Here is a 104207-nt window from a genome sequence, read left to right on the forward strand (position 1 = left end):
GCTTATCCGAATCACTTTGGCGCCAGTGTCACCCTGACCTTTGCAGATGGTAGCTCTACCAGTGAAGAGGTGAGCGACGCCTGGGGTGACCCCGAGAACCCGTTGTCGGGAGAAGAGCTTACTGACAAAGCGAATACGTTGATGCGTGCTGCCGGTGTGCCAGAGGCGCAGCGTCAACAGTTGATTAACGCCACCCTGGCATTGCCTGATGCTAACAGCCTGGATCCATGGCTGCAGCAATGGCCCACCAGCACAGGAGCATTTGAGTGAGCCGCATCGAACAACTGTTGGATCATGTGGTCAGTGTGACTTATACGGATCTGTCCGCTGCGGCGGTAGAATCGTGCAAGACTTTCGTGCTGGATTCCCTCGGAGTGGGGCTGTCGGGGTCGCGGGTGCCGTTTGTGGATTCTTTGATCAAGGTGGCTCGCGTTCAATGGAGTGGACCGGGTTCAGCCCACGTCTGGAATTCCGGTGTTGGCCTGGGGCCAAGCAGTGCCGCGTTGGTGAATGCTTACCAGATTCACAATCAGGAGTTTGACTGTGTTCACGAACCCGCGGTGGTGCATCCGATGGCGGTGATTCTTTCGACACTGTTGGCCTGGAGTGAGCAACTGGCTGTGCGTGGTAGACCGGTGGATGGCCAGGCGTTGATCAGCGCCTTGAGTGTGGCCGTGGATGTGGCCACGGTCATCGGTATGTGCGCCAGTCAACCCATGCGATTTTTTCGTCCAGGTATTTGCGGCGGCTTGGGGGCTGTTGCCGGCATGGCCAGGCTCTCAGGGTTTGACCGCGCACTGACCCAGCACGCGCTGGGAATTTTCTACAGCCAGATGGGCGGCACCATGCAGGCTCATCTGGAGGGCTCGGAAACCCTGCCGATGCAGATCGCCTTTAATGCCCGTAATGCCGTCGTGGCGATTGAGCTGGCGCAAGCGGGATTGACGGCGCCGCAGAACATTCTCGACGGTGAGTTTGGACTGTTCAGTCTGTTTGAGGACGCGGGTAATGCCGATGAGGCTTTTGCTCAGCTGGGGCGCATTGAACAGATTACTCGTGTCAGTCACAAGCCTTACCCCACTGGGAGAGCGGCCCACGGCGGCCTGGACGGTATCGCGCAATTACGCGATGCCATGGGCTTTGCCGTTGAAGATATTGACTCCATTGTCATCAGTGCGCCGCCATTGATCCGGCGCCTGGTGGACCGTCCTGCAACCGCCAGTATGAATCACAACTACGCCAAGCTGTGTATGGGGTATATCGCAGCCACGTTTTTACTGACCGGTGATATGACGGTAGCCGATTACCAGGAGCAGGCGTTGCGAGATCCCCGGCGTCTTGCGTTGGCAGACAAGATCCACATGCAGGCCAACACCATCAATGACCCCAACGCTCTGGCGCCCCAGAGCGTAGAAGTTCACCTGACCGATGGTCGCTGCCAGCGGGTTGAGCTGCCGGCCGTGCTTGGGAGTCCGGCGCGGTCATTGAGTCGTGAACAACATCTGAAAAAGTTTCGCCAGTGTTGCCGCAGTGGTGCGCAGCCCTTATCCACGACCGCTATCGAGCGCTTAATCGACAGCGTCGATCAATTGCAAGCGTGCGCAGATGTTCGCGCGCTGATTGCATTAACCCGTGCCGGCTCAGTCTCAGACTGAGTGGTAACAACGCCAGACCATGCTGTAAGAGATTTGTTGATCATGACCTACCCTACTTATTACGAGAGCTTTGATTATTCGGCCATGCTGGACGACTATCCGTTGGGCGAAACGTTTATGCAGCGCTATCAGGGCATGAGTCGAGAGGCCTTGAAGGCCATTCAAAACCAGCGCTTTATGGCGCTGATCGATAAGGCCTGGAACATCCCCTTTTACCGGCGCCTGTGGAGCAATGCTGGTGTTCAGCCTGCTGACATTCAAAGCATTGATGACATCACCAAGCTGCCCACCTATTCCAAGTCGGATATCATGCAAAGCGTGGCGGATTATCCGCCGATCGGTGACTTCAACGGCTTTGAACACCTGCCCCCGGAGCAGCGGCCACCGGTGGTGTTTCATACCACCAGTGGCACCACCGGCACTCCGCAGCCGATTGTGTTTGGTGCCAAGGGGCGCGAAGTCCAGGCGCTGTTGGTGGCTCGCGGCTACCGCTTTATGGGATTAAAACCCGCGGCGACGGTACAGTCCTGCTATGGCCACGGCATGATTAATGGCGGTCACTACATCCGTGAGGCGGTAACTCGCTACACCAACGCCCTGTTCCTGTCAGCCGGCACCGGTATTGAAACGCGTTCGTTGCAACAGGTGAACCTGATGAAAACCTTTGGCACTAACGTGCTGGTGGGGTTTGCTGACTACATCAACAAGCTGGCCTCGGTGGCGCGGGAAGAGGGACTGGTGCCGGGTAAAGACATCAAGATCGACATGATCATTGGTCATCTTGGGATGGAGACCCGGGAGGCTTTGAGTGAAGCCTGGGGCGGTGCTGAACTCTACGACTGGTATGGCGTCGCAGACACCGGCTGTATTGCCGCCGAGGGACCGGATCACAACGGCTTGTACGTTTGGGAAGACGCCCAATACCTCGAATTACTGGATGTTGACACCAACGAGCCGGTGGCTGATGGTGAAAAAGGCAACATGGTGGTGACCTGCCTGTATAAGGACGATGTCTATCCGGTGATTCGTTTTAATACCTGTGACGTGACCGAAGCCATTCCCGGAGACAACCCATTCAACTTGCCCTTTAAACGTATTAAGGGATTTCTGGGGCGCTCTGACAATATGGTTAAATTGCGGGGGATCAATATTTACCCCCACGGTATTGGTGGCATGCTGGCTGAGCATGCAGCGTTCGCCGGAGAATACTTCTGTGTCGCCGAGCGCGACAGCAACGGTCGGGACGAGATGACAGTGATTGCCGAAGTCAAAGCGCCGAGCGCGGCTCACGACGACTTGACCCGCCAATTTGCCGAGATACTGAAGCGTAAAATCGGAATCGAAGTGGGTGTGCAGCTGGTGGGGGAAGGGGGCACCGCAGCATTCACCGAGATTGATAAGCGACAGAAGCCCCTGCGCCTCAAGGACAGCCGGTTTGACTGACGGGAGAAGCTCATGACTGATTTTGATATGTCGCTGTTGTTGGCCGATGCGACCCATTTGGCCGAACTGCTGCAGCGCGATGAACTCAGCAGTGAATCCCTGACCTTACAAACCCTCAAGGCCATTGAGCGCCTGGATCCGGCACTCAATTGCTACATCAGTGTGTATCCTGAAGCTGCCCTGGCTGCGGCCCGGGCCTCGGATGAACGCCGTCGCCAGGGACGTTTGCGTTCACCGTTGGACGGTTTGACACTGGCGGTGAAAGACAACATTGATGTGGCGGGCATGGTGACCACTGCCGGTTTGAACATTCCCGCTGATTCAACGCCCGCTGAGCATGATGCGTTTGTGATTGCACAGTTGCGCCAGGCCGGTTGTGTCATCATCGGCAAACTGAATATGCACGAAGCGGCACTTGGGGCGACCAACGATAACCCCCATCATGGCCGCTGTATGAATCCCCATCGACCGGGCTTTACTCCGGGGGGTTCCAGTGGCGGTTCGGGGGCTGCTGTGGCTGCCGGGCTGTGCGCGTTGGCCCTTGGCACCGATACCATGGGCTCGGTGAGGATTCCTGCCAGTTACTGTGGTGTCAGTGGGCTGAAGCCCACCGCAGGCGCGGTGAGCATTGGCGGTAGTGTGCTGTTGAGCCGGCGCCTCGACAATATTGGTCCTCTTGCCCGCTCGCCTCGTGACCTTGGGCTAATGATGCCGTCACTGGTACAACAGGATCATGCCTGCGCTCAATCCCGGGGACTGTCTCTGGCCAGTGGTATGAAGCCGGTGGAACAATTGCGTTTTGCGGCACTGACTGATGTGTCCGGGGTAGACACCGATATAAGCCTGGCCTATACGCAAGCGGTGCAACATTTCATACAGCGAGGAGCGCAGGTCACTTATTGTGATCTGTCGCAATTTGATTTTGCCCGCTCACGCCGGGCTGGACTGTTGATGTGTGAAGTGGATATGTACCTCTACCACCAGCCACAACTGGATGCCCATCCGGAGTACTACTCGGATCAACTCAAGGCAATGATGCAATGGGGGGTGGGTAAAAGTGCGGTAGAAGCGCTGGCGGCAGATTGGTTAATGGACGACACGTCGGTGCAATTAGCGCAGCTGTTGAGTAACGTGGATGTTCTGCTGTTGCCTACCGCACCGCAGACGGCCTTCAGTTTTGAGCAGCCGGCACCAGCAGGCCAGGCCGATCTGACCAATATGGCCAACATGAGCGGGCACCCCGCCATCAGTGTGCCCATGGGGATATCACCGGGGGGGCTGCCCATGGGGTTGCAGCTGGTTGGCCAGCGTGGTGCAGACAGATCGCTGATTGAGCTGGCACAATGGTTTGCTGATACTGCGGCCGGACAGTGCCCGCTGGATCCTCAACAATTACTGGCCTCGTAGCCGCCGGCGAGTGACTCCCGCCATTAAAGACTGTAAGGAGAACTTCATGAGTGGCGCCATCAAAACTCACATTGAAAACCACATTGCCTGGCTGACCATTGATCATGAAGCCAAGCGCAACGCCCTGACTCAGGTGATGTGGCGTTCTCTTGACGAAGCTCTCAAGCACTTACAGCAGTTGCCCGAGGTGCGGGTGTTGGTGGTTCGGGGTGCTGGCGACCAGGCGTTCAGTGCCGGTGCGGACATTAAAGAGTTTACCGAGATGGTATCAGCGCCGGATAAACTGGCGAGCAATAACCGTTTGATACAGCAGGCTCAACAATCCCTGCAAACATTTACCAAGCCCACCATTGCCATGATTCATGGAGCCTGTGTGGGTGGGGGCTGCGGACTGGCGTTGGCGTGTGATTTTCGTCTGGCGGCGTCCAGCGCGCGGTTTGCCATTACCCCGGCCAAATTGGGATTGCTCTATAGCAAGGCCGATACCCGACGTCTCTACAACCTGGTCGGTCCGGCTGCCTGCCGGGAGCTGCTGTTTACCGGTACCTCCATAGACGCTGACAAAGCCTTACGCGTCGGGCTGGTGAATGAGGTCCACGAACAAAACACCCTGCTGGATCGTGTCACCCGCTTTGCCGGCGAGCTGGCGACAGCCTCACAGTATTCCCTTCGCGGCATCAAACAGCTTTTGGCCAGTCTTGAAGGACACGGCAACCTGGACGACGACCAGCTACAAGGGCTGTTTGACGATGCCTTTAACGGTGAAGACTGTCGAGAAGGCTGCCAGGCTTTTCTGCAGAAGCGTCCGCCGCAGTTTACGTATTCGTAGCAGCACATATCCCTTCCCCATGAATCACCCTCTTGATGATTGTCAAAGTGCCTGCCGCGCAAGAATGAGACACTGATAAGCATCAATAACGAAATAAAGTTGAAGGAAACCAGGTTATGGCGAGGAACGGTTACCGCACGTTGCGGGGCAAGCTGAAATACACCAGCAAAAAGCCTGAGCGCATGAATGAAGAACGCGGTCGTGAATATTTTACACTCACTCAACAGCCGGATGGCGTAGATGTGTTGCTGGCTCATTGCGAAATTGATGATGCTCCGGCTGTCATTCGTGATGTGACCCAGGCACTGGATCATCAGACCTCAGCACCTAAAGACTGTTCTGTGCGACTGACTGTCGGTGATCGTTTCGAAGGCAGTGGCTGGTTCCGTTTTGGCAAGCAGGTTGTCGAGTGTGAAACCCTGAACTGGCGCGATGGTCGCATTAGCCAACGCATTGAAATTGATGAGCCGATACGCTGGATGCAGTGTCATCCCATTATTGGCGATGGTCTGATGATGAAACTCTATGACCTTAGCCAGGGACCGGGTAAACAGCGTTTTGACAATATGATGTTGTCTTCACCGGATCATCGCGGGGCTACGGGGCCGATGCTGTTTCCCATCGGGTTTTCTCTGGTGTATATCGGCGAGGAAGAAATTACTGTAGAAGCGGGCACCTTTAAGGCGCGTCATTTCCAGGTGACCGATACCGCTGGAGAACTACCGCAGGAGCACCCGCCTTATAATGTCTGGGTTACCGCTGACGATGATTACCTGCTGTTGCGAGCCGGTGCCGAGGGCTATATGCAAACCCACTATGAGCTGGCTGAATTGACGATCGAATAGCTTGAGTTGAGGCATGGGTACCGCTCGCGTGCGGTACCCTGCAGGGTGTTATATCCGCGACAATTCCTGCTCAATTTCACTCAAGTCATTGTTGCTCTGGCAATGTTGTTGTTCCTCCAGGGCTTCTTTTTCCTGTTGCACAACCCGGAGAATGCGGGCGATATATTCCTGCTGTAATAAGCCTCGGGCTTCGGCCTGATCGCTGTCTGGGGTGAAGGTCTCGATCTCGTCTTGTGACAACAGACCTTTTGCTTCCAGCAAGCGTTCAAGGGTGTCGAGTCTTTCACGGGTAACGGCGAGTTCACCCGCTACCGCCATGAGTATGCTTAACAAGCGTTCGTTGTCGCTGTCAGCGAAAAATTGCGGTCGCTTGCCCTTGGCTTTGGTGCCGGCCAGTTGCAGGTAGTCCAAGCTCATAATCATCTCCTGATTCTTTTGTTCGCTCGTTGAGCGTGTCACTTGCTGGCGACGTAGACATTCCAGGCCGGTTTACGGCCGTAATCTTCACCGTCATTGGCTTCTGTATCGGCAGCGCTGGGAAAAATGTTTTTATCCACCACAGCATGCAAACCAATGGTAGTCATCTTGTCGCGAGCAAAACCAGCGTTTTCCATCACTTCAAATACATCAATGTCGTGCATGGTGCCCCAGAAGGGTTCGTTGTTGTTGTGTGTATCCCAATCGCGCATAAACTGCTCGAACAATGACATCTCATCGGTGTACTGTGGCTGTTCCACATGCAGCACCTTGCCGCCGTCTGCCAGCAGGCGGTGCGTTTCCTGGATGATGCGTGGCAGTGATTTTGATGACAATTCGTGCAGGAACATACAGGTAATGATCAGATCGAAGCTGGCGTCGGCATAATCCAGTTGTTCGGCATTGGCCTGGCGAAAGGTAATATTGTTGACGCCGAGAGATTTAGCGCGCGCATGGGCGTAACGCAACACCGGTGCGGCAACATCCACGGCCACTATCTCGGTATCCGGAAAGGCCTGGGCGATGGGGACGATGTTATGGCCCACGGTTGAGCCGATATCAAGAATGCGTTTTGGCTTGAATCCCTGTGTTGCTTGTTGTTGCAGCCATTCAACAATGGCCTGGCCGCCGCCGTCGCTGTACTGACCAAGCATGCCGGCGGTGGTGACAAAAATACCGGAATCGTAGTTGGCCCCTACGGATACATCCTCTTCACAATACTCGGTGTAATAACAGCCTGGCATACAGTGAATGTCCACAGCGCTGACATAGCGGGGGACAGGTACCGAATCATCCAGCAACAATTGTTTGGAGCCTTCGTTCAAGGCTTTGGCGGCCTGATTCAATTCATCCCATTGTCGATAAACCATACTGCGGCCGTTTTGCTGTCGCATTTCCATGGTGTTGCGACGCAAGGCACTCCAGATTTGGTAATAGGGGTCGCGTTCCATCAGTTTTCGGATTTCGCGACGGTCCTGTGGCGGGCGTCCCTGCGCTTGCTGAAGCGTGGGTTCTACGCGTTTGTCGTAGGCAGTCTTGACGCCCGGCAACACTTCATGTGACAGGTGAATGTTCATGTTGGTGAGGAAGTTATAGCGCGCAGTTTCGTCATGCGTCGCTTTGGGAAATACCCCGTGTTTACCAACCACATTCCAGGGGGGGGGGACCATTTTGCTCATACCTTGCTCCTTGAGCCACTGTGTTTGCCTGGCATGCGCTGACCATTCACGGTCGGCTTGGCCGGAGTATGCACTTTGTCTCGGTAACAATAATTGTGGGAATGCTGTCAGTGTATGAACACATCGCCGTGTTGCCCTTGATAATTGTCAAAAGACTTTTGGGGCGGACTGATATATTGAACCGAAAGAACCAGTACATTGAACCGAAATAACCAGAGTCGGATTTTTCCGACGGAGATCGTGATGTCAGAACCAGAAAGCTCGGTGTTGGGGCCCTCCTGTTTGAGCACCATTTGCTGCCCGGATGTGGCGGCAGTGGTCGAGGATTATTGTCACTATTTGCACCTGAAGGTTGCCGCTACGTCCATCGTAGATGAGCTGTTGGCTGAATTTTGGCAGTGCCCAGAGTTGGTTGGTGCCAATATGACCGTGCTGGCCAACGCCTGCGGTGAACCCTGGTTGAGATTGGTGGAGGTTAAGGGCATTGAACGCTTGGCGCCTCTCAAATACCACGGCTGGATGGCACTGGAGGTGTTGGTTGAGAATGTTGATTCGCTCATTGACGGCTTGACGGCTAGTCCATTCAAGATATTGAGACCGGTGGCCAATCTGGAGTTGTCTGACAATATACGGGCCTGCCAGGTCGAAGGCCCCTGTGGAGAAGTGTATTACTTTACCCAGATCAAGGGCGATGTCCCGCCGTTTGATTTGCCCCGTGCCCGCTGTGTGGTGGATCGCCTGTTCATCCCGGTTCTGTGTGCGCCCGATCGGCAGGCGAGTCAACGTTTTTACGAGTCCTTTCCGGGTACAAGTGGGTTGGCATTTGATACCAAAATTACCGTCATCAATCAGGCTTATGGCCTGCCTTTGAATCAGCAGCACCCGGTTGCAACCCTAATGCTGCGCGATCAATGCCTGATTGAGATTGACGAAATTGACGCTGCCTTAACACCGCCTGCGGCTTCGATGCGGGCCAACATAGCCAGCATCGGTTTTGAAGTGGACGATCTCGATGTCCTCACTCTTGACTGGCTGAGTCCTCCCAGAAAATTGGCGGCCTTACCCTATAGTGGGCGGCGGGTCGGACTTGCGCGCGGACCCGCCGGCGAGTGGTTAGAGTTGATTGAACGCTAATAGCCGGCATTAGCGTTATTTCACACTAAAATGATATATTGACATATCATTATGATTCTAGTAATTTTTAATAATACATTCCTTTCATCAAACCCAAAAAAGTGAGGCGATCATGTCGATGATTGTGGTGCTGTTCAACCTGAAACCCGGTGTGTCTGTAGAAGCCTATGAAAACTGGGCGCGCCAGAACGATATTCCCTCGGTGAATGCACTGGCTTCTGTCAGGCAGTTTGATGTCTTGCGTACCACCGGACTGATGGGATCCGATGCCCCCGCGCCGGTTCAATATGTGGAACTTCTGGATGTCAGCAGCCTGGAGCAATTGGGCGCAGACGTTGTCAGCGAAACCATGCAGCGTATAGCCGGTGAATTTCAACAGTTCGCGGACAATCCACAATTTATTCTGACTCAGAATATCGCGGATTAATCCAATCATATTGCACATAAACGGCAGGAGAACAGCATGGCCAGGTACGAAGAATTGATGGGTAAAGTCGCGGTCATCACCGGTGCCGGTCGCCGTGCGGGGCTGGGTGAGGCAATGGCGAAACGATTGGCGGCGGAAGGTGCCAAGGTGGTGATTACCGACCTGGGCCAGGCTCAGGGTGAATTGTTACCCGCTAATGCCATTGGTGGCAGCGATGAAATGCAGCAGATTGTTGACGACATTCATGCTGCAGGTGGTGAAGCCGCCGCTTTTGTCTGCAACGTATTAAACCCTGAGGACGTCAAGGCTGCCGTGGATTTTGCCATCACCACTTTTGGTGGGCTCGACATTTGGGTCAACAATGCCGGCGTTGGTTACTTGATGAAGCCGATTCTGGAGATGGAGCCAGCGGAGTGGGACACCGTGTTGAATGTGAATTTGCGCGGTACGTTTTATGGCATCAAATACGCGGCTGCACAAATGGTGGCACAAGGACGTGGCGGTCGAATCATTAATATTGGCTCCCAGGCTTCCAAGTCGGCGTTTGCCCATGCTTCTGCCTATACCACATCCAAACATGGCATGGTGGGCTTGACCCGGGTAGCGGCCCAGGAGCTGGGTGAACACGCTATCAACGTCAACACTATCTGTCCGAATCACGTCACCACTGGGCTTGGTGCCTGGCAAAACAGCCATTTTTCCCAAGTGACGGGTAAAGGGGATGATAAATACATGCAGGACATGAAAGCCCGCATTCCATTGGGTCGTCCTGGTTTGCAAGAAGATGTGGCTAAAGCTTGTGTGTTTCTCTGTTCAGACGAGGCCGCCTATATCACTGGTGAGTCGATGAATGTTTCCGGCGGTGAAGAATATCACTGACAGCCGTCTTCAGCTGCCGAAGTTTTAAATACAACAGGATAGATCAGCTATGTCTCAAGTTCTCAGGTGGCCGAACGCGGCACGATTGGCGTTATCGATCGTGGTAAATGTGGAAGAGGGATCGGAAAGTACCATCCTTGACGGCGATCGTGGCCCCGAGCCAGTGGATGAACTGGGTGTTACCCTGAAAAAGCCGCTGCGCATGCACGCCAATGAAAGTAATTACGAATACGGTATACGTGAGGGCTGGCCGCGCATTCACCGGTTGTTACAGAAATACAACATCCAGGCGACGTTTACCGCTGCAGCCGTGTCGTTGGAGCGTGCCCCCGAGATTGCTCAAGTCATCCGCGAAGAAGGCCACGAAGCCTGCTCCCATGGTTACCGCTGGATGCATCAGTTTTTTATGAATGAAGACCAGGAACGGCAGTTTATTCGTGACGCCGTGGCGTCAATAGAGAAAACCACCGGCCAGCGCCCATACGGCTGGTTAAGTCGCTACCTGCACACCGACAACACCCGTCGACTGCTGCAGGAAGAGGGATTTCTTTATCATATGGACGATTACAGTGCTGATGCTCCTTTCTGGGGAGCGGTGGAAAACTCCAGTGAACCCATGGTGATAGTGCCCTACGCGCTGGACTCCAACGATATGAAGTTCTGGACGTCACCCTCGCTGACAGCGGAAGACTGGCTGCAGTACGCAAAGCGTACCTTTGATGTGTTGTACGAAGAAGGTGCGGATACTGCCAGGATGATGTCGCTGGGATTGCACCTGCGCATCATTGGTCGACCGGGCCGCATCTGGGCTCTGGAAGAATTTTTAAAATATGCCACCGCCCACTCGGACGTCTGGATCACTACCCGCAAAGCTATCGCTGATACCTTTGTCGAGCAGGCTGGCGACAAACGGGTGCGTCCTTCCCTGCGTTAATTTCTGATTGAGAATTTGATATGACTTATCAACCCAGACGCAGCTTGCTGTTCGTGCCGGGCAATCGACCTGAGCGTTTCACCAAGGCGATCGCTACCGGTGCTGACATGGTGTGTATCGATTTGGAAGACGCGGTATTGCCAGCAGATAAAGTGCAAGCGCGGTCTCATGTACTGGCGTTTTTGCGACAGCCGGGGGGCGCTTGTCAACGGGTAGTGCGTGTCAATCAGGTCAGCAGTATGTTCGGTATTGATGACTTGCAGGCAATTGCCGCTGACGCCAATCAACCCGACATCATTATGCTGCCTAAGGTGGAATCGCCTGTTGATATCGAGCGGGCCGAGTCCTGCCTGGGCAGTGCTCAGATTCCTCTTATTGCGCTGATTGAAAGTCCGCGCGGCCTGCTCAATGCGGATGCCATCGCTGCAGCCAGCCCAAATGTAACCGCCTTGATGTTTGGCGGTGCTGATTTTTCGGCAGAACTGGGGGGCGACATGTCCTGGCAAGCTATGTACCACGCCCGCAGTCATTTGAGTACCGTGGCCTCGGCCCATGGCATGGATGTGATTGATGTGCCGTTTCTGGATGTTCACAACCAAAACGGCTTGCGCGAAGAGTGTCAGCGTATCCGGTCGATGGGATTCAATTGCAAGTCGGCCATACACCCGGCACAGATTGATGTCATTCATGAAGTATTTACGCCTTCCGAAACACAAATCGAAAAGGCTAAACGTATCGTCCGAGAATTTGAGAATTCTCAGGGTGGTGCGGTACTGGTGGATGGTAAATTAGTAGACAGACCGATCATTTTACTGGCTGAAAAAACCCTGGCTATGGCCAAAGCCCTGCAATTGGCCTGACGCGCCAGGTTGCACACATTTAACCACTGTCGTTCGGAGCCGATGTTGCCACCGACGAATGATTACAGGAGAGCCCCGTGTCCGGCAAACTGAAACAAATTTCTGAAAATCGTTACCGCGAAACCTTTGGTCGTTTTTATGAAGAGTTCACCATTGGTCATATCTACGAACACCGTCCTGGTCGCACCATCACGGAAACCGATAACACCTGGTTTACTTTACTGACCATGAACACTCACCCGGCCCACTTTGATAAAGAGTACGCCAAAGGCACCGAATTTGGACAGCCGCTGGTCTGCAGTCCGTTCACTGTGGCGTTGATGGTGGGCATGAGTGTCACTGACGTATCTCAAAAAGCCATCGCCAACCTGGGGTGGGACGATATTCGCATGACGCACCCGCTGTTTGTGGGCGATACCCTCTACGCCGAATCAGAAGTGCTGGACAAGCGTGAATCCAATTCTCGACCCAGTCAAGGTATCGTCACCGTCAAGACCCGTGGCTATAACCAGAATGGTGATCTGGTGTGTTCTTTCGTTCGCAAAGTTCTGGTGTGGAAAGAAGGCTGTGAAAGCGTAGAAGATCGCGTGAACTATTAAACAACAGACGATTACAGAGGTTGACCCATGAGTTGGAGCGACGACGACATTCGCGCGATTCTCGACACTATTGATAAATTTGTCGAGCAGGACATTAAACCCATTGCCCGTGACCATGATTTGGCAGACAGCTATCCACACGAGTTGGTGGAGAAAATGAAGGAGCTGGGACTGTTTGGTGCCACTATTGGTGAGGCTTACGGCGGTCTGAGTCTATCGGCAACGGTCTATTCGACTATTGTGCAAAAAATTGCAGCCGTCTGGATGGCTCCGTCCGGCATCTTCAACTCCCATTTGATTATGGCGTCTGCCATTGAGCGGGTGGGTACGGATGCGCAAAAGCAGGCATTTTTGCCACGTATGGCCACAGGTGAGTTACGCGGCGGGATTGCCTTGACGGAACCCAATGCCGGTACTGATCTGCAGGCTATTCGTACGACCGCCAAACGCGATGGTGACGACTATATTCTCAATGGTACCAAAACCTGGATTACCAATTCCATGCACGGTGGCGGCTTGGCGGTGTTGGCAAAAACCGATCCCCATGCCGAGCCACGTCACAAGGGCATGAGCATGTTCATTGTGGAAACCAAGGATGAACAGGGCCGAGTGAAGCCGGGTATTCTGATCAACAAGATCAAGAAAACCTGCTACCGCGCTATTGATACCTGTGAGGTGGTGTTTGAAGACTTCCGGGTTCCGGCGGCCAACCTGGTGGGTCTGGAAGAGGGCCGTGGTTTTCAAACCGCTGTCGGCGGTCTGGAACTGGGTCGCATCAATGTGGCGGCGCGCGGTGCCGGTATTGCCCAGGGGGCGTTGGATCTGTGTGTGCGTTACGCCCAGGAGCGCGAGAGCATGGGCAAACCCATTTGTGAGCATCAGGCGATTCAACTGAAACTCGGAGAAATGGCTACCAAGGTGGAGGCCTCCAAACTGCTGATCAAGCAGGCGGCAGAGATGTACGACACGGGTCAACGCTGCGATATGGAAGCGGGTATGGCGAAGTATTTCGCCAGTGAGACTGGTGTCTATTGCGCTTCTGAGGGCATGCGTATCTTTGGCGGCTACAGCATGTCGGTTGAATATGAAATTGAACGATATTATCGCGATGCCATGCTGATGTGCATTGGTGAAGGCACCAATGAAATGCAGCGTATTATCATTTCCAAGCAACTGATCGAAAAAAACCGAATTTAAGTTTTCTTTGTACCCCGCTGACGTCAGTCAGTGGGTCTTTTTATGACATTCCCGATGCCTTCAACGGCAAGTTGTATAGGACATTTTCATGAATCAATTACCATTGCAGGGTGTAAGGATTCTGTCTGTTGAGCAGTATGGTGCCGGACCCTTTGGCTCCATGTATCTGGCCGATCTGGGTGCTGAAGTCATTAAAATCGAAAACCCGGACATAGGCGGTGATATCTCACGCCAGACTGGCCCTTACTTTCTGGGTGAAGGCGACAGTCATTTTTTTCAGACCTTTAATCGCAATAAAAAAAGTCTTGCCTTGAACCTGAAGGTGCCGCACGACCGCAAGATATTTGAAGATCTGGTGAAAGACGCTGATGCTGTCATGAACAACCTGCGCGGTGATCAACCGGCCAAGTTGGGCATTGATTACGATAGCCTTAAAGCGCTAAATCCGAAAATTGTGTGTGCCCATTTATCGGCCTATGGTCGCGATAACGACCGCGCCGATTGGCCGGGGTATGATTACCTTATGCAAGCCGAAGCCGGCTTTATGGCGCTCACCGGTGAGCCGGATGCGCCACCGGCGCGGTTTGGCTTGTCCATGGTCGATTTCATGACCGGAGTCACGACCTCCATGGGGTTGCTGGCGGCGCTGCTCGGCGCCGGCCGCACCGGCATCGGTTGTGACGTGGATGTCAGTCTGTTTGACGTGGCGTTGCAGCAACTGACCTACCCGGCAACCTGGTTTTTGAACGAGGGTCACATCACCGAACGCATGCCGCGTTCAGCACATCCATCCACAGTACCCTGCCAGTTGTATACCACGGCTGACGGCTGGTTGTTTGTCATGGCCATGACTCCCAAGTTCTGGATTCATTTGATTGAAGGCTTGTCATGTTCGGAATTGGCGCAAGACCCACGCTTTATCGATGCCAGGGCGCGACGGGAAAACCGGGAAGAACTCACTGAAATTCTGGACGCAATCTTTGTGCAACAGTCGACGGCTCACTGGCTGGCGTTGTTCAAGGGACGGGTGCCCATGGCACCGGTTTACCAGTTGGATCAGGCGTTAAACAATCCCTATTTGCAGCAAGTCGGTATGATTCAGAGCCTGCCTCATGACCAGCAGACCGATTTCAAAGTCTTGTCGAACCCGATCAAAATCAACGGCGACAGATTGCCGGGACGGGGATGCTCGGCGCTTGGCGCAGACAATCAATCCCTGATTGACGAACTCAAACCGGCTTGAGGATCAGCGTATGAAACTTGAAGGTATCAAGGTTATCGATCTGTCACTTTTTTTGCCGGGTCCGCATTTATCAATGATGATGGCGGATCATGGCGCCGAGGTGATCAAGGTTGAGCCCCCCGCGGGTGAACCGGTTCGTCAGGTGGGATTGTCCAAGGATGGTGAGACGGTTTGGTTTCGCAATACTCACCGTAACAAGCAAAGCCTGTGTCTCAACCTGAAGCTTCCAGAAGCCCGCGATGTGCTGTTGAAACTCTGTGCCGAAGCCGACATTTTTATTGAGGCGTTTCGCCCCGGAGCGGTGGAGCGTATGGGGTTGGATTATGACACCTTGAAGGCGATTAATCCGGGCCTTATCTATTGCTCGATCTCGGCCTATGGCCAGACGGGCAGTAAACGTTTGTTGCCAGCGCATGATCTCAGTATTCAGGCGGATTCAGGCACCGTCTCTATAAATGAAGGCGCCGACGGCCAGCCGGCTATGCCGGGCATGCCGGTGGCCGATATGGCCGGCTCCCTGATGGCCTTGAGCGGGATTCTGATGGCTCTCTATCGGCGCACGCAAACGGGGGAAGGGGATTACCTGGATATTTCCATGCAGGACAGCCTGGTGGCCTGGTTGCCCAATGTCATGGGACCGGTATTCGCTGAACAGCGCTCACCGGTAGTGAAACACGAGCGCTCCTGGGGGGGCGCTGCACTGTACGGTATTTACCGGACTGCCGATGATCAGTTTCTGAGTCTGGGGGGCAGTGAAGTGAAGTTTGCCGTCAACCTGTTAACGGCACTTGATCGGGCCGACCTGGCCGAGTTGTGCAAGCAGCCGCCGGGCCCGGTTCAGGATCCGGTCAAGGATTTCCTGCGGCAGACGTTTGCCAGCCAGACTCTGGCTTATTGGACCGACTGGCTGCAGCCCGTTGATGTGTGCTGGGCGCCGGTCCGCAGTCTGCATGAAGCGATTCATGAACCTCATCTGGTTGAACGAGAAATGCTGGTTGTCGATGAGCGCGGCAATGAGCACCTTGGAATCCCCATCAAATTTCTACAGGAACCCGGGCAACTGCAGTTTAATTTGCCTCAGTTGGGCCAGCATAATCGTGAAATTCTGATGCAACTGGGTTACAGCGATGGCCACATTGACCGCTTGATGGCCGCCAAGGCGGTCAGTGAGACGGTGTCATAAGCTATAAGGAAAAGGCATTGGCGGAGCAGCCTATGAGTCAAACTCTTTTTGAAAAACTCTGGCAACGTCATCTGGTCAGTGAACTGGATGGTGATACTGGATTACTCTACATCGATCGGGTATTTCTGCATGAACGCACCGGCTCTATTGCTTTAAAGAGTCTGGAAAGTGACGGTCGTCAAGTCAAAAGACCGGATCAGGTGTTTTGTGCCATGGACCACATCGTCGATACACTGCCTGGTCGCAATGACGAGACGCTCGTTCCGAGCGGTAAGAATTTCATCCAGACCACGCGTCAGGCGGCCCACGCGGCTGAGATCCAGTTGTTTGATATTGACGACCCGCGTCAGGGCATTGTGCATGTGGTGTCCCCGGAGCAAGGAATCGTTCAACCGGGATTGACTCTGGTCTGCCCGGACAGTCACACCTGCTCCCAAGGGGCATTGGGCGCTCTGGCTTGGGGCATTGGGTCCAGTGAAGCGGAGCATGCCCTGGCCACCAAGACGCTGCGGGTTAACAAACCCAAAACCATGCGCGTTCGGTTCGACGGCAAGCTGGCCGACGGTGTCACGGCCAAGGATATGATCTTGCATTTGATTGGTAGCTACGGTGCTGCAGGAGGCAGTGGTTACGTGATCGAGTTCGCGGGAGCAGTGATTACCGAGCTCGACATTGAAGCGCGTCTGACGTTGTGCAATATGGCCGTTGAATTCTCTGCATTTACCGGGCTAATTGCGCCGGATAGCAAAACCTTTGCCTACCTTCAGGGACGACCTTATGTTCCGGCCGGTGAGGCCTGGGGGCAAGCTGTTGCCGATTGGCAAACGCTGTACAGTGATGAGCAGGCCGAGTTTGATCGTGAGATTGTGGTCGATTGCACGGAAATTGCCCCCACCGTTACCTGGGGGACGAGTCCTGAGCATGCGCTGGCCATTACCGCCAGCGTGCCTGATCCTGGCGGCGAAGCGGATGTTCATCGAAGCCAGGCGATGACAAAAGCATTGACCTACATGGGATTAAAACCGGGAGATAAACTGACAGAGTTGGCCATTACCGGTGCCTTTATTGGTTCGTGTACCAACAGCCGCATCAGTGATTTGAGAGTCGCCGCCAACATTTTAAAAGGCCGGCAAGTGGCCGAGGGCGTAACAGCCATTTGTGTCCCCGGGTCGAGCCTGGTCAAGCGACAGGCTGAAGCCGAAGGTCTGGATAGTGTCTTTAAAGCAGCGGGTTTTGAATGGCGAGAATCGGGTTGCTCCATGTGTTTTTTTGCCGGTGGCGAAAGTTTCGGGTATCGAGAGCGTGTGGTGACGAGTACCAACAGGAATTTTGAGAGTCGGCAGGGCCCTGAAACCCGTTCACATCTGGCCAGTCCTGCTACCGTTGCTGCTTCTGCGGTCTTAGGTCGGCTGGCCGATGTGCGTGAATTGGAGAAGCGTATATGAAAACTTTCACCCAACATCAAGGCGTCGCCGCACCGCTGATCCGCAATAATGTCGATACCGATGCGATTATCCCTTCCAGAGAGATGAAACTGGTTTCCAAGCAAGGTCTCGGTGAAGGGTTGTTTGCCGGCTGGCGCTATTTGAACCCGGCCGAGCGGCAGGTCAATCCAGAGTTTGTTCTCAACCAGGCGGCGTATCAGAACACCAGTATTCTGCTGTCGGGTATGAACTTTGGTTGCGGCTCATCCAGAGAACACGCGGTGTGGGCTTTAAAGGAATTTGGTATTCAGGCGGTGATTGCTGCGTCATTTGGCACCATCTTTTATAACAACTGTACTCGCAATGGCATATTGCCCATTGTCTTGCCTGAGCAGGCAATAGATCAACTGATGAAGGATTGCTCTGATGATCCTCAAATCAACCAGATTAATATTGACCTGCCTGGCCAGCAAGTGCTGTCGCCTTCAGGTGCTCACTGGCATTTCGACATTGAAGCTGCCCCAAAAGAAATGTTGGTAGAGGGATTGGACCCTATCGCTTTGACCTTGAAGCAGGCCGATCGCATCGAGAAGTTTGAAGAGCGTTACCAGCAGCAATTTCCCTGGCTGCAATAAGCGGCGAGCGCGAACGATAAAAAAAGGGGCCTTAAGGCCCCGAACGAGAGAACGTATTGCTACGTGATAGTGGCTATCACCGAATTAAAAAGATTTAATAATTTGCTTTTCCAGCAGTTGCTCAATCTGTTGATCATCCAGACCCAACTGCCGCAGGGTAGTTTTTGAATCTTCGCCTTCTTGTGGAAGATCGTGATGCAAGCCGGGGCGAACACCGCTCAATTCCAATGGCAGCGCCGGCAGTTTGGTTTTACTGCCATCTACCAGGGTAATATCCAGCAAGCCTCCGGCATTCAGGTGAGGGTCTTCAAACAGATCGGCGGGCTTGTTGATTGGCGCAAATGGAACACCGGCACGGTCCAGTCGTTGCATCAGAGTTTGTTTATCGAGAGATCTAAACAGCTCATTAACAACAGGAAGAATTCTCTCGCGCTGTTGAACGCGATCGTTGTTTTTGTCCAGGCTTTCATCATTAAGAAACGCGATGAGTTCAAACTCTTCACAGAATTTTTTCCAGAGCGTGTCGCTGACAACACCGACAAATACCCGCTCATCGTCCTTGCAGTAAAAGATGTCGTACACGGACCAGGCGCTGCGACGAATGGACATGGGAGGTGGCTCTTCACCCGATACCGCTTGCTGGGCCATGTGCTGACCCACCATAAACGCCGTCGTTTCGTACAGTGAGCTGGTTACATGCTTGCCTCTGCCGGTGAGGTGACGCTCATGGACGGCAGCCAGCACACCAATCACACCAAACATGCCGCCAGCGATATCAACCACCGAAGAACCGGCTCGCATGGGGCGATCAGGAAGACCGGTCATATAGGCCAGGCCGCCCATCATCTGTGTGACTTCGTCCAGTGCAGTGCGGTGTTGATAAGGGCCTTTTAAAAAACCTTTCAGGGAGCAGTAGATCAGGCGGGGATTAAGAGCCTGCATGTCAGCGGGCCCAAAACCGAGTTTGTCCATGGCGCCAGGGCGAAAATTTTCGATGAGGATATCCGCCTCGGCAATCAGTTTAAGGGTTATGGCTTTACCTTCATCAGACTTCAGGTCAATGCACAAACTTTTCTTGTTGCGATTGTACATGGGGAAATAGCCGGCACCGGAACCCTTGAGGCGACGGGTATTATCCCCCCCAAGCGGCTCAATTTTGGTGACATCGGCGCCTAAATCGGCAAGTACCACTCCGGTGGTGGGACCCATCACCATATGAGTAAATTCGACAACCTTTAAGTCTTGCAGGGGGAGTTGTGGTTTTTCAGTCATGGACGAATCCTGTTGCTCTTGTTGGGTGGCCTCAATTACAATGTCTATATGATATAACAATATACCAAATAATCAATAGGCTGATCATGATCTCCTCGCATTGAGTAGCGGCGCAAGGCAGTCAGGATTGGCAATATGAACATTTCCAATGTCGCGCATCGGTTGATGACGTTGTCAGTAATCCAGAGGAACTTATGTCGAAATTTGATATTGAAATCAGTGAAGTCGGGCCACGTGACGGCCTGCAAAGCATTGCACCGATTATGACCACTGCAGATAAAAAGCGCTGGATCAAGGCGCTGGCGGACAGTGGCATACCGGAAATTGAAGTGGGTTCTTTTGTGCCGGCCAAGGTGTTGCCACAGCTGGCGGATACTGCGGAAATTACCCAGTTTGCCAAAACCATTCCTGATCTCACAGTAGCCGTGCTGGTACCGAACCTGCGTGGTGCTGAAGGTGCGATAGCGGCCGGCGCTGATAAAATTACCATTCCCCTCTCAGTCAGTGAAACCCACAGTCTGAAAAACGTGCGCCGCACCCACGAGCAGATGCTGCAAGAGGTTCGGGAAATTCGGGCTTTAATCGATACCCTGCCCGTGGCGGAGCGCCCCAAGTTTGAGGGCGGCCTGTCGACGTGTTTTGGTTGTACGCTGGAAGGTAATGTGCCGGAAGACAAGGTGGTTCGCATTGCCGAGGCGCTGATGGAAGCGGGTTGTGATGAAGTGGGCTTATCCGATACCACCGGGTTTGGCAGCCCGCTTCAGGTCCGACGCCTGACACAAAAGGTATGGGACGCTGTGGGCAAGCAAAATCTCACGGGTATCCATTTGCACAATACCCGAGGCCAGGGGCTGGCCAATGCTCTCGCCGCGGTTGAAGTGGGGTTAACGACGGTGGATGCCTCGATGGGAGGCATCGGTGGCTGCCCGTTTGCACCGGGAGCCAGCGGCAATATTATTACCGAAGATCTGGTGTTCTTGCTGGAGTCCATGGGGCTCAAGACGGGCATCAATTTTGAAAGAATGATGATTGCCCGCGAAATTCTGCAACAAGCTTTACCCGGCAACATTGAGTTGTACGGTTTCACGCCCGATGCTGGCTTGCCCAAGGGCTTCGCCATGGCCACGCCGCAATTCTAAAAAAAACGTCGTCACCCTGAAGAGCAGTCCGGCACTGACACAAAAAAACCTCGACCTTTTGGGTCGAGGCTTGGAGCTGAATCAAGATGAGATTCAGTTAGCCGCTGCAAATGCCTCGATAGAGGCATAACGACCTTGGTGAAACAGCAGCGGATTACGCTGCTGGTGATCCATATGAACGACGCGGCCGACAATGATGATATGATCGCCACCTTCATAACGATGCTCGATCTGGCATTCCAGCCGGGCACAATACTCCGTTAATAACGGGGTCTGGTTCGGGCTCATTTCACAGTCAATACCGGAAAATTTGTCGATGCCTTTGCTGGCAAAGCGCGATGAAATATCAGCTTGTTCTTCACTGAGTACGTGTACGGCAAAGAAGTCGCAGTTATTGAAAGCCTCAAAACAGCCGGTGTTCTTGTCAATGCTCCAGAGAATAAGGGGCGGGGTAAGCGACAAGGCATTAAAACTGCTAACGGTCATGCCGACCCTGTGGCCCTGCTGATCCATCGTTGTCATGACCGTGACACCGGTGGCAAATTCACCCAACACCTTGCGAAAGGTTATGGGAGAAATTGTGGGGGTGTTGTTCATGGTATTGATCCTGTGATTGAACATTAATCGATGTAGTTGGCGCCCAGAATAAGATCACCTTGCTCCCAGCGTAATACACCAAACGTCATGTATTTTTCTTTATGCGATTCCTGGAACTGCCAGGCGCACACGTAAGTGTGGTTCTCATCTATCTGGGTTTCGCGAGACCACAGTTTAAAGGCTTCACCGTAGACGTGGCGAATCGAATACAGGTAGCGACCGTAGGACATGCCATTGCCAAACATGTGTGGACCATGGTACTGGTGATGATTGCCGTTGCGGGTACGCATCGTTGTCCAGCGACGGTTGATTACGCCTTCAATTTCAATGGTTTGTTCAGAGTGCAGCAGATTAATAGGCTTATGATGAATGGTGACCTGGTTATGACCAATCAATTCCTGCTCAGCGTTGTAGACCTCAAACTCACCGCGCAGTACACCCGCGTGTTTGACGGGCAAGTTGTAGGGGCGCTTGCCGTCGAGGGTTTCCTGCTCAAGAAATTTGTCTACCTTGGTTTGGGTGTCTGGATTGGTGGCCATATCGTGAGTTACTACGTAGAGCCCGTTAAACACGCCTATCAGGGTATCGCCTTCAAACAGTTGCGATGAGTACACCTGCATACCCAGGTCCGGTACAACATGGTTCATGGTGCGTAAATTGACGTTCCAGCCCGGTGAAAAATAATTAGAGTCCACCAGCAGGCCAAAGGGACGGCCACTGCCGATAAAATCCGGGCCTGTATAGATTCGATCCTGATCAGAATCTATCACCCCAAAATCAAAATTACTGCCCAGCTCAAAGCGATCGTTTAAGGGGCCAGTGGCATCAAATTTGGTGTCCATCCAGTAGTTGGTGCGACCGTCAATATGTTCACTGGCACGAGTAACCTTGTTGTACCCCACGTGGGTGCCGTCGGCTTCAAACAGTGATGGCCGGCCATGCCATTCGCCGTCGATGGACTGTTGCCAGTTGCTGGGTTTTTTGTCTGCAGTCATAGCGCTGTTCCTTAGAGTCAATGGTGTCCACATGATGTGTATGGAACCATTGTCTCGATTTGCCCGAAAACTACCTTGCTAATTGTCAATTTTGTTGATGTGTGATCAGGAAGTATCGGCGGGCGCGATTTTTCTGAACTTAAGCAAGGTTATTTACGTTGGTATAAAGAAACCAGAGGATGCGAAGTAAGCAGGTTTTGCAGCTCGCTGCCTTCGCCAGTGATAATGTGTTCAATAAACAGTTGCAGGGTAGTCAGCAACAAGTTGCGGTGATCGGCCAGGGACTGATTGGATTCTGGATTTAAAAACCCCAATCCGGTGGTGTCGTCTGGCGGGTAAACTGGCATTAGATGAGTGGCGTCCTGGATTAAGACTAACCAGTTTTTGCCGTCAAGGGGGGGCATGACCTGCTCAAAGGTTTGCACAATGCGACTGGCTTGACGTGCCGCGTTGTCTTCAGGGTTACTGCCACTGACGTTGCTGATTTCAATTTCCCGGGTGCCGCCAATCAACAGAGTTGGCACCCGACCGGGCAGGGGCAGGTAACTGTTTTCACCCCAGCCGAGCATTGGGTTGGCGGCGGTCGACGCGCCGTAACTGAAGCAGCCACAGACCCCGCTAAACCATTCCGGATTGGCATTCAGTATCGCCATCAGGCCGCCAGCGGAATGGCCTCCTAAAATAATCTGTTCGAGATTGAGACAGCCCTGTAGCGGACCTTGTTGTTGCTGGCGCTGCAGGTAATCCAACAAGTGTGTTAGCACCGTTGAAGAGCTTGACTGACCGAGGGTATCGGGCAGCATCGCCGGCAGGTTCAGACCAGGACTGCTGAAAATGCTGCCGGGCATTTCTTCGGCCATAAACTGATAGCAAAGCGTGGCAATACCACACTGGCCAAGAGCTTCGGCCAACCAACGATAGCCAGCGGGATCTATGTTCATGCCAGGCATGAAAATAACCACGGGAAAGGGAGCTTGTTGACGATCAGCTGCAAGCATGCCGAACTGTTGGGTGGGGTTGTGTGGGTCTAACTTCGCGGGGTAATAAAGTTTCAGCTGGACGCTGTTGTAAGGGGCTTGGGCTTCAGGAATGACGATGGTGTCATAGAAAGCACGGGTCATAAGATTGGGGGGCATAGTCTTGTTACCTCCCTCTGCCAGCGAAAGCTGGCAGAGGGACCGAATTTAGTTGCCGAGTGGACGTGGCAGGGTGCGGTTGCCGCCCCACAGAGTTGTTACCATTTCTTCTGCATTGGCTTTGCCAAACAACTTGTCGGCCAGGTTGTTGGCTGGGTCGCGAACACAAATATTGCGACGAATACGCTGATCGCGATCAGATAATTGTTGGCGAATCTCGACCGGTGTTTTTTCCGCCTCATCGACCCACTTCAGCCAGCGATCCAAACGGGAGTGGGCGATGCGTTCGATTTTATCCAGTAGCTCCAAATCATGTTTGGCGGTGTAACCCACTGCGGTTGGAGTCATGGCTACTCGGGTGAAGAGGTCGCGACTGATAAAGGGGTTAAACCGGTGATCGGCTTGCAGGTCGAGAAATTCTTCATTCACTTCTGTGTAGTAGCGATCGACATAGTCGATGTTACTGACTAGATCCACTCGTGGAATATAATCCATGTACATAAACAAATCGGGTACTGTGCCCAGGGCAAAACCGAAGTTGGGTACCAGATATTGGGGGCCCAGACTGATGGTGATGTGCATATTGGTAAAACTGGATTCCGGAGAACCAATAAACGAATGAATGAACCAATCGATTTCTTCACCGCTGTAGGCTTTCAGTGAACCTTCTGCACCTTCTTTGCTGGCAGCAATGTCCCGATAGTCATGGAACTTGTTGCTGCATGGGTCGAGAGTCAGCGTAAAACGCTCATCAATTTTTTTACGCATGGTTTCCAGAATGGACCACAGGCGTTCAAACATTTCGCGGTTGTCTACATTCGGGTTTTGTTCAACCAGATCAATAATGGGAGTTAAAATTCTTTCGCTCATGGGGTGTCAGTCTCTTGTTTTAACGGTGTGACAGCCGTTTACGGCGGATTGTGGTTAAGGGAAATATTATGTCTGCAACGATTGTATAGAGAACTGCGGTTGCTGAAGCATGATATTTGTCAATAAACACGGGGTTCAACAGCTGGCAAATGACTGTTACCAAATGCCAGCTCTAATACCACTGTTCAGTCATCGGCCAGATGTGACCATATGCTGGCTTTAAACGGTGGTTCATGCACAGGACCTTCAATTCCGCGAGGATCAATGGGGTGGCGCCGGTCGCAGGTTGGCAGCAGTCGGGTGCCGTGTGCAGTGAGCGTGCGTGTCGCCACGCCGTCGCGATACAGGACGGTGTGGCGAATGCGCTGACCCGGAGCGGTGAGGACAATAAAATCAGGTTCCATATAGGTGTTGCAGGCCTCATTCAGGTGCAGGGCGTTGAAGGTCAAAATACCAGGCCCCCCTGACACACCGACATTTTCGTAGGCACCGGGGCCCAGCGAATCAAACACCAGAATATCGTCTCGCATCCTGCCGGTAAAGGTTTTGGCTACTGGCTCCCGGCCGCGGAAGTGGACATTGGTCAATCGAAGTTGATACCCGTCAAAATCGATATAAACCAGATTGTCAAATGGGCTGGGACCCGGGGTACCGCTGCCGGCGGCTGTGTCATTGCCCAGTGGGGCGCCATCCAGGTGATAGGTTTCCACGTGGTCGTGCCAGGTACCGCGCATTAGCATCAAATTATAACCAACAGATCCAACCGGAAAAGTGGGGTAGTTATCGTTCATTGTTCAGCCTTGTTGCGATTGATCATTTATCCGTGAGAGGTTCAGCTATCTCTATACACTGGCCGTTTCCAGGCCACCATCGAGGTTGTCAGTGACGCTCAGGGGCTTCACCCGGCCTTGAACAAACATGGCCCATACCAGCACTATGAAGGCGACACCGCCAAACAGCACAAACGGGGCAGAAGGTCGCCACAGGTCATAGAGATAACCCCCAACAACGCTGGCCGCTAGTATGCCTACAGCACCGCACATGGTGAAGAACCCGATCGCGGCTCCGCGTATCCTGGCTGGCGTTTGTTGAGCGATCAGCACGCCACTGGTGATGATGCAGCCAATTTCTCCGAGGCCAATAAAAATGGCGCACACCAGCATGCCACCAGAGAAAGGGTTGTGGATGAAATAGGTTGAGGAGTAGCCAATGGCAGACACGGTGAGCGCAATCATGAGAGCGTGGACACGGTTCATCTTGTCACTCATCAGGCCGAACAAGGGGGCACCCAATAAGGCACAGCCCTGCGCCACCCCGACGATTGTGCCGGCCTGGGCGAGAGCTTCAGCGCGCCCCAGCTGTAACACGCTGGTGCCGTAGTTGGTGATCCAGAGGGTAAAAAAGGTACCGACAATCATCAAGTTACCTCGTGCCAGGAACGAGGCCCCGTAGGCCAGGGCCACCCCGGGATCCCGGGCGGCCAACAGACCATTGCGAGCAGAGCTCAGCAGGCTCTGGTGAGGGCCGTTGTCTGTCTTCTGGTGGGGTTTTAACCCCACCAGCATCACCACCGAGGTCAACAGAATGATGACCGCCACCAGGTCGTAGGTTTTATACCCCGCCTCCTGAGCCGTCAATCCTTGCTGTTGAAACAGGGCTGGAAGCTTCAGCAGCACAAACACCGCAATCATGGCGCCCACGCCGTTCATCACGCCCAGCAAACCGGTGGCCTTACCGCGACTCTTGTCGCTGGCGTAATCTGCAACAATGGTGACCACCATGGCGGTGACGGCAGCAATGCCGACGGAGTAGAGCAGACGATAGGCCAGCAGGTAGTCCAGGTTCTCTGCCCTGGGGTATAAATAGGTGCCAACTGCCATCAGGGCAAATCCCAGTGTGGTGACTGGCTTGCGCCCAAAACGATCCGACAGCGGGCCAAAAATGGCTACCGATAGGATGATGACGATTTCTGCCCAGAAGTTCAGCATACCGCTCACGAGCCCGTGGCGGCTTTCGGGGATGGCGAGAAATTCGGTCAGAATAAACGGTTGGCTTTGTGGAATAAAAGACGCCAGCATGATGCTGCACAGACAGGCGAAGTAGAAGGTCAGCATATGTCGACCAGCAACACCGCTGTTCAGTTCGATACCAAGAAAGCGGTTGCCGGTGTTTATCGGTCCGCTGGTTGCATGGGGGGTGGGCATGTTCAGTTCCTTCCATCTAGGGCTTTGTTGATCTCGATTGTAAGGCCCACCCTCAGAAGGCAAAGCGCTTCCGGCACAAAGAATTGACAAATGTGGTTTTCGACTTCGAATTTATAGAGTATTCATAAAACCCAGTGTGAATGGGTATATCCCCAGTTTGCCCGAACCGTGAAATAATCCAGTAATAACCGATGAGTTTTAAGGACAATGATGTATAACAAGATACGTGTGGCGGCAGCCCAATTCCATGTTGGCACCGATGTGGCTGACAATCTGTCGACAACCTTGCGAATGCTGGACCAGGCCAGTCAGGTGGATCCCCAGTTGGTGGTTCTGCCAGAGTTTTGTAATCATTTGTCCTGGTACGACGGCCCCGAGCACTGTTATGACGTGTCAGTAGCGTTGGACGGACCTTTTTTACAGGCAATAGCGAATAAAGCCCGCGAGTTGGGTATTTATGTGGTGGTTAACTGCACAGTGCAAAGGCCTGGTCAGCGTGCGACAGGCAGCAGCCTGTTGTATTCGCCTGCCGGAGAGTTGCTGGCCGACAACACCAAACAAATTTACATTGGTCATGAAAACGATTTTCTCGATCGTGCGACAGAGCCTGGCCCCATCGTTGAATTGCCGTTTGGTCGGCTGGGTTTTTATGCCTGTATGGACGGTGTGATCAATGAGACTCCCCGCGGTCTGGCATTGCGCGGTGCCCAACTGTTGTGCAACAGCCTGAATTCTTTTGCCAGTGACGAAGGTTCGTTGCACATCCCGGTGCGGGCGGCTGAAAACAAAGTGTTTGTGGTGGCGGCCAATAAAATCGGACCCCTGGTGCCGGAGGAGATGGTGGGGGGGATCAGTGAAGCTACCGGGATTCCTCCGCGTTTTCTCGGTGGTGCCGGCGAGAGTCAAATTGTTGCTCCCAGCGGCGAAGTACTGGCGCGGGCCTCGCTGGATCAGGAAGAGGTGATCTATGCCGATATCGACCTGTCCGAGGCTGACAACAAAACCCGGCCCGACGGTACCGATGTGTTCAAGGCGCGGCGACCTGAGTTGTATCGCCCCATTGTTGAGAATCCCGTCAATCAACCTGAAGCACCCTGGACTCAGGTTGGGCAGCTGCCAGCCGCGATTTTGGCAACAGCCAGTGACGGCGAATTAATGTTAAAGGAGCTGGCCGATGCCCTGTCCTCAGGCAGCTTGGCCGATGCCGCCTGGGTGGCGTTGCCGCCGTTGTTGTCGGCCGAGCGTATGGCGAGGGATCCCAGGGCGGCGATGGAGTTCTCGCAGGAAGCGTTGGCCGAACTGCAGAGTCTGGCACAGCTTCATGATCTCTATCTGTCAACCTCGCTGGTGCTGGCGGATGAGCTGGGCCAGCCGCAACACTCGGCGATCTTGATGGGCGCCGCTGGGATCTGCCTCAGGCAGGGGCAAATCCATCACAGTGAACGCTTCGCCTGGTCATCCCTGGTCAACGACATTTCTACGGTGGAGTTGGCAGTCGGCCGTTTGGGGCTGTGCTTAAGCGACGACAGTATTTACCCTGAAACTTTCCGCCTGATGGCCATGGCCGGTGTGGAAGTGGCGTCAGTTCCCCTGCAGGCACTTGAATCGTGGGAGTTGTCCACCGGTTTGTTGGAGAGAGCGGCGGAAAATCGCATCAATCTGTTGGTGGCGACTTCCAGCAGCGCTCTGGGCAATCCGTTTGCCGCAGTACTGCAGCACGACTTCACTGTCATGACACCCTGGCAGGAGCGCCCGTTTGATGGTCTGTTAAGTCAGCCGGAATATCGCCCCGTAGCTGCAACTGACTCGTTTATGACTGTCAGCTTGCATCCTTCTGCAGCCGCCAACAAAGAAGTCTCACGCAACACCAACTTGTTGCGCAATCGTCCCTGGGACTTGTCAGCGGCGATTGCTGAATACTGAAGGTGTATTTTGCGATTTGTCATTGCTGTGGAAAGACGCTTGGCTCAGGATTTGTGTCAGTGAATATTGATGAATTTTCGTAAGTTGGGGACGCGAACAATGAATGAATACGGACTGATTCTGGCTGGCAAATCACAGCCAAGTCTCGGTAATGGATGGTTCGAAGTACTATCCCCTGTTACCGAAAAACCAATCGCTCGGGTTGCTCGTGCCGGTGAAGCGGACGTTGATTTTGCCGTGCAAGCGGCCTGTGAAGGTTTTCGGATTTGGTCTGGGTTGGCACCCAAAGCGCGCGAGGCGGTTTTACTTAAAGCGGCTGACATTGTTGCGGCAGAAGGCGAAGCACGATTTCTTGAATTGCTGATTGAAGAGAGCGGCTCAGCGATCACCAAGGCCCGCAATGAAATTGTTTATACCGTCGATTTACTGCGCACCGCTGCTGGAGAAGCGCGCCGCTTGTACGGTGACACCTTTCCCAATGACAACCCGCAACGGCTTTCCATGGTGTTTCGCCAACCGTTGGGGGTGGTCGCTGTGGTTTCTCCTTACAACGCGCCACTGGCGTTGTTGGCAAAAATGGTGGCTTTTCCTGTAGCGGCGGGTAACAGCGTCGTGATCAAGCCGTCGGAAGAAACGCCGTTAGTGGCTCTGGAATTTGCCAAGGTGCTGCTTGAGGCGGGCCTGCCTGAGATGGCCATTAGCGTATTGCCCGGATTTGGCCAGGAATGTGGGGCGGCGCTGGTGGCCCATGCTCAAATAGACTGCATTGCCCTGACGGGGTCGACTCAGACCGGCATTGCCATTGGTCAACAGGCGATGCAACAGATGCGGCCAGTGCAACTGGAATTGGGCGGCAAAAGTGCCTTATTGGTGTTGGCAGACTGTGATCCGGTCAAGGCCGCGCAGATTGCCGCGCAAGGTATTTTTACCCATGGTGGTCAGATCTGTATGGCCAACTCCCGAATTGTGGTGGAGCGCAGTATCAGTGAGGCATTTCTGGCCGCGCTGAAACAGGTTGCAGAAACCTTGTCCATCGGTGATTTGCGGGATGAAGCCACCCTTTATGGCCCACTCATCAACCGGCGTGCGGTGGACAAGGTGCTCACCCACATTCAGCAGGCGCGAGAGTCCGGTGCCCAAGTGTTGACCGGCGGACATGTGGTTGAAGGATTGGTGATAGCGCCCACTGTACTCATTGAGCCACCCAGAGCTCATGGTATTTGGCGGGAAGAAAGTTTCGGTCCGGTCACCAGTGTGGCAATTGTGGACGATCTCGACGAGGCCATTAGGGTTGCCAATGACAGTGAATTTGGGCTGTCGGCGGCGGTTCTGACCCATAACATCCAGTGGGGATTTCGCGCCGCGAAAGAAATTCACGCCGGCAGTGTACACATCGGGATGCATTCCTTTCAGAGCAATGCCCTGGCCCCCATCGGTGGCAATGGTCTGTCGGGTGTAGGTCGCAGCGGCGGCAAATACAGTACCGAAGAGTTTACCGAGTTGAAGTGGGTGAGTGTGGAGCTCGGAGTGTGACGATGCCAGGGTTGCTCAAAAAATCATTGCGGTGCGGTTATGTGGATGTCGGTGAAGGGCAAATTCATTACCGCTACAGCAAGATCAGCGATACACGGTCTTTACCACTGTTGGTGTTGTTGCACCAATCACCCAGTGCGTCGGTCATGTATGAACAACTGATGTTGGCCCTGGCCGAGCACTTCGAGGTGTTGGCACTTGATACTCCGGGGTTCGGGCAGAGTGATGCGCTTGAAGGCCCCACCAGCATTAACGCGCTTACCCTGGTGCTTCATTCCGCCAAAAGCCAGATTGATTCCCGTCCCTGTTATGTGTTTGGGCATCACACTGGAGCGGCCATCGCCGTAGAGTGGGCGGCCACCTTTCCGCAAGAAGTGACCTGCCTGGCACTTTCCGGACCGCCATTATTGGACGAGCACCTGAAGTCGGTTTTAGTGGAAAGAGCTTGTTTGTTTCCACCGCGGGAAGATGGTCAGCATCTCATCTCAATGTGGCACAGGATCCGCGACAAAGATCGTCAAGCCCCCTTGAGTTTAAGTGTGCGTGAGTTGTGTTTGGCTTTCAGTGCCGACACGGCCTATCCCCAATCTTACCAGGCGGTGGTGGATCATAACTTCACCGAGCAATTGGCAAACATAATTTGCCCTACCCTGGTGCTGGCGGGTGGCAAAGATCCGCTTTATGACAGTGTGGAACCCACGCTGAAGCAGTTAAAACACCCACAGAAGGGTGAGCTGCCAGCGCAATCGGGAACCTATGTCTGTGACTTGAACACTGACGCAGTCGCTCAACAGTTAACCCGTTTTTGGCAGCAAAACAGCTGATCATCAACGTTCACATTAGCAGGAACCAGGTTATGGATTTACCAAGACAGACTGTTTCGCTCGGTCAGAAACCCGCGCTGTTACTGGTCGATATGGTGCAGGGATTCACATCGTCTGCGTGCCCTTTGGGGACAGATTGCCCCGATGTGGTTGAAGCCAATCGACGCTTGCTGGAACTCTTTCACGACAAAGGCTTGCCGGTGGTATTTACCACGGTGGTTTACCATAACGACGATCAGGCCAAAGTGTTTCGTCAACGTATTCCGGCACTGAATGTTCTCACGCCAGACTCGGACTGGGTCAAAATCGATGCCCGGTTACCCGTGCACGAGCAGGATATGCTGGTGGAAAAACAGTGGGCCAGCTGCTTCCATCAAACCGACCTGGCGGCGCGCTTGCGGCAGCTCGGTGTTGATTCGCTGGTCGTCACGGGCCTGACCACCAGTGGGTGTGTCAGAGCCACGGTGGTGGATGCGCTGCAGTACGACTTTCCGGTTGTGGTTGTAGAGGAAGCGGTCGGCGATCGTAACCTTGAGGCTCATGCGGCAAATCTGCACGATATGCACGCGAAATACGCCGAAGTAGCCCGTTTGGCAGATGTGCTTGCCCTGTTGTCCTGACACAAAAATTTCCCGGTGCCATTGGCATGAAACGAATCAGTAAGTAAGGAAGACGTTATGAAGTTGCAACACCCTGTCATCATTGCCGGTGCGGGTCCCTCCGGTTCGGTGCTGGCGTTATACCTGGCAAAGCAAGATATTCCCGTTATTTTACTGGAGAAGCATGCGCAATTACCCATTGACTTGCGGGCCTCGACGTTTCATCCCCCTTCACTGGAAATGATTGCCGATCTTGAACCAAAAGTGATCGAAAAAATGCTGGCCAAAGGCTTAAAGGCAGATCGCTATCAATACCGGGATCGGCGCACGAACGAGACGGCCACATTTGATATGGCGTTGCTGGAAGGTGAAACCCGTTATCCTTTCCGTTTGCAGCTTGAACAGTATGAGTTGACGCATTTTATCGTGGAAGAACTCAAGCAGTACCCCTGCGCGCAAATCAAATTTGAGCACGAGCTGCTCAGCTTCAGCCAGGATGAAGACGGCATCAACGCGCGTGTGGCAACACCCGACGGGGAAACGGAATTGCATGGTAGTTTTTTAGTGGGCGCCGATGGTGCGCGCAGCAATGTTCGCAAGTCATCTGCTATCGGCTTTCTGGGTTTTACCTACGATGAAAAGTTTCTGGTAGTCTCGACCAGCTTTGCGTTTGAAGAAGTGTTCGATGATTTTTCTTACGTCAACTATGTCTCAGATCCGGATGAGTGGTGTGTCATTCTACGGACTGACAAAATTTGGAGAGTGCTGGTGCCTGTCACCATTAACAATGATGACGATGAACGTCATGTGCTGTCAGATGACTTTGTGCAGGAACGCTTGAAGCGAATATACGATCAAGGCAGTGATTACCATATCGGCCATCGAACCTTATACGCTGTGAATCAGCGGGTGGCGGAAACCTATCACCAGGGCCGTATGGCATTGGTGGGTGATGCCTGCCACATCAATAATCCTCTGGGTGGCATGGGCATGAACGGTGGTTTGCACGATGCCTTCAACCTGGCCGAGCGTTTGGTCCGAATTGCCAGGCAAGGGACGGACTATCAGCAAGAATTTACCCAATATGACCGTCAGCGAAAGGACCTGGCTGTTCGTTTTGTGCAGGAACACACTATCCAGAATAAACAACTGATGGAATCTACCGACCCGTATGTGCAGGCCAAACGTCAACAATGGTTGATGGAAATGTCAGTGGATCCGGTAAAAGCCAAGGAATTTTTGCTGGAGCGGGCAATGATCAATTGTGTACGTGACAGCCTGGCGGTGGAGTAATGTTAAAATTTTGGCAGCCGTGAGGGTGGGCGGGAATTTCTTTGCCTGCCCAGCCCAATACCCAGTGACACAGAAAACCTATTATTTTGAGCAACGCTAAAAACGGCAATTGGTCTATGTTCAAGAAATGTCAATGGTGTTTGATGGCGGCATGACAATCCGCTGTAGACAAGACACCCAGTCCAGGTTATCCGGGTGACATATTGTGGAATATTTGAGAAATGTCAAATTTGTACCTCTTTATCGAATGTTCGACAAGATTTTTAAATTGCCTTGGCGGTAGGATAAACGCTGGCTTTATTGATAATCATGCAGGTTGGTGGGAGTAACGATGAAGACGAACCTTAAGGCAGTATCCTGGGGGGCATTGCTGATACTGCTATCAGCTTGTGATGGGGCCAAAGAGCGCTATGAAAATGCCTCGAGCACTTCTGAAGGCAATTGTGTCAATGTATTTCATTTTTGGCTCACCGACAGTCTGGAACCTGTTAATAAAATACATCATGATCTGAAAAGTTTCATTAAATCCAAACCCAGTGCCGACCCTTTAGTGATTCATCAATACACTGCTACCGATGAACAGGGGCATGATCAATCACTGTCCTGTAAATTCAAATCACCGGATGTCATGTCTCAATTGACGCAGCGATCAGTTGCACCCGCCAGCTGTTTGTCGATGAATCGTGAGATTGTTTCACGGGCCAAACAGCGGTTGGCGGGTGAAGGCAAAAAACCGACCAGGGAATTGCAATTCGTTGACGATGAAGAGGTGAGCCTGGGACCTTTCTATCTGAGGCCCTGGCCATATCAAGTTGCCTATGAACAAAGCGGGAATACCTACGTTCGTGCAAAATCGTTGATGGTTTCCGCTGATTCCTGGATGCCCGTACCGGACAGTTTCAAAGGCACATTCTATTGCCACCTGCTGTCACCCGGCTACGCCTATGACCTTTTGCTGGGCGTCACTAGTGCTCCCCCTTTGGGGTGACAATGCACTTCACTGTGGTGCTTCAGGAGAGTGGCATTCAATGATTCGAGTAGCGGCCGTTCAGTTTACGAGCAGTGCAGATCGTGTAGACAATTTGAATACCTGTTTGGGCTTAATTGATGCGGCTGTCGAAGGGCAGGCACAGTTGGTGGTTTTGCCACACCTGAATGCGGCTGGCAGGGAATTTGCTGACTCCACTGAGGCTTGGGACATGGCGCTGTGTCCCGACGATCCATTGCTAACGGCCATCGCGTCAAAAGCCCGCAAGCATGGCTGTTATATAGTTACTGCGGCCACTTTGCGTCTGAAAGATTCGCACACGGCAGAGACACCGCTGTTATTCGGACCCGGAGAACACAGTGTGTCAGACGTTGAGGCCGCGTCTCGCGTTCATTTGGGACAAATCCCTTGTGTGACTGCAGAGCGGATGCCACGGGTGGTGGACACTGAGCTGGGTCGAATAGGAGTGTTGGCTGCAGGAGATGTTTGCAGCTTTGACACTGCGCGGGTGCTGGCATTGCAAGGGGCACAAATTCTCTGCAGCTCAATGGGTGCTGCCATACCGCCGCACGTGCATTTGCACCACCCAGTTCGATCCGCGGAAAACAGGGTGTTTTTGATCGCAGCTACTCATCTCCAAGACCCAATATTGCCAACTGCAACGTCGTGGGTTGGTACTGCTGAGCCGCAAGCTGAGCTGATGGAATGCCGGGCCAGTCAGATTATTTCACCGAAAGGACAGGTTCTCGCCCACGCACTGGATGCGCAGGAAGGTGTGATCTGGGCAGAGATAGAGCCAGCGGAGGCCGATCGTAAACTGAGGCCGGATGGCAGTGATGTGTTTTTTAATCGCCGGCCAGCACTGTACGGCGACATCGCGCTACCCTCGACAGATGAGTTTGGGCAGCGGTCTGGTGACTTGGTGTTGGCTGCAGAGGATCTCGGTATTGCCATGGTAAGCGTCGATGCGGTAGACGGTGAGCGTCGTTTGCGGCAGGCCTTGAGGGCAATCTCGAGTTTACCGGATACGGTGCGACTGGTGATGTTACCCGAATTATTTTGGCTGGAGTCGACGAGTGTTTACCCCTTGTCCGACACGCTGGAGCTTTCCAGGCAAGTGCAAGCAGAGTTGTTGCAGCTCTGTTATCAGCGTCAGTTCCACATTTGTACCAGTCTGATCATGGCCAGTCACAACGGCTTACAGCATTGTGGGGTACTGCTTGGCCCGCAGAGTATTGAAATTCTTCAGCCCCAATTGCATTTCAGCGCCCGTTACGGTTGGCACCAAGCGGGAGAAAAGCTGATGATTGCCGATCTCCCCTGGGGCCGGACAGCGGTTTTGACCGGCGATGACGGTTGTTATCCGGAGCTGGTGAAGTTAGCCGCCCAGCGGGGAGTACAGACGTTGCTGATAACCTGTAATTGTCAGGAGGACTGGGAACTCCGCAGCGGATTTTTATCTCGGGCAGCGGAGCACCGTATCAGCGTGATCATGTGCAGCCGTGACAGTGAACCTGTTTGTGGCCTGATCGCCTCGGCCGAAGGTCAACGGGTATCCAGCACCCGCCAATCCGCATCGACCCTGCTGGCACGGCTTGAACCGGTTGCCGGCGACTGTGTAACCTCTTTGTCGAGTACTGAGGCAGCAAGACGGCGTGCTTCGTTGCTGGCAGCAGAGTTATGTGCCCCTAATCCCTTTGATATAGAGCAATCTGACGATCTGGGAATATTTCTGGTGTAGAGGGTCTCTTCTGTAAAAAATTTCTTATTTAAAGGAGCGCTTATTACAGCATCTCTTATTTACAGAAGCTCTTATTTACAGTATCCCGCACCCGGCGGAGCGAAATTGTTAAAAAAAATGAATTCCATGATCTAAATCCTTTGCTGTAGCCGTATATGTGAAAGGTCAGCCAGGATTGGTAAAACGGGTAGTAAAAAAGCACTGAATGCCATTGTGACACCGCTTGAAGACCGGGCGTCAGAGGCAAACTGGCAGTGTTCTGAGTAAATACCATGAACGAGAAATCCAGACAATAATCAAGGTGTTTAAATGAAGCTCAATGCAAGCTTGGCACACAACAAACAGTATCCCTTCCAGCTTCGCTGGGGGCTGTTAGGTTGTCTGGCTTTGTTGGGGTTAGCCATAGGGTTTGGACCCTACAGTGACCATATTGAGTTTCTGTCAGATCAGGGCAAGAGTTGGTATTTCTGGCAATTACCCGAGTCTACGACATGGGGTTTTTATACCGCCTGGGGTGGCTATATTGCTCATCAAGTTTTTCACTGGTGGATCATTTACCGGGCTCGACAGCTGAAAGCTCAGGGAGCCATCGCATATACTTCGGGGCTGAACCGCATCAATGTGCTGGCTCTGGCGGGGAACGCCGCCTTCATCGGCCTTCACATTGTGCAAACCAAGTTTTTTTATGACGGTCTGGCGCAGACGGTGTCGGTCTGGTCATCGCAATTTGCGGTGATTTTCATGCTCGTCGTTATTATGATCATGGAAAACCCTCGCCGAGGGCTGCTGTTTGGCAAGCGCATGCCGATTAAGCAAATGGTGGTCACTTGCTTTCGACGCTATCACGGTTATTACTTTTCCTGGGCGATTCTCTATACTTTCTGGTACCACCCGATTGAGCTGACCGAAGGTCATTTGTTGGGCTTCTTTTATCTGTTTGCACTTTTGCTGCAGGGCAGTCTGATGTTTACCCAATCTCACCGCAATCGCTACTGGACATTTTTTCTGGAAGTCTATGTTCTGGTGCACGGTACCGTGGTGGCATTTCAGTCGCCGGCACAGGGTATGACGGCGGTGGCGATGTTTTTTACCGGCTTTTTTACCTTGCTGGTTGTCACTCAGATACACGGCTTGGGTTTGTCCCGGCGGGTCGTCACTGCGATCATCATGCTCTATCTGGGAGTGATTACGGCTCTGATCGTGCAGGGTACGATTACCTGGGTGATACCGTTGCGGATCCCTATGGGGGAATATGGGCTGGTGCTGTTGGTTGCCCTGTTGGCCTGGGGTCTGCTCGCCCTGTATGCCCGCCTTCGAGGTGGGTCGGACGAGGGAACCGGGAAGGGCTAGTGTGCGCTGGCCAGCTCTTCCAGTATCAGACGGTCAATTACCCTGACTTTGTGGGCCGATTCGATGTGGATAATGTTACTGTTTTTGAGCTTGGTGAAGGCCCGGCTGACGGTTTCAATCGTTAAGCCCAGGTAATCGGCAATATCCTGCCGATTCATGATCAGATCAATGACATCGGGGTTGGAACCCGGCTGTCGCAGGCTAATTTGTTGCAAGAGAAAACAAAGTCGCTCATGGGCTTTTTTCTGCCCCAGTGCAAATAGTTGATCAAGGGTATGGGCAAGAATATTACAGCCTGTTACTCGGACGCGACTTTTAAAGTTGCTGTTGTTGTCGATAATGTCAAGGAATTCACGGTGGGGGAATACTTGCAGATGACTTTCTTTCAGGGCAATCACGCTGTATTCGAATTCCTGATTGCTGGTTATGCCAATCAAGTCACCGGGAAAGGAAAAACCGATCACTTGCCGTTTACCGTTTCTCGAGCTTCGTTCCAGCATGAGGGCGCCACTGATGACGGAGTAAACCTGGCTGGCTGGGCTGTGCTGACGAACCAGACATGTGCCGGCGGGAACTTGTTTTCGCTTGCAGATATTTGCCAGGGGCTGAAGCTCGTCTGCACTGATGCCCCGAAAAAAGCGTGAGTGGAAAAAAGTTTCTACAGGTCGGTGTATTTCTGTTTCAAGCATCTATTCGTACCGTCAATGATAGGCTGAGCTTAGCCCAATCGGCTGACGCTTGTCTATTTAGATCATTAAGGAAAATCGAGGGAATGATCGAGCTGACTGGCAGGGGTTGAAACTCAGCCAGAGCGGCTGTTTTATGTACGGCTCTGGGGCCGGCGATGGTGTGAATTTATTTGCGTATTTTGCCTGTTTTTAGCGTGACTTGGCGGTCTATGGGTCATCTTTATTCAAAATCTTTCCCATCTGCCTTGAGGCTTTAACCCAAAGCCTGAGAATGACGATTTCTCGACTATTGTCTCGACTTTTTTGTTATAACTGAACAAATTTAAGACATTGAACGTAAATAGACAGTGCAGTAGCAAATCACCCACCCAGGAGAAATTATCATCCCTTTCGGGTGGGTGGCGCTCTGAGAAAACCCTTACTTGAACTTATTGATAATTGTCAAGATGCTTTAGCTGGCTGGGTTTTACAGTAGCACTAAGAAAACACATAAATCGTGTGGATAAATGCGTAACCGTCTGGGGAGGAAAAACCCGTGTTAATGAATCTGTGGTATGTGGGCGAGTGGTCCAGAAACGTTAAAGACAAGCCCGTGAAAACCAAGATCCTGGGGCAAAATCTGGTGTTATTTCGTGATGCCGAAGGTAAGGTGAAATGTCTGGCGGATGTGTGTTTGCACCGCGGTGGTTCACTTTCCGGTGGCTGGGTCAATGAAAAGCGGGATTGTGTGGTATGTCCTTACCATGGGTGGGAATATGGAGACGGTGGTAAGTGCAAGAAAATTCCGTCCGAAGGTCCCGATTTCAAGATACCCGAGCGTTTTAAAATCGATTCTTATCCGGTCGAAGAGCATTATGGCATGGTGTGGATCTTCATGGGGGATCTGCCCGAAGAAGAGCGCTACCCGATACCGCCATTCCCCGAGTTTGATGATCCCGAATGGCGAGCTGTGGATTCGGAATACGTTTGGAAAGCAGAGGCCGCAAGGGTGGTCGAAAATGGCATTGATATTGCCCACGCATCTTTCGTACATCCTGAGTTTGGCTATCCGGATGCCGCAGATCAAAACTTTATTGAAAAAATTGAACGTCACGAGTGGTGGGCCTCATCCAGTAACGTTATGTACCCACCGGAGTTGAACGGTGGCTTGTTCAACTGGCGCAAGAGCATTCGTAAAGACAAACAGGAAACGCGGGTCCACCCTGTCTGGTATTTGCCGGGCATGACGGTTCGTATTCAGATCGATCTCAAGCCGGGTTGGCATATTCTAATGTTTGATGCCAACACACCGGTGGACGAACACACCACTCGTACCTTTGCTATACAGTTGCGAAGTTTCTTTAAACAGAAAATATTTGATAAGGGCTCGGTCAAACGTTTGAAGAAAGTCTTGCTGGAAGATGCGGCGATTGTGAATGAATCCAGCCCTTATTACCTTCCGGAAACACTGGTGAATGAGCTGTCGGTGAAATCCGATCGATTTATGTTTACCTTCCGTAATGCACGTCGCAAGCTGATAGAAGAAAAGGGGTGGTTAATTGATACCGATGCCCGTGATCGTTATCAGGGCCGAAAGGTGCTCACGGTACCTTGCCCGGAACGGCGTGAGGCCCTGGAAAAAGGCGAGGGATGGGTGTTTGATGCCATGCCATCGGTCGCACCGATTGTACAACCGGTAAAAATTACCGATACCCAGCCGGGGTCAGAGCACGATGTGATTGCTGCAAGCAAAGCGGCCGGAGAGGCGGTCAGCGACTGATTTCAGCCGCTAATGGTTAAATCGAAAAACGCGTTCTTTGAACGCGTTTTTTTTTGCCGGTTTAAAGCAAATATTGTGGGCCAAATTTGACATTTGGCAAGAGCAAATCGTGAAAAGCTAGTTCACTGGTTATGTACGTCAGTGGTTATGGCTGGCCGAAATAACAACCCTAGACACTTAATTGGAGGCTTGAACAGTGAAATCAGTTGTGATTACCGGAAGTACCCGGGGGATTGGTAAAGGATTGGCGGAAAACTTTCTCAAGCGTGGTTGTCACGTAACTCTCAGTGGGCGCAGCCAGGCTGCGGTGGATGAAGTCTGTGAGCAATTGAGATCAACCTACGGAAAAGACAAGGTCACCGGTAAGTCCTGCGAGATTACCTGCGTTGAAGACCTGCAAGGTCTCTGGGACCATGCCCGGCAAACGTTTGGGATGGTGGATATCTGGATCAATAACGCCGGAATCAGTATTGAACGAAAACCTCTTGATGAGCAGAGCCCCGACGATTTGATGCGAATTGTTAATACCAATTTGGGTGGCTTGTTGCTGGCTAATAAGGTCGTGCTGGCGGCAATGAAGGCCCAGGGTTTTGGTCATATGTGGAACATGGAGGGCTTCGGCAGCACGGGCCAGATGAGTATTGGCATGGTGCCCTATGGGGCAACCAAGCGAGCCGTGCATTATGTCAACCTTGCACTGCAGAAAGAAGTTAAAAACACCAATGTGCAGGTGAGTCGATTGAGCCCGGGGATTGTGGTGACCGATCTGTTGGTCGGGGACTATGACCTGGCCTCGCCTGAGTGGCAAAAGACCAAAAAAATTCTCAATATCCTCGGCGACAAGGTTGAAACCGTAACGCCGTTTCTTGTCGACGGGGTACTCGCCAGTAAAAAGTCAGGCGATACGGTGGCCTGGTTAACGACAGGAAAAGCGTTTCGTCGCTTTCTGACCGCGGCGTTTAACAAGCGTGATTTGTTCGCCGAATATGAGGCCGAATGTATACCAGCCGCTGATTGATTATTGTCAATAATTGACTCTATATCAAAATATTTCAATATAGGTTCGGATGCTTTTGGGGTAAGGTTTAGTCATCACATTGAAACATGGCCAGGAGCAGGTAATGAGCAAAGCATATAACGAAATGTCCTACGTCGAAGTGGCTGCTATCTACAACGACATCAACAACATTCCTTTAGACGCAGCCCAGACTCTGGGCAAATCCATCAGTGAGCTGGTCGGTGAGGGTGCCACAATGATGGATTTTGGCGGTGGCGCGGGGCGTATCTCGGTACCCATTGCTGCGCACACCAATATGATTGCTGTGGACATTGAACACCACATGCTCAAAGCATCGAAAAAGCTCGCAGAAGATCGCCATATCGTTGCGCGCCAGGCTGTAGGAACGGTTCTGCAAACCCCGTTTGCCAGTAATACATTTGATGCGGTCATCACCACCAACGTCTTGCACCAGATTGAAATGTGGCGTGATGCCTTAAATGAAGCAGCTCGAGTATTGAAGCCAGAGGGGTTGTTCCTCATTGGTCGTGATGTACTGGACGAAGAGTCTTGTGCCGGTATTTTACGCAGTATGTCCCGCTACTTTACCGTGGATATCGCGCCGGAAATGAAACCTACTGATGCGGCCGGACCTGCGCTGTTCCAGAAAATCCAGGAGATGGGTGGGTCGATGACGCGCCCAGTAGTAGCAAGCTCCTGGATTGAGAAGGTGTCGGCTAATGAGATCCTGCAGCGTATGGAAGACGGTGTTCATAACGAGACCTGGAGTTTGAGCCGAGAAGTGATTGATGAGTTGATGGCCAAGTTACGTCCGTGGGCGCAAGAAAATATTGCAGATCTGGACGCGGTGGAAGATGTTAAGTGGGAATTCCATGTCTACCCCATTTCTGGCATTGGACAGAAAGGTTAACGCGCTCGTTTCTCTCTAATTGCAGAAGGTACATCATATGGACAAGTTGATACTGTTCGTCAGAGCGTTTCAGTTAACATTGCCCAGGGCAGCAGCCGGTTGGTTGTTTGCCCTCTTGACCAGTAACTTCAACCGTATTGCTATTTATGAGTTGGGGATTACCGCAGTTGTGATTACAACCTTGCTCGGATTGTATCACTTCCTGTCACCGTTCCAGGTAATTTATGGACGTATTGCTGATCGGGTACCGATATTTGGGCTACACCGTACTCCCTATGTGTTGATTGGGATGTTGATCTCAGCCGTTGCAGTGGCTGCGTTGCCCTACATTGTTGTGCCCATGTCACAGACACCGGATGAGTTTTACTTTCTCAGCTTCCCTTATGCCACTTACATCATCGCATTTATCGTATTAGTGTTTTTTGGGATTGGTTTTGCAATGGCTGGAGCGAATCATTTGGCTTTAGTGGCAGAAGTTATACCAGAACGCAGCCGTGGGCTGGTAACGGCACTGATCTGGACCATGTTAATTCTGGGCATGATTCTGTCTTTGCAGTTCATTCGGGGGTACATGCCGGAATATAACGAAGACACGATGCGCTCTCTTTATCTGCTGTCCATTCCGATTGTCGGTATTGTTACTTTACTCGGTGTTATTGGTGTAGAGCCCAGAGTCAAACCCGGTGAAAATATTGCCGCAGGCGGAAAGCTGGAAGCAGAAGAGCATGCTTCGTTAAAAGAGTTTGCGGTCGATGTCGTGCGCAACAGTACTGTGCGCAACTTTTTTCTGTTTATCTTCCTGTTCATGTTTGGTTATAGCCTGCAAGACAATATTTTGGAAGTGTTCGGTGCCGAAGTCTTGAGCATGACCGTGGGCGAAACCGGTCGCTTCCAACAGATATGGGGTGGTGGTGCCATAGTGGGTATGTTCATGATGGGCTTTCTGGTGTTTAAAGGGGGTATTTCTAAGATCGCCGCCATCAGCTTTGGTATCAGCGGCATCGGACTGTCCATGTTCTGCCTGGCTTATGGTGCTTACGAGGCTTCGCCGTCTATTGTGCACATGTCCCTTGTGGCAATGGGGTTCTTTAATGGTTTTGCGCTGGTTGGCACCTTGACCAGCATGATGGAGTTCACCACTGATAATGAGCGCGGTGCGTATATAGGTTTGTGGGGGTTGGCCATTGCTTTTGCCAGTGGTCTCGCTTCCATAGCGGGAGGACAACTGGTGACCACTTTAATTGAAAGTGGATGGTTCGCAGCCAGCGAAGGCTTTGCATGGATTTTTGTGCTGGAAGGCGGCATCAGTTTACTCAGCCTTGTGTTCTTGTGGCAAGTGAAAGTCGACAGTTTCCACAAAGCGATCAGTAAAGACGGTCTCAGCAACGCTATGGCTGCTGATCTCGGATAAGTCACGGTTACTGAACTACTCAGGAGATGAATAATGAAAGTCAGTGAAGGTCAGGCAAAACTGCAATTTACGCTGCAAAAGATCGCCATAGCCTGGAGCTTTTGCATGGTAGTCACCAGCTTTAACCGGGTGGCAATTATTGAGATGGGTTTACCCGCAGCAATTATTTCTGTATTGATCGGTGTCTACACCCTTTTTGGTCCCTTGCAGCCGGTGATTGGCCGCATGTGCGAGCGCTGGCCGATTTTCGGTTATCGCCGTACGCCGTACATGTTACTGGGTACCCTATTGGGAGGTTGTGCCTTTCCATTGATGCCAGCGGTGCTGGTGGATATGCAGGCAGGCAGCACACTGGCTTATGTTTATTGCCTGTTGCTGTTCTGTGCCTTTGGCCTCTGTATTGCCATGCAGGCGAACGTATTTCTGGATCTGTTGAACGATGTCACCACCAAGGAAAGCCGTTCGCGAGTGGTCACCTTGACCTGGACTGTACAGGCATTGGCCATGGCAGGCTGGGCCTGGGTGTTTGGCTTATTGATGCCCGAGTACAGTCTGGAGGCGATGCAGGATCTGTATAATCTGACCCCCTTCGTTATGTTGAGTATCACCTTTCTGGGGCTGTTCAAGCTGGAAACACCATTAAATGCCGAGCAGCTTCAGACACTTAAAAATAACCCGCCAAAACCGGTTAAACTGTTGGATCCTATGAAAGAATCCATGGCGGTACTGGGTTATAACCGTCATGCATTTTTATTTTTTGTCTTCATTATTTTTTCTTTGCTGTCGGTATTTTTGCAAGACATGCTGCAGGAGTTGTGGGCAGATGACCTGTTTGGCCTGGCTGCAGGGGAATCCACTATCTACCAGCGTTTCTACAATGGTATTCAAACGCTGGGTATGGCAGCGTGCGGTATTTTTGTTGGTGTTACAGCAAAAAAACGCATTGCCGCCAAGCAAGCTGCAGGTGAGTCCACCGAAAATGAAAAAACCCTGCCATTTGATTTTGGAAAACGTTTAATGGTGGTGGGCGCCCTTCTGTCGATTATGGGATTTGCTTTACTTGCCTGGGCATCATGGCTGCAGAATCTGACTTTGTTCAATGCGTTCTATTGCTTTAGTGCATTCTCTCTGGGTCTGCTGGTCTTTCCATCCATCAGCTTTATGGCGGATATGACAGTTGAAGGTCAAGAGAGTAAATACCTTGGCCTGTGGAGTCTGGCACAAGTGATTGGTTTGTTTCTGTCATTCACGGTCAGCGGTGTTCTTTACACCCTGCTGGTAGAGAGCGCCTGGTTCTCAGCCAATGTTGCCTTCGCTCTGATATTTATTTTGCAAGCATTGATGGTAGTGATGAGCTATCTGGTCGTGCGTAACGTTACCATCGAAGGTTTGCAGAATGCTGCTCAGCCTGAGCAAGACATACTTAATTCAATTCAAGCTCAGACTTGAGGTCTGATTATTCAACTCATTGCGGGATAAAACTTATGAGCACACAAGATTACACTGACATTTTGCATTGCCCCCATTGTGCAGCGCAAGAGAAAGGAACATTACGGTTGGTCAAAACCGATTGGTTAGCTTGCCAGGACTGTGAGCGTCAATACCCCATCGTGGAGGGCATTCCGGTGATGCTGCCGGAAGAGGGTGACAAGTGGCGTGGGGTAGCCGTTGACGAATTGCCCGATATTGAAGAGCACAATCGCTTCGTCAGTGTGGCCGGTTAAATGTGGATAGTGAACTTTTAGGATAATAAAAATCGAGGAATTGAAACATGTGGAATACTGACCTGTTTCCTACCCAGTTGGTGGGCAGTTACGTCAAGCCGAAGTGGCTGGCGAATCACGAGAAGGTCTACCAGAAAGAAGGTACCTGGTGGAACGTTGAGCAACCGTTATTACAAGATGCCATTGATGACGCAGTTCGCCTGGCCATTTACGATCAGAATCTGGCAGGAATGACATTTGCTACCGACGGCGAAGTACGTCGCCAAACGTTTAGTGGTCATTTTTACAATTTATCGGGCATTGACCAGGAACAACCGGAAGAATTTACCAACTTTCACAACGATATCACCGAATACCTGAAGATGAAGCAGAAGGCCACCAACGTGGGTGCCGATCTGGCCAAAGACGAAAAACCCAAAGAGCCTATGAAAGTGCTTTTCCCGGCCGTTCGGGAAAAAATTCAGTGGCCAGGACCCATGGTGGTGAGTGATATCCCATTCCTTAAACGCTATGCAAATCAGCGCAGTAAAATTACTGTGATTGGACCGGTGACATTGTCCTATCGTCTGGTGGACACTGGCGTCTACGCCAACCACGCCGAACTGTGTTTTGCCATTGCTGATGCACTGAATCACGAATTAAAAGCTCTGGCTGCGGCTGGTGTGGACCTGATTCAAATCGATGAACCTGAAGTGCACTTCCGCTACAGTCAGTGTCAGGATTTTGCCGTTGAAGCGATCAACCGTATGATCCACGGCGTTGACTGCCTGACTCAGGTGCACGTTTGCTATGGTTATTCGAAAAATATTGCCCTCAAAGAACCTTCCCCCATTTACCCGAAAGCCGTATCGCTGATTGCCGAATCCAACATTGATGCAATCCATACCGAATACGCGCAACCGGGTCACACACCGGATTTTCTAACCTCGGTGGGTGACAAGCTGGTGGCGATTGGTGTGTTGAATCTGGATCCTCAGGGTGAAGTGGAAGAAATCGAAAATATTCGCAAGCTGATTATGGATGCCATGGACGTCGTGCCTAAGGAGCGCATCAGTTTGGCACCCGATTGTGGTATGTGGTTTCTGGATCGTGACTTTGCCTTCCGTAAAATCAAGTCCATGTGCCTGGCTGCGGACTCTCTCCGCAATCAGTTTGGATAAGTGGAGGCATTGTGAATTACGGCGATCAATTGCGTGATTGCGTCAGTGTATTGCAGCTGGATATAGTCGAGGGAGCCGCTATGGCTCCTCATGACATTCAGGTTCAGCTCTATCGTGACCACGTCGATTTCAAGGTGCTGGATCAGTTGGACCAACACTTTAAACAACAAACTCCGATTCCCGAGCATGCGGCAGACAGCTTTACGGCGTTCATTCTTAGTAAGCCTCTGCGGATGGATAGCACACTGGTGCTGCACGCCATGCAATGCCTAAATGAACAGGGCGAGCCGAATGGCGAACTCTGGGTTAAATTTAAATCTACCCGGTCTCTGACGAATTTGGACAAGGATGTGACCGAGCTGGGTTTACACGCCTTGCAATTACGAATGCTCAAAGACCAGCCCTTACCCGCTTGTGAGGCTAAAGTGGCTCCTTCTGGACCGGAATGGTTGCGCACCGGGATTGATTTGGGAGTGGGCCTCAACGCCGGGAGTTGGCAATTGCCTGTGTTGGAAACTCCACTGGATGTGCCTGAGCGCTTTGCGGGGCATCTGTATCTGAAATTGCTGACGGTGGATCATCCCGTTTGGCATGGATAACACTGGCATGGATAACGCAATAGGAAAGGCAAACTACATGGCTAAATATCACATTTATGGTCTGGGTGCTGCCCTGGTGGACACTGAAATCGAAGTGTCGGATCAGGATCTTAGCAGCTTGAATATTGAAAAAGGCTTGATGACGTTAGTTGACAGTTCGCGTCAACAAGAGCTGATTGCCCATTTGAATGGTCACCTGGTCGCTTCCAAACGTGCCAGCGGTGGTTCCGCAGCCAACACCATTATTGCCGCCAGCTATTTTGGCGCAAAGTCTTTTTACAGCTGTAAAGTCGCAGCCGACGAAAATGGCGATTTCTACTTGCAGGATCTCAACAACGCCGGGGTTGATTATCATCGTGAGCTCCACCGGCAAGCCGGTGACACCGGTAAGTGTCTGGTTATGATTACTCCCGATGCTGAACGTACCATGAATACTTACCTGGGCATCAGTGAAACACTTTCGGTGGCCGAATTACATGAAGATGCCATAGCTGTGTCCGAGTATCTGTATCTCGAAGGTTACCTGGTGACCTCCGACACTGGACGTGCCGCGGCCATTCGGGCGCGACAGTTGGCAGAAGCGTCCGCAGTCAAAGTCGCCATCAGCTTATCAGACCCGGGCATTGTTCAGTTTTTCCGCGATGGTTTGCTGGAGATGATTGGTAATCGCATTGATCTGTTATTTTGCAATAAGGATGAAGCTCTCAGCTTTACCGGCGTTGAGGCGCTGGAAGACGCGATTGATCAGCTAAAACGTTATGCCCGTACGTTTGCGATAACTCTGGGCGCCAATGGGGCTTTGGTGCACGATGGTAAGCGCACAATGATCGTTCCCTCTACCACGGTAAAAGCCATCGACACTAACGGTGCGGGGGATATGTTTGCTGGAGCGTTTCTCTATGCCATCACCCACGGTTACTGTTTTGAACAGGCGGCTGAACTTGCCAATAAAGCTGCGGGTGTCGTGGTCTCCCAATTTGGGCCACGGCTAAGCGCCGAACAACACCACATCATTTTATCTCAATAGTCTGTCTCCAGACGTTTCGATAAACTTGCTAGATCACAGCACTGTGTTACCTTCAAGCAGTGCTGGTTTCCTGCGACACATCCTGTTGGCTGTAAATCTGTTGGCGGCGCTCAGTCAGTATCAAGCTGATAATAAACACCACTTCGGCAAAATTGCCGGCGAGAAATCCCCAGGGTTGTGCCGCACTGGCACCATTGACGATAAAGATGAATACCCCTCCCAGTAACATCCAAGGCCAGCCGGTGGTCCTCCAATACACCCAGGCCAAAGGCAAAAACACCAGATTGGAGAGAATCGTCGCCCACGGGGGCGCAGAAGATAGATTGCCGAGTTTATGTACCCCAAGGGCTGATTTGTCGCCCAACTCCAGTAACACGACCTCATGGTATAAACCGAACATTATAGCGGCGCCAGTAAAGAGCATTAACGCCCTTTGCACTAGACGCTGGCGAAATAACCCTACTGTCGTGGCCCGTAGCAAAGAAAGGGCAAACAGCGGCAGAAACGGCAGTACCATAGCGTGCAATATAAACCGTGGTACATTCGCTGATGGGTACCAGTCTTGATTGAAATAAAGATTGCCCATAGCCGTGATCATGTTGTCATAACACATGCCGAACAGCAGGGCACACAAAAAGGCAATTCGCCAGCCCTGCCGATGTGTCCCTTGATTTGATTTCGCAGACAGGATCCAGACTAGTAATCCAGCATGAATAAAAGCGTAAATGAACAATAAAAAGTGCAACATATTCTGGGTTTATCGATGCAGAGATATAGCTTTTCTGTAAAAAGTGAAGAGCGAAAAGCGCGATTTTTTTGAAATATTTCTGTTGAAAAAAGGCTATTAAAGATGAGAAATAAATTATTAGGATAGTGTGGTGAATACCGTCCTGACAGGACGGTATTCACCACCGTTAGTTTAGAAACGATAACCTACGGTCAGGGATGTCATGCGACCCATGCGGTTAACAATGGTTGGTTGCTGTTCTTGCGTCCAGAGATATGGGCGGAAGGAGGTGGTAGGCGTGTCATCATCCAGCAGGTTGGTGATAGTCAACTTGCCGTACCAGTGTTCAGCTTCCAGACCTGCGAGGAAATTCACATCCCAGTGATCCTCTATCGAAAGGGTATTGACGGTATTGATGTAACGCTTGTCCCGCCATACTGCACTGAGGTCAGCATAGAGCTCAGCGCCAAAGGACAGTTGTTTGCTGTATCGGAAACCAGTATTGAAAGTATTGCGGTAATTGTTGACCATTTCCTTACCGGACAGGTCGCCATCAGACACCTGCAGGTTATTCATGACCACGCAATCACCACCGGCGACATTGAAGCAATAGGGATAATTGGTTGCATTGAGACCCATTTCTTCATAGTCAACATAGCCAAAAGTCGCGCTCTGGAAGCCTTTCTTTACTTCGGTATCGTTAAACGTGTAAGCGGCTCTAAAGGTCCAGGCATCGCTGATCTGGAAAGCCGTTTCAATTTCGATACCTTTGATTTCCACTTCACCCAGGTTGGTTACAATTGCCGATGGAATAGTCGCCCCGGTGGTGTACTGGGAAAACTGGCGCAATTGCTGATCCTCCCAGTCGATCTTGTAGGCAGCAATATTCATATAACCGCGACCATTGAGTACAGTGCGTTTGGCGCCGAACTCATAGGTAATGTTGGTCTCTGGTTCGTAGGTAAGTTCAGAGGCAATAGGGGTACCGCCGTTGATACCCCCGGATTTGGTGCCCTTGGCGATATTCAAATAAAAGGTGGTGAAGTCGTCGTACTCGTAGGTGGCAATCAGGCGTGGAGAAACCCAATCCCAGCTTCCTTCTTTCAGACCTTGTGCGCCGGTGAAGTGCAATACGTTATCGGCTTCTTTTTCTTCCTTGGTGTAGCGGGCTTCAATACCGACATTGAGCTTATCGGTGAAATCGTACGCCAGTGAGAAGAAAGCGGATTGGATTTTAGTGTTGTGGTTGGTCTGGGTAATTTTCTGCGGATCACCATTAGCGTCAACGGAAAGAATGGATGAGGCAATAGTGGCTGCGTTGATATCGTCTCCGTAGACACTACCGCTGGCCGGGATGGCACTGGAAGTCAGCCACTGATCAAGCTCGATGTCAGCATACAGCAAGCCAGCGCTCCACTCCCAGGGGCCTGAGCCCGAGGACTGGATGCGCAGCTCCTGGCTGAACTCTTCCCGATCATCGTTGGGCTGGCCGCCGTAATTGTAGGCGTCTACGTTAAGGATATACGCACTGGCACCCCCCAGATTCAGGGTCGTGACGTAGTTAGGCATCAGTGTGGTGGGTGTCACAGGGCCAAAGCCGGTGTTCACTGCGATGACTGGAGCGAACACCATCGTTTGACCATTGTAGGCGTTGGCATAGCCTTGCAGTGAACGGGTTTCAGTCTCCGAGTTCGCCGTGATGGAACTGATGGTGAAATCGTCGTGATACCAATTAACGGACAGATTATAGCGGTCTGACTTGTTGGTCACGCCGAAGGCTCCGTCCACAAAACCATCCGGATCTTCGGCTTCGATTTCACCGTAATAGGCAGTGGCGGGACCGGTCACGGCGGCCATGCCCAGAGGGGTCAGGGTATTTAAGCCGGGGGTATAGTGCAGGCCAGGAATCAGGAAGGGTGCGCCACCGGTGACGGCAGTATTGATTGCGGCTTCATGCTCGGCATTGGAGGTGATCTCATAGCCGGCATTGTGATGTTCCTGCATATCAATATGCGTGGCTGAAAAATCGAATTCCAGGCTGTCGATGGGAGTGAACACCACGCGTAAGCGTTGTGATTCATTATCGATGGCCCCCATATAGGTGTCGTCTTGCTTAAAGGTGGAGCCGGTTTCGGTATTTTCCAAATCGAGGCTAAACGCCAATGTTTTATGTACGGGCACTTCTACTCGACCCTTGATGCCACGCTGGCCGTCGGTACCACCGGTAACTTCAACCTGCGCTTCGAATTCATCACCGGGTTTGGCGGTAATGTAATTCATCGCTCCAGAGAAAGCGTTACGTCCATAGATCGCTGACTGCGGACCGCGCACGACCTCGACACGTTCCAGTCCCATCATGGGTATAAAGGAAGCCGCTCGGCCTGAGGCGTAGACGCCGTCAACAAATACAGCGACGTTGGTATCGTCACCGATCAAGCCGGGCTGGCTCATGCCACGGATACTGATATTACCTGTGGCCATGGTGCCTGATGAATCGTAAACCAGCCCCGGAGATTTTCGAACAATGTCCCGCATGTCTTGCATGCCGGATCGTTCAATGTCCTTGGCTGTGAAGGCGTTAATGGCGAGAGGAATATCCTGCAGGGTTTCTTCCCGTTTCCGGGCGGTTACTATAACTTCTTCCAAGAGTGGCTGTGCCTGTTCAGAGGCTGCCCACACTGGTGGAGTGAGACTGCTAACCAATACTGCTATATACAATGGGTGCTGCTTGAATGTGGACATAAGTCCTCCAAAATTCGGGTTTTTTTATTGAGTTCTCACCGAGCGTTTGGAAATTTGATCCTTAAATGATCCAGATCAATAAAGCTTCCGTACCAACTAGTTTATTTTTTACCCTGACCCCAAATTACCAAGCTATAAAAGTACTATCAATATATCTTTATGGGCGTCAAGTGGTGAAAATTGAGAAATGTCAATTAACGTTAAATTCCTTTGCAGGCCAAGTACGGTGCTGGCTCCCGCGTTCCCATGTTGAGAATGCCTGCATCGGGGTGGTTTGGCCGGCCCTTAAGTGGACCAGTACTGAATGCAGTTTTAGTACTTGTAGGCTTCTGGTTTAAAGGGCCCATTAACGTCCACATGGATATAATCTGCCTGATCCTTGGTCAGCTTGGTGATTATGCCGCCAAAACCTTCAACCATATCTTTAGCTACCTCTTCGTCCAGCTTCTTGGGTAATACCTTCACATAGAGGTTTTCAGTTTTCTGGGCTGCGGGAAGATCGGCAAACTTTTTCTCCCATAAATAGATTTGAGCCAAAACCTGGTTGGCAAATGAACCGTCCATGATGCGCGACGGGTGGCCGGTGGCGTTACCGAGATTCACCAGGCGGCCTTCGGACAACAAAATCAGGTGGTCATCGGTGGCTTTGTTCCGGTAGATCTTGTGCACTTGAGGTTTGATTTCGTCCCACTCGTATTGGTCGCGCAAATAGGCGGTATCAATTTCATTATCGAAGTGACCGATGTTACACACTACGGCTCCGCGTTTAAGGGTTGTCAGCATGGCGGCGTCACACACATTGATGTTGCCGGTGGTGGTAACCAACAGATCCGTGGTGCCCAGCACGGCGATATTAATGTCGGCGACTTCACCGGTGTTGATGCCGTTGTTGTAGGGGGAGACTACCTCGTAGCCATCCATGCAGGCTTGCATGGCGCAGATAGGATCGATTTCGGTCACCTTGACAATCATGCCTTCCTGCCGCAGTGAAGCTGCAGAGCCCTTGCCTACATCGCCGTAACCAATCACCAGCGCTTTCTTGCCGGACAACAGGTGGTCAGTGCCGCGTTTAATGGCGTCGTTCAATGAGTGGCGGCAGCCGTACTTATTGTCATTTTTGGACTTGGTGACGGCGTCGTTGACATTGATGGCCGGAACTTTCAGTTCGCCCTTTTCCAGCATCTCCAGCAAGCGATGGACGCCAGTGGTGGTTTCTTCACTGATACCGTGAATGCGATCAAGCAGCTGCGGGTATTTTTCGTGGCACAGTTGGGTCAGATCGCCGCCGTCATCCAGAATCATATTGGCGTTCCACAGCTCGCTGCCGTTTTTTTCCGACAACAGTGTTTGTTCAATGCACCACCAGAACTCGTCTTCGGTTTGACCTTTCCAGGCAAATACGGGAATACCGGCGGCAGCCATGGCGGCGGCAGCGTGATCCTGGGTGGAAAAGATATTGCACGATGACCAGCGCACTTCGGCGCCCAACTCTACCAGCGTTTCGATCAGCACGGCGGTTTGAATGGTCATGTGAATACAGCCCATGATCTTCGCTCCAGCCAAAGGCTGATCGGCCTTGTACTTGCGACGCAGGGCCATCAGGGCCGGCATTTCGCCTTCGGCAATGGTGATTTCCTTGCGGCCCCATTCGGCCAGTGACATGTTAGCGACCTTGTTATCGGTAAAACTGCTCATAATAACTCCTAAAGATACAGGCGCCGGGCGGGGCTGGAAGCCTCGCACTACGGCATTGGGTTGATGTAAAAAATGTAGGGGTCTGGTGTGTTTTAACGGCCAATGGCAATTTTTAATGCATCCACCTTGTCTGTTTTTTCCCAGGTAAAAGCCGTAAAAGTGTCGGATTTCTGTTCGCCATTTTCTTCCCAGGTGTAGGTGTGCTCGAAGGGTTCGCGACCGAAGTGTCCATAGGACGCGGTCAGCTGGTACATGGGGTGTTGCAGATCCAGCACCCGAGTAATGGCGTAGGGACGCAGGTCGAAGACTTCGCGAATCGCGTCAATTAATTGCTGATCGGTCACTTTGCCAGTACCAAAGGTATTAACAGAAATGGAAGTGGGTTCTGCCACGCCAATGGCATAAGACACCTGGATTTCACAGCGGTCGGCCAAACCTGCCGCCACCACGTTTTTCGCTACATAGCGTCCGGCATAAGCCGCAGAACGATCCACTTTAGAAGGATCCTTGCCGGAAAACGCGCCGCCACCATGACGAGCCATGCCGCCGTAGGTGTCGACGATGATTTTACGGCCGGTGACACCGGCATCACCAACGGGGCCGCCAATCACAAAGTTCCCGGTAGGGTTGATATGGTACTGAGTGTGTTCGTGCAGCAGCTCGGCTGGCAGTACTTCCAGAATGATGTTTTCCATCACCGCCTTTTTCAATTCTTGCTGAGAAATGCCCGGATTATGTTGTGTGGACAGCACTACAGCGTCGATTGCGGCCGGCTTGCCATTGTCGTCATAGCGGATGGTGACCTGGCTTTTGGCGTCCGGTCGCAGCCAGTTCAGGATGCCGTTCTTACGCAGGTAGGCTTGCCGCTCTACCAGGCGGTGTGAGTAATACACAGGAGCGGGCATTAACGATGGGGTTTCATTGGTCGCGTAGCCGAACATCAGGCCCTGATCGCCAGCGCCCTGATCTTCGGGCTTCAAGCGATCCACTCCCTGGTTGATGTCGACCGACTGTTTGCCAATGGCATTGAGGACAGCGCAGGTGGCGCCGTCGTAACCCACATCAGAATTGTTGTAGCCAATGCCGGTAATGACGTCACGGATAATATCTTCCAAATCGACGTAGCAACTGGTCGTGACTTCTCCGGCAACCATCGCCATACCGGTCTTAACCAGAGTTTCTACCGCAACACGGGCCTGGCGGTCGCGGGCGATGATGGCATCCAGTACGGCATCAGAAATCTGGTCGGCCATTTTATCAGGGTGACCTTCGGACACGGACTCCGAAGTAAAAATTGAATATTCAGACATAGTTATCTTCTACCTTGTTAGGGGAAACGGGGGCTGTGGCAGACGCGCTGTCACCAGCTTGAGTTCAGTCTACCCATCTGGATCTATATCAAAATATTTTGATATAGATTTTTTTGAGAATTCTCAAATTTACTTCTTTGCCAGCTTTTTCTTTTTATTGGTTCATTTTTAAAGCGACAATGGAGTCATCGGGTTTTTGCGGATTATCAATGTTTGCAAACAGCAATCGCCGCATCATGGCAACCATCAACATAAAAGGACAATTTCCCATGAGTGAGTTATCCCTGCCTCGACAACTTTGGGGTGAAACCCTGGACAAGCTGGTCAACGGTCTGCAACTGACAGAAGTGTTGGGCGATGACGGTGGTTCTTATATGTCATTGCAAAGCCAGGCACCGTTTGCCAATGGCGAAGTAGGCAATGTGCGTGTTTTCAAAGGAGATCACATACATCAGGTGGTGACCTGCTCCTTGGTGGTGCCGGCTATTCATCTGGATTCGCACATGTTATTTGCGTTTATGCCGCCTGAGAGTCCGGTACCACATTTCACCCTGGACTCTGTCAGCGGTGGAGAGCACTTTGCTTTCCATTTGGACCTGATTCCGCGTGTCGACCTGGGAGCGCACCTGGACTATATGGACGCGGTGTTTACGCCCTTGACTGAGCTGTTGCAGACGGGACGCGCCGTAGAAGGGCTATCACCGGCTCAATTGGATCCCCGCCAGTACGCGGTGATGTCGCCGTGGATGTTCGTGTCTCGTGCAACCGCCGATGCATTCCAGCAAATTCACAATATCGTCGATGGATACCTGGATCACTGGCTTACGCTGGTAGGTCAGGGCGTGTCGCCCGCTGCGTTGGGCGGTGCAGATGCCCAGCAGCTGGCCGAGCGCGACCAGCGCAACAAAGCCATCATTTTTGATCCCAATGTGGATAAGGTCTGGAATCAGATACAAGGCTTGATTGGCGAGCAGGCGTGTCTGGAGTTGCGCACTCTGTTGAAAGCAAGCAGTTGATTTCCACCCATTGGGGTTCGGGCCTGCATCGACTGGATGTCAGGCACAGTGTGATAAATACGGGATGTCTATTATGAAGCTGACTGGTGAATACCTGGTTGAAAATATGGAGCCGATGGCTCGCAGCCGGGCTGAAGTGGTTGAATCAGTGTTGCCCATTGTGCGTGAAATGGCGAGGGAAGTTGATGAAAAGGCCGCGTTTCATATGCCTCACGTCAAAACCTTCAGTGATTCAGGCCTGCTGGGACTTATTATTCCGCAGCAGTACGGTGGCCTGGGAGGGGACTTAAAGGATTTGTCGGCTGCCTGTTTTGCGTTGGGAACGGCTTGTCCGTCTACTGCATTGGCTTTTTTCTTTCATTGCAGTGCAGCATCACGAGGCTTGCTTGCCATGGAGGCGCTGGAAGAAGGATTGTTCAGTGAGGAAGAAGCGCCGATAGTACGGCGTTTTGCTGAGCAGGTGCTCTATGGCATGGGCCGTGATGGTTTGTGGTTTGCAAATTTCGCTTCCGAGTCGGTGAAGTCTGAACAGGCCGCCGTCACCATCAGTACTACCGCCAAAAAAGTGGAAGGCGGATACCTGCTCAATGGGGTGAAAAGCTTTGGCACCGGCACGGGGGTGGCGGACCGCTATCTGGTCACCGCCAGTCTGGAGGGCTATGACACGGCGGAAGGACTGTGCACGTTTTTTGTTGACCGTGAAGGTGATGGGGTGAATTCAAGAGCGCCCTGGAATGCCATGGGCATGCGCGGCTCAAGCTCCAATGGCATTGTACTGGAAAATTATTTTGTTCCGGACGACAAGGCATTGGCCATTCCCGGGGCTTTCACGCGCTGTATGCAAATGAGTCGAGGCAGTTTTGTGGGTAACCAAATGGCGGCCATCTGTGGTTATGCCGGGGCCGCTTTCAGCGCCTACCGCCATGCCCTTGATTCTCTCACCAGTAAGAAATTTGCTGACACCGGCAAGCCAATCGGTTCGGCACCTTTCCAGCAGGAATTGATTGGCAAAATGATGGTGGATCTTGAAACAGCGCTACTCTGGTTGCGCCGTCAACTGGAACTGGAAACCAGTGAGCCACCCTTGCTGCCCAAGCATGATGTCGTGAAACAATGGCGTTTGTGTAAAGGGGTCGTGGCCGAGGCGGGGTTCAGTGTTGCGGTTAACGCGCTAAAAGCCAGCGGTACCTCCGGCACCATGGGCGATCCTGCACGCTACCTGCGCGAGTTGGCCATGGGCATAGTGCAGGCCTTCCCGGCAGAACGAGGACGCTTAATGGCGGCACAAATGGAAGTCGAAGGTAGTGAGCAGAGTCAGTTTGGGGTGGGTAATAGAGAATAATTCACTCATCGAGAGTGATAAATAATAAATCAATATTTTTTCTGTTTTTGAATGGGATGGTCTTAACCTGTGGCACAGGTTTGAAGGCTATGGCGTTACCTTTAGGAGTCAAAAATGACGTTTCCAGAAAATTTTGACCTGAGTCGTACCCGCGATCGAGATCAAAAAACCAACGGGCATCAGGATAATTATATCGGTCATCGCGGTAAAATCGGTGTCATCATCCCTTCGACGAATACTTCAGTTGAGTACGATTGCCAACGTATTATTCCTCGTGGCGTCAGCTGGCATTTTTCGCGTTTCATGATTGAGCATGCAGACCTCAGTGATGACGATAATTTTATGCGGTTTTTGGAAATGCTACGACAGACCATTGGTGATTCCATCGCGTCACTTAAAACCTGTAAGCCGGATCACGTGATGATGGGCATGTCTGCGGAAACCTTCTGGGGCGGCATTAAGGGTAATGATGGTTTTGTCGATCGTATCCAGGAAATGGTCGGCGAAGATACCGGCCTGACCACCGGTGCCAATGCGGTGATTGCCGCTCTGGAAGCGCTCGGAGTATCAGGCAATACCAACAAGCGTATTTCGGTGTTGACGCCTTATCAGCCGATTGGCGATAAAAATGTGCGCTTGTTTTTTGAAGACTCGGGCTATGAGATACACCGAGTGCATGGGCTTAAGTGCGAAAATGCCCACGACGCTATTGCCCTGGTCTCTGAGCATCAGGTGTTGGATTTAATTCACGAGCTGGATGCCGACAATGTGGACGCCATCGTGCAGGTGGGCACCAATCTTTCTACCGCCGGTATTTTTCCAGTGGTGGAGAAAATGCTGCAAAAGCCAGTGCTGCCTATCAATGTGGCTACTGTCTGGCATGCGCTTAGGTCCTGTGGCGTTAAAGATCAATATGACAATATGGGTCGGTTATTCGAAGAAAACTGATCAGTATCGAATCTTTTTTAGTAAAGAGCAAGGCAATACCTTGGCGCCGGGCAAGAGTGGATAACCTCTCTCTTGACAGCGAGCTCGGACCGGCTGCTTAAGCAGACCCAATACTGGATACGTTGGAACAGTGTATGTTAATTGCCTTTGTGGTGGTTTTGTTGGATATGATCGGCTTTGGCATGATGGTGCCGATCCTTGCGTTTTATGCATTGCGTTTGGGGGCCGGTCCTGAATTAGCCACCTTCTGTATGGCACTGTATGTTATCGGTATGTTTTTCAGCACACCTTTGTTGGGACGCCTGTCGGATTATTACGGCCGTAAACCAGTGCTGATGATCAGCATGGCGGGATCGGTTATTGGCTATGTCATTCTTGGCTTTGCGGACACCGTCTGGATGATTGCGTTAAGCCGGCTGGTCAGTGGTTTGATGGCGGGTAATGTGGCGGCCGCTCAAGCCTATGTAACGGACATCAGTACTCCGGAAAATCGGGCCAAGGGCATGGGATTGATTGGTGCCGCATTGGGGCTTGGTTTTATCATTGGCCCTCTGCTCGGTTCTTTCCTGGCCGGTGACAGCTTCGAAACCGCCAATTTACAATTGCCCGCTATGGTTGCCGCAGGTCTGTCGTTTGTTGCTTTATTAATGGTACTGCTGGTGATGAAGGAAAGCTTATCCGCTGAGAGTCGTACTGCTCTGCAGCAGGAGAAACGCGTTAGTCAGTGGCAAGCATTTTATCAGGTAGTCCAGCACCCGGTGATTCTGTTGCTGGTGTGTGGTGGTTTGACTTACAACGTCGCAGCCGGCCTGGGTGAGTCAATTTTTCCTATCTGGACCGAGGCTGTCGAAGTTGCCAAAGGCCCCCGCGACCTGATGCCCATGTTGTTGACCGCAGGGATCGCCATGGTCATTGTCCAGGCAGGGTTAATTGGTCCCTTGACTCGACGTTTTGGCGAAACCCGTTTGCTGTTGAGTGGGGCAGTGTTATTCACACTGGCGATGCTGGGGATGACCTTTGCCGGCAGAATGGCCAGTGTGGTCGGTGTGATGGGGGCACTGGCGGTGCAGTCGGTGGGCGCTGCCATGATTCTCACGTCCATGCAGAGTCTGGTATCGCAATGTGCGACGCCGACCAATCGAGGTACGGTATTGGGTGTCTACAGCTCAATAGGGACTTTGGGGCGTGCCATTGGGACCTCTGCCACCGGCGCAGTATTTGCCAATCTGGGGGTGCAGAGCCCGTATTATTTTTCGGCCACCAGCACACTCTTGCTGGTGGTGTTGGCGCTGTTTGTCATAGGGCGTTGGCAGAGCTACAAGCTCAACGCCGAGCCAGTGTCGCAGGCTATTTAACCTAAGCAGAGGGTATTATGGACAATTATCAAATAGCCCGTCGGGCACAGATCGGGGTCATCATCCCGTCCACGAACACGGGGGTCGAATACGATTTACAAAAATTCATCCTCGATGGCGTCAGTTGGCATCCGTCAAGGTTTTGGATAGAACTGCGCAATTGGGCCGATGAGGTAGATGAGACCGGTGACGATGAAAATGCCGTGTTTGAGCGTTTTCTCGATATTATGCGTGGCGAAATTCCCATCTCCTTACGCAATGTCATGTCGGCCAAGGTTAATCACATCATGCTGGGAATGTCGGCGGAAACCTTCTGGGGGGGCGTCGAGGGAAATATTGCCTTTGAAAATGCCGTGCGGGAACACATTGGTGATGTGAGCCTGACCACTGGCGCTACAGCCACGCGGGAAGCGCTGGAGTGCTTTGGAGCCAAGCGGATTTCGGTCATCACGCCTTACCCTCAGGTGGGTGATGATAATGTACGTCAGTACTTCACTGAAATCGGCTATGAAGTAAAACACGTAAAGGGCCTCAATCGGCCGTCGGCGACCGCCATTGCTGAAACACCCATACAGGATGTTCTGGCAGCGGTTCGCGAAGTGGATGGCGATGATGTTGATGCCATCATTCAGTGTGGCACCAATCTGTCCACCGTTGATTTGTTTCCGGTGTTGGAGCACACCTTGCAGAAGCCTTTGATCCCGATCAATGTCGCCACCGTCTGGCATGCCCTGCGTGCCTGTGGCATTAATGACAAGGTAACCGGTAAGGGTAGATTGCTGGAAGAATTCTAAGTTGCATTTAGAGGTTGTTACTGAAGAAAAAAATGACTTTTCGCATATTACTCGGTAGCACAATCAGTAGACTGGATCATCAGTCACAATAAGACAGCTAAAACGACGATAACATCTGGGAGTGTGATTATGAGCAATGTTGAGCTTGAGTGGGATATATTCGCCGAAGAATCTTTAAAAATGGCTCCGATTTTCGTTCGCTCAAAAATCAAAAAGCGAGTGGAAGAGGCCGCTCTTGAGCAGGGCATTGCCGTAATCACCTGTGAGTTCATGAACGAATTACAAAAGAATGAGCGCGGCGACGTTAATTAAACGTCCTTCCAGACAGGGTAGCGGATCATGGAGAGGCTCACACAGGTGTTGGATGATTCCTTGCTGCTGACGTCGGCTACGGACCAGGCCGCCTGGTTGGCCTGCGGAAATATCACCAGTGAACACCTGACCCTGGCAACCCTTGAGGCCATTGATCGTCGGGATGGGCAGCTAAACAGCTACACCTGCCTTCAGCCTGATGAGGCACTCAGAGCGGCTCGAGCGTCGGATCAGCGTCGAAGTCAAGGTTTAACGCTGTCTCCACTGGATGGACTGACACTGGCTGTGAGCGATAACATCGATGTTGCTGGTATGGTGACAAGGTGCGGCATGGATGGCCCTAAAATGCTGAGCCCGGCTCTGCAAGATGCTTTTGTGGTAGAGCGATTGCGGGCCGCCGGCATGGTGATTCTCGGTAAACTGCACGTTCAGGAGAGCCCGTCTAGCGACGTGCTTGGCGAGGCATATCCAGTTCGTTGTTACAATCCCCATAAGCTGTCTCATGCCGCTGGGGGGTTAAATGGGGGTTGTGGTGCGGCTGTCGCCGCCGGTTTATGCAGCTTTGCCGTGGGTACCGACACCTTGGGAGCCCTGCGTATTCCCGCCAGTTATTGTGGTGTCACGGCGATTAAGCCCAGCGCAGGAACGGTGAGTACGGTTGGCAGTTTCAGGCTCAGTCGTCGTTTGGACCATGTCGGCCCACTGGCTAAAACCCCGCAAGATCTCTACCTCATTTTACCCTACATGATGGCGATCGATCCTAACTGTGTCGGTTCCAGACCATTATTGTTGCCGAAACGTCCCGTGCGTGTGCGTGATCTTTCCCTGGGGGCATTTCAAGGCTTGGATCAGTGGGGGTTGATCCCAGAAATAGCGACAACATATGATGCTGCGCTAGAGCTGTTTGCAGAATTTGGGGCACACATACAGAACTGCGATTGGGGGGATTACCCGGGTGATCAATACCAATCTGCAGGACTGACCCTGTGTGAAGCGGAGATCGGCGTTGAGTATGGTGGTAAATTGTTGGGATTGCCCAACGCTTTGCCAGAGAAACTACAACGCATGATCAGTCGCGGCCAAAAAATTATGGCCGCCGACGTGATAGTTGCGGATCGTCTGCTGGATGAGAGTGTGTCAAGGTTGCAAAAGGCTTTGGTGAAAAATGATTTTTTATTAATGCCGACCAGTTTACAGGCTGCTTTTAATTTCAAGGAGCCCGTACCAGCATTACAAACCTGCCTCACCAGTATTGCCAATTTCAGTGGTCACCCCGCCGTCAGTGTACCAATGGGCTGGTCGAAAGATGGCCTGCCGTTGGGGCTTCAGATCATCGGTAATCATGGCAGTGATATGCAACTGTTAAGGTTGGCTCAATGGTTTGAAAAGCAGGCTGGGCTGAATATGCGTCCGCTTCACCTCAATCATGAGACAGATCAGTGGGGCGCGCGGTTACAGTATGGACAGCTTCATTAGCCACATTGAAGCTGCAATTTAGCTTGACTACAGGCAGTAATCGTTGTTTTCAAATGGTTTTTTATGGGTATGTTATCTGCATTAAATATAACGTGTTGTTGATTCAATAAAAATCTTACTATGGAACAAAAGAGGTAATCTATGACTGCGCAGATCGCGGTAAGTAAAGGGGTAGATAAAGCTTGGTACTATTCAGCACCCATGGTTGGTCTGCTGGCTTTTAGTTGGGTGGTACTTGAAAAGATGATTGCACATATGTATTTGGTTACCTTGATTTACGCCGGAATACCGATGGCAATTTCTTACGCTATTGCTATTGTTTTGGGCGCTTTGGGCTTGCATCTGGTCTGGCGGGGACTGTCACAGAGCAATGAAGTGAAAGCTACCTGGTTAGGTTATATGGGTGGCGCCCTGATATGGGTTTTTTGGTTTGAAATGTACTTACATTTTATTGGAGCGGAAAATAATTTCGCATTGGCCAAAACTGCAGAAGGCATCGCTTACCTGGATAAGACAGCTGTTGGTGCTTTATTCAGTGGTGACACCAGCATTCCCCGGCCGTATTTTATGGGAGAACATGTATTCCTACAGAGCAGCTCGCTGTTCTGTCTCATGATGATGGTCTACATGGGAATGAATAAGGACATTCGCTGTCGCTTGATTTTGTGGGTGCGTAATTTGTTTGGCTTGCGAACCGGGGCACCCAGTCGGGGTTACAAACCTCAATATGCGCGAGTGGCGGCTTCCGAGGTTATGTTCGTCAACTGGTTTATGTACATCCTGATGCTGTTGGTCAATGATGAGAGATTGCTGGGCCTGCACCACTGGATGACCTATGTGATTACTGCTGTTGTGGCTGGATGGGCAGTGTATATCCTCTGGAAACAGAGTAAGCAGAAGGAAGTTGGTCTGGCCATACGCTATGCCATTGCCGTAGGGGGAGTGTTTTGGTACTTGCCAGAGCAAGCGGTATTGTGGGAATGGTTCAAAGAGCCTTGGGTATACTACCTGGACTTTCCCACCACCTCATTGTTGATTATTACAGCGTACATCGGCTTAATGCTTATGTTTTGGAAAACACCGGTTAATCCTGATACCGGAAAATCTTACTAAGCCCAATTCATTGGTATAACCAACATTTCACAGGTATAACCGACATCTCACAGGTATAACCGACATCTCACAGGTATAACCGACATCTCACAGGTATAACCGACATCATTTTTGGTGTCGGTTTTTTGCGTTTAACAATAATAATTTCGACCGCGCTGACGCAAGTTTTTAATTTTAAGAAAGAACGTGGCGACACCTTTTGGTGCTTCACTTTTTATTATTCACCAGTTTGATGCATGATTTTATTTGGTCTGTTAGAGCCAGTGGTTTGGATCAGTCCGGCTTCGAGCAATTATTGATAAATGTCATCTTTTACTTTTTTTAACATTTTTGAAATGCAGCCGCCAAGATAGTCTGGTTGCAGTTGTTGAGGAGATTGAGGTACATCCTGCAGCAACGGGTTGATAAATAAATCTAAAGATTTGAGTAGGGCAAAATCATGAATCTTAGAAATAAATTGTTCTTAGCGGTTGCTGCATTTTCGTCGTATAGTTCAGTCGAAGTGTTGGCACAATCTACATCCGATTATTTGATCGAAGAGGTGGTGGTAACTGCCCGTAAGCGTGCTGAGAACCTTCAGACCGTACCATTGGCAATTGATGCAATATCTGCAAGTAAATTAAGAGAAAAAAATATCCAGGACCTGCAATCCGTCGCCAAGCTGACGCCGGGTCTGGTGTTCGATGTTGGTTTGCTGCCGAATGATACTCGTCCAGTCATTCGAGGTTTGTCCGCGGACCGTGGCCGACCCAATGTGGCAGTACTGGTGGATGGAATCGATATCTCCAGTGAAGCCATGACCACTGCCGGCGGCGGTAGTAGTGCCAACGTGGCACTTATGGACCTGGAACGTGTTGAAGTGGTTAAAGGCCCGCAGAGTGTGCTTTACGGCCGTGGGGCTTTTACTGGTGCCATCAACTACGTCACCAAGCGTCCCAGCCATGAGACAGACATCCATATGGATGTCGATATGGATGAGTATAATTCGCACAGTCTGAAATTTGGCGCTGCTGGCACCATGATTGAGGATGTGTTGGCGGGCGGAATCAACCTGGCTTACGCCCGAGGCGAAGGCACCTATGAAAACCCCAATACCGGTGGCGAATTAGGTGGCAGTGAAATGACGGGCGCAGCCCTCAGTTTTAACTGGACGCCGACAGATACCTTTTCGGCATTTACTCGTCTGGAATACTCCGAACAAAAATACACCTCGCGGCCGATCGTCTTTGCGCGGTCACTGGATAATGCGGTTGCTGACCCATTTGCGGACCCATTTTTGATCGGCAGCCTGGCTGACGGGGCGACCTGGAGCGGTGTTCCGGGTACCAGCGGTTGCGGGGCGGTGCCAAATTATTCCGACACGTGTCGACCACACCTGACAGGTCCAATCGGTACCCATGCCAAAGAGTCTGATATTGACTTGTCGCCAAACCCAGAGACTGGCAATGATTTCGAAGGCACCAACAGTGAGAATTTTCGAACGCACCTGGAGTTGTCCTGGGATTTAGATGATAACTACAATGTGATCTCTCTGACGGGTTACAATAAAAACAATTCCTACATTCAGGAAGACTTTGACGTATCCAACTACACCTTGGTCTCTTTTCCACCTTATGCCTCCCAAATCGGCTTCTCTGCTGATTCGGACAGCAGTCATGAAATGGAGCAGTTCAGTCAGGAGTTGCGTTTGTCCTTCACCAGCGAAAACTGGGACTGGATGGTAAGCGCCATGTATTGGCACGAAGAACTGACTTCTACTCTGGGAGCGGCCTGGTGGCTTCGTGATGGAGCGGATGTAGATACTTTGTTGCCGTATCTGATGCCTGCTGGTATCTCGGAAATTAATACTGATCCAAATTTTAGTGCGGTGATCCCAATGTACCGGGAAACCAAGCACGCTTCGATTGCGGGCTCTGTTGCTTATCGGATCAATCAGGCACTGCGTGTTACTTTAGAGGCTCGCTACCTGACTGAAGATATCGATTACCAAGGCTCAGCCGATGATCAGACTATCCACGGTGCTTTTGTTTACCCTACGTTTGGCTTGATGACCGAGAATTCACGCAGTGATGAAGCTTTCTTGCCCCGCTTGACGTTGGATTGGCAAATTAATGATGACGTCTTTGCCTATGGTAACGTAGCCACCGGCTTTAAACCCGGCGGTGTTTCAACCACCGGTGCCAGTGGTGACATGCGTACAGGCGAATACGATCCTGAAAAACTGACCGCGTTTGAGATTGGTGTAAAAAGCCTGTGGCTGGATAAGAGTTTACAGGTCAACGGCGCTGTGTTCCATAACGTCTATACCGACCAGCAGATCCCGTTTAACTACACCAACGCCTGGGGCGTTTTGAACACCTCTATTGCTAACGCAGGTGAGTCGCAAAGTACGGGTTTTGAAGTGGATGTTCAGTATAACGTTAACCAGAATTTTTCGTTGTGGATGTCTTACACATACTCAGATGCTGAGTTCAAAGACTTTAACTTAAGTGATGCTATTCAGGGCCAGGTTGATGGCTTTGGCCGGTCACTTGAAGTGTCCACCATGGAGAAAATCGAAGCGGGTAATGTAGAAGGTGACTTCTCCGGTAAGTCGCTGCCGTTCTCTGCCAAACACGCCGCTAATGTGGGTGTTCGTTTTGAGGATCAAGTCGGTGTGGATATGGACTACTTTGTAGAGCTATCTGGCACCTACCAATCCAAGCGTTATATCGAGAAAGGTAATCAGGGCTGGATTCCGGAGTACACACTTTGGGATCTATCCGCTGGTTTACGCAGTGATCAGTGGAGCGCCATCCTCTATGTGGATAACGTTCTGGATGATGATACCCCTCGATCAGTGTTAGGTAACCCGGATTATGGTCATATGCCATTGACCATGTCTGGCCTGGGCTTGACCTTCGGGGCGAATGTAACCTTGCCTGAACCGCGTACGGCAGGCATTCGTTTCAATTACGAGTTTTACTGATAGCTTATAATTGTTAGAGCCAAAAAAAACCTGGGAGTAAGACCCCAGGTTTTTTTATGTCTTTTGATTGGTGCTTAAGAAGAAAAGGAAACACCTGCTCTCAGAAGTAGCAGGTGTTTTAGCAGAAAGTTAGTAGAGTTTTGTGTTCGCCATTTGCTGTTTGCCCATACGTAAATCCAGCATGGTTTGTACCTGGTCTTTACCAAACACGTTCTCGGCCAACGCATTCATAGGATCCCGCTCGTAACCGAGTTGACGGATTTTATGACTGTAGGCCTGCAGCGAAGCCTGTTCTTCCTGAGGTACAGGCTTGGCATTTTTTACCCATCCCAGCCAGTGGTCCAGCATGCGATAGGCGTAAGCTTCCAGAGTGTCGATATTCTCATCGTTCAGTTCTGCCGTCAGGCTTTGCGTGGAGGGATTTACCATGCTCCTCATGTAAGTGCCGTGGCTGACATTCCACTGAAAATTGTTATTGCCACGTAATTGCAAATAGTCTTCGTTGATGGCTTGGTAGTAGGTGTCGAGATAGTCGGTATCCACCATGATGTTGCGACGCGGAGTGAAATCGAAGTAAAAGAACAGTGATGGAATGGTGCCAAATACCATGACAAAGTTTGGTACATCAATGGCCGCACTCGGAAAACAGGTAGCGTTCATGTCGAGGATTGAGGCCTTGCGATTACCTAGCCATGAATTCACCAGCCAGTCACAATCTGAGCTGGACCACGCCTGGAAAGAGCCTTCGAACTCGCCATTGGGGGAAGTGTAGTATTCCCGTCCAACACAGCCAGGATCTAATTTAAGTTCAGTAAATTGTTCAGCAATTTTGGTTTTAACATCGGTCAGGATGGTGAAACAACGATCCCAGTAACGGCTGACATCTACATTGGGATTCTCGGCCAGAAATTCATGAATGGATTTAGTATCGGACATTCGTTTTTGCCTTTTATGGTTTTGATAAATTGTTTGTTCTATGAAGTGGACTGGGCGGAAACTTCCGGGAATTTGTCCTCAGGCGCTTTAAATAACGCGCTCAGCATGCGCCAAGAGATCTTGCCACCGGTTAACCAGGATATTTTGCTACCGCTCTTTTGACACATGAGCATACGTTCGGCCAAGTAGGGACAAACCGTATCAACAGAATCTGACAGAATGTTCATCATTTTGCGGTTTTTGTGGAAGTTATCGGGATCTTCCTGGATTTCACGGATAATGGCTTCCGTTACTACCATGCCTGGACGAACTTTGCCGATAATTAAAGGCGTTTCTTGCAGCTCTTTGACCAGGGCATCGGTCACATAGTCCAGTCCGCGCTTGGTGGATCCGTAGATACCCATGCCAGGGAAATACTCACCATTGGAGCCGCCACCGAGGATGTTGAATATTTTTCCCTGCCCCTGGGTCAACATGCCCTTAACCGCGATTTGAAGAGCGTACAAAGTGCCTTTCAAATTGGTGTTGACCATCTTTTCTACATCGTCGATTGAGTAGTCGATGATTTTTTCAGTGGTTCTGGCAAAGCCGGCATTATTGATCCAAATGTCAATCGGGCCGAGCGTGTCTATGGAAAAATCCCACAGTGCCTGCAGCTCACCGGGTTGAGAAATGTCACATTGACGACCAAAAGATTTTCCTTTGGACTTCGCGAGTGCTGATAGAGCAGAATCCAGGGCAGCGCTATCGCGGCCACAGATAACGACATTATGACCGAGATCGGCAAACGCTGTTGCGAGCCCGAATCCAATCCCCTGAGTGCTTCCGGTTATAACGATGTTTGCCATCGTAGCGTGCTCCTTATCAGCTGTGTACTTGACGATAGACGCTGTTCGGGTCGGAATGCTGCACACTGTATCCGCTGGCATAGAGCTTGTCCGCGGAGATTCTTTGAGAAGGGGCCTTGATATGGTTGGTGTACTCCAGATCGGAAAGTCCCTGTTCGCGACAAATCGCATCAAACACTTCTGCATTGGTGCCAGGAAGACTGAGGTTATCACACACGTTATAGATACCATTCAGCTGCTTTTCCAGAGCATGCAGGATCGCTTGAACCACATCTTCGAAGTGGATAGAGTAGAGCAGGGCCTCGCGACCAAACAGTATTTTTCCTCCAAAAAACTCGTGTGCCATTTTGACACGTTCACTAAAACTCATATCCCCAGGTGCACCGTACATATCCGGGAAGCGCAGCACACAACCCTTTTCATGCCTTAATACCTCTGCTTCAGCCAGTTGATAATATTTCGAAGATGGCTCTTCATGATTGGCAGTAGGACTGTCTTCAGTAATGTCTTGTTCAACCTGGGTGCCATCGCCATAGACAGAAAACGAAGAACAGAACAGCGACGGAGTCTCTGAATCCGCTACATTTCGACAGGTCTCAAGCAGGGTTTGCTGGTAATGTTGGTGACGTTCCTCAATGGTTTTGGTGTTTTTCACATTGGGTGCAACGGTAATAATGACATAATCCACGGAGCGGGCGGCATCGATCACCGCGTCACGATCGCTGCCTTGCAGAACGATGATCTCATCCGCGCATTGTTGCAGGCTTTCGACTTTGGCAGGAGTGGTGGTGGTACCAGTGACCACATGGCCCTGCTGTCGCAATGTTGTTGCCAGAGCTTTGCCAATATGCCCCATACCCAGAATTAATATTTTCATTCACAGCCTCATTTATACGGATGACTTTAGTCTTTGGTTTGTCATTGTTAACGATAGATTTTCCAGAGGCAGCAACCATGATAAATATCAAAAAAGTTCTTTATACGCATAGAGTTAGAGCTACACAGTGTGATATTTGTAGGGTTTGAAAACGACTCAGCGAGGCAACAGCATGGCGGTGATTTGGCGAGGAATAAAATACACCTTGTTAATGGCAGTGGTGGCAGTACTGTTATCAATAGTATGGGTGCTGATCAGAGGTTCGGAGTTATCCCCCGAACGGCTGCAAGAGCGCCATTATGACTTCGATGTCCAGTCAATGGATATCGATGGCGTGCGTGTGCATTACCAGGATGTTGGTGAGGGTCCGGTATTGCTGTTAATACACTCGCACTTCTTCGCCATGACCCAGTGGGATCAATGGGTCCCGGCGTTGAGTCAACACTATCGTGTCATCCGCTATGACATGCGAAGCCATGGACTGACAGGGCCTGATCCGGTCGGGGATTACAGTATGGCGTCATCGCAACAGTTGGTGCAGCAGTTACTGCAGCGGCTGGACGTGGACCGTTTCAGTGTGGTGGGCACGTCTCTGGGTGGCAATGTCGCTTTCCACTTGGCTGCCGGTCTGCCGCAGCGCGTCGAAAAGCTGGTGTTAATCAATTCCGGTGGCCTGAAACGTGACAATGCCCGTTCCGGTACGATACCGGGCTGGGTGGACTACGCTGTTTATTTGATTCCGCGTTGGGCCTATAAAAATTTTTTGCAGTGGATGGTCATTGATGATCAGCTCGTAACCGATGCGAATGTAGACGAGTTTTACGATATGTTCCGGCGTCAGGGCAATCGGCCGGGCGAGATGGAGCGTTTGCGTGATTTTAACGTCGGCGAACCCGATGCCCTGTTGGCCAGTATTGCCGCACCCACGCTGGTGCTGTGGGGTGAGGAAAATCCACAGCTGCCTTCAGGTCTGGCGTATGACTTTCAGGATAGGTTAACCAACAGCGCCTGTGTTTGGGTCAAACTCTATCCGGGAATAGGGCATGTACTACCCATTGAGTCTCCCGAAGAAGGCGTGACGGATGTTCTGGCGTTTCTGCAGGACAAGCCTTTGCCAGACATGCGCTCGGTGAGCATAAAAGCCAAAGGACAGCAGCTGGTTGCCACAGATACAGATGTGGTCAATTCCGTGTGTCTGTAAAGCCAGGCAATGGCGAGGTGTCTTTAAGACGCTTTGCCATTCTTATACAAGTCTGACATAAATCAAAAATCATCCTGAAAAATTCTGAAATGCTGGCGCCAACGCGGTTTAATAACCTCCAAATTCAAGTGTATAAAAAGAGGTTTTATGCCGATGAAAAAAGCATTGGAAGGCGTCAGGATTCTTGATCTGACCCATATGTTATCCGGCCCGTACGGCACCATGCTACTGGCCGATCTCGGTGCCGATATGATCAAGGTAGAGCCGTTAGAGGGAGAGGGAACCCGTAAGCTGCTGGCCACCGATCCGGACAATTCAATAGATGGCTTTGGTGCTTATTTCATTACCCTGAATCGTAACAAGCGCAGTGTGGCCCTCAATCTCAAATCCGAAGAAGGCAAGCGGGTCTTCTACGATCTGGTCAAAACCGCCGATGTGGTGTTCAGTAATTTTGGCCCCGGTGTGCCCGAGAGATTAGGCATTGACTACGATACGCTGTCTGAAATTAACCCTCGCATTATCACCTGCTGTGTGTCGGGCTTTGGCTCCGATGGCCCCGGGGCGAAGCGTCCCGCCTTTGATCAGGTGGCGCAAGCCTATGGTGGTGGTATGTCGATCACCGGCATTGATCCAGCAGATCCTGTGCGTTCTGGTATACCCACCGGTGACCTGGGGGGGGGCATGTTTGCGGTAATGGGGGTCTTGGCCGCCTTATATGAACGTTCAGTCAGTGGCCAGGGTCAGCATGTGGATATTTCCATGGTGGATTGTCAGGTATCTATGTTGAATTACATGGCCACCATGTTTTTCCTCAGTGGCAACAATCCCTTCCCGATTGGTAACGCGCACTTCGTTCATGTGCCTTATAACAGCTACAAAACCGCGGATGGCTTCCTGATCATCGCCGTCATTACGGACAACTTCTGGCAGAACCTGAAGCAGGTGGTGAATGAACCGGCGTTCGACAAACCGGAATATGATGGTCAGCCGGGACGGTTTGCGGACAAAGATTTTATTGATCGTCGGCTGGGCGAAATCTTTTCCACCAACACCACGGATTTTTGGCTGGAACAGTTGGAAGAAAAGCGCATTCCCTGTGCACCGATCAACAATTTCGAACGCGCCCTGAGCGATCCCCAATTGTTGCACCGCAACATGGTGGTGGATATTGAGCACCCCAATGGAAAACGCACGCAGGCGCCGGGTAATCCGATCAAGCTGTCGCGCACCCACGAAGACAGTTTTACCGCAGCGCCTCACATTGGTCAGCACACGGATGATATCCTCAAGGGATTGCTGAACTACAGCGACAGTCAATTGGCCGAACTGCGCGCCAGTAAGGCGATCAAGTAATGGCGGGCGAGCGTTGGGTACAAATCAACGATGTAGGCCCGCGTGATGGCTTGCAGAACCAGTCGGCGCATCTCAGTGTCGAACAGCGGGTACAGTTGATTTGTGGCTTGATTGAAGCCGGTGTGCCGTCTATTGAAGTGGGCAGTTTTGTGTCTCCGAAAGCGGTCCCTGCGATGGTGGGTTGCGCCGATATTTTATCGGCTTTGTCGGTTTTGAAAGGTGTTGATTATCAGGTATTGATTCCGAATTTGAAGGGTTATCTATTGGCCAGAGACGCGGGTGCTAAAAGCGTCATGATGGTAGTTTGCTCCACTGAAACGATGAATCAAAAAAATGTCGGTCTGAGTGTGGAGCAGTCTGTAGCTGCAGCGGCCGAGATTGTTCGTCAAGCTCAGCAAGACGGCATCAAAGTCCAGGCGTGTACGGCAGTTGCCTGGGAATGTCCGTTTGAAGGGAAAACGCCGGAGCCGAGTGTTTTTCAGCTCACGGACCGCTTGTCTGCAATGGGTGTTGACGAATTGATTATCGCTGACACTATCGGGGCTGCCAATCCTGACAGTGTACATGCGTTAATGTCACGCCTGATAGAACGTGAAGGTGCAGAGCGCTTAACTTGCCACTTTCATGATACACGAGCGATGGGAATGGCAAACGTGTACGCAGCATTGATGGCAGGAATACGAAAATTTGATGCTTCAGTCGGGGGCTTGGGCGGTTGTCCTTTTGCGCCGGGTGCTACGGGTAATGTCGCCACAGAAGACGTCGTTATGATGCTGCATCAAATGGGGTATCGTACCGGTATCGATTTGCCCAGGCTGATGGCTGTAGGTAAACAGGCGGGTGCCATGCTGAATATCGAAACGGGAGGCCGGGCTGATCGATGGCGCTGTCTGGAGTTGGAAAAAGGCAAAACACTGTGTTAAGTGAAGTCTCTTAACGAACGTCGAACCTCTTGATGATAGAACAGAATGGAGTTGCGCCTGATGGCCAAAACCCTCTTCGATAATGTCTGGGATTGACATTGTGTGAGTGCCGTTGCTGATGGCAAGTCCCTGAGGTTACTGCAGGGTCTGGATGCTATCGATGTTACCCTGATTCAGAAGCCAGAGATCAGCAAGTTTGAGTTACAACATAAAGCTCGACTCCCCTGGTTGTTTGAGGACTTATAGGCGAGTCATGGGTCTGACGACCTTTGCTTAATGCATTTGCATATTTCTGTTTGGCATACAGCCAAAGTTCATAAAAGTAATTTCAACAAAGTTATAAAAAGGAGCTTATTGAATGAAACGTTTAAAGTCATTGTTATTATGTTGCGCCACCGCAGTGTCCTTTCAGGTGTCGGCTCAAACATCAACCCAGGCGGAAACGGGTACCGATATTAAAGATAATGCTGGAACGGCGTCGCTGAAACTTGAAATCACTCCCTTTGAAACTACTGTCGGACGTATTGTCATATCCATCTTCAACAGTCCTGATACATTCTTCAGCCCTGACAAATTCAGATACCATGAGCTGAATGTGGCCGAGAGCATTGTGAATGGCAAGGTGTCAACTACCTTTGAATTACCGGTTGGTGAGTATGCGGTAGCGGTATATCACGATAGTAATGATAACGGGAAGATGGATACGAACTTTATTGGCATTCCGGAAGAACCCAGTGGCATGTCCAATGGCCATGTCCCTAAATTTGGACCACCTCGTTATGATGCCTCAAAAATTCAATTGCCTGCTGAGGGGTTGGTCGAAGTGATCCATTTAAACTGATTTAATGTGTGAGCTTCATGATTGACCTCTACTATTTCCCAACGCCGAATGGCAGAAAAATCACCATTGCACTGGAAGAACTCGAGATCCCCTATGCAATACATCTCGTTGATATATTAGACCGGCAGCAATTTAACACCGATTTTCTCCGTATCAGCTGTAATAATAAAATTCCTGCGATTGTGGATAACAGAACAGAAGGTCGGGGATTATCGGTGTTTGAGTCGGGGGCAATCCTGATGTATCTGGCAGAAACCGCGGGCAAGCTATTGCCCTCGTCAGGTCCTGCCCGAGTTGAAGTGTTGGAGTGGTTGATGTGGCAGATGGCAGGCCTGGGGCCTATGGGCGGCCAAGCCAATCACTTTAATTACTATGCCCGTGACAAAATTCCCTATGCGATTGACCGCTACACCCAGGAATTAAACCGTCTGTACGGTGTTATGGACAGACGTTTAAACGGGCGAAAATTTCTCTGTGAGCAATACTCGATTGCGGATATTGCGTGTTTTGGGTGGGTGCAGCAAGCGGCTGTTGGGGGTGTTGATCTTGCCCGCTTTCCACATGTGTCGAAATGGTATTCTGGGATGAAAGCTCGACCTGCTGTGCAGCGAGCTTTGGCAAAAGATGAACAATTTGACCGGCCCACACCTCTGACGGATGCACAACACAGAAATTTATTTGGATCTTCTGGTTCAGACTAAAAAACGGCCAAACCGTTTTTTAGTCCTCTGTATTCTGCTCTATCAATAGCCGCCAAGCGCGTCCTGCGGTGAAACCCCAACGACACGTGCGCCGGTAAAGAATTCAATAGATTGTGTGTGCCCTTCTTCTCCAATACCGGACAACCCCCAGGCTCCGCGAGGAGCGTTATGACCCAGGCTCAACAGACTGTAGCCGTTGATTTTTACTCCACCGGTACGCATCTGCCGCGCAAAGGCGAAAGCCCGTGCTTCATCTTCACCGTACACATAACCGGCCAGACCCAGAGCGGTGCCATTGGCCAGCGCCAGCGCTTCGGCTTCGGTTCGGTAGGTATGAATGGACGCAACCGGACCAAAAATTTCCTCGCGGGTGTCTGCCGGTGAGCAACCGTCTAGCAAAGTGGGGGCGATGAAATAACCGGGTAGGTCAGACAAAGGTGTACTGCTAAGCGGTATTCCGCCTTTGCTTTTCAGTCGTTCAATCTCGCTGAGGACCAAGTCATACTGACCGCGATGTACCATGGGACCCATATCGCTTGCTTCATCGAGTGAGTGGCCCAGGCGGATACCCGCCAGGCGCTCCAGGCACTTATCCAGCAAAGTTTGCTTCATGGATTCATGCACTATCACACGTCCTAGGGCACGGCACCACTGCGCATTGAGATTGGTCAGACCATAGGCAATGCCCTCAGCGGCTTTGTCCAGATCGGCATCTTCCAGCACCACCAGTTGGTTGTTGCCACCGAGTTCCAGTTGGGTGGGAACAAAACGATCGGCACAGGCGCGCGCGACGGCACGGCCACCGGCCAAGCCGCCGGTAAAGGAGATGGCCTTGATGCGATCATCCTCCACCATTTGACTGCCGATGGTGCGGTTGCCACAGGTTAATTGAAACGTTCCCTTGGGCAAACCAACCTTGTGAATCGCCTGGGCCATGATGATGGCCGAGTGCGGAGCCCACTCTGAAGGTTTCATAATACAAGGGGCGCCAGCGGCCAGCGCGCTGGCAATTTTATGAGAACCAATAGCGGTAGGGCCGTTCCAGGGAGAAATCAGTAACGCAGGACCCCACGGACGACGGAAGTACTCCACATCGCCGCGCGGACCCGGTAAGCGCTGCTCCAGGCCGCCAGCGCGAATGAAATGGGCTGCCTGGCGAAACACCAGGGGGACCAGTTGGGCCATTTTGCGGGTGGTGCGGATAATCGCACCCGTGGTTACCGCATCGGCGTGACTAATACGCTCGGCATAGTCCGTCTGTTGCAGCTCGTCGGCAATTTTCTCAAGCACGTCAGCGCGCTCGGCGGCCGGGGTATTCTCCCACTCACCAGATTGGTAGGCGTTGTCGGCTGCAGTCAAGGCGCGTTCGATTTGCGCTGGGCTGCAACTGAACTGAGCCTGTAATGGTTCATCCGTGTTGGCATTAAAAATATGATTGTGCCGATCCAGTTCAGGAGTCGTAAACTGTTCGTCAATCAGGTTTTCCAATGCCGGTAATGTCTGCGTATCGACAGGTGCTATCATGAAATGTTAACTCTCGCTTTGCGGGCGATCCCGGTTAGTGCTTATAACGCTCGCTGTCGGCCAGCATGGCCGGAGCTTCCAGTAATTCATTCAGGTAATTCAGGTTCACCAGCGGTGATCCCTGCCAGTCGCTGGTGCTGCCCGTGTGTACAATGTGTTGCAATAATTGTTGCGCCTGGGGCACAAACAGATGCAGTAACGCGGCGGGGTAGAGTGCGATCTTGTAACCCAGCGCCTGTAATGGATAGCTGCCATCCACTGGGCTTTTGCCCCCTTCAACCAAATTGTGAACCAGCGGTACCCGCTCACCAAAGTGATCGCCAATGATTTGCATTTGCTCAAGGCTTTGCGGGGCTTCGATAAACAAGGCATCGGCGCCCGCTTGCAAATAGGCCTCAGCCCGTTGCAGCGCATCGTCAAAACCGTTGACCCCCAGTGCGTCGGTGCGAGCAATGATCATGGTCGAGTCATCATAGCGGGCATCCAGTGCGGCTTTGATCTTGCCCACCATTTCTGCCTGTGCGATGACCTGTTTACCCGCCATGTGTCCACAGCGCTTGGGCATCACCTGATCTTCCATTTGCAGAGCGGAAGCGCCAGCCAGCTCAAAGGTGCGCACGGTACGCTGCACATTGAGGGCATTACCGAAGCCGGTATCCATATCCACAATCAATGGCATTGCGGTGCGCTCGCGAATGACGCTGATGGTATTCACCACCTCTGTGGCCGTCACCAGGCCCATGTCCGGTCGTCCGAAGCGGGCAAACGCAATACAGGCCCCGGAGACAAACGCGGCTTCAAAACCGGCGGCCTCCACCAGTCGGGCACTCAGCCCATCATAAATCCCGGGAGCTTGTAATGTCTCTGGCTGTTGGCACAGGGTTCTTAAGCGTCGAGCATGAGTCAAGCCGTGATTGTTCATTAAGCGGTTTATCCTCCTAACCTGGTGTGGCTTTTGATTATTCGCATATTGGTTCAGCTCTGACGCTATATCATCCACACTCTCGGGCGAATGTTGAGGATTGAATATGCAGAAAAATGAGAATAATCAAACCTGTCGTAAAGTGGCGGTCGTGACAGGCGCAAATCGGGGAATTGGGGCGCAAGTGAGTCGTCAGTTGGCTCGCCAGGGGATTCATGTGATTGTCACGGCCAGGCAGTTACCCCAGGCTCAACAGTTGGTGGATGAGATTGTTTCTGAGGGCGGCAGTGCCGAAGGGTTTTGCCTGGAGGTCAGCAGTCCGCAAAACGCCCATGCTCTGTGCGAGTATCTGCGTCAACATCATGGTCGGCTCGATATTCTGGTCAACAATGCGGGTATTGCTGTGGATCAGTGGGTGTCAGGTTTCGACGTGTCTCTGGACGTTATGGCGCAGACGTTTAACACCAATGTGACCGGTGTACTCAATTGCTGCCAGCAATTGATGCCCCTGATGCGTGAGGGCGGCTATGGTCGGGTGGTGAATGTCTCTACAGAGCTGGCTTCATTGACAGGCATGGAGCTCGGATCAACGGTGGCTTATCGCACATCCAAAGCGGCCTTGAATGCGCTGACCAAGTTGTTGTCTCTGGAGTTGAAAGATGAGCCGGGTATCTTGATCAATGCCGCCTGTCCCGGCTGGGTTAAAACGGATCTGGGCGGTGATCAGGCACCGCGCACGGTCGCTGAAGGTGCCGATACTATTGTCTGGTTGGCAACGTTGCCGGCCGGCGCCGGCTCTGGTGGTTTGTACCGGGACCGAGAGCCTTACCCCTGGTAAAGTGCTATGGCTTCTCCGGAATCGCCGCTGGGACTGAAATCTGCCGCGGGGACTGAAATCAGGCTACACCGTCATGGGTTTGGGCGGTGCTCGTTGTTTCCCGCTGGCGTAACAACAGCGCCCAAAAACACACCATGGCATTGAGAAAGCCAAACAGGACAAACGGCGCCGACGGTTGAACATAACCAAACAACCAGCCGCCACCGGCGGTGCCGAGCAGAATGCCGATGGCACCACTGACTCCGAAAACACCAATAATGGCTCCCCGGTCGGCAGCCGGGGCTTGTTGTCCAACCAGCGCCTGGCTGCTGACAAAAGCGCTGATTTCGGCAATACCCATGCAAAACAGCAAGCCCATCACCCAGTCGGCGGTCGGGTCTGAAATCAGAAATACACCCAGGTAAACACAGGCAGCCATTCCGGCTGAGAGCGCTACTGCGCTGACCCGATCCATTTTGTCAGCCAACTGTCCCATCAGAATAGAGCCGAGCAGGGCGCCTGTGACCACCGCCAGTGTGCGCGGCACCGCCAGCTGAAACATGGCCTCGCTGGGCGTCAGTCCCAGTTCACCCACACCGTATTGCACCAGCCAGAGTGACATAAAAGCGCCGGTTACGGCGAGGTCACCGCGGGAGATGAAGGCGGCCCCATAGGAGAGCGCGGTGCGACCATCCCGGGCTGCCTGCAAGCCTCTTTTCAATTGTTGGGCCAGAGTCAATTGATTGGCCTGCGCGGGACTGGCGGGGGCGGGTGACAGTCCAAACAATGCGATCATGCCACCCAGTCCTCCAAGGGCGCCGGCAATGGCAAAGGTCAATTGCTGGGCAGTGAGTTCACTGTGGTCCTGCTGGGCAAAGACGGTGGGCAGGGTGGCCAGGATGGGGGGCACAAAGGCTCCCAAAGTTGCCAGCAAGCCTTGCAGGCCATTGGCCTTGCCGCGCGACTCGTCGCGGGCATAATCGGCGACGACGGTGATCATCATGCCGATCATGGCCGCACAACCTACCGCCACAATCAAACGAAACAGCACCAGTTGGGTGACGTCCACTGCGTGGGGGTAGAGGGCAAAACCTATACCGGTAAGCAACAACCCGGCCACATACACGGGTCGGCGACCGATGCGATCTGACAGTGCCCCCATAACCCCCATCAAAAGAATCAGTACCACTTCCTGTAATGCGCTCAGTGTACCGGTCAGCATGGCCTGTTGGCCTTTGTCGATCCCCATCACTTGCAATAGCCCGGGCTGCAGCACGGCCAGCGCGCCGGCGTAGCCTGATGAGATAAAGGCCACTGCCAGATAGGCACGCATATGAGACTTGCGGATGCCATCGCTCAGGCGGATGCCCAGCAGGGTTTGATCACTTTCAGTGGTTGGTATTGTCATTGGCAGGCCCGTCATCAAAATTTGTTGTGTAGGGTTTGTTATTTGTCAATTTGGCTGGTGTCAAAATTTCATATTATTAAAGTTATGACTATAGAGCAATTGGGGTGTGTTTCATGAAGGTTGCCGCGATACAGTTTGCTACAACATGCGAAGTAAAGGAAAACTTGCAGACCTGTCTGCGAATGATTGATCGTGCGGCTTCAGTCGGCGCTCGTTTAATGGTGTTGCCAGAATTTTGTAATCATCTGTCCTGGTACGATGACCTCAATCACGCCTGGGATGTGGCCGTAGAAGAGGGGGACGAGTTCTATCAGGCAATCGCTGCCAAAGCCAGTCAGCATCACTGCTATATCGTAATCAATATTTCCTACCGTCGTCACAAGCCTGCCATCACGGTCACCTCATTACTGTTTGGGCCGGATGGTCGATGCCTGGTTGAGGCTGATAAACAAACCTTAATGGGGCATGAAAATATTTTTTTCACCCGAGCCAAGCACATCACTCCAGTGGTGGATACCCAGGTGGGTCGGCTGGGGTTGTTTCCGTGTCGCGACGGGGTGACTTGCGAAACACCGCGCAGTCTTGCATTGCGGGGCGCACAGGTATTCTGTGACTCACTGAATTCCTTTGCCTTTGATGAAGCCGCTCTGCACGTACCAGCCAGAGCGGTAGAAAACAAAGTGTTTCTCATCGCCGCCAACAAAGTCGGGCCACTGATTCCTGCAGAGGCGTTAGCCGGGGTGAGTGAACAAACGGCCATCCCGGAACAGCTCCTGTATGGTGCGGGTGAAAGCCAGATTGTCTCGCCCACCGGGGAAATTCTGGCCCGCGCACCGCGCCAGGGCGAAGCGGTGGTTGTGGCGGATATTAATCTGGACGAGGTGCAACCCTACCGCGTCGATGGCACACACTGGTTTCATTCGCGGCGACCTGAGCTTTACCACCCCATTGCCGAACCCCCCGCGGTACTGTCTATGGAACCGGTAGTCGCCGAGGCCAGTGTCTCTTTGTTGCAACCCAAGGGCATCGGTGAAGCCGCTTTACAAGATGGCCTGTCGTTGCTGCAGCGTTTACCTGCGGGTACCGCCATTGCAGTATTGCCGGAGCTGTTCTGGCTAAAGCAGCTTCAGGATCTTAAACAGGCGGCAGCGACCTCTCGCTGGCTGGAAGAAAGCCTGCTTTCTATTTTGCAACAGCGTGACGATGAACTGGTGGTGTGTCTGTCGTTGGTGGATCCTGCCAATACCAGTACCAGTGCCGTTGAACAAGATCGTTGGTGTCATGTGGGCGTGGTGTTGAATAAACACGGGCGATTGTTGGTGCAACCGCAATTGCATGCTGTACAGCGTTTATCCTGGAGTCAGCTGGGCGATCGTTTACAAACGCTGGACTTGCCTGTCGGTCGAGCAGCCGTGCTGGTGGGTGACGATGCCGCCTATCCGGAATTGGTCAAAGTGGCGGCCTTACAGGGGGTGCACATGGTGTTATTACCCTATCGCGGGCAGGAAACCTGGGAAACCGAATTGGGATTGCCTTCGCGGGCGGCGGAAAACCGCATCTGTATTCTCGCATCGGCACCGGCGGGCAATGCCTGCGGAGGTCTGATTGCCACGTTGGAGCGGGATTTCACGCTGATGACATCTTGGCGTGAGCGTACCTTCGATGGTTACATCAACACCCCCTTGATCACCGGCCAGCGCCCGGGAATAACCCTCGCCGATATCCATCCGCAAGCGGCGGTGAATAAAGTGATGTCGGAAAACACCGACCTGCTACAGCAGCGGCCCTGGCGTTTAAGCGGCACATTGGTTGAGGCCGTGTCGACTTTCCCGTTCACGCAACCGGATAGTGACTGCCGTTATGAATCTGTTTAGCTCTGAGCGTTTGAGTGATTACATCACCGGCTTGGCGCATATCGGCTATGTGGTCGATGAGTTGGCCAGTGCCATAGCCGAGTTGCAGCGAGTGTATGGCGTGCCGGACTCGGCCGTTCGAGTCGTGCCGCCCTTCGACACCGAAGCACCGACACGATTTGCGTTTGTTGATGTGGCACCCGGGATTCAATTTGAGCTGATTCAGCCGATTGCCGAAGCATTTAAAACTCAGTTGTTCGCACGCACATCGGGTCCTGGTGGTATTAATCATCTGGCCTATTGGGTGCGGGATCTGGATCAGTTGCTGGAGCAGCTGGCGCTAGACGCTGTGCTGCCCGGTTATGTGACGCCGGACGGTCCGGTCACCACCAGCGCCTATCGGATGGTTTATCTGGACCCGTCCCAGACCGGTGGGCACCTTATCGAACTGCTGGAGCCACTTGCTGAATGAATGGTGAAAATGACAGCGCTCTGGTTGCCAGCGGTTGTTATCGATACAGCCTCAACAACCAGCGCCAACATTTGTCGGAACCCTGGGCGTTGTATCGCCAGCGCCATCGTTGGCTGTTGCGTTCGGAGCGACAAATACCGGAGGCGGGCTTAAGCATTGCCACCGAGACCCTCTGGCAGGCCTCGCAGTTGGTGACTGCCGATCTGCACTGGCAACAGCGCTCGCCGCAGAGTTGGCAGCGATCTGTGCGCTATCAGCTGGATGCTGACGGGAAGTATGCGCCAATCTTATGCCAGGATTTGCCGTGCAACTGGCCCGGCATACAGCCCCACGACGATGCATTCACAACGACTGCACCTGCAACACATGCCGATACAACTCATGCCCTTAAAAATAATGCGACACACTCGGTGATGTTTCCGTTAATGCGGGTATACATGGGTCATGTTATTCAGCAATTGTTGCAGCGCGGCGGGCAGGGAGAGGTACTGGTGCCCTGGATCAAGGATCCGTTTGACCGCGATCGGTTGCTCAAGCCTAGTCATTCGCAACGCTCTGTGCGCTGGCTAAAAGATGAAAACCTGCCGCTCTGTTTGGGTGAGCAAGACAGCCAGACGATGGCCACTCAGGCGTTTATCTATGAGGGTGATCAGTATGGTGAGGACAGCACCTTCTGGTTGCACCGCGGATTATTGATGCAATATGAGTGGCATCAGGCCGGTGTCGGCCAGTGGCGTGTCACGCTATCGGACTTTGACAGTGTGTCGGAACAATGGCCGGCCTTGTTCCAGTCATGGTGTGGCCAGCCGGGATAATTCCTCGCCTTGGTTCACCCGATACGTTTTTATTATTACCGCTAATGAGTATGATGATGTTATGAATGAGTACCTGTTGATTAAATTGCTGCACATTGTCTGTTTTGTTTATTGGCTGGGAGGTGATTTGGGAACCTTCTATGCCAGCCGCTTTGTGGTGCGTTCCGATTTGTCGAACGAATCCCGCTCAACAGCCTTAACCATTATGATGGGCTGTGATCAAGGCCCACGTTTTGCTATGCCGTTGATTCTGCCATTGGGTCTGCATCTCGCGCATATCACCGGTCTGTTTGCAGTGCCAGATGCCTGGTTGGCAGTAACCTGGTTGTTAGCAGCAATATGGGTCACCACCGTGATGGTATTGCATTTTGCCCATGGTAAATCTTTTATACCGGCACTGACCCAGTTTGATTTTTATTTTCGCGCAGTGATGATTGCCGGGCTGCTGGGGTTATCGAGTTATGCGCTGATGACAGGCAATATTCTTAAGGCCGATTGGTTGGCGACCAAACTGCTGATCTTTGCTCTGTTGGTGGCTTGTGGTTTGATGATCCGGGTGGGATTAAAACCGTTTATGACTGGCTGGGTAAAACTGATGAGTGGAGACACTTCCGATGCGGTCAATCAGCAGATTCAGCAAGCAATCGCCAAGTGCCGTCCCTATGTTTACGCCATCTGGGGAGGGCTGTTAATTTGTGCGGCTCTCGGGACGCATTTGATCTAATCTGGACGCCATAACAATACTGGACCCGTTGTCATGAAATTATTAAACCTCGATCATTCACCTTACGCCACCCGGGTACGCATCCAGCTGCGCAAGAAAAACCTGCCCATTGCTATTGGGGCGCCGGACGTTGCCCTGCGTACCCCAGAATTCAGTGCACGCTACCCACTCGGCAAAGTGCCGGTACTGATCCTGGACAATGGCGATTCACTGGGTGAATCGACCGTCATTATGGACTACCTGGAAGATACCCAACCGGGTGACACCTCGTTGCGCCCGGACTCTGCCTGGGCGCGGGCTCAAATGCAGCTGCTAACCCGCTACGCGGATACGCACCTGGGGCCAGGCGCCTTGTTTCCGGTGTTCAAGCAATTGATGAGCCCGGGCGAAAAAGACATGGCCAGCTTGCTCCCGCTGTTGCACGCGGAACTGGCCAAGGGAGATCGCTTACTGGCCACACAGCCGTCGCTGGATCAGCGCGGCTTACACCTGGGCGATATTGCGCTTGTGACGACGCTGGCCTATGTGGTGTTGCTGGCACCGGTCTTGGGAGAAGCGGATATACTCGGTGGTTACCCACATCTGCAAGCCTGGTGGCAGTGGGTGATGAGTGACAGTGCTGTGAGTCAGTCAATTGACGAGTTATCCGAGGCTTTTAAGGCGTTTTCCTCTCGGGGGAAGTAATGGTCTCTATTGCGGTTGCCAGGAAAAACCGGGCAACCGCAATCCTTCAGTGAAGTTTTCCGGCTTCGCCTAAAGTGGTCAATTAACGGGCGCTGGCCAGTGTGTCCAGTTGTTCGTGTTCCACAATTCTCACCCGATGGGGGGAGTCCACCGCAATGATGCCGTCTTTTTTCAATTTGGAAAATGCCCGGCTGACTGTCTCGATGGTCAACCCCAGATAATCGGCAATATCCTGTCGGTTCATAAACAGATCGATGGTTTCCCGGTCCGTTCCCGACTGTCGAAGACTTAATTCGTGCAGCAGATAACAAACACGCTCATGGGCTTTTTTCTGCCCCAGTGCAAACAGTTGATCCAGAGTGTGTGTCAAAACGTTGCTGCCGGTACGGCGAATATTATTCTTTAGAACGGGATTACGATCGGCGAGCTCCAGGAAGTTGTTGCGCACATAACATTGCAGGTGGGCATCGCGCAGGCAATAGACACTGAATTCAAACTCATCGTTATTGGTGATGCCAATAAAGTTACCGGGGTGGGAGAAATCGATCACCTGGCGTCGGCCACTTTGTGACGTTCGCTCCAACATTAATGCACCGCTGATGAGTGTGTAGGCATGAGTGGCTTTGGAATGCTGTCGAAACAGATAGGAGCCAGCCTTGAGGCGTTTGCTTTTGGTAAAGCCGGCAACCTCTTGCATGTCCTCTTTTGACAAGCCTTTAAAAAGTCTTGAGTGAAAAAAGGTTTCTTGTTGGGCTATATCTTGTATCACAAGTGCAGGATCTCCAGCAAAATGCCTACGCCATCACAAATCTGTTGGTTGCCGTAGGCTCAAGTTGAGGCCTAGCTTAAAACAGGCTAACTGGCCTGTCCATACTCAGAAGGCGATCTGTTGAATAACTTGGAACCAGGGAATTTCAATGACTTCAGGATAATCACTGTTGCCCTGAATTCCCTCAGTGTGCTTAAAAAGGTTGACCGTTTTCCGAGGTGCTGCCGCCCGCTCAAAGAGCCTGTTAATAAGGTGGAGATACAGGGCGACACCACACAAATCAGCATTAATTGATTAAAGTCATACGATTGTCAGCGGCAAAGGTTTAATGGCAGGCAGACCATATTTATCGATGGGATCCGGCCTGTACCACCCCGGTTTAAGAATCAACAACAGCAGGGTTTTATTCCCACCCCTACAGTGGTACTCGGGGTCATCACTTTCGCTGCGTGATGAGACGACAGTTGCGGCTATCGCCGTGACCTTGATCATTGGCCGGTTGTGAAGATGCAATTTTAGCCTTATTGCCTTATTGCCTTATTGCCTTATTGCCTTATTGCCTTAGTCATTCCTTTATTTATGACCGGCATTGTGGTGCTGAGCGCGCAGCTTCTCAGTTTTTACGGTTTTCAGAATGTCGTGGCAACGGGCTCCAGCTCCAAGCTGTTGGCAATGCTGCCTGATGCCCGCTTTGTGGGCTTTTCGGTGCTATTGTACTTATGGACGTTACTTTTCCAGTTAGTGTGAGTGTGTTGGTGGTATGACAGCTTGCATCAGAAAATCCTATTCAAAAGAAAATATAATAGAATTTTATCTTTGTCAGGGATTAATTCAGGCTAAAGTCATGAAACTGGCTATCTGGAGGCCCTAAATAGAATGAAAACGCATGAAGAGTGGCAGAAACAGGCCCTGAGCCTGACTTTTCCATCACAGGCTTATATTGATGGTCAAACTGTGGGTGCCGTCAGTGGCAAGTCCTTCGACAGTATTAACCCCGCCACCGGTCAGTTGTTGACCACCGTCGCCGCTTGCGAGCAGGCGGATGTTGATGTTGCTGTAACGGCTGCAAGACGGGCCTTTAACGATGGTGCATGGTCCCAGTGTTCACCGGCAGAGCGCAAACAAGTGCTGTGTCGACTGGCCGATCTGATGGGTAATGGTTTAGGTTATTCACTGGCCAATGTTCATTTACACCACTCGCTGGTAAGGGATGAAACCGAGAACGGAATCTCAGCGGTCGATGGCAGTCATGCCACTGGTGACGAAAACAATTGAGAGCCCAATAAACCATCGTTTTGATCGCCCTGAGGCAATCAAGGCCGGCGCGCAATCCGGGTATCCGCACATGTTTTTCGTGTACCGATACGGACCAGGGGTGTTGTGACAATAAAAAAAGCCCGGTATACACCGGGCTTTAATGGAATGGTTGAGGTTTCGCTCAGCGCCTTACCAAAGTTTCCACCATTTTTTGCTGTTCTCGGCGCGAGCCTGTTGGCCTTGCTCGGAACCTTTGTCCAGCTCCTTGCGAACTTGTTCGGTTTTTTTCTCTTGCTGTTTTTCAGTCGCTTTTTGTGCACTCTGGGGGGTGTCGGCAGCTTGACTCTGATGTGCGCCAGTATGAGTTTTATCACCGTGGGCCGCATGGGCTTTTTCGGCTTTTTGGCGTTTTTCTTCTTCCGTCAGGCGATAGGGCTCGGCTTTGGCCTGAGCTTTATCGTTAGCGTGTTCTTTGCCCATCTGCTGATGCGTTTTCATGGGTTCACGCTCGGATTTACCGTTACCTGCTGTTTCCGGTTTAGCGGCCAGAGCGGGTGCAGTAATGATCAGGCTGGTCAGGGTGGCAAGGAGTATTTTGTTCATGCGGGTTCCTTTGAAGTGGTCTTTGATGATGAGTTTGCTTATGACTGCCTGAATCCTTGCTGAACGGATTCGGCAGACTTCGAAACAGCAACGCTCACACGGGAAGCTTTCACGTGGGAAATTTTCACACAGGAAACTAGCACACGGAAACCGTTCAAATGGGAAACCATCATCAGCTTAGGCGGCCAACGAACACGCGCTAAGCCGCGCCGCAGCGCTGGTCATGGAATTGCCTTTGGGCTTTAGTGACGCAGGGGTCGCGGGTTTGCCGAGTGCTGACGCTAGGTTTTCGGCTCTGACCCCAGGCGCTTTTCAGCACTGGCGATATGCTGGCTGGCTTTGAGCACCGAATCGGGATTCAGCGAGATCGAATCAATGCCACACTCCACCAGAAATTCTGCGAAGTCCGGGTGATCCGACGGCGCCTGCCCGCAGATACCCACTTTGCAGTGGTTTTCATGGGCGACTTTGATGACTTGTGCAATCAGGCTTTTGACGGCGGGGTCGCGGGCGTCGAACATCGCTTTCAATTCGGCCGATTCCCGGTCAATGCCGAGCACCAGTTGGGTCAGGTCGTTGCTGCCAATAGAAAACCCATCGAAACGCTGGGAAAACTGATCGGCGAGAATCACGTTGGAGGGAATTTCGCACATCACATAGACCTGCAAGCCCTGTTCTCCGCGTTGCAATCCGGACGCGGCCATAACCTCAAGGACTTTGTCGGCCTCGCCGGTGGTCCGGCAGAAGGGGATCATGACGATAATGTTGTTAAAGCCCATCGTTTCACGGGCCTGTTTGATGGCCTGACATTCCAGCGCAAAGGCATCGCGGTACAGCGGGTGGTAGTAACGGGAGGCACCGCGCAGGCCGAGCATGGGATTTTCTTCTTCCAGCTCGAAATATTCACCGCCGAGCAGGCCCCGGTATTCGTTGGATTTAAAATCGGACATGCGCACGACGACCGGATCGGGGTAGCGTGAGGCGGCAATTTTGGCGACACCCTGAGCCAGCGTGTCGACAAAGTAGTCCGGCATATGCGCGAAGCCGCTGCTCAGGGTCTCGATCTGCTGACGCACTTGGTGATCGGTCACTTTGTCCGGGTGAATGAGCGCCATGGGGTGGGCTTTGATCTGGCTGGTGATGATGAACTCGATCCGGGTCAGGCCGATCCCCGAGACGGGCAGTTTCCACCAATGCAGGATGCCATCGGGCATGGCGGCGTTGATCATGATCTTGGTGCGGGTGGCCGGGATCTCTTCCAGCCGCGTCGCTTTGGTCTCAAATTCCAGAGCGCCTGCATAGACTTTGCCGCTGGTACCGCCGGCGCAGTCGAGTGTGACGACTTGCTCCGGGGTGAGCACCTGGGTGGCGTTGCCGGTACCGACAATGGCGGGCACTTTGAGTTCGCGGCTGACAATCGCAGCGTGACTGGTGGGGCCACCGCTGTCGGTAATGATGCCGGCAGCTTTACGCATCACCGGTACCCAGTCAGGGTCGGTGCGTTCGGCCACCAGCACGCCGCCATCGGGAAAGTTGTCGATGTCGGCGGGGCTGCTGATGGTACAGACCGGTCCACTGGCGATGGCGCCTCCGACACTGGCCCCCTGGGTCAGTAGCGTGCCTTTCTGTGTCAGCTTGTAACTCACCAGTACCCCGCGATCCTTGCGCGATTCGATGGTTTCCGGGCGCGCCTGCAGAATCGTGAGCTGACCACTGATGCTGTCTTTGGCCCACTCCATATCCATGGGTTGGTTGTAATGTTGTTCGATCAGTATCGCCCAGCGCGACAGGGTGAGGATTTCGTCATTGCTCAGTACCCATTGACGACGCTCTGCCTCACTGGTTTCGACCGTTACGGTGGGGGCTGAGCCGCCATCGGCATAGATCATCTTCACCTGTTTGCTGCCACACTGTTTTTCGATAATAGGTTGCAGCTCGGGGTTGTGCAGCAGTGGCTTGTAAACCATGTAGCGGTCAGGGGTCACACTGCCCTGCACGACAGTCTCTCCCAACCCCCAGGCCCCGTTAATCAGCACCACATCGGGAAAGCCGGTTTCGGTGTCGAGGCTGAACATCACCCCGGAGGCGGCAGATTGCAGCATCTGCTGCACGCCCACCGACAAGGCGACCTGTTCGTGAGCAAAGCCCTGACGTTCACGATAGACAATGGCCCGGTCGGTATAAAGGGAGGCGTAACATTGACGGCAGGCGTCGAGCAGCGCCTGTTCGCCGCGAATATTCAGATAACTTTCCTGTTGCCCGGCGAAACTCGCCTCAGGCAAGTCTTCAGCCGTGGCCGAACTGCGCACGGCGACTGCCAGGTCCTGCTGGCCCAGCTGGGTGCAGAGCTGACGGTAGGCCTGAGAAATCGCGTCGCTTTGCTGATCACTGAAATGGCCCTGCAGAATGATCTGACGAATGGCTGCGCCGGTGGTGGCCAGACTCTGATGGTTATCGCCGTAGGCCTGCAATTGTTGGCGGATGTCGTCTTCAAGCTGATTGTCCGCCAGATAATCGCGGAACATCTGGGCATCGGTGGCAAAACCCGGTGCCAGATGAATGCCCTGGCTGGTCAGTGCCTGGGTCATTTCGCCCAAACTGGCATTTTTGCCACCCACCTTGGGAATGTCGTTGATACTGAGCTGGTCAAACCAGAGGATCTGGGTACCTGACATGAGGTTCTCCCCATTTTCTAAAGACTGTCCATGTTCTAAAGACTGCCCATTGTCTAAAAACTGCCAATCTGTTGAAACACTGCTAAGGATAGCTTGCTGTGAAGCCGGGTGAGGCTTTTTTGAGCGGGAAAAACGACGTGGCGTGATAGACCTTTTATAAATCGGCGTTGGCCTTTTCACGGCTCAGGCGTGAGGTGTACGTATTCACGAATGGCGCAGCGGCCCCGGTTTTATCTTTGGGAGGTTTAACACTATATTCAAATAAGGGCTTATAGCGGCAGGTAACCAGGGACGTATGGATATCGTCAAATGAAGGTGTGGATCAGAGCGGGTCATTATGCGAGCAGCCATTCTAGCAGCTGAACACCTGGACCTTCTGATCCAGGCTTTACGGGACAGTGGCTATCTGGTCATTGGTCCCGTGCGTGATGAGTTGGCGATTGTCTACGATGAAATCCGCTCGGTCCGCGATCTCTCACAAGGCTGGCTGGACGAGCAGGAGAAGGGGCACTACCGTCTGTTGCCCTCCGGGGACGGGCGCTACTTTGGCCACACGGTGGCGGCCAACGCCTGGAAAAAATTTCTCAACCCGCCGAAACGGCTGTTGTGGCGCGCTCGTCAACATAACGGCCAGCTGCAGTTTATGCCCCAGTCGGAGGATGCGCCCCAACTGGCGTTTCTCGGTGTACGCAGTTGTGAACTGCACGCCATTGAGATTCAGGATGCGGTGTTTGTACACGATCAACATCGCGACGAGGTCTACAGCCAGCGTCGTCAGTCTCTGTTTACCGTGGCGGTCAACTGTACCCGCGCCGCGGCCACCTGTTTCTGTGCCAGTATGAACACCGGCCCGGAGGTGACTCTGCCCAGTGACCTGGTACTGACCGAAGTGCTCGACGATGCAAGCCACTATTTTCTGGTCGACGGGGGTTCGGAGCGCGGCCGGAACATTCTCGCCACCTTGCCCCTGCGTGCCGCAACGTCGAAACAGCAAGCACTGGCTAAAAAAGGCATTGAGAGTGCCCGCCAGCAGATGCAAACCGGCCCGCGCTTTTTTGACAGCGCGGGCATCAAAGAACTGCTCTACCGCAACCTGGAATCACCCGCCTGGGATGAGGTCGCCGATCGCTGTCTGTCCTGCGCCAACTGCACCCTGGCCTGTCCCACCTGTTTTTGTTCTGCGGTGGAGGACACCACCGATCTGACCGGTGAACACGCCGAGCGCTGGCAGCAGTGGGATTCGTGCTTTAATGGCGAGTTCAGTTACATCCACGGCGGCTCAGTGCGACAGACCACCCGCTCCCGTTACCGCCAGTGGATGACCCACAAGCTGGCGAGCTGGATCGATCAGTTTGGTCACTCGGGCTGTGTGGGGTGTGGCCGGTGCATCAGCTGGTGTCCGGTGGGCATCGACATTACTGAGCAGTTGCAGGCGATTCAGCAGGCGGATAAGCCATGAAAACCGTGGCGCAATTTGTCTCCGAACACTCATTGTTCAAGGGGATGAAGCCTGATCAGGTGGATTTTATTGCCAGTTGTGGTCAATTGCGTCGCTTTGCCGAGGGTGACTACCTGACCCGCGAGAATGACCCCGCGGATTTTTTCTATCTGTTGCTGGAGGGGCACGCCGTTATCGAAACCCACCAGCACAATCAACCGCCGGTGCCACTGCTGTCGCTGACCGACAATGACATTATTGGCTGGTCGTGGCTGATTCCTCCGTACCGCTACCAGTTTGATGCACGGGCGCTGTCGCGATTGCGCACGGTGCGTCTGGACGGTCGCTGCATCCGGGCGAAGTGCGACACCGATCCGGCCCTGGGGTTTGAGTTACTCAAGCGGTTGGCGGCGGTATTGGTGCAGCGCATTCACGGTGCCCGTTTTCAGCTGCTGGATGTTTACAGTGCTGACCCGGCACCGCTGTGCCGGCCGGGAGAATCGCTGCGGTGAATACCCCTCGCCTGTTTACTGTGACCGATCGGCGCGACGAGATTACCGCGACGGTTACCCTGGAGCTGCAGCCGCTGGACGATCAACCGCTGCCAGTGGCCCGGCCCGGTCAGTTCAATATGCTGTACAGCTTTGGCGCCGGCGAGGTGCCGATTTCTCTGAGTGGTTCGATCAATGCCAGTGATTCAGTCCGCTCTGCGGACCGCTATACGCACACCTTGCGGGCGGTGGGCAAAACCACCGAGGCGCTGGCTCGGTTACAGGTTGGCGATCAGCTGGGGGTGCGCGGGCCGTTTGGTCGTGGCTGGCCGATGGACCAGTTAGCGGGCAAAAAGGTGGTGGTGATTGCCGGCGGGCTTGGCCTGGCACCCCTGAAACCGCTGCTGGAGGCTTTGTTGGCAGACATCACTCACTATGGCCATGTGCAGCTGTTTTACGGTGGCAAACGACCCGAAGAGCTGCTCTACCCAGAGAGTCTTATTCACTGGAGCGAAAAGATCGAGGTGCAGCTGAGTGTGGATCAGGCCGGCCCTGACTGGCGCGGTCATGTGGGGGTGATTACTCAGTTGCTGGCTTCGGCAGAGATGGACCCTGACAATACCCTGGCGGTGATCTGTGGCCCGGAAATTATGATGCGGTTTACCATTCAGGCGTTGCAAAAGCAGGGCCTGCCGGATACTGCCCTCTATCTGTCGATGGAGCGCAACATGCATTGCGCGGTGGGCCACTGTGGTCACTGTCAGTGGGGGCCCCACTTTATCTGCAAAGATGGCCCGGTGTTTTGCTATGCCGACATCGCGCCGTGGTTTTTCCAGAGGGAGTTGTGATGACGGAAGCCACTTCGACGTCGAAACATCCGTCGCCTTCGGATGACGCACCGGCAGGCAAAGCCAAGCTGGCGGTGTGGAAATTCACCTCCTGTGATGGCTGCCAGCTGAGTTTGCTCGATTGTGAAGATGAACTGCTGACCCTCGCCGGGCAAGTGGACATTGCCTATTTTATGGAGGCGAGCAGCCGCCAGCTACCGGGCCCATATGACCTGTCGATTGTTGAAGGGTCTATCACCACCCCGGAACAACGGGAATTGATTCAAGCTGTGCGCGCTCAGTCCCGTTTCCTGATCGCCATAGGCGCCTGCGCCACCGCCGGTGGCATTCAGGCACTGCGCAATATGGCGCAGGTCGATGATTACATTCAGATCGTCTACGCCAACCCGGAGTACATCGACACACTCGACAGATCGACCCCGCTGAGTGATCACGTCAACATTGACTTTGAGTTGCGCGGTTGCCCGATCAACAAACACCAGTTGGTGGAAGTGATCAGTGCGTTTTTAAACCGGCGCCGCCCTCGCATCAGTGAGCATGCGGTGTGTGTCGAGTGCAAACTCAACAATACGGTGTGTGTGGCGGTCAGTCGCGGTGAAGCCTGTATGGGGCCAGTGACCCAGGCCGGTTGCGGCGCCCTTTGTCCCCGTTACCATCGTCCCTGTTACGGCTGTTATGGGCCGAAGGAAAATGCCAATCCGCAAGCACTGATTGACTGGCAGTCCTCTCTGGGGATTGAAACGGTCAAAATTCTGGAAAATTTCACGAACTTTAATACCGCAGCGCCGCCGTTTCACAATGCTGCGTCCAGTATCCGCCGGGACCGTCAGAATCCTCCGGGAAAGTCACCATGACGGATAAAACCAAAACCCTACGCGTCGACTACCTGGCCCGAGTGGAAGGAGAGGGGGCACTCTATATCCGTTACGATGATACGGCGGTGCACGAGGTGAAACTGAAAATCTTTGAGCCACCGCGTTTTTTTGAAGCTTTTCTGCAGGGGCGCGACTACACCGAAGCACCGGACATTACCGCGCGCATCTGTGGCATCTGCCCGGTGGCGTATCAGATGAGTGCAGTGCATGCGATGGAGCAGGCGCTGGGGATTGCCGTTGATCCGGCCATTGAGCAGCTGCGTCGTCTGCTCTATTGCGGCGAGTGGATTGAAAGCCATGTGCTGCACATGGCCATGCTGCACGCCCCCGATTTTCTGCATCTCGACAGCGCGGTGGAGATGGCCAGTGTACACCCGCAGGTTGTGCAGCAGGCATTGGCGCTTAAGAAAGCCGGCAACGCAATTGTGCGTGTTTTGGGGGGGCGTGAGATTCACCCGATCAATGTCCGCGTTGGCGGCTTTTACAAACTGCCCTCCCGGCAGGAGCTGTCAGAGTTAAGAGCCTCACTTGACGATGCTCTTGAACAGGCCGTTGCCTTGACGCGCTGGGTGGCCACCCTGACGATCCCCGATTTTGATCGCCAGCAGCACCCCTACCTGTTTGTCGCCCTGCACGATGAACACGAGTACCCGATGAACAGCGGACGGCTGGTTTCGAGCGAAGGGCTGAATATCGAAGCGTGTGACTTCGAAAACCATTTTATCGAGCAGCAGGTCGCACACAGCAATGCCCTGCACTGTTTGCTGGATGGCAAGCGCCCCTATTTTGTCGGCCCGATGGCGCGCTTTAATTTAAATTTCGAGACCCTGTCACCCACGGCAAAACAGCTGGCCGCAGAGATCCAGGTGACGCCGCCGTATGTGAATCCGTTTGGCAGTATTTTGATTCGCGCCCTGGAGGTCGTGCATGCGGTCGAGACGGCCATGATGGTGCTGGATTTTTTTTCAAAACAGGGGGTTTCTTGTTCAAAACAGGAAGCTTCTTGTTCAAAACAGGAAGCTTCTTTTAGGCACAACACTCAGACGGGGTCGTCTTACCAGCAGCCAACAGTACGGGCGGGCAGTGGCTATGCCATTACCGAAGCACCGCGGGGTATTTTGTATCACGGTTACCGGATCGGTGACGACGGAAAAATTGTGACCGCGAAAATCATACCGCCCACGTCGCAAAACCAGAAAACCATTGAAGATGACCTGCGCCTTATGTTGCCGGCGCTGATGCAGTTGAGTGAAGACGAGTTGCGCCATCGCTGTGAGCAGGCGATTCGCAATTACGATCCCTGCATTTCCTGTGCGACGCATTTTCTGAAGCTCACGCTGGAAAAAGGTGCAGAGCAGCAATGAGCAAACCGTTGATCATCGGCCTGGGAAATCGCTGGCGCGGTGACGACGGCATCGGCCCCTTGGTGCTGGATGCGTTGCAGGCGCAAAACCCGGAGGCGGTTGATCTGCTGGAAAACCCTGCCGACACCCTGAACCTGATCAATGCGTGGGCGGGTCGAAAACGGGTCTATCTGATTGATGCCTGTTGTGATCCGCAGCGGGAAGATGGCAGCCTGGTGATCATTGCTAATGCTCTGGAAGATACGACGATTCTGCACACCTTAACGCGGCCGACGTCCAGCCATATTGTCGACATCGCACAGGCGATCCGTCTCAGTCAGGCACTGGGTCAGGCGCCGCAACAGTTAACCATCTATGCGGTGGTGACGTCACAGTTTGAGCCGGGCACTCGACCCCGTGCGGTCGTTGCTGCGGCCGTCAGTCATGTGGTGGAAGCACTGCGGCCGGCCGTGACGGCCAACGCATCATAAACATCCGGAACCGCGGCTATGCATGAACTGTCACTGCTTAAAGATCTGTTGAACAAAATTCGTCAGATTGCTCAGCAGCAGCAACCGAATCAATTAACCTCCGTCACGGTGGAATTGGGCGCATTGGCGCATATTTCGGCTGAGCACTTTCGTCAGCATTTCGAGACCGCGGTCATTGGTACCGACCTGGAAAGGGTGGATCTGACGGTCATTTGTAATGACGATATTCACGCGCCGACGGCGCAGGATATTGTTCTGACCAGTGTTGAACTGACCACCGCCGATGACTAGCCGGCTGTTGATTTTTGTGTTGCGGCTGTTAACCCAGGGAATATCTCCTATGGAATAAGGGAGTTGTTGTGTGAGACAAAACAGAACTGAGCCCGTTGTTAACGCTACAGGGACCACGCCGGCAGCACATCAACAGCCGACGGGAAAAACTTCCACTCGCAAGTCGGAGTCTCAAACCACGATGCCTGTCAAACAGGCAACAGCTCAGCTGCGTCAGCGACTGGACATCAAAGGCACGGTTCAGGGGGTGGGCTTTCGGCCGTTTGTGCAGCGGCTGGCGGTTGAAGTGGGAGTCAGTGGCTGGGTCGCCAACAGCTCCGGGGGGGCGGTGATTGAGGTGCAAGGCGGGGAGGCCCTGCTCAAGCGTTTTCACCAGGGCTTGCGAGCGCTGCCGCTGGCCAATGCCCGAATTGAAACCATTGAAACGCAAGCCCTGTCGGTTGTCGCGGACATCGAAGGGGATGCCGGGCATTTTGTGATTATGCCCACGACGATTGATCCCGACCGTGCCAGCGCCATTGCCATCCCTCACGATCTGGCCCCGTGCGACGAATGCCTGCGTGAATTCCACGACCCGCACAATCGGCGCTACCAGTATCCCTTCATCAGCTGTACCGCCTGCGGTCCGCGCTGGTCGGTGTTGCGCTCGCTGCCGTATGATCGCGGGCACACCAGTTTTTCGGAATTTTCCCTGTGTGAGCACTGTCGGGCAGAATATCAGAGCCCCCACGATCGACGCTGTCACTACCAGGCAATCAGCTGCCCGCAATGTGGGCCTGGCTTATCGCTGCTGGATCATGCCGGCGTCACACGGGCGCAAGGTGACGGTGTCCTCGCGCTCGTTACAGAGCAGCTGCGGCAGGGCAACATTGTCGCCCTGAAAAGTGTGGGCGGCTTTCAGTTGCTCGTCGATGCACTCAACCCCGAGGCCGTGCAACGTCTCCGCCAGCGCAAGCACCGGCCGGCCAAACCGCTGGCGGTGATGTTTGCATCCCTGCAGCAGCTGCACGACTACGGAGATGTCGAGGGGGATGCTTATCAACCCGAGCGGCAGGCGTTGTCGTCGGCGGTGCGGCCGATAGTGTTGGTCAACAGCAAGGCCCGACTGCCCGACGAGATTGCAGGGGCAGCGGGCAATATAGGCGCCATGTTGCCGCCGTCGCCATTGCACGAACTGCTGTTCACGGTTTGGTCGACGCCGCTGGTGGCCACCAGTGGCAACCGCAGTGGCGAGCGACTGTGCATTGACAATCGTGAAGCGCAGGAAAAGTTGGGCGGCATTGCCGACTGCTTTGTGCTGCACGATCTGATCATCACCCAGCCACTGGACGATTCCGTGGTGCGCGTAATCAACGGCAAGCCGGTGACGATACGTGCCGGTCGGGGTCTCGCACCCTACGTGTTGCCTGTGAATGTCGGGTCAGTGAAGCAAAAACCGAGAGCGGATAAAGCGCTGCTGGCGGTGGGCGGACATCAGAAAAACAGCCTTGCGCTGTCTCTGCCGGACAGCCTGCTGGCCAGCGCCCATATTGGCGACCTGGATGCCCTGTCGAGTCTGCAGCGATTTGAACGCATAGCCGCGCGCGGCAAGGTGTTTTGTGGCAGTGATTATTCGGCGGTGATCACTGATCTGCACCCGGACTACGGCAGCAGCCAGTGGGCCGCAGAAGCCGGGTATCGCATTCAGCGTGTGCAGCATCATGTCGCGCATTTTTTCAGTGTGATGGCGGAACACAATCATCGCGGTCCGGCACTGGGTATCTGCTGGGACGGGTCGGGCCTGGGTGATGATGGCAACCTGTGGGGCGGTGAATGCTTTCTGTGGGATGGCCAGAGAAAGGTTCAACGCGTGGCACACCTGCATCCGTTTCCTCTGCCGGGGGGGGAGTCGGCAATCCGCGAACCGCGCCGCCAGGCATTGGGTCTCTTGACAGAGGCCGGCATGGATTGCCCGGCCCACCTTCGAGCCGCCTTTAGTGACAGTGAATTGCGCAACTTGCACATCCTGTTAAAAAATCGCGTTAACAGCCCGCTCTGTTCCAGTGCCGGGCGTCTGATTGACGCCGTGGCAGCGCTGTTGCAGGTGGCCATGTTCAATCGCTTTGAGGCCGATGCGGCGATGCAGCTGGAAGCGTTGGCCTGGCGTGCAGACGATACCAGTGGCTGTTTGCCGTTTGCTCTGAAGCACAGCGATCGCGGCCTGGTCATTGACTGGCGACCGATGGTGAAGGCTCTGTTGGAGCGTGTTGCGGGGGGCAACGAATGTAGAAATTCAACGTTGAATTCGTGCACGGAACAGATGACGGAAACTTTGGCGGCCACGGTGCACAATACGTTGGCGGCTATGATTACGGCAACGGTACACGAGTTTCCGGCGTTACCGGTGTTTTTAAGCGGTGGCGTGTTTCAGAACCGCTACCTGACCGAAACGGCGATTCAGTCTTTGGAGAAATCGGGACGGGAGGTTTTCACCCATGCGCAGGTGCCCCCCAATGATGGGGGTCTGGCGGTGGGACAACTCTACAGTGCGTTGCAGTCGGTGGATTTACACTATAGTTGATAACAATGAGGTCTGACGAGGAAGACTGGCGATGATATCTGACATGGAACTGAAACCAGAGCCCTTAATGAAGAGATCAAGTGCCCATGTGTCTTGCCATACCCGGTCGCATTGAGGCGATCCTGACGGAAGGTGAGCTGGCCCGTACCGCCAGTGTCAGCTTTGCCGGTGTCCGCAAGACGGTGAACCTCACTTTTGTTCCGCAGGCGCAACCGGGTGACTATGTGATTGTGCATGTGGGGGTGGCCATCAGTCAGGTGGACCCACAGCAGGCGCAACAAATTTTCGAAGACCTGAAGGCCATAGGTGATCTGTGAAGTATCTGACGGAATACCGTGACCGACACGCAACCGAACGGCTGGCTGAAAAAATCCGGACCGTGGTGACGCAGCCGTGGGTCTTGATGGAGGTCTGCGGTGGGCAGACTCACAGCATTGTCAAAAATGCACTTGAGCAATTGTTGCCTGCCTCGGTGCAGCTGGTGCACGGGCCAGGTTGCCCGGTCTGTGTCACGGCAGCGGAAATTCTCGACCAGGCTATCGCCCTGGCCCAGCGCCCGGATGTCATTCTCTGTTCGTTTGGGGATATGTTGCGGGTGCCCGGTAGCCAGCAGAGCTTGCAGGCCGTGAAAGCCACCGGTGCGGATGTGCGCATGCTCTATTCGCCCATGGATGCCCTGGCAATTGCCCGCGCCAATCCTCAACGCAAGGTCGTTTTTTTGGCGGTGGGTTTTGAAACCACCGGCCCGGCGACGGCTCTGGCGCTGGCACAGGCGCGGCAGTGGCGATTAAACAATTTCTTTGTGCTGCTGTCTCACTTTTTGGTGCCGCCGGCCATCAGCACCATTGTCGAAGGGCTCAACAATCGGGTGCAGGGTTTTCTGGCGCCGGGGCATGTGTGTGCCGTCACCGGCATCGAACCCTATCAACAGCTGGTCGCGCGCTACCGTGTGCCAATGGTGATTACCGGTTTTGAACCGGTGGATATTTTACAGGGCATTCTGTGTTGCGTTGCACAACTGGAGCGCGGTGAGGCCAGGGTCGAGAACCCGTACCGAAGGGTCGCGAACGATCAGGGCAATGCCCGTGCGCAGTCTCTGGTGAATGACGTGTTTGAGGTGAGCGATCAACACTGGCGGGGCATAGGGAGCATTGCGAACAGTGGTTTGCGGTTGAGCCCGAGCTATCAAATGTTCAATGCGGTTGCGCTCTTGGATACGGCGTTACCCGCGGCAAGCCCGAGCGAGTGCATCAGTGGCGACATCCTGCAAGGGATTAAAAAGCCGAAGCAGTGCCCGCACTTTGGTCATCGCTGCCGTCCCGAACACCCGCTGGGTGCCCCGATGGTGTCTTCGGAAGGGGCGTGTGCGGCCTACTTTAATTACCAGTGATGTGTGTTGATCACAGTAACGAATACTATAAAAGCGACCTATGAGCGATATACTCGACGATCACAACGACTTTGGCCTTCAGTGTCCGCCACCGTTTCACGCTGACCAGGTGCAACTGGATCACGGCGGCGGCGGACAGCTGTCGCAACAGTTATTGGAGCAGGTGATTCAGCCACGCTTTGCCAATGCAGAATTGGCTCGCGGCCACGACAGCGCACTGTTGCAGTTCGGCGATGCCCGGGTTGCCTTTACCACTGACTCTTACGTCATCAATCCGCTGATCTTTCCGGGCGGGGATATCGGTAAACTGGCGGTGTACGGCACGGTCAATGACCTGTTGATGGCCGGTGCCCGACCACGCTATCTCAGTTGTAGCCTGATCATCGAAGAGGGATTACCCCTGGAAACCCTGACCACCATTCTCGACTCTATGGCGGCCGCCGCCAAAGAGTGTGAGGTCGCTATTGTCACCGGTGATACCAAGGTGGTGGATCGCGGCCACGGTGACGGACTGTACATCAACACCGCCGGTATCGGGGTGCGTGAATGGCCCGGCACCATTGCACCGCAATCGATCCAGCCCGGCGATGCGATTGTTCTCTCTGCGGGTGTCGGCCGCCACGGCCTGGCCATCATGGCGCAGCGCGAAGGCCTGCAGTTTGATACCCCGATTACCAGTGATTGCGCGTCACTGCTGCCAGCCGTGACGACCCTGCTGGAAAACGGCATCGACGTACACTGCATGCGCGATGCGACTCGTGGGGGACTGGCGTCCATCCTGGTGGAATTGGCCGAACTCAGTGGCCTGTCGATGACCCTTTCCGCAACCGCCATTCCGGTCAGTGAGGTGGTGGTCGGCGGCTGTGAACTGTTGGGGCTGGACCCGCTCTACGTGGCCAATGAGGGATGCTTTGTCGCCATGGTGCCCGAAGCACAGCTGCAGGCAGCATTGACTCTGTTGCGGGATCAGGCGGTGAGTCGCGAGAGTGTACAGATCGGCCGTGTCGATAAAAAAGGTGAGCCGAAGCTAACCCAAGGCAAAGGCCGGGTCTGTCTGCAAACCGCGATTGGCAGCACCCGATTGCTGCGCCGCATGACTGGCCGATTATTGCCGCGCATCTGTTGAGCATGAATGGCAAAGGGCTGGCTTTTAAGATGGAGAATCATACATCACGTTGGACATATCTCTGAAAGGGCTGCCTGAAGGGGTAGAAAATTATTGTATTTTCAATAGGTTAGAGATATTGTTTTAGGAATTTCAAAAGATATGTATCAGGAAGATATGTCTAACACGGATGCTGATCGTTACTCCCGCCTTGTTATTTCCCTGATTTTTTAAAAATTGAGATTCTGGAGCAGGATATGTTGCTTCGGGATATGTCCAATGTTGGGCATAAGAAACTGTTAACTGTCAAAACAAGATCGATCACACTAAGGGGATATATAAGTGGGTGAAACAACAAAAGCAAAAATTAATTTAAAGGAAGGGACTATCGAGCTTGAAGGTAGTGAGTCTTTCGTGAGTGGCTACCTTAATGAGTTTAAAGAGCTTCTTAAGGCTCCTCAAATAGCTGAGCAACAACTTCCGCCCCCAGCTCACAAAGCAGCACCACAAAAGGCCCCCGCGAAAAAAGCCGCTGCCAGCAAAACAACCCAAGGCAAGAAAGCTGCGCCCAAAGTTTCAATAGAGCGTTTTGATATTCATGGCGGCAATGACGTTCCATCATTATCAGCATTTATGGAAGAGAAAAAGCCTGGTACGGGTAACGGTAATATTATCGCTGTTATGGGCTTTTATATAACTGACCTTCTTGGTAATGACAATTTTACTGAAGGTCAAATTGAGTATGCCTACAAAATGTTGAAATTAAAGCGTCCTGCCCATTTACGTCAAATCATGATTAATGAAAAGAATAAAAGAGATCTCTTCGAGGCTGACGCTGAAGATAGTACGCTATGGAGCCTCACGCGAACTGGTGAGATTTATGTATCAGACATGCTCCCAGAATCATGAAAGTAGAACAATTCTCTAGTCAGTTCGAGTTGCTAGAAAAGTCCGAGCTCGAAAAAGTTGAGTACCTTGCTTATTATCTTCTCGAAAATAAGCAAGAACCTGAGTTTACAGTTAGTGATATTTCATCACTTATTTTTGCTCTTGGCTTTGCCAAACCCAACCAAACTCGTCTTAAGGGTAAAATCGTAAAGTCTACTTCTTTTGTCAACGGCACTAAGAAAGGTCTATTTCGGATTTCAGCAAAGAAGCTAGCAACGCTGAGATCCAGCCACCCCGACGTTTCTGAGTCGGAGGAGATTTTGTCGGATGACTCAATTCTCCCAGAAATACTTTTACAAGAAACTAAACGCCCATATTTAATAAAATTGGCGCAACAAATAAATTCATCATATGAGCATAATTTATTTGATGCATGCTCCCTTATTATGCGACGGCTTTTAGAGGTTCTTCTTATTCATTGTTTTGAGCATGCAAATATAGAAGCCGATGTAAAAGATAGTGAAGGTAATTATCAAAACCTCAAAACACTAATTAATAAGGCAATCTCTCGAACAGAGATCGAAATATCGAATGATGTTAAAAAAGATATGGACAAATTTCGTGAGCTCGGCAATCTTTCGGCACATAGAGTTAAGTACAATTGTAGGCGGGATGACATTAGAAAAACAAAACTTGAGTATCGAGCCATTGTTGAAGAGCTACTTTACGTCAGTGGGCTTATCACATAAAACAGCTAACACCTATACGACCGGAATTAGTAAAGAACCAATAAGTTACTAAAACGGCGCTTACACAGTTCCGTTGATTTTTAAAAACACCCCCTCTTGCCACTGATGATAAACAAATAAGGGACATAAAAATAAGGGACAGGCACTCCTAAAAAGATCTTCAAAAATCCTGCTGTACACATCGAAGCTTGTATCAGGATTCCTCAAATTAATCAGCATTACTGGTTCAACAGTTTAATACACGTCAAAAACCCATATTTTTGATACAGAAGCCTATCGGCCTGAACCGGTGGGTCAATATGCCAGGAGTGCTGGTGTCATCTAGGCCGATTTTCGAAATCGTCGATGCACGATCTGTTCAAAGTGTTGGCTGTTGGTCAGCCAATGCTCAGCGGGAATGTTGAATCGTTTAAGAATGGGAGGCAGGTGTTCGGGGATCGCACCCCGTTTGTCATCGCGTACGGCACGACCTGTCCAATCCACCAGTTGCAGGTAATCACTCAGTAAATAGGCAATGCCCGCTTGGCAGGTTGAACGGATAGTATCTTCAAAGGGCAAGAGTGGCTTGATCGGCAGCTTAAATTCGCTGGCTAATGCCTGATCCTTGATGGCGCTTTCCAACGTAATCACAGGGTTGATGCGTTCCTGAATACTGGTGTGCTCCGAGGTCTCTGGTGTTTTGGCCATTCCCGCGCGGATAGGGTTGAGATCCACATAAGCCATGCACGACAGTAACGCTTCGTCGGTGAGCAATGCCTGTGATTTAAAGCGGGATTCCCAAAAGTGACCCGTGCAATTGTCCTCGGCATTGGCGAGTCGGGCAATGGGTTCGTTCAGGCACTTCATGAACCAGCTTAGGCTTTGAAGGCGTTTTCTCCAGACGTCAATGATGTCTGAAACGGCTTCTTTTTCCACCTTGGACAAGGTCTCGCCATTGTAATAACGCTGAACCAATAGAGGGCCTTTATAGAGAGTTAACCAGCGGTCCAGCACCATCTGATCCGTCCATTCACCCGACTCGCTCAGCTTAACCACCAGATGGTAGTGATTACTCATCACGGCATAGGCACAAATGTCGATGGCAAAGATGGAGCTGAGTAAATGAATGCGGTGTTCCAGCCATTGCCGACGATGTTCATAACTTTGTCCGGTGACCTTATCCGAACCACACAAAAAGGCACGCCTGACGCACCGGGAGACACAGTGGTAGTAGGGCGTATCAGCCGGTGATATGAGTTGTTTACGAGGTTGGGTCATGACGGAGCTTCTGAAATGGTGAGCTGTTCTTAATTCCTTTTGAGAATATAAGAGGCTGTTCGTGTTACAAGGTCTGATGAGCTGATTTGTTCTGGAATTGAACTATTATTTGTGTGTGTTTCACACTTAAGTACCGGCTTTAGTTCGCAGGGAGCACGCAGGGAGTGCCTGTCCTCTTCAGCTCTCTTCAGCTCTTAATTAGAAGGGGTGCCAGAAGGGGTACCTGTCCTCTTCAGTTTCCTCGAAGGTGGAATGTAAATGTCCGCCATGATCAAGACTGATTGGTTGAGCTGAAATTCGATCAGTTACGGCTATTTTTGGCAGACATTCAGAGAAGAAAAGGAGGTACCGTAGAATGACTACTAAATCGTCAGCAAACGAGTTCGATGTCATTGTCATCGGCTCCGGTATGGGAGGTATGACGACGGCCGCTGCGCTTTCCCGCCTGGATCACAAAGTCCTGCTGCTTGAGCAGGCGCAGGCGATCGGCGGGCTGACTCACAGTTTCAGCCACGAGGGTTTTAGCTGGGATGTCGGCCTCCACTATTGCGGCACATTCGGTCATGATCAATTAGCGGGTCGGATCCTGGACTGGCTCAGCGGCGGAACAATCGAGTTTCGCTCGGTTGGCACCGTCTACGACACGTTGCACTTCCCGGATGGATTCGAGATATCCGTAGGGCGCCCGGCAGAAGCTTACAAGATGGAACTTAAAGAGCGGTTTCCCGATAATGCCGCTGAAATCGATGCCTACTTTGAGGCGTTGCTGTCGGCGGAGGAAGCCGCACACATGGTGGGTGCCGAGCGAGCGATACCCGAGCCGTTTCGTTCCGCACATCATTGGTGGAATAAGAAGAAAATCCAACGCTGGTGCAGTCGTACGACTGACGAGGTGATTGCGGAACTCACCAGCAACCCGAAGCTCGCCTCCGTTTTGTCGGCACAGTGGGGCACCTATGGCGGCAAACCGAAAGAAGCGAGTTTCGCCTTTCACGCCACCATTATCGGCCACTATCTTGAAGGCGCCGCCTATCCTGTCGGCGGTGCGACCGCCATTGCCAGCAGACTGGTGCCCGTGATCGAAGCGGCGGGTGGCAGTGCCCGGGCCGGCACACCGGTCAGCGAGATATTGCTTGAAGATGGCAAAGCCGTAGGCGTGCGCACCAGCTCGGGTGAAGAATTTAACGCACCCACCATCGTCTCGGCGATCGGCGCCGGTGAAACCGTGAAGCACCTGCTGCCAGAGGAAATTTGCCAGCAGCCCTGGGCTCGCGAGATAGCGACTTTCAAGCCATCGATCTGCCACTTCGATTTGTTTCTCGGTTTCGAGGGCGACATCGCCCAACACGGGGCAACGCGCTCGAACCACTGGTTTTACCAAAGCTGGGACACCAATGATGCCATCTGGGCTGCGGCAGGTGACGAGTCCATTCCGATGATGTTTGTCTCGTTTGCGTCACTCAAGGATCCCACTCATGATCCAGGTCCGAACAAATAAGGGACAGGCACTCCTAAAAAGGTCTTCAAAAATCCTGCTGTACACATCGAAGCTTGTATCAGGATTCCTCAAGTTAATCAGCATTACTGGTTCAACAGTTTAATACACGTCAAAAACCCATATTTTTGATACTAAAAATAAGGGACAGGCACTCCTAAAAAGATCTTCAAACATCCTGCTGCACACATCGAAGCTTGCATCAGGATTCCTCAAATTAATCAGATCGACTGGATCAACAATAACAAATAAGGGACACACAGAACAAATAAGGGACAGGCACTCCTAAAAAGATCTTCAAACATCCTGCTGCACACATTGAAGTTTGTATCAGGATTCCTCAAATTAATCAGCACTACTGGATTAACAGCTTAATACACGTCAAAAACCCATCTTTCAGACACAGAAACCCATCGGCCTGAACCGTTGGGTCAATATGCCAGGAGTGCTGGTGTTATCTAGGCCGATTTTCGAAATCGTCGATGCACGATCTGTTCAAAGTGTTGGCTGTTGGTCAGCCAATGCTCAGCGGGAATGTTGAATCGTTTAAGAATGGGAGGCAGGTGTTCGGGGATCGCACCCCGTTTGTCATCGCGTACGGCACGACCTGTCCAATCCACCAGTTGCAGGTAATCACTCAGTAAATAGGCAATGCCCGCTTGGCAGGTTGAACGGATAGTATCTTCAAAGGGCAAGAGTGGCTTGATCGGCAGGTTAAATTCGCTGGCTAATGCCTGATCCTTGATGGCGCTTTCCAACGTAATCACAGGGTTGATGCGTTCCTGAATACTGGTGTGCTCCGAGGTCTCTGGTGTTTTGGCCATTCCCGCGCGGATAGGGTTGAGATCCACATAAGCCATGCACGACAGTAACGCTTCGTCGGTGAGTAATGCCTGTGATTTAAAGCGGGATTCCCAAAAGTGACCCGTGCAATTGTCCTCGGCATTGGCGAGTCGGGCAATGGGTTCGTTCAGGCACTTCATGAACCAGCTTAGGCTTTGAAGGCGCTGTCGCCAGACGTTGATGATTTGTGAAACGGCTTCTTTTTCCACCTTGGACAGGGCCTCGCCGTTGTAATAACGCTGGATCAGCAAAGGGCCTTTATAGAGAGTCAACCAGCGATCCAGCACCATATGATCCGTCCACTCACCCGAGTCGTTCAGCTTAACGACCAGATGGTAGTGATTGCTCATCACGGCATAGGCACAAATGTCGATGGCAAAGATGGAGCTGAGTAAATGAATGCGGTGTTCCAGCCATTGCCGACGATGTTCATAACTTTGTCCGGTGACCTTATCCGAACCACACAGAAAGGCACGCCTGACACACCGGGAGACACAGTGATAGTAGGGCGTATCAGCCGGTGAGATGAGTTGTTGACGAGGTTGGGTCATGAGGAGAACTCTTACATCGTGAGCCGGAAGTTTGTTACTGATGAGACTATAAGAGACTGCCCTGGATGCAAGAACGGAGAAGGTGAATTGTTGTTGAATTGGAATGATATTGGGGAGTGTTTCACACTTAAGTGTTGGTTTTAGTTCTCAGGTAGTGCCTGTCCTCTTCAGCTTTCAACGGCATAGGCACAAATGTCGATGGCAAAGATGGAGCTGAGTAAATGAATGCGGTGTTCCAGCCATTGCCGACGATGTTCATAACTTTGTCCGGTGACCTTATCCGAACCACACAGAAAGGCACGCCTGACACACCGGGAGACACAGTGGTAGTAGGGCGTATCAGCCGGTGAGATGAGTTGTTGACGAGGTTGGGTCATGAGGAGAACTCTTACATCGTGAGCCGGAAGTTTGTTACTACTGAGACTATAAGAGACTGTCCTGGATGCAAGAACGGAGAAGGTGAATTGTTGTTGAATTGGAA

General features: G+C 52.3%; 95 protein-coding genes and 2 pseudogenes (1 of these 97 only partly in view). 71 read left to right on the forward strand and 26 right to left on the reverse strand.

The window, feature by feature from the left end; translation table 11 throughout:
* From G8770_RS16860 to G8770_RS16885, 6 genes are all read left to right on the forward strand, one after another.
* Nucleotides 1-270 carry the 3' end of an MmgE/PrpD family protein gene (locus G8770_RS16860; protein WP_167189516.1) on the forward strand. 1083 nt of this gene lie to the left of the window's left edge, so 270 of the gene's 1353 nt are visible here — the last part of the coding sequence; the start codon falls outside the window, past its left edge; it ends in the stop codon at nt 268-270.
* Complete coding sequence (locus tag G8770_RS16865) at nt 267-1655, forward strand: MmgE/PrpD family protein (protein ID WP_167189519.1); 1389 nt, start codon at nt 267-269, stop codon at nt 1653-1655. The genes G8770_RS16860 and G8770_RS16865 overlap by 4 nt, the downstream gene beginning before the upstream one ends.
* Before the next feature lie 42 nt (nt 1656-1697).
* Entirely contained in the window at nt 1698-3098 is a 1401-nt protein-coding gene (locus G8770_RS16870) for a phenylacetate--CoA ligase family protein (protein ID WP_167189522.1), read from the forward strand.
* 12 nt (nt 3099-3110) lie between these two features.
* Nucleotides 3111-4505, forward strand: coding sequence for an amidase (locus G8770_RS16875; RefSeq protein WP_167189525.1), 1395 nt, complete (start codon nt 3111-3113; stop codon nt 4503-4505).
* 46 nt (nt 4506-4551) lie between these two features.
* A complete protein-coding gene (locus G8770_RS16880) occupies nt 4552-5334 on the forward strand; it encodes an enoyl-CoA hydratase/isomerase family protein (RefSeq protein WP_167189528.1) in 783 nt (260 codons plus the stop codon).
* A gap of 116 nt (nt 5335-5450) precedes the next feature.
* A complete protein-coding gene (locus G8770_RS16885; RefSeq protein WP_167189531.1) occupies nt 5451-6179 on the forward strand; it encodes a DUF3108 domain-containing protein in 729 nt (242 codons plus the stop codon).
* A gap of 48 nt (nt 6180-6227) precedes the next feature.
* On the opposite strand, the gene G8770_RS16890 is transcribed toward G8770_RS16885, so the two are convergent.
* Complete coding sequence (locus tag G8770_RS16890) at nt 6228-6596, reverse strand: hypothetical protein (protein WP_167189534.1); 369 nt, start codon at nt 6594-6596, stop codon at nt 6228-6230.
* Between the two features lie 38 nt (nt 6597-6634).
* Nucleotides 6635-7834, reverse strand: a complete 1200-nt coding sequence (locus tag G8770_RS16895) for a class I SAM-dependent methyltransferase (RefSeq protein WP_167189537.1) — start codon at nt 7832-7834, stop codon at nt 6635-6637.
* A gap of 243 nt (nt 7835-8077) precedes the next feature.
* Here G8770_RS16895 and G8770_RS16900 point away from each other — a divergent pair, with 243 nt between their 5' ends.
* The 11 genes from G8770_RS16900 to leuD all read left to right on the forward strand — a co-directional run bounded on the left by G8770_RS16900 (nt 8078) and on the right by leuD (nt 18349).
* On the forward strand, nt 8078-8968 hold the full coding sequence (locus G8770_RS16900) for a VOC family protein (protein ID WP_167189539.1): 891 nt from the start codon (nt 8078-8080) through the stop codon (nt 8966-8968).
* A 112-nt stretch (nt 8969-9080) separates the two neighbouring features.
* Nucleotides 9081-9395: an REDY-like protein HapK gene (locus G8770_RS16905; protein ID WP_167189542.1), complete on the forward strand. Its 315-nt coding sequence runs from the start codon at nt 9081-9083 to the stop codon at nt 9393-9395.
* Between the two features lie 36 nt (nt 9396-9431).
* Nucleotides 9432-10274: an SDR family NAD(P)-dependent oxidoreductase gene (locus G8770_RS16910; protein WP_167189545.1), complete on the forward strand. Its 843-nt coding sequence runs from the start codon at nt 9432-9434 to the stop codon at nt 10272-10274.
* Between the two features lie 49 nt (nt 10275-10323).
* The gene (locus G8770_RS16915; protein WP_167189548.1) at nt 10324-11208 is read left to right on the forward strand and encodes a polysaccharide deacetylase family protein; all 885 of its coding nucleotides are present in this window, start codon (nt 10324-10326) and stop codon (nt 11206-11208) included.
* 20 nt (nt 11209-11228) lie between these two features.
* On the forward strand, nt 11229-12068 hold the full coding sequence (locus G8770_RS16920) for an HpcH/HpaI aldolase/citrate lyase family protein (RefSeq protein WP_167189551.1): 840 nt from the start codon (nt 11229-11231) through the stop codon (nt 12066-12068).
* A 77-nt stretch (nt 12069-12145) separates the two neighbouring features.
* Entirely contained in the window at nt 12146-12667 is a 522-nt protein-coding gene (locus G8770_RS16925) for a MaoC/PaaZ C-terminal domain-containing protein (RefSeq protein WP_167189554.1), read from the forward strand.
* A gap of 27 nt (nt 12668-12694) precedes the next feature.
* Nucleotides 12695-13864, forward strand: a complete 1170-nt coding sequence (locus tag G8770_RS16930) for an acyl-CoA dehydrogenase family protein (RefSeq protein ID WP_167189556.1) — start codon at nt 12695-12697, stop codon at nt 13862-13864.
* 88 nt (nt 13865-13952) lie between these two features.
* Nucleotides 13953-15107 carry a CaiB/BaiF CoA transferase family protein gene (locus tag G8770_RS16935; protein WP_167189559.1) on the forward strand — a complete coding sequence of 385 codons (1155 nt, stop codon included), beginning with the start codon at nt 13953-13955 and terminating at the stop codon, nt 15105-15107.
* 10 nt (nt 15108-15117) lie between these two features.
* Nucleotides 15118-16290 carry a CaiB/BaiF CoA transferase family protein gene (locus G8770_RS16940; protein WP_167189561.1) on the forward strand — a complete coding sequence of 391 codons (1173 nt, stop codon included), beginning with the start codon at nt 15118-15120 and terminating at the stop codon, nt 16288-16290.
* Between the two features lie 32 nt (nt 16291-16322).
* On the forward strand, nt 16323-17735 hold the full coding sequence (leuC, locus tag G8770_RS16945; RefSeq protein WP_167189563.1) for a 3-isopropylmalate dehydratase large subunit: 1413 nt from the start codon (nt 16323-16325) through the stop codon (nt 17733-17735).
* A complete protein-coding gene (leuD, locus tag G8770_RS16950; RefSeq protein WP_167189566.1) occupies nt 17732-18349 on the forward strand; it encodes a 3-isopropylmalate dehydratase small subunit in 618 nt (205 codons plus the stop codon). Before leuC ends, leuD begins: the two co-directional genes overlap by 4 nt.
* 84 nt (nt 18350-18433) lie before the next feature.
* On the opposite strand, the gene G8770_RS16955 is transcribed toward leuD, so the two are convergent.
* Nucleotides 18434-19621 carry a CaiB/BaiF CoA transferase family protein gene (locus tag G8770_RS16955; RefSeq protein WP_167189569.1) on the reverse strand — a complete coding sequence of 396 codons (1188 nt, stop codon included), beginning with the start codon at nt 19619-19621 and terminating at the stop codon, nt 18434-18436.
* A 194-nt stretch (nt 19622-19815) separates the two neighbouring features.
* Between G8770_RS16955 and G8770_RS16960 the strand changes: the two genes are divergently transcribed.
* Nucleotides 19816-20760, forward strand: a complete 945-nt coding sequence (locus G8770_RS16960) for a hydroxymethylglutaryl-CoA lyase (RefSeq protein ID WP_167189572.1) — start codon at nt 19816-19818, stop codon at nt 20758-20760.
* A 93-nt stretch (nt 20761-20853) separates the two neighbouring features.
* Here the strand turns inward: G8770_RS16960 and G8770_RS16965 are convergent, their stop codons facing one another.
* From G8770_RS16965 to G8770_RS16990, 6 genes are all read right to left on the reverse strand, one after another.
* Nucleotides 20854-21357 (reverse strand): flavin reductase family protein, encoded by a 504-nt coding sequence (locus G8770_RS16965; protein ID WP_167189575.1) that lies wholly within the window; start codon nt 21355-21357, stop codon nt 20854-20856.
* 23 nt (nt 21358-21380) lie between these two features.
* The gene (locus G8770_RS16970; RefSeq protein ID WP_167189578.1) at nt 21381-22352 is read right to left on the reverse strand and encodes a hypothetical protein; all 972 of its coding nucleotides are present in this window, start codon (nt 22350-22352) and stop codon (nt 21381-21383) included.
* Nucleotides 22353-22501: 149 nt separating this feature from the next.
* Nucleotides 22502-23488 (reverse strand): alpha/beta hydrolase, encoded by a 987-nt coding sequence (locus G8770_RS16975; RefSeq protein ID WP_167189581.1) that lies wholly within the window; start codon nt 23486-23488, stop codon nt 22502-22504.
* A gap of 48 nt (nt 23489-23536) precedes the next feature.
* Complete coding sequence (locus G8770_RS16980; protein WP_167189584.1) at nt 23537-24358, reverse strand: red chlorophyll catabolite reductase; 822 nt, start codon at nt 24356-24358, stop codon at nt 23537-23539.
* Between the two features lie 185 nt (nt 24359-24543).
* Complete coding sequence (locus G8770_RS16985) at nt 24544-25149, reverse strand: hypothetical protein (RefSeq protein WP_167189587.1); 606 nt, start codon at nt 25147-25149, stop codon at nt 24544-24546.
* 51 nt (nt 25150-25200) lie between these two features.
* The gene (locus tag G8770_RS16990) at nt 25201-26562 is read right to left on the reverse strand and encodes an MFS transporter (protein ID WP_208022322.1); all 1362 of its coding nucleotides are present in this window, start codon (nt 26560-26562) and stop codon (nt 25201-25203) included.
* Between the two features lie 207 nt (nt 26563-26769).
* Between G8770_RS16990 and G8770_RS16995 the strand changes: the two genes are divergently transcribed.
* From G8770_RS16995 to G8770_RS17030, 8 genes are all read left to right on the forward strand, one after another.
* Nucleotides 26770-28485, forward strand: a complete 1716-nt coding sequence (locus G8770_RS16995; RefSeq protein WP_208022323.1) for a nitrilase-related carbon-nitrogen hydrolase — start codon at nt 26770-26772, stop codon at nt 28483-28485.
* 99 nt (nt 28486-28584) lie between these two features.
* Complete coding sequence (locus G8770_RS17000; RefSeq protein WP_167189590.1) at nt 28585-30018, forward strand: aldehyde dehydrogenase family protein; 1434 nt, start codon at nt 28585-28587, stop codon at nt 30016-30018.
* Nucleotides 30019-30020: 2 nt separating this feature from the next.
* The gene (locus G8770_RS17005; protein WP_167189593.1) at nt 30021-30842 is read left to right on the forward strand and encodes an alpha/beta fold hydrolase; all 822 of its coding nucleotides are present in this window, start codon (nt 30021-30023) and stop codon (nt 30840-30842) included.
* 32 nt (nt 30843-30874) lie between these two features.
* Nucleotides 30875-31462 carry an isochorismatase family protein gene (locus G8770_RS17010; RefSeq protein WP_167189596.1) on the forward strand — a complete coding sequence of 196 codons (588 nt, stop codon included), beginning with the start codon at nt 30875-30877 and terminating at the stop codon, nt 31460-31462.
* A 57-nt stretch (nt 31463-31519) separates the two neighbouring features.
* Complete coding sequence (locus tag G8770_RS17015) at nt 31520-32734, forward strand: FAD-dependent oxidoreductase (RefSeq protein ID WP_167189599.1); 1215 nt, start codon at nt 31520-31522, stop codon at nt 32732-32734.
* 331 nt (nt 32735-33065) lie between these two features.
* Entirely contained in the window at nt 33066-33722 is a 657-nt protein-coding gene (locus tag G8770_RS17020) for a hypothetical protein (protein ID WP_167189602.1), read from the forward strand.
* A gap of 40 nt (nt 33723-33762) precedes the next feature.
* A complete protein-coding gene (locus G8770_RS17025; RefSeq protein ID WP_167189604.1) occupies nt 33763-35463 on the forward strand; it encodes a carbon-nitrogen hydrolase family protein in 1701 nt (566 codons plus the stop codon).
* A 309-nt stretch (nt 35464-35772) separates the two neighbouring features.
* Nucleotides 35773-36813, forward strand: coding sequence for a hypothetical protein (locus G8770_RS17030; RefSeq protein WP_167189607.1), 1041 nt, complete (start codon nt 35773-35775; stop codon nt 36811-36813).
* On the opposite strand, the gene G8770_RS17035 is transcribed toward G8770_RS17030, so the two are convergent.
* Nucleotides 36810-37502, reverse strand: coding sequence for a Crp/Fnr family transcriptional regulator (locus tag G8770_RS17035; protein ID WP_167189609.1), 693 nt, complete (start codon nt 37500-37502; stop codon nt 36810-36812). The two genes, G8770_RS17030 and G8770_RS17035, sit on opposite strands and share 4 nt — an antisense overlap.
* A gap of 541 nt (nt 37503-38043) precedes the next feature.
* Here G8770_RS17035 and G8770_RS17040 point away from each other — a divergent pair.
* The 9 genes from G8770_RS17040 to G8770_RS17080 all read left to right on the forward strand — a co-directional run bounded on the left by G8770_RS17040 (nt 38044) and on the right by G8770_RS17080 (nt 47110).
* A complete protein-coding gene (locus G8770_RS17040; RefSeq protein WP_243760548.1) occupies nt 38044-39261 on the forward strand; it encodes an aromatic ring-hydroxylating dioxygenase subunit alpha in 1218 nt (405 codons plus the stop codon).
* Between the two features lie 196 nt (nt 39262-39457).
* A complete protein-coding gene (locus G8770_RS17045) occupies nt 39458-40279 on the forward strand; it encodes an SDR family NAD(P)-dependent oxidoreductase (protein ID WP_167189615.1) in 822 nt (273 codons plus the stop codon).
* Between the two features lie 103 nt (nt 40280-40382).
* Nucleotides 40383-41189 (forward strand): class I SAM-dependent methyltransferase, encoded by an 807-nt coding sequence (locus G8770_RS17050; RefSeq protein ID WP_167189618.1) that lies wholly within the window; start codon nt 40383-40385, stop codon nt 41187-41189.
* Nucleotides 41190-41226: 37 nt separating this feature from the next.
* Complete coding sequence (locus tag G8770_RS17055) at nt 41227-42600, forward strand: BCD family MFS transporter (protein ID WP_167189621.1); 1374 nt, start codon at nt 41227-41229, stop codon at nt 42598-42600.
* Between the two features lie 33 nt (nt 42601-42633).
* Nucleotides 42634-44049, forward strand: a complete 1416-nt coding sequence (locus G8770_RS17060; RefSeq protein WP_167189624.1) for a BCD family MFS transporter — start codon at nt 42634-42636, stop codon at nt 44047-44049.
* 35 nt (nt 44050-44084) lie between these two features.
* Nucleotides 44085-44324 carry a Trm112 family protein gene (locus G8770_RS17065; protein WP_208022324.1) on the forward strand — a complete coding sequence of 80 codons (240 nt, stop codon included), beginning with the start codon at nt 44085-44087 and terminating at the stop codon, nt 44322-44324.
* Nucleotides 44325-44371: 47 nt separating this feature from the next.
* The gene (locus G8770_RS17070) at nt 44372-45484 is read left to right on the forward strand and encodes a cobalamin-independent methionine synthase II family protein (protein WP_167189627.1); all 1113 of its coding nucleotides are present in this window, start codon (nt 44372-44374) and stop codon (nt 45482-45484) included.
* Nucleotides 45485-45495: 11 nt separating this feature from the next.
* A complete protein-coding gene (locus G8770_RS17075; protein ID WP_167189630.1) occupies nt 45496-46083 on the forward strand; it encodes a hypothetical protein in 588 nt (195 codons plus the stop codon).
* A 37-nt stretch (nt 46084-46120) separates the two neighbouring features.
* Entirely contained in the window at nt 46121-47110 is a 990-nt protein-coding gene (locus tag G8770_RS17080; protein WP_167189633.1) for an adenosine kinase, read from the forward strand.
* 52 nt (nt 47111-47162) lie between these two features.
* On the opposite strand, the gene G8770_RS17085 is transcribed toward G8770_RS17080, so the two are convergent.
* The 4 genes from G8770_RS17085 to metK all read right to left on the reverse strand — a co-directional run bounded on the left by G8770_RS17085 (nt 47163) and on the right by metK (nt 53584).
* Complete coding sequence (locus G8770_RS17085) at nt 47163-47858, reverse strand: hypothetical protein (protein ID WP_167189636.1); 696 nt, start codon at nt 47856-47858, stop codon at nt 47163-47165.
* 171 nt (nt 47859-48029) lie between these two features.
* Nucleotides 48030-50483 (reverse strand): TonB-dependent receptor, encoded by a 2454-nt coding sequence (locus G8770_RS17090; RefSeq protein ID WP_167189639.1) that lies wholly within the window; start codon nt 50481-50483, stop codon nt 48030-48032.
* A gap of 408 nt (nt 50484-50891) precedes the next feature.
* On the reverse strand, nt 50892-52274 hold the full coding sequence (ahcY, locus tag G8770_RS17095) for an adenosylhomocysteinase (protein ID WP_167189642.1): 1383 nt from the start codon (nt 52272-52274) through the stop codon (nt 50892-50894).
* 92 nt (nt 52275-52366) lie between these two features.
* Nucleotides 52367-53584 carry a methionine adenosyltransferase gene (gene metK, locus G8770_RS17100; RefSeq protein WP_167189645.1) on the reverse strand — a complete coding sequence of 406 codons (1218 nt, stop codon included), beginning with the start codon at nt 53582-53584 and terminating at the stop codon, nt 52367-52369.
* A gap of 269 nt (nt 53585-53853) precedes the next feature.
* On the opposite strand from metK, the gene G8770_RS17105 reads away from it, so the two are divergent.
* The 9 genes from G8770_RS17105 to G8770_RS17145 all read left to right on the forward strand — a co-directional run bounded on the left by G8770_RS17105 (nt 53854) and on the right by G8770_RS17145 (nt 64908).
* Complete coding sequence (locus G8770_RS17105; RefSeq protein WP_167189650.1) at nt 53854-54600, forward strand: hypothetical protein; 747 nt, start codon at nt 53854-53856, stop codon at nt 54598-54600.
* Between the two features lie 73 nt (nt 54601-54673).
* Nucleotides 54674-55942 (forward strand): acyl-CoA dehydrogenase family protein, encoded by a 1269-nt coding sequence (locus tag G8770_RS17110; RefSeq protein WP_167189653.1) that lies wholly within the window; start codon nt 54674-54676, stop codon nt 55940-55942.
* Nucleotides 55943-56056: 114 nt separating this feature from the next.
* On the forward strand, nt 56057-56890 hold the full coding sequence (locus tag G8770_RS17115; RefSeq protein ID WP_167189656.1) for a maleate cis-trans isomerase family protein: 834 nt from the start codon (nt 56057-56059) through the stop codon (nt 56888-56890).
* Between the two features lie 134 nt (nt 56891-57024).
* Entirely contained in the window at nt 57025-58245 is a 1221-nt protein-coding gene (locus G8770_RS17120) for an MFS transporter (protein ID WP_167189659.1), read from the forward strand.
* A 17-nt stretch (nt 58246-58262) separates the two neighbouring features.
* Nucleotides 58263-59039, forward strand: a complete 777-nt coding sequence (locus tag G8770_RS17125) for a maleate cis-trans isomerase family protein (protein WP_167189662.1) — start codon at nt 58263-58265, stop codon at nt 59037-59039.
* Between the two features lie 129 nt (nt 59040-59168).
* Entirely contained in the window at nt 59169-59351 is a 183-nt protein-coding gene (locus G8770_RS17130; RefSeq protein ID WP_167189666.1) for a PCP reductase family protein, read from the forward strand.
* Nucleotides 59352-59378: 27 nt separating this feature from the next.
* Nucleotides 59379-60827, forward strand: coding sequence for an amidase (locus G8770_RS17135; protein ID WP_167189669.1), 1449 nt, complete (start codon nt 59379-59381; stop codon nt 60825-60827).
* Between the two features lie 141 nt (nt 60828-60968).
* Complete coding sequence (locus tag G8770_RS17140; RefSeq protein ID WP_167189672.1) at nt 60969-61940, forward strand: hypothetical protein; 972 nt, start codon at nt 60969-60971, stop codon at nt 61938-61940.
* 439 nt (nt 61941-62379) lie between these two features.
* On the forward strand, nt 62380-64908 hold the full coding sequence (locus G8770_RS17145; protein WP_167189675.1) for a TonB-dependent receptor: 2529 nt from the start codon (nt 62380-62382) through the stop codon (nt 64906-64908).
* A gap of 129 nt (nt 64909-65037) precedes the next feature.
* On the opposite strand, the gene G8770_RS17150 is transcribed toward G8770_RS17145, so the two are convergent.
* The 3 genes from G8770_RS17150 to G8770_RS17160 are packed head-to-tail and all read right to left on the reverse strand — an operon-like array spanning nt 65038 to nt 67569.
* Complete coding sequence (locus G8770_RS17150; RefSeq protein WP_167189677.1) at nt 65038-65844, reverse strand: hypothetical protein; 807 nt, start codon at nt 65842-65844, stop codon at nt 65038-65040.
* Between the two features lie 38 nt (nt 65845-65882).
* Nucleotides 65883-66692: an SDR family NAD(P)-dependent oxidoreductase gene (locus G8770_RS17155; protein WP_167189680.1), complete on the reverse strand. Its 810-nt coding sequence runs from the start codon at nt 66690-66692 to the stop codon at nt 65883-65885.
* 16 nt (nt 66693-66708) lie between these two features.
* Complete coding sequence (locus G8770_RS17160) at nt 66709-67569, reverse strand: NAD-dependent epimerase/dehydratase family protein (RefSeq protein ID WP_167189683.1); 861 nt, start codon at nt 67567-67569, stop codon at nt 66709-66711.
* 172 nt (nt 67570-67741) lie between these two features.
* Here G8770_RS17160 and G8770_RS17165 point away from each other — a divergent pair, with 172 nt between their 5' ends.
* From G8770_RS17165 to G8770_RS17190, 6 genes are all read left to right on the forward strand, one after another.
* Nucleotides 67742-68770, forward strand: a complete 1029-nt coding sequence (locus G8770_RS17165) for an alpha/beta fold hydrolase (RefSeq protein ID WP_167189685.1) — start codon at nt 67742-67744, stop codon at nt 68768-68770.
* Nucleotides 68771-68917: 147 nt separating this feature from the next.
* On the forward strand, nt 68918-70123 hold the full coding sequence (locus G8770_RS17170; RefSeq protein ID WP_243760542.1) for a CaiB/BaiF CoA transferase family protein: 1206 nt from the start codon (nt 68918-68920) through the stop codon (nt 70121-70123).
* Nucleotides 70123-71046 carry a hydroxymethylglutaryl-CoA lyase gene (locus G8770_RS17175; RefSeq protein ID WP_167189688.1) on the forward strand — a complete coding sequence of 308 codons (924 nt, stop codon included), beginning with the start codon at nt 70123-70125 and terminating at the stop codon, nt 71044-71046. The genes G8770_RS17170 and G8770_RS17175 overlap by 1 nt, the downstream gene beginning before the upstream one ends.
* Before the next feature lie 102 nt (nt 71047-71148).
* On the forward strand, nt 71149-71292 hold the full coding sequence (locus G8770_RS17180; protein ID WP_167189691.1) for a hypothetical protein: 144 nt from the start codon (nt 71149-71151) through the stop codon (nt 71290-71292).
* A 112-nt stretch (nt 71293-71404) separates the two neighbouring features.
* Complete coding sequence (locus G8770_RS17185; protein WP_167189694.1) at nt 71405-71887, forward strand: DUF2141 domain-containing protein; 483 nt, start codon at nt 71405-71407, stop codon at nt 71885-71887.
* Nucleotides 71888-71904: 17 nt separating this feature from the next.
* Nucleotides 71905-72588, forward strand: a complete 684-nt coding sequence (locus G8770_RS17190; RefSeq protein WP_167189697.1) for a glutathione S-transferase family protein — start codon at nt 71905-71907, stop codon at nt 72586-72588.
* Between the two features lie 42 nt (nt 72589-72630).
* Here G8770_RS17190 and G8770_RS17195 read toward each other — a convergent pair whose 3' ends face one another.
* On the reverse strand, nt 72631-74112 hold the full coding sequence (locus G8770_RS17195) for an aldehyde dehydrogenase family protein (protein WP_167189700.1): 1482 nt from the start codon (nt 74110-74112) through the stop codon (nt 72631-72633).
* Between the two features lie 34 nt (nt 74113-74146).
* On the reverse strand, nt 74147-75034 hold the full coding sequence (locus tag G8770_RS17200) for an isocitrate lyase/PEP mutase family protein (RefSeq protein ID WP_167189703.1): 888 nt from the start codon (nt 75032-75034) through the stop codon (nt 74147-74149).
* Between the two features lie 106 nt (nt 75035-75140).
* On the opposite strand from G8770_RS17200, the gene G8770_RS17205 reads away from it, so the two are divergent.
* Nucleotides 75141-75872: an SDR family oxidoreductase gene (locus tag G8770_RS17205; RefSeq protein ID WP_167189706.1), complete on the forward strand. Its 732-nt coding sequence runs from the start codon at nt 75141-75143 to the stop codon at nt 75870-75872.
* Between the two features lie 58 nt (nt 75873-75930).
* On the opposite strand, the gene G8770_RS17210 is transcribed toward G8770_RS17205, so the two are convergent.
* The gene (locus tag G8770_RS17210) at nt 75931-77259 is read right to left on the reverse strand and encodes an MFS transporter (protein WP_208022325.1); all 1329 of its coding nucleotides are present in this window, start codon (nt 77257-77259) and stop codon (nt 75931-75933) included.
* 113 nt (nt 77260-77372) lie between these two features.
* On the opposite strand from G8770_RS17210, the gene G8770_RS17215 reads away from it, so the two are divergent.
* The 5 genes from G8770_RS17215 to G8770_RS17235 all read left to right on the forward strand — a co-directional run bounded on the left by G8770_RS17215 (nt 77373) and on the right by G8770_RS17235 (nt 81807).
* Complete coding sequence (locus G8770_RS17215) at nt 77373-79133, forward strand: nitrilase-related carbon-nitrogen hydrolase (RefSeq protein WP_167189711.1); 1761 nt, start codon at nt 77373-77375, stop codon at nt 79131-79133.
* The gene (locus G8770_RS17220) at nt 79120-79584 is read left to right on the forward strand and encodes a VOC family protein (RefSeq protein ID WP_167189714.1); all 465 of its coding nucleotides are present in this window, start codon (nt 79120-79122) and stop codon (nt 79582-79584) included. Before G8770_RS17215 ends, G8770_RS17220 begins: the two co-directional genes overlap by 14 nt.
* Nucleotides 79581-80399 (forward strand): hypothetical protein, encoded by an 819-nt coding sequence (locus G8770_RS17225; protein WP_167189717.1) that lies wholly within the window; start codon nt 79581-79583, stop codon nt 80397-80399. The genes G8770_RS17220 and G8770_RS17225 overlap by 4 nt, the downstream gene beginning before the upstream one ends.
* Nucleotides 80400-80460: 61 nt before the next feature.
* Nucleotides 80461-81123, forward strand: a complete 663-nt coding sequence (locus G8770_RS17230) for a hypothetical protein (RefSeq protein ID WP_167189720.1) — start codon at nt 80461-80463, stop codon at nt 81121-81123.
* 33 nt (nt 81124-81156) lie between these two features.
* The gene (locus tag G8770_RS17235) at nt 81157-81807 is read left to right on the forward strand and encodes a glutathione S-transferase family protein (RefSeq protein ID WP_167189723.1); all 651 of its coding nucleotides are present in this window, start codon (nt 81157-81159) and stop codon (nt 81805-81807) included.
* Between the two features lie 82 nt (nt 81808-81889).
* Here the strand turns inward: G8770_RS17235 and G8770_RS17240 are convergent, their stop codons facing one another.
* The gene (locus tag G8770_RS17240) at nt 81890-82576 is read right to left on the reverse strand and encodes a helix-turn-helix domain-containing protein (RefSeq protein ID WP_167189726.1); all 687 of its coding nucleotides are present in this window, start codon (nt 82574-82576) and stop codon (nt 81890-81892) included.
* 876 nt (nt 82577-83452) lie between these two features.
* Here G8770_RS17240 and G8770_RS17245 point away from each other — a divergent pair.
* Complete coding sequence (locus G8770_RS17245) at nt 83453-83851, forward strand: aldehyde dehydrogenase family protein (protein WP_167189729.1); 399 nt, start codon at nt 83453-83455, stop codon at nt 83849-83851.
* 171 nt (nt 83852-84022) lie between these two features.
* Here G8770_RS17245 and G8770_RS17250 read toward each other — a convergent pair whose 3' ends face one another.
* Together G8770_RS17250 and ppsA are read right to left on the reverse strand one after the other, a co-directional pair.
* Nucleotides 84023-84436 (reverse strand): hypothetical protein, encoded by a 414-nt coding sequence (locus tag G8770_RS17250; RefSeq protein ID WP_167189732.1) that lies wholly within the window; start codon nt 84434-84436, stop codon nt 84023-84025.
* 281 nt (nt 84437-84717) lie between these two features.
* Nucleotides 84718-87111 carry a phosphoenolpyruvate synthase gene (gene ppsA, locus G8770_RS17255; protein WP_167189735.1) on the reverse strand — a complete coding sequence of 798 codons (2394 nt, stop codon included), beginning with the start codon at nt 87109-87111 and terminating at the stop codon, nt 84718-84720.
* 337 nt (nt 87112-87448) lie between these two features.
* Here ppsA and G8770_RS17260 point away from each other — a divergent pair, with 337 nt between their 5' ends.
* The 13 genes and pseudogenes from G8770_RS17260 to G8770_RS17320 all read left to right on the forward strand — a co-directional run bounded on the left by G8770_RS17260 (nt 87449) and on the right by G8770_RS17320 (nt 99580).
* Nucleotides 87449-88570, forward strand: coding sequence for a 4Fe-4S dicluster domain-containing protein (locus tag G8770_RS17260; protein ID WP_167189738.1), 1122 nt, complete (start codon nt 87449-87451; stop codon nt 88568-88570).
* Nucleotides 88567-89061: a cyclic nucleotide-binding domain-containing protein gene (locus G8770_RS17265; protein WP_167189741.1), complete on the forward strand. Its 495-nt coding sequence runs from the start codon at nt 88567-88569 to the stop codon at nt 89059-89061. The genes G8770_RS17260 and G8770_RS17265 overlap by 4 nt, the downstream gene beginning before the upstream one ends.
* The gene (locus tag G8770_RS17270; RefSeq protein ID WP_341771167.1) at nt 89058-89888 is read left to right on the forward strand and encodes an FAD/NAD(P)-binding protein; all 831 of its coding nucleotides are present in this window, start codon (nt 89058-89060) and stop codon (nt 89886-89888) included. Before G8770_RS17265 ends, G8770_RS17270 begins: the two co-directional genes overlap by 4 nt.
* Nucleotides 89888-90742 (forward strand): NADH-quinone oxidoreductase subunit B family protein, encoded by an 855-nt coding sequence (locus tag G8770_RS17275; RefSeq protein WP_167189744.1) that lies wholly within the window; start codon nt 89888-89890, stop codon nt 90740-90742. Before G8770_RS17270 ends, G8770_RS17275 begins: the two co-directional genes overlap by 1 nt.
* Nucleotides 90739-92025 (forward strand): annotated as a pseudogene (locus G8770_RS17280) (Ni/Fe hydrogenase subunit alpha); the annotation flags it as partial. The gene G8770_RS17275 and the pseudogene G8770_RS17280, both read left to right, overlap by 4 nt.
* A gap of 98 nt (nt 92026-92123) precedes the next feature.
* Nucleotides 92124-92597, forward strand: coding sequence for a hydrogenase maturation protease (locus G8770_RS17285; protein ID WP_167189749.1), 474 nt, complete (start codon nt 92124-92126; stop codon nt 92595-92597).
* An 18-nt stretch (nt 92598-92615) separates the two neighbouring features.
* Entirely contained in the window at nt 92616-92888 is a 273-nt protein-coding gene (locus G8770_RS17290) for a hydrogenase/urease maturation nickel metallochaperone HypA (protein WP_167189752.1), read from the forward strand.
* Between the two features lie 70 nt (nt 92889-92958).
* Entirely contained in the window at nt 92959-95448 is a 2490-nt protein-coding gene (hypF, locus tag G8770_RS17295; protein WP_167189754.1) for a carbamoyltransferase HypF, read from the forward strand.
* 86 nt (nt 95449-95534) lie between these two features.
* On the forward strand, nt 95535-95765 hold the full coding sequence (locus tag G8770_RS17300) for a HypC/HybG/HupF family hydrogenase formation chaperone (protein ID WP_167189792.1): 231 nt from the start codon (nt 95535-95537) through the stop codon (nt 95763-95765).
* Entirely contained in the window at nt 95762-96838 is a 1077-nt protein-coding gene (gene hypD / locus G8770_RS17305; RefSeq protein WP_167189757.1) for a hydrogenase formation protein HypD, read from the forward strand. Before G8770_RS17300 ends, hypD begins: the two co-directional genes overlap by 4 nt.
* 40 nt (nt 96839-96878) lie before the next feature.
* The gene (hypE, locus tag G8770_RS17310; RefSeq protein WP_167189760.1) at nt 96879-97964 is read left to right on the forward strand and encodes a hydrogenase expression/formation protein HypE; all 1086 of its coding nucleotides are present in this window, start codon (nt 96879-96881) and stop codon (nt 97962-97964) included.
* Between the two features lie 321 nt (nt 97965-98285).
* On the forward strand, nt 98286-98852 hold the full coding sequence (locus G8770_RS17315; RefSeq protein WP_167189382.1) for a hypothetical protein: 567 nt from the start codon (nt 98286-98288) through the stop codon (nt 98850-98852).
* The gene (locus tag G8770_RS17320) at nt 98849-99580 is read left to right on the forward strand and encodes a DUF4145 domain-containing protein (protein WP_167189763.1); all 732 of its coding nucleotides are present in this window, start codon (nt 98849-98851) and stop codon (nt 99578-99580) included. Before G8770_RS17315 ends, G8770_RS17320 begins: the two co-directional genes overlap by 4 nt.
* 321 nt (nt 99581-99901) lie before the next feature.
* Here G8770_RS17320 and G8770_RS17325 read toward each other — a convergent pair whose 3' ends face one another.
* Nucleotides 99902-100837: a transposase gene (locus G8770_RS17325; protein WP_167189765.1), complete on the reverse strand. Its 936-nt coding sequence runs from the start codon at nt 100835-100837 to the stop codon at nt 99902-99904.
* A gap of 355 nt (nt 100838-101192) precedes the next feature.
* On the opposite strand from G8770_RS17325, the gene G8770_RS17330 reads away from it, so the two are divergent.
* On the forward strand, nt 101193-102335 hold the full coding sequence (locus tag G8770_RS17330) for a phytoene desaturase family protein (protein ID WP_167189768.1): 1143 nt from the start codon (nt 101193-101195) through the stop codon (nt 102333-102335).
* A gap of 455 nt (nt 102336-102790) precedes the next feature.
* Here the strand turns inward: G8770_RS17330 and G8770_RS17335 are convergent, their stop codons facing one another.
* Both G8770_RS17335 and G8770_RS17340 read right to left on the reverse strand, forming a co-directional pair.
* Nucleotides 102791-103726 carry a transposase gene (locus G8770_RS17335; RefSeq protein ID WP_167189771.1) on the reverse strand — a complete coding sequence of 312 codons (936 nt, stop codon included), beginning with the start codon at nt 103724-103726 and terminating at the stop codon, nt 102791-102793.
* A gap of 170 nt (nt 103727-103896) precedes the next feature.
* A pseudogene (locus G8770_RS17340) lies at nt 103897-104103 on the reverse strand (transposase); the annotation flags it as partial.
* Nucleotides 104104-104207 lie beyond the last annotated feature (104 nt).

The organism is Pseudomaricurvus hydrocarbonicus (genome assembly GCF_011602365.1).
Taxonomy (GTDB): Bacteria; Pseudomonadota; Gammaproteobacteria; order Pseudomonadales; family Cellvibrionaceae; genus Pseudomaricurvus; species Pseudomaricurvus hydrocarbonicus.

Bases quoted from the DNA above. Each gene is read 5' to 3' on its own strand.
- G8770_RS17245 (WP_167189729.1), top strand. From the start codon at position 83,453: ATGAAAACGCATGAAGAGTGGCAGAAACAGGCCCTGAGCCTGACTTTT.
- G8770_RS17190 (WP_167189697.1), top strand. From the start codon at position 71,905: ATGATTGACCTCTACTATTTCCCAACGCCGAATGGCAGAAAAATCACC.
- G8770_RS16920 (WP_167189551.1), top strand. From the start codon at position 11,229: ATGACTTATCAACCCAGACGCAGCTTGCTGTTCGTGCCGGGCAATCGA.
- G8770_RS16990 (WP_208022322.1), bottom strand. From the start codon at position 26,562: ATGCCCACCCCCCATGCAACCAGCGGACCGATAAACACCGGCAACCGC.
- G8770_RS17325 (WP_167189765.1), bottom strand. From the start codon at position 100,837: ATGACCCAACCTCGTAAACAACTCATATCACCGGCTGATACGCCCTAC.
- G8770_RS17285 (WP_167189749.1), top strand. From the start codon at position 92,124: ATGAGCAAACCGTTGATCATCGGCCTGGGAAATCGCTGGCGCGGTGAC.
- G8770_RS17130 (WP_167189666.1), top strand. From the start codon at position 59,169: ATGAGCAATGTTGAGCTTGAGTGGGATATATTCGCCGAAGAATCTTTA.
- G8770_RS17320 (WP_167189763.1), top strand. From the start codon at position 98,849: ATGAAAGTAGAACAATTCTCTAGTCAGTTCGAGTTGCTAGAAAAGTCC.
- G8770_RS17335 (WP_167189771.1), bottom strand. From the start codon at position 103,726: ATGACCCAACCTCGTCAACAACTCATCTCACCGGCTGATACGCCCTAC.
- G8770_RS17025 (WP_167189604.1), top strand. From the start codon at position 33,763: ATGATTCGAGTAGCGGCCGTTCAGTTTACGAGCAGTGCAGATCGTGTA.
- G8770_RS16875 (WP_167189525.1), top strand. From the start codon at position 3,111: ATGACTGATTTTGATATGTCGCTGTTGTTGGCCGATGCGACCCATTTG.
- G8770_RS17145 (WP_167189675.1), top strand. From the start codon at position 62,380: ATGAATCTTAGAAATAAATTGTTCTTAGCGGTTGCTGCATTTTCGTCG.
- G8770_RS16890 (WP_167189534.1), bottom strand. From the start codon at position 6,596: ATGAGCTTGGACTACCTGCAACTGGCCGGCACCAAAGCCAAGGGCAAG.
- G8770_RS17205 (WP_167189706.1), top strand. From the start codon at position 75,141: ATGCAGAAAAATGAGAATAATCAAACCTGTCGTAAAGTGGCGGTCGTG.
- G8770_RS16980 (WP_167189584.1), bottom strand. From the start codon at position 24,358: ATGAGCGAAAGAATTTTAACTCCCATTATTGATCTGGTTGAACAAAAC.
- G8770_RS17230 (WP_167189720.1), top strand. From the start codon at position 80,461: ATGAATGAGTACCTGTTGATTAAATTGCTGCACATTGTCTGTTTTGTT.
- G8770_RS17235 (WP_167189723.1), top strand. From the start codon at position 81,157: ATGAAATTATTAAACCTCGATCATTCACCTTACGCCACCCGGGTACGC.
- G8770_RS17165 (WP_167189685.1), top strand. From the start codon at position 67,742: ATGGCGGTGATTTGGCGAGGAATAAAATACACCTTGTTAATGGCAGTG.
- G8770_RS17020 (WP_167189602.1), top strand. From the start codon at position 33,066: ATGAAGACGAACCTTAAGGCAGTATCCTGGGGGGCATTGCTGATACTG.
- G8770_RS17185 (WP_167189694.1), top strand. From the start codon at position 71,405: ATGAAACGTTTAAAGTCATTGTTATTATGTTGCGCCACCGCAGTGTCC.
- G8770_RS16935 (WP_167189559.1), top strand. From the start codon at position 13,953: ATGAATCAATTACCATTGCAGGGTGTAAGGATTCTGTCTGTTGAGCAG.
- G8770_RS17030 (WP_167189607.1), top strand. From the start codon at position 35,773: ATGAAGCTCAATGCAAGCTTGGCACACAACAAACAGTATCCCTTCCAG.
- G8770_RS16995 (WP_208022323.1), top strand. From the start codon at position 26,770: ATGATGTATAACAAGATACGTGTGGCGGCAGCCCAATTCCATGTTGGC.
- G8770_RS17055 (WP_167189621.1), top strand. From the start codon at position 41,227: ATGGACAAGTTGATACTGTTCGTCAGAGCGTTTCAGTTAACATTGCCC.
- G8770_RS17035 (WP_167189609.1), bottom strand. From the start codon at position 37,502: ATGCTTGAAACAGAAATACACCGACCTGTAGAAACTTTTTTCCACTCA.
- G8770_RS16905 (WP_167189542.1), top strand. From the start codon at position 9,081: ATGTCGATGATTGTGGTGCTGTTCAACCTGAAACCCGGTGTGTCTGTA.
- G8770_RS16870 (WP_167189522.1), top strand. From the start codon at position 1,698: ATGACCTACCCTACTTATTACGAGAGCTTTGATTATTCGGCCATGCTG.
- G8770_RS16895 (WP_167189537.1), bottom strand. From the start codon at position 7,834: ATGAGCAAAATGGTCCCCCCCCCCTGGAATGTGGTTGGTAAACACGGG.
- G8770_RS17250 (WP_167189732.1), bottom strand. From the start codon at position 84,436: ATGAACAAAATACTCCTTGCCACCCTGACCAGCCTGATCATTACTGCA.
- metK (WP_167189645.1), bottom strand. From the start codon at position 53,584: ATGTCTGAATATTCAATTTTTACTTCGGAGTCCGTGTCCGAAGGTCAC.
- ahcY (WP_167189642.1), bottom strand. From the start codon at position 52,274: ATGAGCAGTTTTACCGATAACAAGGTCGCTAACATGTCACTGGCCGAA.
- G8770_RS17160 (WP_167189683.1), bottom strand. From the start codon at position 67,569: ATGAAAATATTAATTCTGGGTATGGGGCATATTGGCAAAGCTCTGGCA.
- G8770_RS17085 (WP_167189636.1), bottom strand. From the start codon at position 47,858: ATGTTGCACTTTTTATTGTTCATTTACGCTTTTATTCATGCTGGATTA.
- G8770_RS17170 (WP_243760542.1), top strand. From the start codon at position 68,918: ATGCCGATGAAAAAAGCATTGGAAGGCGTCAGGATTCTTGATCTGACC.
- G8770_RS17175 (WP_167189688.1), top strand. From the start codon at position 70,123: ATGGCGGGCGAGCGTTGGGTACAAATCAACGATGTAGGCCCGCGTGAT.
- G8770_RS16930 (WP_167189556.1), top strand. From the start codon at position 12,695: ATGAGTTGGAGCGACGACGACATTCGCGCGATTCTCGACACTATTGAT.
- G8770_RS16965 (WP_167189575.1), bottom strand. From the start codon at position 21,357: ATGAACAACACCCCCACAATTTCTCCCATAACCTTTCGCAAGGTGTTG.
- G8770_RS17110 (WP_167189653.1), top strand. From the start codon at position 54,674: ATGAAGCTGACTGGTGAATACCTGGTTGAAAATATGGAGCCGATGGCT.
- G8770_RS17000 (WP_167189590.1), top strand. From the start codon at position 28,585: ATGAATGAATACGGACTGATTCTGGCTGGCAAATCACAGCCAAGTCTC.
- G8770_RS16910 (WP_167189545.1), top strand. From the start codon at position 9,432: ATGGCCAGGTACGAAGAATTGATGGGTAAAGTCGCGGTCATCACCGGT.
- G8770_RS17155 (WP_167189680.1), bottom strand. From the start codon at position 66,692: ATGGCAAACATCGTTATAACCGGAAGCACTCAGGGGATTGGATTCGGG.
- G8770_RS17105 (WP_167189650.1), top strand. From the start codon at position 53,854: ATGAGTGAGTTATCCCTGCCTCGACAACTTTGGGGTGAAACCCTGGAC.
- G8770_RS17215 (WP_167189711.1), top strand. From the start codon at position 77,373: ATGAAGGTTGCCGCGATACAGTTTGCTACAACATGCGAAGTAAAGGAA.
- G8770_RS16940 (WP_167189561.1), top strand. From the start codon at position 15,118: ATGAAACTTGAAGGTATCAAGGTTATCGATCTGTCACTTTTTTTGCCG.
- G8770_RS17010 (WP_167189596.1), top strand. From the start codon at position 30,875: ATGGATTTACCAAGACAGACTGTTTCGCTCGGTCAGAAACCCGCGCTG.
- G8770_RS17005 (WP_167189593.1), top strand. From the start codon at position 30,021: ATGCCAGGGTTGCTCAAAAAATCATTGCGGTGCGGTTATGTGGATGTC.
- G8770_RS16955 (WP_167189569.1), bottom strand. From the start codon at position 19,621: ATGACTGAAAAACCACAACTCCCCCTGCAAGACTTAAAGGTTGTCGAA.
- G8770_RS17040 (WP_243760548.1), top strand. From the start codon at position 38,044: ATGAATCTGTGGTATGTGGGCGAGTGGTCCAGAAACGTTAAAGACAAG.
- G8770_RS17260 (WP_167189738.1), top strand. From the start codon at position 87,449: ATGCGAGCAGCCATTCTAGCAGCTGAACACCTGGACCTTCTGATCCAG.
- ppsA (WP_167189735.1), bottom strand. From the start codon at position 87,111: ATGTCAGGTACCCAGATCCTCTGGTTTGACCAGCTCAGTATCAACGAC.
- leuD (WP_167189566.1), top strand. From the start codon at position 17,732: ATGAAAACTTTCACCCAACATCAAGGCGTCGCCGCACCGCTGATCCGC.
- G8770_RS17070 (WP_167189627.1), top strand. From the start codon at position 44,372: ATGTGGAATACTGACCTGTTTCCTACCCAGTTGGTGGGCAGTTACGTC.
- G8770_RS17275 (WP_167189744.1), top strand. From the start codon at position 89,888: ATGACGGAAGCCACTTCGACGTCGAAACATCCGTCGCCTTCGGATGAC.
- G8770_RS17290 (WP_167189752.1), top strand. From the start codon at position 92,616: ATGCATGAACTGTCACTGCTTAAAGATCTGTTGAACAAAATTCGTCAG.
- G8770_RS17150 (WP_167189677.1), bottom strand. From the start codon at position 65,844: ATGTCCGATACTAAATCCATTCATGAATTTCTGGCCGAGAATCCCAAT.
- hypE (WP_167189760.1), top strand. From the start codon at position 96,879: ATGAGCGATATACTCGACGATCACAACGACTTTGGCCTTCAGTGTCCG.
- G8770_RS17015 (WP_167189599.1), top strand. From the start codon at position 31,520: ATGAAGTTGCAACACCCTGTCATCATTGCCGGTGCGGGTCCCTCCGGT.
- G8770_RS16975 (WP_167189581.1), bottom strand. From the start codon at position 23,488: ATGCCCCCCAATCTTATGACCCGTGCTTTCTATGACACCATCGTCATT.
- G8770_RS16960 (WP_167189572.1), top strand. From the start codon at position 19,816: ATGTCGAAATTTGATATTGAAATCAGTGAAGTCGGGCCACGTGACGGC.
- G8770_RS17065 (WP_208022324.1), top strand. From the start codon at position 44,085: ATGAGCACACAAGATTACACTGACATTTTGCATTGCCCCCATTGTGCA.
- G8770_RS17080 (WP_167189633.1), top strand. From the start codon at position 46,121: ATGGCTAAATATCACATTTATGGTCTGGGTGCTGCCCTGGTGGACACT.
- G8770_RS17140 (WP_167189672.1), top strand. From the start codon at position 60,969: ATGACTGCGCAGATCGCGGTAAGTAAAGGGGTAGATAAAGCTTGGTAC.
- G8770_RS17125 (WP_167189662.1), top strand. From the start codon at position 58,263: ATGGACAATTATCAAATAGCCCGTCGGGCACAGATCGGGGTCATCATC.
- G8770_RS17330 (WP_167189768.1), top strand. From the start codon at position 101,193: ATGACTACTAAATCGTCAGCAAACGAGTTCGATGTCATTGTCATCGGC.
- G8770_RS17060 (WP_167189624.1), top strand. From the start codon at position 42,634: ATGAAAGTCAGTGAAGGTCAGGCAAAACTGCAATTTACGCTGCAAAAG.
- G8770_RS16970 (WP_167189578.1), bottom strand. From the start codon at position 22,352: ATGACTGCAGACAAAAAACCCAGCAACTGGCAACAGTCCATCGACGGC.
- G8770_RS17300 (WP_167189792.1), top strand. From the start codon at position 95,535: ATGTGTCTTGCCATACCCGGTCGCATTGAGGCGATCCTGACGGAAGGT.
- G8770_RS17210 (WP_208022325.1), bottom strand. From the start codon at position 77,259: ATGACAATACCAACCACTGAAAGTGATCAAACCCTGCTGGGCATCCGC.
- G8770_RS17225 (WP_167189717.1), top strand. From the start codon at position 79,581: ATGAATGGTGAAAATGACAGCGCTCTGGTTGCCAGCGGTTGTTATCGA.
- G8770_RS17200 (WP_167189703.1), bottom strand. From the start codon at position 75,034: ATGAACAATCACGGCTTGACTCATGCTCGACGCTTAAGAACCCTGTGC.
- G8770_RS16900 (WP_167189539.1), top strand. From the start codon at position 8,078: ATGTCAGAACCAGAAAGCTCGGTGTTGGGGCCCTCCTGTTTGAGCACC.
- G8770_RS17220 (WP_167189714.1), top strand. From the start codon at position 79,120: ATGAATCTGTTTAGCTCTGAGCGTTTGAGTGATTACATCACCGGCTTG.
- G8770_RS17265 (WP_167189741.1), top strand. From the start codon at position 88,567: ATGAAAACCGTGGCGCAATTTGTCTCCGAACACTCATTGTTCAAGGGG.
- G8770_RS17115 (WP_167189656.1), top strand. From the start codon at position 56,057: ATGACGTTTCCAGAAAATTTTGACCTGAGTCGTACCCGCGATCGAGAT.
- G8770_RS16985 (WP_167189587.1), bottom strand. From the start codon at position 25,149: ATGAACGATAACTACCCCACTTTTCCGGTTGGATCTGTTGGTTATAAT.
- G8770_RS16880 (WP_167189528.1), top strand. From the start codon at position 4,552: ATGAGTGGCGCCATCAAAACTCACATTGAAAACCACATTGCCTGGCTG.
- G8770_RS17050 (WP_167189618.1), top strand. From the start codon at position 40,383: ATGAGCAAAGCATATAACGAAATGTCCTACGTCGAAGTGGCTGCTATC.
- G8770_RS17135 (WP_167189669.1), top strand. From the start codon at position 59,379: ATGGAGAGGCTCACACAGGTGTTGGATGATTCCTTGCTGCTGACGTCG.
- G8770_RS17195 (WP_167189700.1), bottom strand. From the start codon at position 74,112: ATGATAGCACCTGTCGATACGCAGACATTACCGGCATTGGAAAACCTG.
- leuC (WP_167189563.1), top strand. From the start codon at position 16,323: ATGAGTCAAACTCTTTTTGAAAAACTCTGGCAACGTCATCTGGTCAGT.
- G8770_RS17120 (WP_167189659.1), top strand. From the start codon at position 57,025: ATGTTAATTGCCTTTGTGGTGGTTTTGTTGGATATGATCGGCTTTGGC.
- G8770_RS16915 (WP_167189548.1), top strand. From the start codon at position 10,324: ATGTCTCAAGTTCTCAGGTGGCCGAACGCGGCACGATTGGCGTTATCG.
- G8770_RS16885 (WP_167189531.1), top strand. From the start codon at position 5,451: ATGGCGAGGAACGGTTACCGCACGTTGCGGGGCAAGCTGAAATACACC.